Below are 113,752 nucleotides of genomic sequence, written 5' to 3'. Positions count from 1 at the left end.
GGTAATCTTCTGCGTAACTTTTGCAGGCTGAGAATCTAAAAATTCCTCTACAAGACATCTTCCGTTTTCTGCCTTAAAAAATTCGATCCGATTCATTCAGATCAAAGGTTAGCTTTTATGCTAACCAATGTAAAATAGAATCATAAATTAAGGCAAGCTATAAACAAGAATATTGATTCCGTCAGATTTCGGGACAAAGAAAGACCGTTTCATTTCTCCCAAAGTTTCGGATCCACCTCTACTAAGGGATAAACTTTCGCATCCCCGTCATTATAATGCCACCATTCAGAACTGATCTGTTTGAATCCATGCTTTGTCAGAATTCCAACTAAGATCTCCAGATTTTTAGAAACCACAGGCTCCAAATCTTTTCGAAAAGGAGAAGCTTTGTAGGTGAATTCATCATACAAACTTGGCATCTCCAATTCTTTTCCTCCCGAATCTATTAGTGTTAGATCCACTGCTCCTCCTCTATTATGAACTGAACCGCCCTTTGTAGGATTTCCAACATATCTTGGATTTGGGACCTTCTCCCATAAGATCTTTTGTGCATAAGGAGGGCGATAACCATCCCAAATTTTGATCCTATATCCGTAGGTTTTGAATTCAGAGTTAGCAGCCTTTAATTTTTCTGCAGTTTCCTTTCTGAGTAAGCAGGTTTGGAAAGGATAGATGATAGAGCCTGTAAAATTTTCCGGAGTAGAATAACGAAGATCTATCTCAATACTCGGATCAATATCTTTTACGTTTACTAATCCGTTCTCGATCTTTAAAAATGGAGGGTTTTCTTCTAATTTTAAGGCTGTCGGCTTTTGACAAAGGGAGAAGGTAAACAGATATAAGATCAGACCGAAACTGCGGACTCTCATACAAGAGTTGATTTCGATCCGAAGACTCTAACTGTCAATACTTATAGATTTCCTATATTTCAATCAGATAATTATAATCTTCCTGCAAAAACAAATCTGGTCTTATAATAATTTTCGTCCAAGGAATTAACCGTTACACCTTTTACCACAGAAGCATGTACAAATTTTCTATCCTTGAGATAAACACCTATGTGGCTGATCTTCTCGCCATATATATTAAAAAATACTAAATCTCCCTCTTGCAGTTCGGACTCGGAGATCTTTTTAACCTGTTTAGCGATACTTTCGGAAGAACCTGCAATTGTTTTGGAATATGCTTTTTTCACCAACTTCGCAGCGAGGCTAGAGCAATCTATTCCAGATTCATCTTTTCCATTATCTTTATGAGGAATCCCTATCCAATGCTGGGTTTCTTTGAACAGTTCCAAATTATCCTTGGGTTCAATCTCTAGTTTCCAAGTTTCATAAAAATATTTGTGGACTTCTTTTTCGGATAAGGATTTTGCTTGGTCTGCTACAAGTACCAAAGCGAAAAAAGGAATGATCAAAAAAGAAAGCGCTCCTGAGTTTGGGAGAACTTTCTCTTTCCATAAAACTAGAATTTTTTGGATTCCGTTCGAGATCATGTTTATCTGACCTTTTTTAAACGGATTCGGTTTCTTTTTTTTAGATCTCTTTCGGACGCACCGACCTAAGGTCTAAACTTTTTTCCTCAACCGATTTCCCAAACAAACTCTCTGATCTTTTCACTCACCATATCAGGCATTGTTCTTTGGATCCAGTGATTGCTATCATATGTATATTCTTTATAAGAATCGCAGATCCTTTCATGAAGTCTGTATAACTCCGGTCGGATCGCAAAATCTTTAAGCGGAATTAGAACTTGAACCGGAGCCTTTATATGTTTAGGTTCCGGATACTTCTCCCCTCTAAGCAACTCTCTATATAAATTCACATTGGAAACAGTAGTCGCAACAATCTCTTCTTTGGATTTATTTCTAAGCGTATCATTCTTAGGAACTCCACCCGTATTCATTGTATACTTCCAGAAAAATTTACTGAAAGTTTTCCAGACCCATTCAGGCACAAACGGAATTTGGAAATATAAAATGTACCATGATCTTTTGAGCTGAGAAAGAGCCTTATACAAAGATAGCGGATTTCCTGAAAGAGCCATTTGAAAAGCGCTTCTGCGTCCAAGTACAGGATGAGGTCCACCCATCGCTGTATACGATTTTACCCAAACTGATTTTTGTTCGTCAGCAACAAATGCCCAACTAATCAAAGATCCCCAATCATGAGCAACAAGATGTACCGGTTTATCGTTCCCGATAAACCGGATGACCGTTTCAAGATCTTCGAATATTCTGCGAACATTATATGCTTTTTGTTTTTTAGGTTTATCCGATTTTCCTGAACCTCTTAGATCCAGAGCGGCCACATTATAATCCTCTTTTAAGGACTCCATCTGGTAGGACCAGACCCTATGATCGTCAGGATATCCATGAACGAATAGAACGGTGGGTCTGTTCGGTCTTTCTTTCGCCGTATGATTGTACTTCACATACAAAGAAACGTCGCCATTCTGAACGAAGGTTTCTTTAAAAACTTCCGCTCTTTCCTTTTTTACTCCATTTTCCAGTTGGGTAGCCGCCATTTTTTTCGCCTCTTTTCGTTTAAGAAAATTTTTGTCCTAGTCTTTCCATTCCTCTTAAGAAACCAGGAGACAGTCTGGTTAAGAAACGCAGTAACTTCGCGGTGAATCCTGGGAAGACATGCATCTTTCTTCTTTCAATTCCTCTTACTATGGCTCTGACTACCATTTGAGGACTGTCTACGATCAAAGAAGGAACTACTTTAGGTTTATCCGTTCCGAATTGTTGAGAATGTAAAATATTAGTATTTGCGAAGAAAGGATACACATTAGTTGTATATATTCCTTGGTGTCTATAACCTGAATCTAATGCTTCACCCAAGGCTCTGATCCCGAATTTAGAAACAGAATAATACACTAATTCACCAGGAGCAGTGATTCCTGCGCAAGAAGATAGATTTACGATCTGTCCATATTTTCTTTCCAACATTGAAGGTAAGAACAAACGAGAAAGAAAGATTGGGGCGTATAAGTTTACATCCAAGATTAATTTCCATTTGTCCATTGGAACATCCAATAGTCTTCCACCGAACGCTAAGCCAGCGTTATTTACTAAGATATCAATCTTAGGTTGGATCTTGATCGCTTCTTTATAAGCTTTTTCGCAACCAGATTCGCTACTTAAGTCAGCTGCAAAACTTCCGAGTATTTTACCTGGAACTGGTTTGGAATTTTCTAAATAAAACTCTGCCTTGGTTTCTGGTGCTTTCATATCCGTAAGCACAAGATTAGCGCCTTTCTTTAATAATTGTTTGGTTAATTCTTTACCGAAACCACCACTTGCTCCGGTGATCAAAATGTTTTTCCCGCTTAGTCTGCTCATGCAATTTCCTTATAGTCCGTCCGAAAGTTTAGGTTATCGGTCAGTATTTAATTTCGGGCTTCAAAAGCCTGAGCCATCTGGTCCAGGCTATTGTATTTATGCTCTGGAGATTCGAAGATTATCCTGCTCAATTCCAGATTATCTTCTTGTTCCGGATGAAATCCTGGACGGAAGTATCTAAAGAATGCACCCAGCGCATGGAAGAAGACCTTTTCATCTATAAAGATAAAACGGAAAGCATCTTTTCTAGTTTTCCACTTAAAAGTTAATCCTTCTTGCCAAAGAAGAATTTCAGCGCCTATAAATGTTGCTGCCCAGAATACGATTGTCACCCCGAGGAAAGTGATCATTCTTCTGAGATAATTTCCACTAATATCCAAGAATACATCGTAAGCAGCGGATTTATGTTCTATCTCTTCTGCCGCATGCCATTCCCAAAGACGTTTCATCTCTGATTCTGCCTTATCTAATGCTTTTATCTGTAAACCAATAGTAGCAACAAGAGAAGTATAATGTTCAGCACCTGCTGTTGCCGCCAAACATGACTTAGCTGACATGATCTTTTCCACAAAGTTCACAAAGAAAGAATTCACAAAATCAGTGAATGCTTTGATTTTAAAACCCTGGTCCTCTAGGATTTTCCAAGTTTTTTTATGCTCTCCCGCATGTTGTGCTTCTTGGCCCATGAATGCTTTTGCATTTCGGAGAACCCTTGGGTCCTTGATATTTGGCAGAAATTTCTGGATACTTCTGATAAAAAATCTTTCTCCATCCGGAAAGAATAGTGTCCAGGTATTCAAAATATGGGTTTTATAAGCGGAACCGTCCATCCAATGTCTACTGGTGCCGTTCTCGCTGAATTCGAATTTAGGTTTTCTAACGGGATAAAAATGAAAATCCTTATCCTGTAATATTTCGCTGCTCATCATAAGCCTTCTAAATTAAATATTAAAATTATTGAATATATTTCAATTAAGCCGGAACTTTTTCTTTTTGTTTCTTTATTTTGGAAGCCGGCTTGGAAGATTTAGATTTTTTCTTTTCTTTCCAGAGACGAACATGAGGAAGATCCTCATCCAACCAATAAGCAGTGGAGTCAGTAACCACTAAAATCTCTTCCCATTTTGCCCCGAAGGATTCCGATTCTTTCGAGCCCGAATATATTTTACCGATATGAGGTTCTACAGCCCAGAGTCCTGGTTCCGCTCTGAAGTCGGAGGCTTCTCCCCATAATGGAGAATGCCCTGAAACTCCGGGGATCAGATCTTTTATCATTTGAGGGAATAAGTATGCGAATGTTTGGAATGGAAATCCATTCACTCTTCCGCCTGGAAAATTATAAGCAGGAAGTCTTCCTACCTTATGACCTAATACCCCCTGAGGATAAATAGAATGGCAGTTAACGTATCCGGATGCACGGATCCTTGCATCTACTTCCAAATAAATTTCAGATAAGGTTCTTTCTTCTAAGACCCTTCTTAAAATTAATTCTCTATATTCTTCTAAATTTGCTAATGCCTTATCATGTTCGGGATTTTTTCCGAATGAGAATGCATAACCAACATCCGCCGCTCTTCCCGCAAACGTAGGAGCTACGTCTAGGATCACCGCCATTCCTTCTTCTAATTTGCGATTGGAAGGTTGGAATTTTCCGCCGAAGTGTGGAAGTAAACCTTCACCCTTTCTTAAATAATTCAGTGAAAGTGGACGTTTGAATCCTCTGAATGCGGTTCTGTCCCCGAACCATGCAAACCCATAATGAAAGAAGGATGTGCCTCCCGCATTTCGGATATAATCGTCAATTTTGTGAGCTGCTTCTTTTTCGGTGATCCCTGGATAGAGTTCCTTGCGCACAGATTCCACCGCTTCATAAGCCAAGGCTTGCACTTTGCGGTAAGATTCCAGTTCTTCTTTAGGATATGTTTCTCGGGACATCGGTCTCTTCTCCTTCCTTGCGGAATCCAACAGGAAGGTTTTATCCTAACCGATATGCGAAAAACAATCGTCCGAACTTATAGTTTGCTACCCTTTTTTCTCCATTCTAAAGGAGTCATTCCAGTGATTTTCAAAAACTGTGCATTAAATGTGGACTTAGTATTAAATCCAACATCATAAGCGATAGAGAGAACTGTGCGCTCCAGGTCCTCTAATAGTAGAGTTTTGGCCTCTTCTACCCTAAAGGAATTTAGGAATTCATTGAAGTTTTTGCCGTAAGTTTCGTTTAAAATCCGGGAAAGTTGATGAGGAGAGACCAAAAGTTTTTCAGCGAAGTCTTGGATTTTCAGACTTTCTTCTTTATATATTTTATCAGCCTCGACCAACTCTTTGATACGAGTATGAAGTTGGTCCAGATCCAATCCATTCAGTTGGGTCCTCTCGTATCTTTTCTGTTGGATCTCCGACTTCAGAGAAATGAAAAAATTTGGATACCTGGAAGAGAATAAAAATACGAGAACAATCCCCAAAGTTTGAAAACTAGAACCCACGGCTAATAAAAACTGATTCTTCAAAAAATATCCGAACCAACAAAGCTGAATGGTTGTAAACACCACAATTAGGATTGTATAAACTAGAGAAGAAAGTGGGATCTCAGTTTCTTTGGAAGCCTTTCTGAATAATACCCAAAGAAATATGGAATAAACAGTTTGGTGGATGGAACCGAAGATCGTGACTCCAGTAAGAATATCCACCTTGGAACCGAACATTGCATTTCGAATATATTCTCTAATCTCTTCTGCGGGCAGAATGATATAAGCAATTAGTTCACCAAGTAAGAGTAGAATTGCCGGAATAAAATGTTTTCCAATTTGAATCTCTCTGTCTAAGGCAAATTGGACCATATTCTTAGAGACCAAAAGTAATGTAGGACCGACCGCCCAGACTGCAGGAAAGAATGCTGGCCAAAACCAGATATGATCTGCGGCCCATGGCAGCAGACCTAAGCCCAATCGGCTCTCTACCAGAGCTAAAATTATGGCTAGGTAGAAAATCCCACCTGGCATCGCATTTTCCCTTTTCTTGGCGAGCTCCATCGCTGCTAGAAGTAGGCAAAGTGCGGTTCCAAATTGGATCCAAAAATGAAGAAAAAAACCGGGCAGATGCTCCAAAACAAAATTCCTTCGAAACTTCGGGAGAGTAAATCGAAGGCGAAAGTTTTGTCCAGTCGAAAGGGAAAATTGCGATAGGCGCCAAGGAAGGTTTGACTCTTCTACCCTTCCCCTGTTTCCTATCGGTATGAGCGATTTCGTAGAGTTGAAATTCGGAGACCAGGTTCACCGTCTTCCTTTAATCACCGGTACTGACGGGGATAAAGGAATCGATATTAGAGATTTACATACTAAGACGGGACTCACTTCTTACGATCCCGGTTTTTTTAATACAGCATATGCCCAGAGTAAAATTTCCAGAAGGGACGCTCTGACTGGAGATTTACAATACAGAGGATATGATGTCGCAGAATTAGTGCATTATTCCACTTTCGTAGAAACTAGCTACTTGCTGATTTATGGAGATCTTCCTAACGAAAAGCAGCTGAAAGAATTCTCGATGAAACTTTCTAAACATAGTTTGATCCACGAAGATATGATCAATCTATTCGATGGTTTTCCAGGTAGAGCCCACCCACTTGCAGTTCTTTCAGTAATGGTTTCTTCCTTATCTAGTTATTACCAAGACGAATACGAAGAATATCTGGACCGAGGCATCGACCAAGCAGCACGACTTCTCGCGAAGATCAGAACGATTGCTGCTTTTTCTTATAAGAAGATGATCGGCCAACCTTTCGTTTACCCGGTGGATCGTCATCCATACTGTACAAATTTCTTATATATGCTCTTCTCAATTCCTTCGGTTAAATACCAACCTTCCGAAGAGCATGATAGGATCTTAAACCAACTTTGGATCTTATACGCAGATCATGAGCAGAACGTTTCGAACACTACCGTTCAATTGATCGGATCCACTCAAGCAAATATATTCGCATCTGTTTCCTCTGCGATTAACGCACTTTGGGGTTCAAGAGAAGGTGGAAGACAGGTTGCTGCTGTAGAGTTAATCGAAGATATCATCAAATCCAAACTTTCCGTTCCGGAATTTTTCGAAAGGATGAAGAAAGGAGAATATCAACTTCATTCCACTTGTTTTGGTCACGACGCATACAAGGTAAAAAGCAAACGTTCGACTATCGCCCAAAAACTGTTTATAGATTTTTATAAACAGAAAAAGTTAGACCCAATTGCAGAAATAGCTCTCCAGGTAGACGATTTCGTAAGTAAAGACTCTTTCTATCTTGAAAAAAATCTGTATCCAAACCTAGAGTTCTATAGCGCGATCCTATTCCATAGTTTAGGAATTCCTAAAGAACTTTTCACCGCAATGCAGGCGATAGGTAAACTTCCTGGTTGGTTGGCTCACTGGAGAGAACAAAGGATTGGTGTGAACGCTTCTCATAAGGTTCGCCCACGTCAGATCTTTACAGGCGAGACACACAGAAAATACAGACAGATCTTAGAAAGATAAATTTTTTCTAAAAACCTCAGTTGCAATCAAACTGATCGCATATTAAAGTTGCGCAAACGATTGCACTCAGGTTTTGCAAATCACTCGGAACGTTTAACTTTGCACATACTGCTAAGTAAGCGTCTCATATAGCAACCGATAGGCGATTGATCTTATAACTGAAATTTCTTTTGTCAAGCGAGGAGTCGCAGAGAGTGGCTTCAGGGGGAATTTATAAGAAGATAAAAGGACCCATGTAGGAGTTCCAACATTGTATTTAAACTATAATGCCTAAAAAACCCTCTGCACCTCGGTGTGCCAGTAAATCTCTGCGACGACTCTTCTATCTCTGTGTCTCCAAAATACAAAGGCAAAAAAAAACCGTCTCCTTGCGGAGCCGGTCTGAATAGGTTTCAATTCTGTAAGTTCGTTTGATCTGCGATCTAATTAATTAGACCGATTTTTATCCGATAATGCCTTCAGGAAAGATACTATAGAATCAACCTCTTCGGTGGAAAGCTCTTTTCCAAGCTGCAAATATGCCATTTTTTTCACCGCTTCTGGCAGGGTGGCTACCTTTCCATCATGGAAATAAGGGGCGGTTAAGGCTATATTTCTAAGAGACGGAACTTTGAAGAAATACTTTTCAGCATCGTTCTTACTCACTGCAGATCTTCCAACATCGGTTGTGTTTTCGTAAGGATTCACCTGTCCAAGTTTACGGAAGCTATTTCCTCCCAAAAGAGGCCCATTATGGCATTGGATACATCCAGCGCTTAGAAAAGTTTCCAGTCCCTTCTGTTCTTCAGAAGTTAAAGCTCTATGGTTTCCAGCCTGGAACTCGTCAAAACGATCTCTGGTAATCAAGGTTCTTTCGAACGCAGCAATCGCTTCTGCCAAATTGTCATAAGTGATTTTTTTGTCCTGATCTGGGAACGCTTTTGCAAACAAATCCACGTATTCCGCGATTTCAGAGAGTTTTTTCTCTACTGCAGCTTCAGAAGGCATAGCCATTTCCACTGGGTTTAAGATCGGACCTTTTGCCTGAGCCTTTAGGTCAGCTGCTCTTCCGTCCCAGAATTGAACGAAATGGAATCCTGCATTCAGTGATGTAGGAGAATTCCGATCTCCATTCTTTCCGAGCGCGCCTGGAGAGGTAGGAAGATTGTCCACCCCAGCAGCTTTTCCCAAAGTCCCATGGCAGGAACTGCAGGATTGTGAGTCATTGATAGAAAGACGTTTTTCGAAATAGAGTTTTTCGCCTAAAGCAATCCTAGCCGGAGTATCCTTTTCGGACCCTGGCATTTTTTCCGGAAGGATTCCGAAGGAAGTCTTCGCGTCTTGCATGAGCTGTTTTGTTTTCTCGGATGGGCCGCATGCCGAGACCAGGGCCAAAAGTAGACCCATGTAGAGTATTTTTGTATTCTTCATTTTCATCACCACAGATTAGAATGATTCTAATCTTGTGTAGAATCTCGGGAACTGAATTAGATACAACTCTTTTTCAGAAGAATCCGATTTCTCTCCCGAAAAATTCTACTAAGAATGCAATCTGAGTTCGAATTCGAATTTTCCGGGCTCACTGAATAGGAAAAATCTTGCTCCCAACTTCTCCGCCCTCACTTTTAGGTCTGCTTCGAGAAGAGAAGAAGGTTCTTCTTTTGTTTCGCTGATTCCAGTTGCCTGTAACCTGAGTAATATGGAATCCCCTTCTTTTCCCCAGAAAATTTTGGATTCGCCGGACCTTCTCGCTCCAATCTTTACTGCGTCGGAGAAGATCCTTTGTACTTGGAGGCATTCGTCTATTCTCAAAAATTGAGATACCGTTTGGATCTCCGAATGAGAGAATAACGGGTTTTTTAAGACGAACTTTCTCATTTCATCTTCTACCAACTCTTCTTTTCCACCCTGATGATGCATTAAGTCCAGAATATCCCGAACACCGGAGAGAGTTTGGTTGAGTTCGTTTTTGAGTTTAGAAAGAGATTTGTCAGAACTTTCTTTGGATTCCAGCTGATCTATCAGAGAATGAAACCCCTTATCCATAGATTGGTCCACTAAGGTGGCAAACTTTGCTTTTTCTTCTGCGTTTAGTCTGAGCTGTTCATTATACTTAGATTGTAGTTCTGCGAAAGTCTCCGCCTTCTCCAGATCTTTAGTAAATCTTATTGATATAATATAAGAATTGAATGCTATAAATCCTACAAGCGCTGCAGGAAAACTATAAGGGATTAGAAAATATACTTCGTATAATCCCCATATCACATCATTCAACATCGAAACTGCAAGTATGGTCCCGGAAAGAAATACTGTTCTAGCTCTGTCTTCTTTTTGCCACCACGCGTATCCTAATGCCGCCAATAGAACTAAAGTGTAAAATGGAGGAAGATGCATGAAGAAGGAATACAGGTAGATAAGTTCCTCTTCTCCTAATACAAAAACGGAAAGAACGAAAATGAACATCGTGCTCATTAAGATCGCCATCCATCTAGCTCCGAATTGTTTCGGATACATTGTCCTAAGGATCATATATACAGAAGGGACCAAGCATGCTTCACAAAAATATTCCATTCTGATACGCAAATCTAAAGTGAGCTCAGGTATTAGAATATATTGAAGTCCGGACGTTATGAAAGAATAGAAGGCCACTAAAAAGCAAAATAAAGAGAAGAACAATGGCACCAAATCCTTTCGATAGGATGCAAAGAAGATCAAATGGTATAAACCAACTGAAAAAATAATCGCGATTAAAAGTGTTTCCCAGATCGTCTCCTGGATTACTTTAAATTTTAATGCATCTATATCTCCGATCAAGAATGGATTTCTGATCCCACCTTTTAGAAAGTTTCCCCTATAATTCGAAACATTCACGATCAGTTCCGTATCCAAGGAATCCAAGAGATAGATTTGTGCATTAGGATGCGCTAAGAACTCAGTATTGATCCTATCTGTTCCATTAATCCCATTAGCAAAGACCATTCTTTTTCCAAAATATACAGAGTATATCCCGGGTAATCTAGGTATGTAGATGGCAAGATTTTTTTGTTCGGGAGATTTATGGATCTTTAATCTATAAGAACCATGCCCCTGTAGTGTAAATTGAGGAGAATACTCTCTCCAAATTCCTGGGACAGGAAAGTATTGCCCACTATCCACATAACCTGTATTAGGTGAATATAAATTGCCCCAATTAAATTCCCAATCACCTTTCAGTGGGTAAATTTCACCCCAGTGACTGGCCTTACTCATGTCTATATTTCCTTTAAAGAGTATGGGAGCTTTTTCAGAAGTTTTAGTAGAGCAAGAGGCTAAAAAGAAGAAGGCGCAGAGAAGGAATACTAGATTTCTTTTCTTATTCGATCCATCAGAAGTTATGCCCACAAGTATATTCAAAAAATTCGAAACAAGGAAATCAAATGAAAAACTTCACCTAAGCATTACTAGACTATATTAGGCTCTTATCTTTTTATATGATAAGAATCAATCTCTATACTTAAGGGATGAAAAATTATTTCCTATTCTTCCTGCCCCTTTCTATCTTAAATGCAATCCCTTGTGCATTGATTTGTGAATCGAAGCCAATAAATCGTTCCTCTTTTTCACCAAAGGGAAGATGCCGAATACGGATTTGGTTTTCTAAATAAGAACGGACTCTACCTTCACAGAAGGCAACCAAGGATTCTCCTTCCAAACCTGTCTTTTCAGCGGAGATCATAACATTCTTCATAACATTAAGACCTTCTTTCATTTGAGTAGCTCCCGAACGGATATCTTCCCAAACTCCAAAATGTGTGAGATAAGCTTTGTCAGCACCTGTTGCGATTATCTTATCCACTGATAGTATAGCCTCTTCCGGATCAAAATCGGTTGGCGTGGTAGATGGAAATAATAAAGAATCTTTTCCCTTTCTAAACAAAGTATATCCGATCCCGAAAGTATCTCCCGTAAAGATACCATTTGTCAATGAATCATAAATGCAAAAATGATGATTTGCATGTCCTCTTGTATGCAGAAATTTGAATGTTCTTTTCTGCCAGTTCAATTCCTCTCCGTCAGCCATGGTTCGGACCTTATCTTTTGGAACGGGGAGGATCTCACCGTATAACTTGTAGTAATTCTCTTCTCCGTATACTTGGATCGAGCTCTTGATAAGACGAGCAGGATCTATTACATGAGGTGCAGCTTTCGGATGGGCAAGTACGGTTGCATTTGGACAAAGAGAGATTAATTTTCCTGTTCCACCTGCATGATCCAAGTGAACATGAGTGATAATAATATAATCTACTGCTTCAGGAGTAAGACCTTCTTCTTTTAGTGCTTCTAATAGAATAGGGACAGCATAATTCGTATTATTTTCTACGAATATTGCTCTGTCTCCATCCACTATCAGGTAAGCACAGGCAAGTCCAGCTTCCACATATCCGCAATCTATAGTCCGAATCTTATCCAAAAGTTTCTCCGTAAATATTCTGGAATATTTAGACGAGTCATCGCCGATTAAACCACTATACGGCCTACCTCTTGGGTCTCTATTTTCGGATTTCCGAATTTACGATGCAGATATTCGTCAGGGATAGACTGCAAGGCTTCTAAAAGTAACTTAGGACTCGGGTTAGAATACATTTTTTCCGTGAGAACTCTACGATAAGTGCGGGCGCCTCTAATCTCATGAAATGCTCCGAGCAAATGTTTTAAGATACGACTCGGCTTTTCACCTTCTGAAGTTTGAGAAGAAACATATTCCTGCATTGATTCAAAAATCTCTCTAGGACTTAGATTTAAAGGCTTTGCTCCGAAAAATTCTGCATCCACATCTGAGAATAAGAAAGGATTTTCGTAGGCAGCTCTTCCTATCATTACACCATCCACCTTATCTAAATGAGAGTGTATATCTGAGATAGTCCTCACTCCTCCGTTCAATTCTATCACAAGATCCGGAAAACTTTTTTTGATAGCATACACATCTTCATATCGTAACGGAGGAACAGTTCTATTTTGGGCCGGACTTAAACCTTCTAATATTGCAATTCTTGCATGTATTGTGATCCTTCTCGCCCCTGCTGAGCTTACAGACCGCACAAATTCATGCAAATCTTCTAATGTTTCTTTTCCTCGAACGCCAATCCGACATTTCACAGTGACAGGAATTGAAGTTTTAGAATCCATTTCAGAAATACAATCAGCGACCTTATTTGGATCCTTCATTAGACAGGCTCCGAAATTTCCTACTTGAACCTTATCACTTGGACAACCCACATTCAGATTGATCTCTGAATATCCGTATTCTTCTCCGATCTTAGCACATTCCGCAAGTTGAGAAGGATTGTCGCCGCCGAGCTGCAAAGAAAGTGGGGATTCTTCCGGAGAAAAACGTAAAAATCTATGTTTATCACCTCTGAGTATGGCACCAGTTGTTACCATTTCAGTGTAGAATAGTGAATGTTTAGTGATCAGTCTTAAGAAAAAACGAAAATGCCTGTCCGTCCAGTCCATCATTGGGGCAACGGATACGGGGTATAAGATCGGTTGTTTTTTTTCGAAAGACATATACTTCGACATATACGATCCTCGGTTTTCAGCGTGAGCAGTCAAGCCCCATGAAATGGGCTTGGTTTGATTTCTGACCGTTTCATTTTGGTTCTATCGAATGGATTCAAAGAGACTAAATCCGGATTTTTACCGCAAAACTATAATCTCCTGCTTATTTCTAATTCTCTCTTCGTGTAAGAGTATGAGTGGGATTTTGGATTCGATCATTATCAATGCGGGTGCGGAATATACCGCCTTGGATTTTTTTACTCATCCTTCCAATGTTCAAGGAATACCGATCAGTAAGTTTAGCGCCCCTGGTTCAGATACAGATACAAGTGTGGTTAGTAGAGATTCTACAACGACACGAGCATTCTATTCGATTGGATCCGTTCCAAGCAGGATCCCAGGCACTAGAGATATCAAAGGATTTTTTTCTTTCTTAAGCGGACTTGCTTGGTCATTCAATTTAACTTCTCCCAGAACATATAGAGGGAATCTAATTAATTATCCGGATGATGGAAGACGTTATCTCGCATTTGATGAATATGTTTCCAATCAACTATTCCCTCTTCCTCCTCAATTAGGAAGAAATATGGAATATACTTATGAAGATTATCAAATGTATTTCACACTATATTTAGGTTATTACGAAGGGAAAAATGTAAACTTTGGAGTCGGCCCAATATACGGCCTGGCAGTCTACAGAATGGACATCATAGAAAGAGAACAAAGAATATCTAGCGTCAAGAACCAACTACAAGAATTAAAAGGACTCCGTCTATTATTAGAATATAATATAGGTCAATACTTTCCCGATACTATCCTTTATAATGCATATCTGTTTTTAGAAATTACAAGTTTCGGAGACTTGGACGGGAAAGGATTGAATATCAAAAATCAGGTCGCAACTGCAAATGGCCTTCCTGCTCCTTCCCTTTATATGAACATGACTACTTACAGGATGGGCGTTAGAAAAGAGATACAACTCTCAAAGGAACCTCATAAAAAAGAAGAAGGTCCAGCATATCCCCCTCTTAAAAACCTGCCTTCTGCAGGTCTTCCTCCTAAAGAAGATACTAATCCCGATGCGGAAAATCCGGGATGATCAACTGGAAAGAAAACGGCACCCCTGTTTCCCGAGAATTTAACGATATATATTTCTCTCCTGAAAACGGATTAGAAGAAACCAAACATGTCTTCTTAAAAGGAAACAAATTAGAAGAAAGATTATCTTCTCCCGAAACTCAAAATTCATTCTCGATTTTAGAATTGGGATTTGGAACTGGCTTAAATTTTTTCGCAGCTTGGCAGCTTTGGAGAATTTGTAAAAACAAATCTAATGCCCGAGTTCTCAGATTCACTTCCTTCGAAAAATATCCATTAGAAACTGATGATATTCGTAAGGCGATTTCTGCGTTTCCCGAACTAAATGAATTGTTGGAATTATTTTTAGAAAAATATATATTACTTATCCCTGGGTGTAATACGTTCTTATTCGAAAAAGAAAATCTGGTTTTGGATCTTTGGATAGGAGATGCGATCCAATGTCTTCCAGAAACATCCGGAAAATTTGATACATTCTTCTTAGATGGATTTGCTCCGTCTAAAAATCCGGAACTCTGGGGAGAAAATATTTCTCTTCAACTCAAAAGACTTTCCAATAAAAATGCAAGTTTTGCCACATTCACTGTGGCACGATCTGTAAAAGATTGCTTAAGCAACGCAGGCTTCTCTCTAACTAAAATTCCAGGTTATGGAAGAAAAAGAGAAATGCTTGTTGGGGTATACCAGTCCGAACCAGAACCGGATTTAAATCCAATCCCATTTTTAAGAAGAAAAGATTCTGACAAAACTCCAAAGAAAGTATCTGTGTTAGGAGCTGGACTTGCAGGGGCAAGTATTGCCAGAGCTTTAGCCTGGAGAGGAATACAAGTAGAAGTTTGGGATGAACATAACGCGTTACGCGCATCTTCTGTCCCAATGGCAGTCTCTCATCCACATATTACCAAAGGAGAAACTCCTACCAGTTTATGGACTCTACGTTGTCTTGGGAATTCTGTTCGTCGCTACTCCGATCTTTTGCCAAAGGATTCTTACCAAATCTCTGGCACATTACAACTTTCAGGGGAAGATCTTCCTTGGGCTCGATTGGAAGAAGGAATTAAGGCTCATCTTTTATCTAAAGAATTGGCAGAATTAAAACCAGAACTCGGAGATAAATTTCCAGGAGATACAAAAGGTATATTTTATCCTTCCGGCTTCTGGACCGACACTCCAGTCTTAACGGAAAAACTTTTAAATCATCCTAATATCTATCTCAAGCATGGAAAAATAAACTCGATCTCTTTCGAAGTCGAAGAATGGACATTATCCTCAGAGAAAAATGAGACTTTAAGTAAAACAGAAGTTCTGATCTTAGCAAATTCTTTTGGAATAGAAAGTTTACTACAAAATTTATGGGATGAATCTCCCTTCTCTCTCAGATCCGTAAGAGGGCAATTGGAAATATTAGAAGATTCGAATATAGAATCCGAAAAAGATCCGATTTATGTAGGAGAAAAATATCTGACTCCTTCTAAAAAGGGGATCAGAGTAAACGGCTCTACATTTGATGAATTTGATTTAGATCCAAATCCGAGAGCCAAGGATAGAGAAGAAATTTTAGAATATTCTCAAAAAACGTATTTGGGCATAGATTGGGAACAAATCAAAGTTCGCTCCGATTTTGTTGGGATCAGGTCCCAAACGCCAGATCGATTCCCAATTATTGGCCCGGTCCACTCTCCGGAGCCTTTTCGAAAAATATACTCGGGTATGAGTCTGCCAAAAAATCGAAAGAAAGAATTCCCTTTTTTAGAACCGCAAAAAAACCTGTTTGTGTTCGGCGGTTTAGGGTCCAGGGGAGTTTTGACTTCCCTATTGGGAGGGGAAATTTTGGCGGAGATTCTTTTAAACGAACCTTTATCTATCGAAAATAGCTTGTACTCTTCTCTGCATCCATCAAGATTTCTTTACCGCAAGATCCGAAATCAAGAATAAGGAAGAAGTTTCAACTTGTCTGCTAACACTGGAACAGCCTCCTCTTCGATAGAGGATTGGAAAAAGATCCTACATACCCATTTCGGTTTTTCTCAATTTAGACAAGGCCAATGGGAAGCAGTACAGGCCTTATTGGGAAAAAAGGACGTGCTCGCAATTCTTCCTACAGGCGGGGGGAAATCTCTCATCTACCAATTGCCCTCCTTTGCAGAGGCAAGTTCTCTTACGATTGTAATCTCTCCTTTAATTGCTTTAATGAAAGACCAAGTGGACGGTTTAAAAGCGAGAGGTATCCAAGCTGCTTATTGTAATTCTACACAAGATGATCTGGAACAAGTTAGAGTATTATCTTCAGCTGCAACTGGCAAGATTAGAATATTATATATTTCTCCTGAACGAGCAGTCTCTCGTTCTTTCTTAAATCTTCTTCCTAAACTGCCAGTTAGTTTGATGGCAGTAGACGAGGCCCATTGTGTTTCTCAATGGGGTCATGATTTTCGGCCCGAATACAGAAAACTACATACATTACGTTCTTACTTAAAGGAAGGAACTCCTTGGGTAGCTCTTACTGCAACGGCGACAGATAGGGTCAAAAAAGATATCTCGGATAGTTTAGGATTAAAACTCCCTTTACACGTGCAAGGAACATATGCCAGAGAAAATTTAAAATTTTCGGTAGTGTATCCAGACTCCGAAAGAGAAAAAGAAAGTTTACTTTTGGAAATATTAGAAAAGGGTAATTTTCAAAAATCGATCTCAGGAAAAGTAATAATCTATTGCTCTACTCGCGCAAAAGTGGACGAAATTTACGAACTTCTCCGCAAATCAGGATACAAAGTAGGAAAATATCATGCTGGAAGAACGGATTCCAGCAGAGAAAAAGCCCAAGAAGGATATTCATCCGGAAAAACGAATATACTCGTAGCGACAAACGCATTCGGAATGGGATTGGATAGCCCGAACGTGAGATTGGTCCTTCATTATCAGGTACCTTCTTCTTTAGAAAGTTATTACCAAGAAGCCGGGAGAGCTGGGAGGGACGGAAAAAATTCGGATTGCATATTATTCTTTTTACCCGGCGATTTAAGTGTTCAAAGTTTTCTTTTATCAAAAGAAGCGAATTATAAGGGAGGAGAAACCCTACTCTCTCACGTAAAATCATATGTAAGTTCTCCTGAATGCAGACAAAAAATCTTATGCGATTATTTTGGAGAAGAAATTTCCAGCTGTGGATCCTGTGATACTTGTACAGATTCAGCTTCCTCTCACTCTGCAAGGCTTGCTTATACTGAAAGAGAAAGATTAAAAGCAGAGAAGAAAAAGGAAAAAGAATCTCATATTTTCGAGTCTGATGAGATCAAATCGATAGAAGGTTTGATCTCAGAATATCCTGCAAAATTCGGAAAAAAGATCATAGCAGGCACATTAAGAGGAGCAAAATCCAAGGACATACTTCGCAGAAGATTGGACAAGTCACAATATTATTCTTCTTTAAAGCATATTCCCGAAGAATCGATCTTCAAACTTCTGGAAGATTGGCAGAAGACCAAAAAACTTTCGGTTAAAGGGGATAAATATCCTAAAATTTATCTAACTGCATTCGGAAAACCTAAACCATCTTTCGATGATCCAGACAAACTTCGCAAAAAAGTCCCACTCAGCGGGGACAAACTAATTCTAAATGAACTCAAAAACTTCAGAGACAGGATTGCAAGGCGTAACAAATGGAAGAAGTTTATGGTAATCCAAAATCCTGTACTTTCTAGAATTGTTTCCCAAAAACCAGAAACCCTGGACGACCTAATGGCGATCAAAGGAATGGGGGAAGCCAAAGTTAGGCAATATGGGAAAGAAATTTTAGCTATTTTAGAGAAGTTTTAATCTTCTCCGCTTTTCTTTCCTTAAAATCACCTTGCCTACTTATTAAAGATTTCCTAATCTGACCAGCCAATCCTTTTCAGCTGATTTTATACATTAGGAAAACAATATGTTTCTGATCCGCCTTATTTTTCCCTATTTCAAGGTTTCGAAAGCCAAAGCATTAAACGAAGTAAATGTTTGGCTGCAAAGTAAAGAAACGAAAGATTCTCTTCCCGCTACAGATTATATTCCATTTATGGATAACCTAGCATTTCAACAATACAAGGACAGGATTTCCAAGAAGATGGGAATCCCCGAATCCGAATTGGAAGTGTATAGATCTACTGAAAGAACTAAACTTATATATAGACCGTTTTTTATCGTATTTATCTTGGGAATGTTGTATTTGGGGATTAATCTATTCTTAGAGATCCAACCTTATTTAGGAAAATCTCGATTGGAAAAACCTTTTATAGAAAACCTTCTGCCTTCCGGAAAAAAAGAATTAGTGGAAATGGACGGATCTTTTTGCAGATACATGATCAATAATGCTTCCGAGATTGCAGAAGATTATTTTTATATAGGTTGGTATCTATTCAGCATCGGCTCAATTTGCACGTTCTTAGGTTCTATTATGGACTCTAAACATCATGGGATCCTAAAAATTGCATTACCTTTTGTGGGATTATTTATCCTGAGCATAGCATGGAAGATATTCGATAATTCTAAATTAGCAGGACTTGCTGCCGGAAGATCTATGCTTCATTATAATGAAGAAAAAGATTCAGACAAAAAATGCCGGCAAGAATGGGCAAATCTGAGACAGGGTATTGCAAACTTAGTCCCTTCTGGGATAGACGGAGACACATCGAAATAGTTTAGAACAAAGAAGGGAATAGATACTCTTGATCTTCATTTTTGGCTTGTGAATTTTTAGAAGAACTTTCCGGATGAGAAAGACTTAAACCCAATAAGCGGATAGGAAAAATAGCTTTACCGGATTCTAATATAAATTCTTCCAAAAGTTTAGATCCGATCCGATAGAGTTCATTTTTGTCTATATAGGAATAATCTTCCGTAATACTTCTGGTCTTTTGGGTGAAGTCTGAAAATTTCACTTTTAAAGTGATTGTTTTTCCAGGAAAAGATTTTTGTAAAAGCCTTCTTTCTAATTCTTCTGCAATATCCGAAAGTTCTCTGAATATCTCGGAGCTATTTTCTAAGTCCTTAGCGAATGTAGACTCGGCACCTAAGGATTTTCTTTCTCGAAAAGGTTCTACCGGTCTATCGTCCAAACCTCTGCATACAGCGTAGAACCAGCGCCCTGATTTACCAAAATTTTGATCTAACATCTCCAGACTTTTTTCTTTTAGATCTTTTCCTTTTTTGATCCCAAGTGCATGCATTTTTTTTAATGTAACTTTTCCAATTCCCGGAAATACGGAAACATCAAGGGAATCTATAAATTTTTCAATTTGTTCCGGACGGACAATTGTCATTCCGTCCGGCTTATTTTGGTCTGTAGCAATTTTGGCTAAAAATTTATTGATGGAGACTCCGGCGGACGCGGTTAACTGTGTTTCTTCGAGAATTTTCTCTCTGATCTCTTTTGCCACCTGACTAGCATACGGAATATTTTTCTTATTTTGAGTGACGTCTAAAAATGCCTCGTCTAAAGAAAGCATTTCCACTAGATCAGTGTACTCTAAAAAAATCTGCCGAATCTTAGAAGATACTTTTTTGTATGCTTCAAAACGAGGAGTTACAAAAATCCCCGAAGGACAAAGTCTCGCCGCTTGAGAACAAGACATTGCGGATCGAACTCCGAATTTCCTAGCCTCATAACTTGCAGCACATACTACTCCCCTGGAATCCGGAGGACCTCCAACAATGATTGGCTTACCTCTATAACTCGGATTATCCCTTTGTTCTACAGAAGCATAAAACGCGTCCATATCCACATGTAGAATTTTTCGAATCATCTTCTCGCATCTATACTAAACGGATATATAGATTAGTCAAGTTTAATCCGAGACCCTAAGATAGGTTAAAACGTAAACCGACTTTGTACCATTCTTCTTCAGAATTCTACTCGCCTCGTTCACACTCGCACCAGTCGTAAATACATCGTCCAACAATAATATTTTGGATGGGCAACGATCCTTCCAAGTCGGTCCGATCTCCCAAGCAGAATGAGCATGGAAAAATCTTTCTGAAAAACTTTTGCCCGCCTGTCTTTCTGAGCTTATCTTAATTAATGGATCTATTAAAGGTATTTTTAATATTCTTTTTGTTTCTTCATACAACCTGCTACTCGGAGAGAACGGCCTAAGATTCGAATTAACAATTTTCCTTTTAGAATAACTTGGAAGTAGGATACAAGCATCTATATCCAAGTTATTCAACTCCCTTAAAGTTTTTCGGATTCCCAAAGAAAGAAAAATAGAAACAGGATACTCATTATTTGATTTCAGTTTATTTAATAATTCTCCTGAAAGATCCGTTCGATCTCTAAGACCGAACATTTTGGTAAAGAATACATTTCTGGAATCGCAAAACTCACAAACTGTAAGAGGGGTCCGTAATGGAGAAGAACATACATCACATCTGTGCGATACCTTAGAACTGCGAGTTGCATAAGCGCATCTTTTGCAGAGGCCAACTTTTAAAGAAAAGAAGTCCTCTCTCCCGCAAATCCCACAAAACAAAGGAAAGAAAAAATCCAGTAGCCTAAGAAAGATTAATGAGCCCATAAAATAAACAGGTGTTAAATAGCTCTTGTCGCGCGTATTTTTTCCCGTTTAGGGTAATCTTAAAGATCTAGCCGGTCAGCAAAAAACCACCTCCATCCAAAAAGACTAACAAACTGGAACATCTTTTATTTAAACATATTTAATAATTTATTGCCTCTCCAAGATACATACGTTCTAATATCCCACGTTATGGGAAGTTCCAACATAAGAATCTGCTTATTAATCCTTTTATTATCTTCCCCCGTAGTTGAACTATTTGCAGAATTGCAAACAATCTACATGAGGAACGGACAAATCTTGCGCGGAGAAGTCGTTCAACAAACTGCAACCACAATGCAGATCAAAATGGAAGATGGAAAGATCAAACAACTCAATAAGAAAGAGATCCAAAGAGTTAGCTACAAAGAGCCTACTATTCAAGAAAAGAAAGAGTCCGAAGAGCGATTAAAACAGCAAACTACAGTTGTGGAAGAACCGCCTCCTCCAACGCCAGAACCAGCTAAAAAGTCCGAACCAGAAGCAGACAAGTCTGCAAGTCCTTATACAATCGATCAAACTAAAAGAAAGGACATAGAGTTATTCTTCGGAGCAGGACTTGGAACTTACCGGCCGCCTACAGAATCCTATTTGAATGAAGCCTCGGTAAAAGCCAATTTACTAACTGGACAGCTTCCACCTGACCATGATACTCCTAGTTATAAAAGAGGATTAGCATATAGTATGGGTGCCACATACTATTGGAAAAAGTTCGCATTTGGTCTGAGCGGAAATCATTTCAGTGGCCAAACTTCTGACAGAGTAAAGGTATACTCTAACTCTGGAAGCCTGCAAGAGATCGCTGGAACATTTCCGGAAAAACAAAGCTCCTTAAAAGCCGATATCTCATTTTTAGTGTACAGTAATCAAAGGTTCGATCTAAGACCTAGCTTTGGTTATTCTCAGTTTTGGGGGAAGACGGACGACAATAATACAATTTCGACCGGATATAACGGAAATGATCTGACTTCCTTCTTTAAATACCATTATTACTTTCTGGAAAAGTTAAAAGGACCTTCTGTCGGATTAAAAACCACAATCAGACAAGGAGAGCGATGGGAGCATAGAATAGAGCTACATTATCTAATTCTTTCCGGTGCTCAATACGGAAATGGAAGTTTGACAATGCTTAACACTCCTAATTTTTTCGATTATGGAGTAATTCAGAGCAATATACTATGGGATGCGAAAGGATTCAATTTTTCTTATAAACTATTCTATAAATGGACAACCACTCTTTCTTTTTGGGTAGGAGTCCAAGCTTTCGAATGGAAATATTCTATAAAATCATTTGATCAATCTTTCAATGGGTTAGCCAATATAGACAACCCCAGCCCGGCAGCAGAATTGGTTGCTATAGATTTTCTATTAACTTCCACAGCAAAAATGACACCGGCCACGAGCAAGGCTTCGTCATTAGAATTCGGAGTTATGAAAAGATTTGAATTCTCTCAGTAATTGAAGTTAATTTACAAATCGAAATTAAGAACGTTAAATTATTGCAACCTACAAGAATACGTCGCAGATGAAATTGATTCTATTTCGGTTCCTTCTACCTTTCGCTTTCTTGCTAATACCTGTCGTCGCCTTGTTTGCGGAAACGAAAACCATCTATCTAAAGAATGGCCAAATCATCCGTGCAGAAATATTACAACAGACCGCGACTAACATGACGATCAAAACTGTAGAGGGAAAAACGATACAGTTAAACAAATCTGAAATCAATACGGTTAGTTTCAATGAACCTGTAAAACTTCCTCAAGAAGAGAAAAAACCCGCGCAAGTAGATCAATCCCCTGCCCTACCAACTGCAGAACCTATAAAACCTATTATTAATTTTCATATAGATCAGTTAAAGAGAAATGACTTAGAGATTTATTTTGGTTTAGGAGCGGGAAGATATTCTCCAGAGACGCAAGGACTTCCAGTGCAAATCCAAAACAAACTTGGATTAGCCTCCGGGATTCTACCTACAATAATTGATAGTCCAAAACATTCTCCAGAATTATCCCAAACTTATGGAGGAATCTATACTTGGAAAAGATGGTCCGGAGGGATTACTGGGTCATATCTTGGAAATAGAAGTACATATGATAGTCATTCTTACGCAAGCGGGATGATACAAAGCACCGGAAGTTTTCCTGAAAGACAGAGTTCTTTGAAAAACGAATTATCCTTTCTTGCATTTACAAACGAAAGATTCGATCTAAGACCTACGATCGGATACCAATATTTCTGGGGACAATCACACGATACAAATTTATCCACATCCTATTATATCGAAACTGGATTATATTTATATTCGCAAGGTGTAATGAAGTTTGATGAAACACTCAAAGGTCATACTATCGGATTAAAAGCAACGATACGAATGGGAGAAAGATGGGAAAATAGATTAGAATATCATAATCTAACTCTTTCAGGACACCAAAACGGAAGTATCCTTTCTTCTCTCGCTCCAACAAACTTATCTCAGGTTGCATTCATTAAACAGGGTCAGAATATATCTTGGGATGCGACTGGTTTCCAATTTCTATATCGTTTGGTTTATAGAATTACTCCAACTCTTTCGATCTACGCGGGGTTTCAGTTTTACGAATGGAAATATAGTTTGAATTCCTATTTCCAAACAACTTTCTCATCCAAAGACGGATTAATTGGGGTAGACTTAAGCAATCCAAGTGCTTATCTATTACAACAAAAGTTAATGGAAGCAATAGGCAAAACAATCAATTCCGAAAGTAGATCGGCAATTTTGGAATTTGGGGTGATGAAGAGGTTTGAGTTTATCTCGAAGAATTAGCCACCGGCCATATAAAATTACCGTTTAACGGTCAATCTCTCTTATTCTCCTTATAAATATTAGTTGTTCTATATGCTCCTAACAAAAAGTTTCCCATATGCATGTTCTCAGAAAGGTACTATTAGCCGTTGTGCTGTCTTTCCCTTTCTATATAATACCGAACGAAGAAAAGAAAATTCTTTTGAAAAACGGCATATCTATCCAAGGAACTATCATAGAAGAAACGGATATCTACATTAGGATAAAAACGAAGGGAGGAGTGGAAGGAAAATTAGAAAAACGTTTTATTGAGAATATTTTCGGTGAAGCTCCGAATTTTCCGAAAGAAACAAGATCAGTTTCTAATGAAGCGCAAGAAACGGATCCTATTTTGGAATCCAATCAAAGAAAAGAAGAAGTAAACCAAAAACCTCAGCCTGAAGAACTCCCTCCATTTACAGAAATTCCTTCCAAAGAACCGAACTCGAAAATTGAGTCTTTTGAAACACCACCAGAGAACGATAAAGCAAAAACGAAATCAATCGAATACGCATCGGAAATAAAAGATCATAAATTAGAAATTTATGGAGGGATTGGGTCCGGCGGATATCAATCACCCGGTTTAAAATTCTCCGATCGATACCAAGATATCGAAGTCGGCATTACTGACCAAACGGTAAGTTCACCGATTCATAATAGCAGCAAAGAAAACCTGTCAAACAGCTTCGGCTTAAACTATTATTGGAAAAAAATATCTGTTTCTTTGGAATATCATCAATACAGAGGTAAAACCAATCACAAAAACCTAGGATATTTTCAGGATTTAACAAGCGGGGCCCCAGTCCCATTCTCTTCTCTAAGTGAACTTCCCGAAAATCAAAACATCAGCAAGGGGGATTTAGCTTATTTAATATATTCTAATTCTATAATAAAAATCCGCCCATTAGTCGGATTACTTCAATCCTATGGAAGCATAAACGATGATAATACATTATTTGCGGTCTATAATTATGGAACCTCCAGACTGCCTTATAGCGGGTTCCACGACGGAAATATTTCCGAAGCTTTGCAAGGATGGATAACTGGTTTAAAATTATCGTTCCCGATCACTGACCATTGGGAGATAAGATTAGAATCTTATTATCTTTCCTTAAGCGGGAATCGAAGTTACAACGCAATTATCCCCGCCGCTGCATATCCAATCGATCTTGTTACTCCTGGAGAGCCGACAATTTTAATATCCGCTATCATTGAAAAGGTTAAATGGAGAGCGAAGGGACAAAATTACGATGTTAAAATTTTTTACCATTTTAATAATGGCCTCTCCATTTGGCTCGGAACGAATTCAATTGAATGGCAATATAAGTTGGATTATTTAGCAAATTTTTCGGTCAATCGAGAATTAACTGCAGCTGCAGAGATCAATAGACAAGGTTTAGTAAATCTAATCGCGAAATCCGATATTCCTTCTTCCAGATCTCAATCAGTTGAAATAGGTTTGATGAAACGGTTCGAGTTTTGAACAAATAATTAACATCTAGAATATTTAAATCCGGCTCATAATGAAAGTCTATCTTACTTCTATGTAAATATTGATTGTTCTATAAGCCCTTGGCAAAAATTTTTCCATATGCATATTTTCAGGGGTATATTATTAACCATTGCGATATCATTTCCCTTTTATATTTCACCTAGTGAAGAAAAAAAGATCCAGCTTAAGAACGGCACGACCATACACGGAAAAATCATCGAAGAAACGGAAAGTTATATAAAAATTAAAACAAAAGGAGGAGTAGAAGGTAAATTAGAAAAACGTTTTATTGAAAATTTGAATGATGTAAAATCTTTTCCAAAGATAGGTAGTTCTATGATTCCCGACAACATTAAGGCATTGGAAGAAACTTTCGAACTCCCCAGTAACCCGAATACAGAAAATAATCCTCCCGATTTTCCTTCCCATAAAGATAAGATCCTATCCTTATCTCCAAATTACTCAGAACAGGAATTTAAAACCGAACTCCCTAAACCGCAGGAGAATTTAGTTATAAACGAAAGTAAGAATGAACAATCCAATCAAAAACTGGAATTTCTATTGGGTGCGGGATGGGGAAAATATGCTTTGCCTGGAGAGGAATATACTCATCGTTATCAAAATTCAGATGCGTTTCGGAATTTCGGAAGCTTGGGATCTTCAAATCCCCCAAAACAAAAAGGAGATTATTTCTATAGTCTCACGATTAATTATTATTGGAAAAAATTAGGCATTTCTCTAACTAGAAATAGTTTTAATGAACAAACATACCAAACAAGCGCACTTTTTGCCGATAATATACCTTCCGGAGAATACTCTTATATAACTTCCGGATCTTATCCAAGCCGACAAAACATTACTAAAGCCGATATTTCCTATCCAATATATTCTAATTCCTCAATCGAGTTTCGATTGTTAGCAGGACAATTAGAATCTTCCAGTACGAGTGAAGACCATACATCTAAGGTTCTATTTTTTCAATCAGATTCGATATCTTACGGGAAGCGTAATGTTGAAATTAAAGAAAATTTGAAAGGTGAAATTTTTGGAACGAAATTGAATATTTTATTCGGAAGGCTTTGGGAGACAAGAATAGAAACTTATGCGCTTTCTCTGAAAGGAGATAGGAATTATTCTGAACTTTCATATCAACCGTTAGTTTCAAGCACTGGCCCTATTCCATTCGGAGGCATACTGAATATGTATGACGAAATGAAATGGAAAGCTTATGGATTCCATTTCGGATTAAAACTTTTCTATCATTTTTCAAATGGACTTTCATTATGGATCGGTATAAACCTTTTCGAATGGAAATACAAACTAAGCTCTATGTTAGCAAAGTCGAGTCCAATTAAGTCTAATTGGCCAAATGACTTAGAAAGGCAGATTATCTTTAATATAATTGCTAGTCAGAATATTCCGATTTCAAAATCTCAATCGATTGAACTTGGCTTAATGAAAAAGTTCGATTTTTGAATAGATCCTGGATCTACTTCTTCTCTAACGCTCTCCTGATAAAAGACATCATTCCTTTTACAACCTTCTCATCGTTATCAAAGTCTTTCCCTAAATAAACTTTCATTCTTTCACGATAGTACTCCGTTGCGTAAGAAAATTGGAGTATCATAAAAAGATTATCAATGCAGAAGGCGAAAATTTTTTCGTCTACATCTTTGCCGACAGATCCCGATTTCTTAGCCTCCGCCAATAAGGAAGTATATACTTTTGCAGAAACACTTTCCATATCGGAGGAAAGTCCTCGGATCAATTCCGAATTTCCTTCCGCAGTGATCTCATTGTATAAACGAATGATATCTCTATTTTCTCTGGAATGTTTTTGGATAATTCTTAATATTCTTTCAATCTTACCGAAAAGATCACTTTCTTCGCTTAAGACTTCTTCAAGAGTTTTTTCTAATTGGTGGATCCCATAGCCAACAGCAGTTAGAAAAAAATCTTCTTTTGTATCAAAGTATTTATATAAGGACCCGACGCTGATGCCGGCCTTCTTCGCAATAATATTCGTATTCGCATTATTGAAACCTCGGTTTGCAAATTCTGCGATTGCCACGGAAAGTATCCTGGTCCTTTTTTCTTCCGGGATCTTATCGAAAGTATCTCTATTGTATTTTGAAGTGGAAAATTCGGCCACAGTACTTCCCTATATTTACTACCTGAGCGGTTCCTAAGCTCCGGAATACGGAAAATTTTCCCGGGAGCTTCTTTTCTGTATTTTCTAGTTGACAGTGAGTGAGTATTCACTCACTGTCAACCTATATTCCGTAAAAAAAGGAAAAAGATATGTCCACCGGCTTCGCAATTTCTCAATACCCTGACGTAAAAGGGGTTTATAAACAACTTCATGACCTGATTCGCCAGCCAATTCGCTCCATTAAGAAGAATGAAATGGAGAAATACCTTCAGGAATATTTTGAGAAGAAATGCTCTAAATCCAAGACAATGATTGCGGAAGCATCCGAATATATTCCAGGCGGAGTACAGCATAATCTCGCATTCAATTATCCGTTCCCTCTTGTTTTCACTAAGGCATCTGGAGCTCATTTATTTGACCTAGATGGGAACAAATACATAGATTTCCTACAAGCAGGAGGTCCTACAGTTTTGGGAAGTAACCCTCTTAGTATTCGTAAGAAGGTTGTTAAACTTCTGGAAACCACAGGACCAGTGACTGGTTTATTCCATGAGTATGAGTTAAGACTTGCGGAGAAGATTGTAGAACATATGCCTTCGGTGCAAATGTTCCGTATGTTAGGATCCGGAACAGAAGCTTGTATGGCTTCTATCCGCGTCGCAAGACTTGCTACTAAAAAGAAAAATATAGTAAAGATGGGCGGAGCTTATCACGGTTGGAGTGATCAACTTGCTTATGGGCTTCGTCTTCCAGGCACAAGACATTTCGAATCTCACGGAATTCCTAAACATGTTTTCAAATATACTCAAGAATTCTATCCGAATGATCTAAACGCATTAGAAAAAACCTTAAAAGGAAACCGTTGGAGAGGCGGTACTGCTGCAGTTATCCTAGAACCGATTGGACCAGAAAGTGGAACTCGCCCTATCGATATGGACTTCAATAAAGGAGTCAGAGAGCTTTGCGACAAATACGGAGCATTATTAATTTTTGATGAAGTTGTTACTGCATTCCGTATTGGATTGAGCGGCGCTCAAGGTTATTATGGAGTTACTCCTGATCTAACTGTATTCGGTAAAGTGGTTGCAGGTGGTTATCCTTCTGCTGGTGGATTGGGTGGTAAGAAAGAATACATGAAGTATCTTTCTGCGGGACTCCAAACAGGTGTAAAAAAGGCCCTGATCGGTGGAACTATGGCAGCAAACCCTCTTAGCTCTGCTGCAGGATATTATACTCTTCTTGAGATCGAAAAACAAAAAGCCTGCGAAAAAGCGGGAAGAGCAGGAGATAGGATCACTGCTGGTTTACAAAAATTAATTAAGAAGTATAATCTACCTTTCGTGGCATTCAACCAAGGATCTATCTGCCATTTGGAAACAGTTGGGACTATGCTTTTAGAGATCGATATCAAAAAATTCTGGAAGATCAAGTCTACAATTCACGAAGCTCATACTCGCAAAAAAGCGATGGAAGAAATGGGCGCGGCTTACATGGCAGAAGGTATCGTTACCTTAGCAGGAAGTCGCTTGTATACAAGTGCTGCGGATACTGATGCAGTAATAGATGACGCATTAAAAAGATTCGAAAGAGTTTTCCAAAAAGTCGAAGGTGTATAATCCTTTAGGTCTGCTGAATAGGAGAAGAAAATGGAAATAGATAAGGCCAAAAAAACCGTAAGAGATGCAGGGATCCGACTTCTTAAGTCTGGGTTGATCGCAAGAACTTGGGGAAATATCAGCCAACGTATCGATGAGAATTATTTTGCGATCACTCCTACCGGCAGGACATACGATGATCTAACTCCGGAAGAGATCGTGCAAGTAAACATCGAAGATCTAACTCATATCGGAAAGATCAAACCTTCTTATGAGAAAGGGCTTCATTCTGCAGCTTATAAACTCCGTCCGAATATAGGCGCAGTAATTCACACTCACCAACTACAAGCCGCAGTAGTTGCTGCAGCAAGGAAAGATGTTCCCGTTCTAAATCCGCAGATGAAAAAGATCATCGGTGGGCCGGTGCTTTGCACAGACTATTCTCTGCCTGGAACTAAAAAGCTGATAAAGATGGCGATCCATGCATTAGACAAATCAGGAAGTAAGGCAGTACTTTTAGCAAACCACGGAACTCTTTGTGTAGGAAAGGATATGGAAGATGCTTTTCAAGTAGCACTCGAATTAGAGAGGGTTTGCCAACTATTCATTGAGAAAGAATTCTTAAAAGTGTCCGGTTACAAAAAAGGAGATAGAGATTCTATCCGTTCTTGGTATCTCAAAAACTATGGACTGGTAAAAACAGCATGAAAGCTCCTGATAGCCCAATGGATCTTCAAAAATTTCTCCCTCAATTAGTGAAGGAAGGAATTTTAGCGAAGAACGGATGCGCAAGTGTTAAGATTGGAAAAAGTATTTGGATCACTCCTAAAAAAGCAGATCTAAACACGATCGGCAAGAAGCCTAAGACCGCTCTTTTAGAAATTCCTTTGGAAGAAAATCAAATCTTTCCGAAAGATATTCCTGATGAAGCAATACAACATCTTTCTCTTTATCTAGCGAGACCCGAATTTACTGTTATCTTTCATTCTACTCAAGAGAATGTGATGACATGTTCCATGGCAGGAGAAACCGTCCGACCTTATTTAGATGATATGGCTCAAATTGTAGGACCTAACGCTAAAGTGGTGCCTAACGTATCCGATGAGAAAGGTTTAAAAAAAATAGTCTCCGCAATCGGAAGAAGAAATGCAGTCTATCTTCAAAACGCAGGGGCTTTATGTGCTCACAAAAGTATAGATGATGCTCATGCAGTGTGCATGGTTTTGGAAAAAGCAAGTAAGGCCTTCGTAGAATCTAGAATCTTAGGCGGCGGGAAACCCGTCCCTTGGTTAGAGGCAGAAGCAATTAGATTTGTTTATCAGAGAAAATATTCTAAACAAGCAGAGAAGAACAGAGGATAAGATTCTATTGTTCTTATTATAGGTCTGGATTTGTTCGAGGGTGGCCCCACCCTCTTTGGGTGGGGGCTGGCCGGTGGGTACACTAGATCTCCCATATCACAAAAACGAATCTTTCACAAGCAGAATTTAGCCTCCTCCGCCTTGTTGGAATTCCAACAAAAAGAAATTTAAATCCTAATTCACAAGTCGTATCCACTTCTTCTGAGCATTCGTATCCCACTCACTTCTCTGATACTTCCAATTTTTTACTAAGATCTTCTAGATACGTTTTCAAAGTTGCATCATGACCAAATACAAATTTAGAAAGAACTCTGAATAAAGGATTCGTTACAAAACCCTTCTCCGTTATTTTTAGTTTAGAGTTTGGGCCATTCTGATTAATCTCAAATTCCCAACCACCGCCGAAAGGAAGATCTTCATTTAATATTTTATTTCTTAAATAATTCGGAAAACGTTCCTCGATAATTCCAAAACGGATATTATTTCCATGAGCATCTGATTCCATCCATATCTTATCAGATTCTATAGATACAGACTTTAAGCCGCTTCTCCAATTCTTATATTCACTAACATTACGAATAATTTTGTATATATTTTCCGGAGAAGAAGGAAAATTTCTCTCCACACTTGCAATATGATCTTTCGGAAGCAAATACCCAAAGAGCACAAGCAAAACTATAAATCCGGTTAAGCTAAATAGAATGACCCAAACAATTTTCATCCAATATCCCCTTACATTACGCTATCGTAGTATATGGACCAAACTTTACGTTTGATATCCAAACATTATAAATCTTACAAGCGGACCTAAATATTAAGAATAATAAACGAAAAAAGAGCCCAATATACTTTGCGGGTTAAATGACTCACAGAGCTTATCCGGCCGAAGAGTAAAAGAAAGTTATAAATTGCGAGATTGTTTTTAAAGAAGCCACTTACTTTTCTCTTATTTTTTTCCGTCTCAAGTATTTGGAGGCGAGATTATATTTTTACAACTATCCTACATTCTGTAAAAAATTTGTAGATGATACGTTCAAAAATATATTCACTAATCCAAATACTATAAGGCGATATCAAAAGAGGGCCGACTAGGGATGGAAGAAAAAAAGGAACTCATCACGGAGCGAATTATAGCCTCCGGTCCACTTACGATTAATCGAATTCGATTCGGTTTAGCGGGACTTTTTCTAGCCTCGCTTGCCGCATCCTGGACCCAAAGCTCCGCAGTTCAAAACGCAGCATACCTCATTGGAACTAGTTCTATGATAGGTTACGCGTTCTATAATTATTATTGTAATAAGAAATTTGGAATGATTCCTTCCATGGTCGGGAAGGTTTCCGTAATCGCGGATATAACGATCATATGCGTGGTCATGTTCGTCGCTTCGTGGACGGATCGAAATATGGCCTCCGGAGTGATCCGGCAGATGGTTTTATATGCCATTAATATGATTTTCATCGTTTATTCTGTACTTCTACTTTCTCCTACGGTAGCAAAACTCTCTGGAATCGTCAGTGTCGTAGGGCAAGGACTTGTGATCATTAACACCATCTTCAGAGGGGTGGAATTCACCGAAGACGAACTAAAGGTAATTTCTCCAGGATATGCATCCATTTCTGAACAGTCTTTAAAGTTAGTATTCTTAGCGGTGGTATCTTATATTACGCGAAGTGTAATCCTAATATTCCGCAGGATAGGCGCGGTAGAAGAAGAATATGCAAGCACGCTTGAACAAAAGGTCGACGAAAGAACGATAGAAGTCACAAAAAGAATGGAGGAAATCCAAGCTCTTAAAGTGCAGCAGGATGGGGATTATTATCTTACTTCTCTCTTGAGTAAACCACTCATGACAAATTGGAATACTTCCCAAGATGTAAGCACCATCTTCTATATAGAACAAAAGAAGAAGTTCACGTTCAAAAATAGAGAATCGGAATTAGGCGGGGACATTTGTATTAGCGGCAATCTTCTGTTCGGTTCTGAAAAGGAAAAATGGACCTTCTTCTTAAATGGAGATGCAATGGGAAAATCTCTGCAAGGTGCTGGAGGAGCAATCGTACTCGGGACCGCAGTGAATAATATTTTGTCCCGTTCCGCAAGCCATGGAAAAACAATCGAAATAAACCCGGAAGCATGGATGCTCCAGACTCATAGAGAGCTAGACGAAATTTTCAGAACATTCGATGGAACGATGATGGCCTCTGCGATCTTTGGACTTATACATGATAAAACAGGAAAGATATTCATACTGAACGCGGAACATCCTTGGCCTGTATTATTCAGAGATGATAGATCTTCTTTCTTGGCACCAGAACTTTCCTCATGGAAATTAGGATCTCCATTCGGAGCAAATATTAAAATTCATGAATCTTATCTGCAACCTGGAGACGTTCTGTTTCTAGGTTCGGACGGAAGAGATGATATCAATATCAGTTCAGACGGAATCAATTGGAAAATGAATGAGGACGAAAACTTATTCGTTCGCATAGTAGAAGATTCTAAAGGAGATCTAGACACGATCGCAGGCAAGCTGCACGGAGTAGGAGCAATTGCAGATGACCTTTCTCTCATCCGCATCGGTTATAAAGAATTAATAGATCCGGAACATCCTAAGTATAATGATGCAGTAGCAAAGTACAATCAAGCGAAACAACATATAGCAAAAAAAGAAGTACCAATAGCTCTCGAACTTCTAGAATTATCCTGGAACTTGGCTCCAAATTTTAAAGAATCTGCAAGATTGATCGGGCAGATATATTATGATAAAAAAGAATTCCCGAAAGCATCTAAATGGTTAGAGCGTTATTTGAATTTGGACCCTGAATCACACAATATTTGGTTCTTATTGTCCTTATGTTATAAGCATATGAAGGAATTCCAACGTGCAGCTGAAGCCGCGGAGAAGGTCCGGCATACCCAACCTCATCGTCTAGCGAACCTGATTAATCTTTCGGACAATTATAGACTTCTGAATAAATTCAAAGACGCAAGATCCGTATTAGAAAAGGCTAAAGAGTTAGATGGAGAAAGTGCACTCGTAGGCAAACTGGACGAGTTTCTAAAATCGAAAGGATTCTGATCGATCAGTTCTCACCAATCGTTATCCCTAAAAAAGAAAAAACCCCGATGCTGTTTCCAACACCGGGGCCCATATATCTCCCATCTCTTCGGGGATTATATATATTATTTTTTCTTCTTAGGAGCAGCTTTCTTAACTGCTTTTTTTGGAGCTGCAGGCTTTTTAGCTGCTTTAGGTTTAGGAGCAGCTTCTTTTTTAGGAGCCTTTTCCTTTTTAGCCGGAGCAGGGGCTGCCGCTTTTTCCTTTTTAGCGTCGGAAATAGCTTCTCTCTTATCTTTGATCTCTTTGATTAGAGAGGAACGATCCTTTCTGTTAGTGAGCTCTAAAATTCCTACTTCGGAATTGTCGGAAGCTCTGTTAATCATTTTCAGGATTCTAGTGTATCCGCCGTTTACAGCCGCATAACGAACTGCGATATCTTCAAAAAGTTTCGTAACAATATTACGATCCTTTATTCTTTTTAGAACTTCACGTTTATTGTGAAGTGCAACCGCAGGAGCGATATCAGTCGCGAGATTTCTTTTCGCTCTGGTGATGATCTTTTCAGCGTGAGAACGAACCACTTTCAATTTTGCTTGAGTGGATTCGATTCTCTCATATTTGAAAAGACTAGTGATCATGTTATTGATCAGAGCGTCTCTATGACCTTTTTCGCGGTTGAGATGTTTTACTTTATTTCTTTTGTTCATATTAGAAATCTCTCATTCCGAACGAAAGTCCTAAACCAGCAAGTTTTGACTTCAGTTCTGCGAGACCTTGCTCGCTATAATGTTTAGATTTGGACATCTCTTCTTCAGATCTCTTCACGAGGTCTCCAACGAAGTCGATTTCCAAACTGCGAAGAACGTTCAGAGAACGTACAGAAAGTTCGAGTTCTTCCACATGTTTGGAAAGGGAAGCTTTCAATTTTTCGTCTGCTTCGTCTAACTCGTCTTCTTCTTCCTCTAATTCTTCTTCGAAGTTGATGAATACTGTAAGGTGTTCTTTAAGGATTTTAGCCGCTTGAGCAACTGCATCCTCAGGAGAAATGGATCCGTCTGTCCAAACTTCCAGAGTCAATTTTTCGTAATCGGATCTCTGAGCCACACGGGTCTCAGAAATTTCAAAAATTACTTTTTGAACTGGAGAGAAGATAGAGTCGATTGGGATAGTTCCAAGAACTTCAATATCCTTCTTCTTATCTTCTGCAGGAACGTATCCTCTTCCTCTTTGAATTTCCAGATCCAATACAAGGTTCGCGTCTTCATTCAAAGTTGCGATGTGTAGATCCGGGTTCATGATCTCGATGGAAGAATCCACAGCCAGGTCTCCGGCTCTGAAATATCCTGCACCTTTCAATTCCAAATGGATAACTTTGCTTTGGTCCTTGTCCTCTGGCTCGTATTTAATACGAACTTGTTTGAGGTTTAGGATGATACGAGTAACGTCTTCAGCGACTCCTTCGATATAAGAGAACTCATGGTTCACACCTTCGATGCGAAGAGCGGAAATAGCCGCACCTTCGATAGAAGACATTAGAGTTCTACGAAGAGAGTTTCCGATTGTGGTCGCAAAACCGCGCTCGAAAGGTTCCGCTACGAATTTTCCGTAGTTCGGAGTATTCGCTTCCGTAGTAAATTCGATCTTTTTGGGACGTTTAAATCCTTTGAGTAAACTTTTTAGAGACACTTAGAAACCCTTCCCAATAAAATTACTTGGAGTACAACTCCACGATCACCTGTTCTTTCACTGGAATGTCGATATGATGACGTTCCGGCAAAGACAGAATTTCTCCTGAGAACTGAATGAAATCAGAAGACACCCAAGAAGGAATATTATTCAGAGACTGAGCCAGTTGGATATTCTGGGTAATAAAACCAGAAGTTCTGAATTTAGGTTTGATCTCGATCTTATCGCCTACTTTCAAGCGGAAAGATGGAATATCAACTTTCTCGCCGTTTACCAGAATATGGTTATGAGCGATAAAGTTTCTCGCCTGACGTCTAGTCACTGCGAAACCTAAACGATATACTGCGTTATCCAATCTTCTTTCCAAAAGTTGGAGAAGAATTTCACCGGTTACACCGTGAGCGTGAGACGCTTCTTCATAAAGGCTACGGAATTGTTTTTCTAAAAGTCCATAAGCTCTTTTCAACTTCTGTTTTTCACGAAGCTGAGAACCGTATTCGGAAATTTTCGGTTTCCTTTTAGGTTGCATTCCAGGAGGTCCCTTTTTGTGGAACTTATCTCTATTGAAAGTAAAACTGGATTTGAGGTAAAGGTTAACACCTTCTCTCCTCATTAGTTTAACGACAGGTCCTCTATATCTTGCCATATTATTCCTACCTTAAACCCTTCTTCTCTTACGTGGACGACAACCGTTATGAGGTAAAGGTGTAACGTCCTTAATCATCTTAATAGAAAGTCCTCTAGCTACTAAGGAACGGATTGCAGATTCGCGTCCGATACCTGGGCCAGAAACCAGAACATCTACTTCAGCTAAACCGGTAGAATCGATTGCTTTCTCGGCAGCATTTCCCGCAGCGATCTGAGCCGCATATGGAGTAGATTTTTTGGATCCACGGAAACCCATTGCACCAGCAGTTGACCAAGACAGAGTGTTTCCCGCTAAGTCAGTGATAGTGATAATGGTATTGTTAAAAGAAGCGGTGATATAGACCTTTCCACGAGGAACGACCTTTTTCTCCTTCTTCTTAACCTTTTTCTCTTTTTTGCCTTTTTTATCTTCAGCCATGATTACTTAGTCACCTTCTTCTTATTGGCAACGGTCTTCTTAACACCCTTACGAGTACGGGCATTTGTTCTGGTTCTTTGACCGCGAACTGGAAGACCTCTTCTATGACGCAGGCCTCTGTAACATCCGATATCCATCAATCTTTTGATATTGAGTTGGTTTTCGGAGCGAAGATCTCCTTCTACCTTGATACTTTCTTCGATCGCTTTTCTGAGAGCAGCTTCTTGAGTGTCAGTTAAGTCTTTCACTCGGATTGCCTCATCAACTCCCGCTTTCGCGAGAAGTTTGCGAGAAGTAGATCGGCCGATACCAAAAATATAGGTCAGACCAACAACGATTCTTTTTTCTCTTGGAAGATCGATACCTGCGATACGAGCCATGATTATGCTTGCCTTTGCTTGTGTTTAGGGTTGGTGCAGATCACTCTGATCACACCTTTTCTTCTGATAACTTTGCAGCTAGTGCAGATTTTTTTTACGGAAGTTCTTACTTTCATAACGTGTTCCTATTTTTTGCGGTAGGTAATCCTACCCTTGGTCAAATCGTAAGGAGAAAGTTCCACGGTGACTTTGTCGCCTGGAAGGATCCTGATATAATGCATTCTCATTTTACCGGAAATATGGGCCAAAACTTTATGACCATTTTCCAGTTCAACCCGGAACATTGCGTTTGGGAGAGGTTCCAAAACGGTACCGTCCACGGTGATTGCATCTTCTTTCGCCAAGTTAAGCTAACTCCTTCTCGATCAGTTTTGTGACTGTATCCAAGTTCCCCACTCCGTTTACACGGGAGAGATTTCCTTTTGCAGCATAGTAGTCCAATAATGGAAGAGTCTTCTTGTTATAAGTTTCCAAACGACTCTTGATCGTAGTCTCGTTGTCGTCGGAACGACCTTCGATTTCTGCACGTTTTAATAAACGTTCCAGAAGTTCTTGATCAGGAACTTCTAGATTGATCGCTCTTTTGATTTTCAAACCTTCTGTGCTTAGGATTTTATCCAATGCATCAGCTTGCTCTACAGTTCTTGGAAATCCATCCAATAAGAATCCGTTTTTGCAATCAGGTTCAACCAAACGATCTTTGATAATGCCAATAACAACTGAATCCGGAACTAGATCTCCGGCATCCATGTATCTCTTTGCTTCTAATCCCATTTGGGTACCATTTTTAACAGCCGCTCTCAGAATATCTCCTGTAGAGATCTGAGGGATTCCCAAAGTGTCGCAAAGAATCTTTGCTTGGGTGCCTTTACCAGCACCCGGAGGGCCCATGAAAATGATGGAATTCATTTTCTTATGACCTTCCCTTGATTTTAGTTTTTTTCAAGAAACCATCATAGTTTCTCATAAGCAATTGAGACTCTAATTGTTTCAGAGTTTCCAAAGCCACCCCTACCATGATGAGTAGAGAAGTTCCACCGAAAGTGTAAACCAAGGATCCACCACCGGAGTTAGTCCCTAAATTCAAGAAACGAATAATGATATAAGGAGCTAATGCAAGTCCTGCTAAGAAAACTGCACCAGGAAGAGTGATCCTGTTTAGGACCTTCTCAATATATTCCTTAGTATGAGAACCTGGACGAATCCCAGGAATGAATCCATTATACTTACGAAGATTCTCCGCAAGTTCTCCCGGATTGAATTGGATTGCAGTATAGAAATATGCAAAGAACACGATTAGCGCAATATACACGAAGAAATAGAACGCAGCGTGATACCAAGTCTGAGAGAATGGATTCAAATAATCCAATAGAAGAACCCAACCCGCCCAGTTAGGAAGCTCGGATATCTGTTGGATAATTGTTTGAGGAAAAAGTAATAAAGAAGAAGCGAATATGATCGGCATTACGCTCGCGCCATTCACTTTGAAAGGAATGCTTTGAGACTTAGCTTGGACCATTTTTCTTCCCACCATTTGTTTTCCGTACTGTAAAGGAACCTTACGGACACCTTGGGTAAGAAGAACAGTTAACGCGATGAGTAGAATGAATAAAAGAAGAAGGATGATAATGTTCAGTCCGTCTACGAAGTTCTCACGGAACAACTGAGCTACGGAAACTGGAAGACGTCCTACGATACCGGCAAAGATCAAAAGAGAAATTCCGTTACCGATCCCTCTCTCAGTGATTTGCTCACCTAACCAGATCAAAAGAACTGTTCCAGTTGTAATGGATAATAAAGCGATAAAGAAGAACCAAGATTCAACAGAAGAGTGGATGAGTCCCGGGTGAAGAGCAGGCGCATTGTCTGCTCCGTAAGACCAACGTTGAGCCAAACGGATAACCGCTAAAGACTGAACTCCACAAAGTAGGATAGTTCCGTACTTAGTATATTGGCTGATCTTCTTACGACCTTCTTCTCCTTCTTTTTGGAGTTTTTGTAAAGAAGGAACAAGAACCATCACTAACTGCATAATGATGGAAGAAGAAATATAAGGCATGATCCCTAATGCGAAAATGGAGAAGTTCAGAAGAGCTCCTCCCGCAAACATATCGAACATTCCTACAAGACCTTCGGCTGCATTTGCATCTAGAGCGATTGCGGAAACTACTTTAGGATCGATACCTGGGATGGTAATATGAGTTCCAAGACGGAAGAGTAAGAGCATGCCAAGAGTAAAGAAAACCTTGTTCCTCAACTCTGGAATTTTGAAAATATTTGCAATCGAAGTCAGCATGCGGCTTTGTTCTCTTTCCTTAGTCCTTGGTCATTCCCCTTTCGGGCAAAAGGGACTCAAACATTGAGTCCCTCTATAAACATAAAAGAATCGGTCTTCCAAACGGTCGAAAAACGACTCGGATTAAGCTTCTTTAGAAGCTAATTCTGAGCGAAGTTTAATGGAACCGCCTGCTTTCTCTATCTTTTCCTTAGCAGAAGCGGAGAATCCATCCGCTACTATATGCACGGCTTTTGTGATCTCACCGGTTCCCAGAATCTTGAAAAGAGAGCTCTCTTTATCAAGAATCTTCGATTCAACCATAATTTTGGCATCTATGTTGCCGGTCAACCCGCTTTTCTCTATGTCTCTGAGGTTGATTGGGAAGAAATCCTTATGAAAAATAGAAGTAAATCCGCGTTTTGGGAGTCTTCTGTGGATAGGCATCTGCCCACCTTCGAATCCTCTACGAACGGTATTACGAGCATACTGTCCTTTGGATCCGCGGCCCCCAGTTTTACCGGTTTTGGAACCGATACCACGACCTAAACGTTTTTTGTTCTTAGTAGAACCTGCTGGAACTGGAATGATGTTCCCTGCTGGCTTATCTCCCTTTTCTTCGCGCTCCTTTCCGAACGCTAGGGCAGCCTTAATTCTTTCTTTACTCATTTCCCTTACCTAATTACGCCTTTTCGACTCGGACCAGGTGTTGAACGTCATTGATCATTCCTTTCACCTGCGGAGTTAGAGTATGTTTTCTTTGTTGTCCGGTTTTACGGAGTCCCAAAGCAGCCAGAGTTAGCTTCTGGCCTTTTTTAATCCCGATATTACTTTTGATCTGAGTAACGATTACGGTTTCCATGTTTATTATCCTACGTCGTTTCCGAAAAGACGAGCCAGAGTGATTCCTCTTTTACGAGCTGCTAATACCGGAGTCTCCAATTGTTGAAGAGCGTCCAGAGTCGCCTTTACGATGTTTACTGGATTCGAAGAACCCCAAGATTTGCTAAGAATATCTTGGATTCCAACCTTCTCCACTACCGAACGAACGGATCCACCAGCAATGATTCCAGTTCCCGCAGTAGACGGTTTTAGAATCACTCTTGCCGATTTGAATTTTCCGATCACTTCATGAGGAATGGTATGTCCTCTGAATTGGATTTTCACCAAATTCTTCTTAGCAGACTCGATGGATTTACGGATCGCGTCTGGAACCTCGTTCGCTTTACCGAATCCGATCCCTACTTTACCTTTTGCATCTCCAACTACTGTCAGAGCGTTAAAGGAGAAACGACGTCCACCTTTTACAACTTTAGCAACACGATCGATCTTTACGACCTTCTCGTTAAACTCTTTCTGTTCTTGATCTTGTTCGTATGCCATTATTAGAACTCCAGTCCTGCTTCTCTAGCCGCGTCCGCGAAAGCCGCGATTCTTCCGTGGTAGATCATTCCGGAACGATCCAGCATAACTACCTTCACACCTTTAGAAGCGGCTCTCTCTCCGATCGCTTTTCCCAAAGCTTTAGCAGCTTCTTTATCTTTGCGGCTTTTGCCACCAAAAGTAGCTTCTAAAGTAGAAGCAGCTACCAAAGTAGTTCCTTGGCCATCATCTACGATCTGGCAGGAAAGATAACGATTGGATTTATTGAATACCAATCTAGGGCGAGAGCTAGATTGTCTCAGTTTGAATCTGGAACGCTCTGCTCTTCTGCGTTTGGCTGCGATTTTTTTCAGTTTATTAATCATGGCCTTACTTCTTACCGGTTTTTCCGGCCTTTCTCTTGATAAATTCGTCGTTGTACTTGATCCCTTTACCTTTATAAGGCTCAGGAGGTCTCTTAGAACGGATATCCGCCGCAACTTGTCCGACTAGCTGTTTGTCGATTCCGGAAATTTTGATCTTCACTTGTTCAATGACTTCGATCTTAATTCCTTTAGGAGCCTTGTAAACAACCTCGTGGGAATATCCAAGGTTCATCACCAGATCTTCACCGCGCTTAGCAGCACGATAACCAACCCCTGTGATCTCCAGGTTTTTTTCCCAACCAGCGGTCACACCCTTTACGCTGTTCATAAGAAGAGCGCGGGTCAATCCGTGAAGAGCTACAACGTTTTGCTCTTCGCTGGATCTTTCTAATTTTACAGTTCCACCCTCGTTTTTCAGAGAGATTCCTGCAAAAATAGGAGTTTGTAACTCACCTAGAGGACCTTTCACTCTAATTACAGTAGTGTCCTGCTTTACTTCCACTTTATCCGGAAGTTTGATTTCTGCTTTTCCAATCCTGGACATAGGTCTTTATAAGTTTCCGTTACTCTTAAGAGAGTTTACAGATAACCTCTCCTCCTACGCGTAATTTCCTAGCTTTTTTGCCGGTCATAACTCCCTTGGAAGTAGAGAGAATCATAGTTCCCATATTGTTTTTATACGGGCGGATCTCTTCGCTTTTCATGTAAACTCTACGACCAGGTTTAGATACACGAACTAACTCGCGGATCACAGGTCTTTTAGTTACATCGTATTTCAAAGCAACTTTGAAATCTTCGAAACTTCCGTTAGTCACCGGCTCATAGCCGTTGATAAATCCTTCTTCTTTTAATAACTCCAGAATAGAACGTTTGATCTTACTTCCTGGAATCACACAACTTTCATGTTTCGCACGACCAGCATTACGAATGCGGGTCAGCATATCACCGATTGGATCAGATAAACTCATTATAATGTCCTCCTTACCAAGATGCCTTAACTACTCCCGGGATTTGAGCTTGGCTAGCAAGCTTCCGGAAGCAAATTCTGCACATGTCGAATCTTCTTAGGTAACCGCGAGGGCGTCCGCAAAGTGGGCAACGATTGTGAACCCTTACTTTGAATTTCTTTTTTTTCTTATGTCTTTCGATTAAAGAGGTCTTAGCCATGATTGCGGGCTCCTTATCTCAGGTTCCGGAACGGCATACCGAAAGCAGCGAGAAGGCTATAAGCTTCTGCGTCTACCTTGGTGTTCGTTACGAAGGTCAGGTTCATTCCATAGAGAGTGTTGATCTTATCCACTTTGATCTCTGGGAAAATGATTTGTTCTTTGATGCTGAAGTTGTAGTTTCCGCGGCCGTCAAAACCTTTCTCGGAAACTCCTTTAAAGTCACGCACCCTTGGTAAAGCCACGTTTACCAAACGATCTAGAAACTCATACATGTAGTTTCCACGTAATGTAACTGTGGTACCGAGACTCATACCTTCGCGGAGTTTGAATCCTGCGATGGATTTTTTAGCCTTGGTCTTAACCGGACGTTGTCCAGTGATCAATGCGAGTTCTTCTACTGCCGCTTCCAATGCTTTAGGGTTGGTATGAGCCTCACCCATTCCCACGTTCAGAACTATTTTTTCCAAACGAGGAACTTGCATAATGGACTTGAAGTTAAATTGTTTCTGAAGAGCGGGAACGATTTCTTTCCCGTATTTATCTCTTAATCTAGCTGCTGCCATGACTTAGATCTCTTTCCCTTCCGGCTTAGAAACGCGGACTTTTTTACCTTTGTTCTCTTGGTAGCCCAAACGAACTCCCTTCTTCTTCTTGGAGTCGTAGAACATTACGTTGGAAATGTGCATTGGAGCTTCCACTTCTACGATACCACCTTGAGGGTTTTCTTGGGTAGGTCTTAAGAAACGTTTACGTTTATTCAGTCCTTCTACTACTACACGATCCCTTTTCTTATCGATTACTAGGATCTTGCCTCTTTTTCCCTTCTCTTTTCCTGCGATGACAACTACTTCGTCATCTTTGTGAAGGCGAACGGATTTGAATTTTGTATATTCGGATCCCCGATACGTCAGCTTAGACATTATAAAACCTCCGGCGCTAGGGAGATGATCTTAGCGTATTTTTTATCGCGAAGTTCGCGAGCTACTGGCCCGAAAATACGGGTCCCTTTCGGGTTTCCTTTGTCGTCGATAATTGCGACTGCGTTATCATCGAAACGAATATAAGAACCATCTGGACGACGGATTTCTTTCTTAGTTCTGACGACTACTGCGCGTTGAACGGCCTTGTTATGGACCTTTTTCCCCGTGGAATCCTTTAACCCATAAGCAGGTTGTGCGTCTTTAACGGCGACGATGATCTCGTCTCCTACGGAGGCGTAACGTTTTTTAGAGCCTCCTAAGACTTTGATACACATAACTCTTTTGATTCCGGAGTTATCGGCGACTTGGAGGATGGTTTCCTGTTGGATCATCTTACTTTGCCTTTTCTACGATCTTAAATAGACGGTGACGCTTTTCACGGGATAGAGGTCTGGTTTCAATCGCCAGAATTCTATCTCCTACTTGGCATTCATTCTTTTCGTCATGAACCTTCATTTTAACGGTTCTACGAACGATCTTCTTAAACTTAGGGTGAGTCTTACGAGCCTCTACAAGCATCACTAGGGTTTTGTCCATAGCAGTGCTCACTACTTTACCTTCGCTAAGAAGTGATTTTTTTATGTGCTTCTTTGCAGTTTCCATAATCAATTCGTTCCTTTAGCTACTTTCTTAGCAGAAGCATTAGATTTTGCTAAAGCTTGTGTCTTGCGTGTAGCTCTCGAATATCGTCTAGCCTTAGTAGTACCAGACTTCGCAGCTAACTCTCTGTTCTTTTGGATAGTTAGAAGGCGTGCGATTTTCTTCTTCGCATTAGTAATCACCTTCGGGTTTTCCAAAGAACGAGCCACTCCGTATTGGAAACGTGCTGTACGAATAATTTTGTAAGCATCTTCCAATTGTGCTAAAATTTCTGCGTCTTTCAACTCTGCGAGTTTGATCTTTTTCACAGCGTAGACCTCTTCACGAATTCAGTTTGAACAGGCAGTTTATAAGCAGCCAAATCCAAAGCTTTTTTAGCGGTCGCTTCATCGATTCCGCTCATTTCGAATAAAACTCTACCAGGTCTGATCTCTGCGATCCAGAATTCAGGGTTACCTTTACCTTTACCCATACGAGTTTCCGCTGGTTTTTTAGTAATAGGTAAATGAGGGAAGATCCTAATCCATAATTTCCCGCCTCTTTTTACTTGGCGGTTGATGGTGATCCTTGCTGCCTCGATCTGTCTTGCAGTCAAACGTCCGGAAGTAACGGCTTTAAGACCGAACTCTCCGAAGGACACTTTGGAACCACGCTCGTCGTTTCCTTTCAAGCGGCCCCTTTGTCTTTTTCTGAACTTAACTCTTTTAGGTGATAACATCGTTTTTTACCTTTGGATCATCAGAGACGATCAGTTGGTCCTTCTTTTAACGGCGTATTTATCTTCTTCGGACTCTTCTTTACTGTTGATGAAGTCTCCAGTGTAAGTCCAAACTTTCACTCCGATTTGTCCGAAAGTGGTGCTTGCTTCACGGAATCCTAGATCGATTTTCGCTCTAAGGGTATGAAGAGGAATTCTTCCTTCACGATAACCTTCGCGACGAGCCATATCCGCTCCGTTCAAACGTCCGGAGATAAGGATCTTAATTCCTTCTACTCCGCCTCTCATTGCACGACGAAGTTCTTGTTTCATCACACGACGGAACGGTTGACGCTCTTGAATTTGGATCGCGATAGACTCAGCGATACATTGCGCGATAGTCTCAGGTTTCTTAACTTCGATAATGTTAAGATTCAGAGGTTTTTCGGTCATAGTCTTAAGGACTTTTTTAACGGCTTCGATATTCGCTCCGTTTTTACCGATTACCACACCTGGCTTAGCAGTGTGAAGGTTAACGTTGATCTTCTCAGGAAAACGCTCCACTACAACTTTTACAACGCCAGCTTCTTTAAAACGGCCTTGGATAAATCTACGAATTCTAATATCTTCGTGCAGGTTCTTTTTGTAGTCTGCTTGCGAGAACCAGATGGAATCCCATCCGCGGGTAATTCCGATACGAAGTCCGATTGGGTTAACTTTCTGTCCCATGATTTCCCCTATTAATCCGAGATTACCACTGTAACGTGGCTGGTTCTCTTACGGATCCTTGCTGCTCTACCGCGAGCACGAGGACGGAAGCGTTTAAGAATTGGGCCTTCGTCCACCAGGATCTTTTTAATGAACATCTTGCCTGGATCAGCATTATCACTTTTCACAACTGCGTTTGCAGAAGCGGATTTGATAAGTTTGAAGATCGGCTCGATCGCTCTCTTATTAGTATATTTAAGAATATCCAGAGCCTCAGCAACTTCGTATCCACGGATTTCATCCGCAACAAGACGAAGCTTACGAGGAGACATTCTAATAAATCTTGCGATTGCTACGGCTTCCATTATTTCTTAGCCGCCTTTTTATCAGTGTTTCCATGACCACGATAAGTACGAGTCGGAGCGAATTCTCCCAACTTGTGTCCTACCATGTTATCATTGATGAAAACAGGGATAAATTTGTTTCCGTTATGAACCATGATGGTATGTCCGATCATGTCCGGGAAAATCGTACTTCTACGAGACCAGGTCTTAAACGGTTTCTTTTGGTTTTCAGAGTTCAGCTTGATCACCTTGCTCATGAGGTGACTGTCGATGAACGGACCTTTTTTAGAAGATCTCATGATGATTACCTGCTCCTATTTCCCTTTCTCTTCTGGATAATGAACTTGTCAGAAGGTTTAGCCCTACGACGAGTTTTGTATCCTTTAGTTGGAATACCCCAAGGAGTCACTGGGTGACGTCCTCCAGAAGTACGCCCTTCACCACCACCATGTGGGTGATCAACTGGGTTCATTACAACCCCTCTGACCTTAGGACGTTTTCCCAACCATCTGTTTCTACCAGCTTTACCGATGGAAACAAGGTTATGATCTCTATTGCTGCAAATTCCTACAGTCGCGTAGCAGTTCTGGTGAACTTTACGAACTTCGGAACTTGGAAGTTTAAGAAGAACGTATTCTCCGTCTCTACCTGCGATAGTAGCGAAAGATCCTGCTGTTCTAGCTATTTGTCCGCCTCTTCCAATTTTCAATTCCACGTTATGCACGTTAGTGCCTGGTGGAATTTTTCCGAGCGGAAGTGCGTTTCCAACTTTGATTTCAGCCGCTTCTCCATTGGAAACTTTGTCTCCAACTTTCATGCCTTCAGCATTTAGGATATAAGCGTATTCTCCGTCAGAGTAACTAACGAGAGAAATAAACGCCGAACGGTACGGATCATATTCTACAGTTTTAACTGTAGCAGTAATTCCCACCTTGCGACGTTTGAAGTCGATGATACGATATTTGCGTTTTACTCTTCCGCCTTTTCTGCGAACCGCAATTTTACCACCTTCTCCGCGACCTGCTTTATAATTTAAGCTGATCGTTAAAGGGCGATACGGTTCTGTTTCGGTGATTTCCTCGAAGGTTAATACCGATTTAAAACGGCTGGCGGCAGTAACGGGTTTAAACTTTTTAATTCCCATTTCTTATGCTTCCTTTCCGAAGTCGATGCTCGCTCCGTCTTGGAAAGTCACGATTGCTTTTTTCCAATGAGCTTTAGGAGCAGGTAGATGACGGAATCTTTTTATCTTTCCGCGATACACTTGGATGTTTACGGAAGAAGGTACTACATTGTAAATTTTGCGGAAAGCTTCCTTCACTAGAGTTTTGTTCGCTCTAGGATGGATTTCCACAGTGTATTTTACGGTTCTTTTACCGGCTTTCTCACCGATAGTCTCCAGGTCTTGGGACTTCTCAGTGATGATTGGAGATAAGATAACTTCGTTAAGATTCATTTTCCTTCTCCGTAATGTTTGAGAATTTCTCCCAAAGCACCTTCGGTGATTACAAGATTTCTATTATATAGAATGTCACGAACCGCGATACGTTTAGAGTTGATGTATTTTACAGTAGGAATGTTTCGAACTGACTTTTTAAGGAAGTCATTCTCTCCACCTACTAAGAATCCGATCACTCCAGTGTTCTTTAATCCGATATTGCTGAATAAAGTAGAGAATGCTTTAGTACTGAATTCTTTTGGATCCAGATCTTCTACTACTTTAATGACCGCGTCTTGAGCTTTCTTATTCAAAACGGAAAGAACCGCTCTACGTTTTACTTTTGGAGAAACGTTATATGAATAATCTCTCTTGCGAGGTCCGTGAACAGTACCACCGCCCACCCAGTGAGGAGCACGAATAGAACCTTGACGAGCTCTACCAGTTCCTTTTTGGGACCAAGGCTTTTTACCACCGCCGGAAACTTCCGAGCGAGTTTTGGTATGATGATTCCCGGAGCGAAGGTTAGCATTCTCCGCTTTGATGGCGTCGTAAATCGCGCCACTGCTATACTTGGATTCGAACAACGATGCAGGAAGTTCGATTTCCGAGAGCAGTTTTCCTTCTTTTGAATACTTCTGTGCTTTCATGACTAACCGCGGTCTTTATATCTTCTCAATAGTAATGATGGAGTTTGCAGGTCCCGGAACGGATCCGCTTACAAAAACCAAATTTTCTGCTTCGTGAATACGAACTACTTTCAGATTCAATATAGTCTTTGTATCGAAGCCCATACGGCCCGGTAATTTACGACCTTTGAATACTCTACCTGGAGTGGTGTTGGATCCCATGGATCCTGGATGTCTATGAAAACGAGAACCGTGAGCTCCTGGTCCACCATGGTGTCCGTATCTTTTGATAACACCTTGGAAACCTTTACCTTTGCTGGTTCCTGTAACTTTTACAATATCCGCAACAGCAAACACATCTTGAGCTTTTAGCTCTGCGCCTGCAGCCGGCTCTTCGCCGAAATTCCGGAATTCCTTCAACACTCTCTTAGGAGTTAGTCCAGCTTTTGCCAAATGTTTAACTTCAGATTTGGTCAGGTGTTTTTCTTTATCATCCTGAAAAGCTAATTGTATCGCGTCGTAACCGTCCGTAGCTACGGACTTGACTTGGGAAACTGCGCAGGGACCTACCTCTAAGACGGTTACAGGAATCATGTTTCCTTGCTCGTCGAAGATTTGGGACATCCCTATCTTTTTACCGATTAATCCCTTTGCCATTTCTTCTTCCCTTAGGATTTAATATCCACTGAAACACCTGCTGGGAGTTGTAGCTTCATTAAAGCTTCAACTGTGTCTTCGTTGGTGTCCAGAATGTCTATGAGCCTTTTGTGAGTTTTCATCTCAAACTGCTCTCTTGATTTTTTATTAACGTGTGGAGAACGGAGGACTGTGTATATTTCCTTCTTCGTTGGAAGAGGAATCGGACCGGAGACAGTAGCTCCGGTCCTTTTGGCAGTCGCAACGATCTCGTAAGTTGATTGGTCGATCAACTTATGATCGAAAGCTTTAAGCTTTACTCTGATCTTTTGGCCAGCCATTCCCTTACTCTTACTCGGTGATCTCAGCCACTACGCCAGAACCGATAGTCTTTCCACCTTCGCGAATCGCGAATTTAAGACCTTTGTCCATAGCGATCGGGTGAATCAACTCGATGCTCATTGTAACGTTGTCACCAGGCATTACCATTTCCATACCATTAGGCAGGTTACAGACGCCAGTGATGTCAGTAGTTCTGAAATAGAACTGTGGACGGTAGTTATTGAAGAATGGAGTGTGACGTCCACCTTCGTCCTTAGTAAGAACGTAAACTTCCGCGTTGAATTTTTTGTGAGGAGTGATTGATCCTGGCTTAGCAAGAACCTGTCCTCTCTCGATGTCTTCTTTTTTAGTTCCACGAAGAAGAGCACCGATATTGTCTCCAGCTTCTGCGGAATCTAAAAGTTTACGGAACATCTCGATACCGGTAACAACGGTTTTAGTAGTAGGACGAACACCAACGATTTCAACTTCGTCGTTGATTTTCAAAGTTCCTTGCTCTACTCTTCCGGTTGCAACAGTTCCGCGACCAGTGATAGAGAATACGTCCTCTACTGGCATTAGGAAAGGTTTGTCAACGATACGTTTTGGATTCGGAACGTAAGTGTCCAGAGCTTCCATTAACTTAACTACAGATGGAGCTCCTAACTCAGACTCGTCGCCTTCAAGAGCTTTAAGAGCGGATCCGTAAATGATTGGGGTTTCATCACCAGGGAAGTTGTACTTGTTTAACAAGTCACGAACGTCCATCTCAACCATTTGGATCATCTCTTCACGCTCATCAGCTGCAAGCATGTCCGCTTTGTTGATGAATACGATGATGTAAGGAACACCTACCTGACGAGCGAGCAGGATATGCTCTTTCGTTTGAGGCATTGGTCCGTCAGTTGCAGATACAACTAGAATCGCAGCGTCCATCTGAGCAGCACCAGTGATCATGTTTTTAACATAGTCAGCGTGACCTGGGCAGTCTACGTGAGCATAGTGACGATTTGCAGTCTCATACTCTTGGTGAGAAGTAGCGATGGTGATACCACGAGCTTTTTCCTCAGGTGCGTTATCGATTTGGTCGTACGCTACGGCTTTGTTTTTTCCACCCAATACTTTTGCAAGCGTAGTGGTGATTGCTGCCGTTAGCGTGGTTTTTCCATGGTCAACGTGTCCGATTGTACCAACGTTTAAGTGTGGTTTGGACCTGTCGAATTTCTCCTTAGCCATAGCGTTTTTAACTCCTTACTTTATTAACAAATCTGAATACAGACTTGTTTGTTAAAACAATACAGAATGGTTATCAAAGTCGAAAAGGGTGTCCAAAGACAGGACGCCCCTTCCCTGTGCCATATTTCTAAGGACACCGCTAAAGCCAAGCAAGTTTTGCGTAGAAGCGCTTGCCTGGATCAAATGACGCCCTTCGGTCAACTCAGTGACCTTACGAATCTTCGCGTCCCTCTTAGCCAAACTGGCTAATATGTCTCCGAGATATTGATTCGGTGTAAGAATCTCTATCTCAGAAAGGGGACCAATGAAAACCGAATGATTCGGAATTATGTCCTTTAAACCTTTGATGACAGCTACTTTGATCAGGGAAGAAAGATCGAAAGATTTTGTCTCACTTGGAGACTCATAACCTTCGACAATCATTTGAAGACCGAGAACTTCTTCTCCGTCTATTCCCCGGGCGGTGACTTCCGTAAACGCGGATGTTATCGCCTCTTTGATTGGATCAGCTAGCTGAACATTAAACCGCACTCCCTTGGAAAAGTTGTGAGAACTTTCCAAGGACGCGAGCACCTGACCGCTCGAGATCTTTTGATCGAACGCGGTATGCTGAAATGCGACCTTTTGAACCAAATTTTTCCATAGAGCAAATCTTGCAACCTTGATTCCGCTCGTTTGAAAGCTTTTCGAAAAAGACTCCTTCAATCGCGAAAGAGAGATCTCTAAGTGCAACTCACCGGTGCCTGATAAACGGAATTGTCCAGTTTCGGAGAGAATATCTACACTTACTGCTTCATCCAACCAGGCGAGATCTTGCAAGCGGTCCCAAAGCTCCTGTCGATCTTCTTCTTTTTCCGGTTCTATTAAGATCTGAAATTGTTTTCTGATCGGAGTTAAAAGGGTTTTGTTTTCAGTATTATGTCTCGAAAGAATTTCTCCCGGGATCCAATCCAAAAGAGATGTGGTTGCGAGAAGTTCTCCGGCTTCTCCAGAAGAAACTTCTTCATAGTCTCTTGCAGAAATTCGATATAGATTCTCTACCTTATGTCTCGTTTCTCCAAGCAGGAAGAAATCACCGACTTTGATAGGTGCCAATGTTTGAAAATGGAGAAGTTTTCCAAGTTCAGGATGGATTTCTCTTTTGAATGCAATACCAGTTTGTTCATTAGGGAAAAGCGGAGAAGGTTTTCCTTGTGCGAGTATTTCTAAGTAAGTAAGCAATTCCGGAACACCAAGTCCCTGCAGAGCAGACCCTCCAAGCACTGGAAAAATTTTCCCCTCCCAAAAGCCTTTCACCAATCCTTTAGCAGCAAGCTCAGGAAGAAGCTCATGATTCTTGAGATATTCTTCAGAAAGTCCATGGTCCCATTCTATCAATGGTAGGAACTCCGACTCCTCACCTTCTCCCTTTAATACAGGAATAGTTCCGTCTTCTTTAAACAGAAGAATGGGCTCTTTTCCTAAGGCAACTTCCAGGTCCACGAGAGGAGAAAGAATATCAGCACCTGGGCGATCTAGTTTATTTAGAAAAAATAATATTGGTTTTCCTGACTTTCTAAGAGCTTCCACATTTTGGAAGGTCTGGGATTTTAATCCTTCGAATGAATCGATAAGAACGAGACCGAAATCGGAAACAAGTAGAGAAGCGTTTGCCTGGGATTGAAAGTCAAGATGCCCTGGATTATCCACGAACTGCAGAATGACACGAGGCTTTTCTGAATTTGGATAAGGGATCCTGGCAACTGTGGACTGGATAGAAATTCCCCTTTCTATCTCTTCCGGAAGATAATCGGATTCGGTGGTGCCTTCTTCAATTCTACCCGGCGCAGTAATTTTGCCAGTCTCAAATAAGATTCTTTCTAAGAGTGTAGTTTTGCCCGCATCAATATGCGCAAATATTCCCGGATTTAAGAATGGTGGATTCATTATCAGTCGATCGAAAATCCATTCGTTCCTCGATGAACATGTAAGTCAATTCTCAAAGCTCACATGGATATTTGTCCGATCGACCACTCAGTTTTAATAGGCTGCGATAATCGCTCCCATAGCCGACATCACAAGAAAGGAGCATCCACACTCGAATAACCAAAGGCCGAGCTTTCTTCCCATCCAAATCACTTCCATGGAACTCGAGGTCACTACGAAACCGATCCAGAGCCAAAGAGCACAAATCACTCCTCTCCAAATACCCTCGCCTGCCAAATAAGGAGACGGAGAAGCGAACAGATAGATAACGGCAATCACATAGGCGGTCACAAAGTTTGCTACGAGGTTCCAAAATAAATTCGGAAGCATGTCTGAAAACTTTTCATTTCCGGTGGGCACGATATTCGCGAGCCTCATCCATACTTTGCCAAGGATGGGCCCGTGCAAAAGAAACCCTAAAACCATAGCGGCAAGAGTCGCCAATACAACTGAGATTAAATTGATCGATAACATACGATTATCCAAAAGATTTTTTCCGACGCTTAATATTTTGCGAACAGATAAATCTCATTAACATACTAATTAGTATGTTACAAGAAAAATATTTTGCGGAATCCTTTTTTGTTGCGAAATTCGGGAAAATAACTTACTTAGTAGGATAGATTCGGCTTTAAACAAATGAAGAAGCAGGCGGTAAAACAACTCCCCAAAACCAGAGATCTGCAGAAAACCAGAGAAAAGATTTTATACACTGCTTTTCTGAAGTTCTTTCAGTCGGGCTTCCAAGCCACGAGCATGGACGATATAGTAAAGGAAACTGATCTAAGTAAGGGAGCATTTTACCATCAATTTCCCAGCAAGTTTGTTTTGGGTTACGCAGTGGTAGAAGAAGTTATACGACCCCTGATCATAGACCGGTGGATCCGCCCGCTCCAAGATTATAAGAATCCTTTGTTAGGTATTCTGGATCTGATGCAAAAACATATCTGCGATATTAAGCCTGATCTGATCCGTTATGGATGTCCTTTGAATAATTTCATGCAAGAAATGTCGCCTGTGGACAAAGGTTTCAATACTCGATTGAAATCCGCTCTTCAACTTTGGATCCAAGAATTAGAAAAGGAATTAGTCAGAGCAAAAGAGAACGGACAAATCCTAGAAAATATTAATACCCAGGAAGCCGCTTCCTTTATCGTAATGTTTCACGAAGGAGTTTACGGTTTCTTAAAAGGATCAGGCGACCGGAAATTATCCGGTCACTTTCTGAACATGATGAAAAATTACCTGCAATCCATTTCGACTACAGATTAAAATTCACTCAGGTTGATCTATTTTCGATCCGCTTAGTTCGACAGATCTCCGCATAACGAAGTGCACTCAAGCGAGGCTTTCTTTTCATTGTGGTATAATCCACTTCAACCAAACCGAATCTGGGACCATAACCATCGTTCCATTCTAAGTTATCCAAGAAAGACCAATGATAATAACGTTCTACTTTCACACCTTCATCCAGAAGTCGTCTGATCTGATAAAGATGATCTACTATATATTTTTCTCTTTTCTCATCTTTCTCATCCGGAATCCCATTCTCTGTGATATAGATGGGAAGTTTATATTTGTCCCATACACGGTGGCAAACCTTGTAAAGACCTTCCGGATAAATTTCCCAGCCAAGATCATTCTTCTCTGAATCTTGAATACTTGGATCTACTACCGGAGTAGCGAATAGATTTCCAGGATTATAACTGGCCTTGAATAGATGTCTGGAATAATAATTGACCCCAAAAAAATCACAGAAGATCCCCTTCCCTTCCGGATAACCGAATCCTACAGGAAAACAAAGTTTACCTTCTACGAAACCTTTTGTATGGATCTCATGAAAAAGATAATCACTCAAGAAGCGACCAAGCCTAGCGAGCGGATGAGAATTAAAAGGTTCAAATACTGCAAGGTGATGAGCAAATCCTACTTTTGTTTCTCCCGTAAAACCAAGCTCCTTCCGGATCTTGTGAATCAGTTTATAAGATTTTAAATGAGTGATGATAAGGTTTTTGGTAACCTTCATGTAAGCCGCAATATCGCCGTGACTGCCGGGAGGATATTTGCCATCCATATAGCTATCGTTTGCAAATACGTTCGGTTCATTGATAGTGCACCATTCTGAAACCAAATCTCCAAAATTTTTAGCTGAGAAGTCCACGAATCGAATAAAGTCTTCAACTGCGTTTTTAGAAAGCCATCCCCCTTTTTCCTGAAACCATTGAGGGCAAGAAAAATGGTGAAGAGTTACAAGTGGTTTGATCCCGGCTTTGATCAGCCTTTGGAATTCATCACGATAATGTTCCACTCCTTCCTTTGACCATTCACCTTGTTTAGGTTCTATTCGACTCCACTCTATACTCATTCGATAACATTCTTGGTGAAGCTGAGAAAGAAGTTCTATATCTTCTACATATCGATTATAATGATCCGCTCCAGTGATGGAAGATTCTCCATTTCCAACTTTTCCGATGAGAGACCAAGCATACCAATTATTATAAATATCTCCACCTTCTATCTGTGTTGCTGCAGTTGCAGAACCTAATAAAAAATCCTTAGGAAGTTCGAAACTTTTAGTCATGTTAATTCTCCTTCTTTTCTCCAATGCTATCTTTCGTTTCTAAAGCAAGCACCAATAGATCTATTTGTGTTTGTACTAGTTCCATCCCGTTCACACCGAATTCTCTTGGGATCAGAGTTTCTCTAAGAGCAACTCTTTGTCCGAGGCCCCAAAGAACTGTTGTAATTGTTGGAACTAGTATTGCAAAGGAAGAAGGAATTTTAAGACTTCCATCTACTTCTCCCTTTTCTAAAATTTGTATAATGAGTTTTTCGGTGAATTGAAACTCTGCGAACAATGACTCTTCGGAAGAGGCATCCAATTGAAATGAACTTCTCTCTCTGAACACAAAATCGAACTCTGCTGTAAAACGAAGTAAAGGTTTATGAGTTTCTAAATATTTCGCGAGTGTTTTGAGAAAGGAAACAAACTCTTCCCTTCCGGAAAGATCGGAACTTCTGAGTTTCTCAAAAGTTTGGAGTTGGAAATCATTCCAAGGTGCGAGAAGTTTTCTAAGAACTTCTATACTAAGCGCTTCTTTTGTATCGAAGTAACGATACAAATTCCTTCGAGTACAAGATGCTTTGGCCGCAATGTCTTCCATGGAAACATCCAGGAGTCCTTTGGCCAAAAACAGGGACTCCGCGGCTTCTAAGACAAGTTCTCTGGTTTGTTCCCTTGTTCCCATATCCCTTTGTCCCAAATGTCACAATATGTGACATTTGTCTAAAAATGGATCGGAAACAATGGATCGTCAAGCCTTGTTTTAGCTAAAATCAAGAAAGGAGAAGATCTTTTAAAATAGCTGGAATTTCTGCTACAAATAGCAAGTATCGGGTTTCGAGTTATCTCTTTCTTAACTATACTCCAAAACCATGAAAGGACAAGAAACAACCGACTTTAATCGGATAGCGGATGCGATCTTCTATCTTCGCAAAAATTTCAAAACACAACCAAGCTTAGAAGATATCGCAAGCAAACTTAAACTCAGCCCTCATCATTTTCAAAGAATGTTTACAGATTGGGCGGGAGTAAGTCCGAAGAAGTTTTTGCAATACACTACTTTGGAATATGCAAAAGGTTTACTGAAAGAGACAGGTTCCTCATTACTAGATACCGCCTTAGATTCAGGACTTTCCGGAACAGGAAGGTTACACGACCTATTTATCAATCTAGAAGGAATGACTCCTGGAGAATATAAGAACGGTGGAAAAGATCTTTCCATTAACTATAGTTATGCAGAGTCTCCTTTTGGCAAATTGCTTGTAGCTTCTACTCCAAAAGGAATTTGTTATATTTCATTTTTCGAAAGTGAGAAGAAGGTATTCCAAGATCTAAAGTCCATTTTTCCAAACGCGACTTATAATCAAACCGTGGACATGATCCAACAAAACGCTTTGTTTATATTCTCTCACGATTGGAGTCAATTAGGTAAGATCAAATTACATCTAAAAGGAACAGAGTTCCAGCTCAAGGTATGGGAAACTCTTTTAAAAGTTCCTATGGGAAAACTTTCCACTTACGGACAGATTGGGGAACAAATGGGAAATCCTAAGGCCACCAGAGCGATAGGAACAGCAATCGGGAATAACCCCGTGGCATTCCTAATCCCTTGCCATAGAGTGATCCGTGCTTCCGGCGAGTTTGGAGAATACCATTGGGGAGATTCCCGTAAAGTTGCAATGATCGGTTGGGAAGCCGCTAAAACAGACCTTGTCAATAGGAATGATCTGTGAACCCAGGCTTTTCAAAATTGAACTGGGGTAATGGAAATAGGCACACTTTAGGTGCAATCTTTCATTACGTGGTATCTTGATGTTTCTTCATTTAGAACTTCAACCACAAGAGTTAAGGTCTTTGATCCGAAAAAGGAAATTAGATTTCGCTGGGAATTTAAAACTAAAAATTTACGGAACTCTTTCTTGCGAATCAGGCAAAAGGATGAAGAAAGAAAATCGTATCTTCTTTTCCTCAGAGAAAGAAGCGATTAGTTTAGGATTTCGACCTTGTGGGCATTGTTTAAAAGAAAAATATAAAGTTTGGAAACATGGAACTGTTTGAGTCGGAAAAACTTCGAAACCAATTACCCAAGGACGGGGTAGTTACTTATTACGGAACGATCCTTGCTGGCAATTCAGCTGATAGTTTCTTAAAAATTTTACTCGAAGATATTCCCTGGAAAAACGACGAGGCGATTATTTTCGGGAAACATATTGTTACCAAAAGAAAAGTTGCCTGGTATGGAGACTCTAACTACGAATATACTTATTCGAACACGACTAAAAAAGCATTAGCTTGGACAAAAGAACTTTCTGTTTTAAAAAGTTTAACCGAAGAAATTACCGGAACCAAATTTAATTCCTGCTTACTCAATTTATACAATAATGGAGAAGAAGGAATGGCATGGCATAGTGATGATGAAAAGGCATTGGGGAAAAACTCCACAATTGCCTCTCTATCATTTGGAGCAGAGAGAAAATTCTACTTCAAGCATAAGTCCACGAAGGAAAAGATTTCCTTAATATTAGAGCATGGAAGTTTATTGGTTATGAAAGGAGCCCAAGAATCTTGGCACCATAGTCTTCCTAAAACCAAATCGATTAAACAACCAAGAGTAAATCTAACTTTCAGGACTATGCTTTATTAGCAAAAAATGATCTTGTTCCGGACTTCAATTAGGAACGGTTTTTCCATGCTGTCCAGGCACCTGTAGACCATAAGGCCCAAGCAATCAGGACCGGTTGGAAAAATAAGCGAATCCCTCTAGACATATCTGAGTTCAGCCCAAATGCATTAATCCCGTTTACATATTGGGAGATATTCCCTGGAAAGATCAAAACGAAGAATAAGGCAACGATCCATCCTATATCCGCTTTGATCTTATATAATAAAATTAAAGAAAGGCCGAGAGCAATTTCTACGATACCGGAAAGAACTACCACTAAGTCCCCATCCATTGGCAACCAATTCGGGACCTGGGCTAAGAACTCCGTCCTTTGCCAAGTTAAATGACCGACTCCTGCCGTGAATAAAAAAGCGCCCAAGATAAATCGAAATATGTTTTGCGCTCGAGTCGTTGTAACTGAAACCAATCCTAGGATACTCATATCTTAATCTCCATTTGTATTTCCTGCAATTTACGTTCTTGTTAGACGACTTTCCTATAGAATGAAAATGTTAGGATGCAAAAATTTGGAAAATTCATCGGGAGAAAAATCGAAGTATAGAAAGGATCTCCAATTCATTTATTTGGATAATGGTTCCAAAAATTTCCTAGCTAAGCGAGCAGCAGCGTAATAAGCGGGTGACGGGTTGAATTCATACTCCTTCAAACAAACTTCCGTAAATTTAATTGCATGCTCATCTCCGTGTTCGATCGCCCTTTCGATCATTTCTTCTCTGGATTCGTTTTCTAATCTTTCAGGAAGTTCTAGATTTATCTTTTTACCAAAGGCAGAAAATAAGGCCGCCCCCGATTGCCAGGAGTATCTCAGGACTGATTTTTTTTCATGTTCATTCAAAAAAGGTAAAATACTCCTAAGAGCAGAAACACTCGTCACGGAGTGTACGAAGACGATCGCAGAAAGATTATCCTCCACATTATTAAGAACTACTCTGGAAAATCCTTCCGATAAACCTGAGATGATCTCTTCCGGTTGTTGAGATACACCTAGATATCCAATTACAGTCGAAAAATGATCGAAATCTCCTAACCCTTGCAGAGAAGAAACGATAGTTCCTTCAAAACTTTTGGATTCTTCTGGAACAAAGTCTACCTTTTGTATGGCGTCTTCCGGCTGCAAGCCTAGTAAAGAATCAAAAGAAGTAGGTAATTCCAAGTAAGCGGAAGCCCAAACTGCTAACCCAGAAGCAAGTTCTCTTCTCCTTCGTCTTGATTCCTTTCTAGTTAAACTTCTGACTGCATGTCCGGTTCGAATTACTCCATGAGTAGCATCCGCACAAATCCCAGGAGCAAGTTTGACCGCCCATTCAGAGACAGTTTTTTGCCAAGAGCCTTCTTCTAACTCAGAATTAAAAAAGTTCTCCCACTCAGGATAAGTGTCCGGCATTCCTAAGAAGTCTTTCCAGTCACCGCTATAAATTTTATTCCTGGGCTTCTTTTTTTCTAGGAACTGATTTCCGTATCTTTCTAACCAAGGAAAAACACTCTCCCTCTTGCCCATTGTGAGCAATGCCTCGCAAGCCATAGGAGCGTGATTACTTAATCCGTTTTTAAGATCCGGGCCATAAGGTTCTAAATATTCTAAAACTTTTTCCATCGTATCCTCTTCTTCCATATAGCATAGCCGCCTTGATCTTTACGAGACCAGTATATTAAAATAACAGAATGCTCTCAAATCCTCTCAGGATCTTGAATTGGATCCCATCTTGAGAGGTTTTTTGTATCATGAATTCCATTCCGGTTTTTACATCGTCTCCCAAACTTAAGTTAGGTTCTAATGGTTCAGTCAAAGGTTTAAAAAAATTATCCCAATGCACAGGAACCACTATCTTGGGAGAAGTTTTTGTAACGGTTTCTTCGTAATACTTTGACTTAAATCCTTCTTCTTGTTTTCCGAGCATCGCAACCCCTAAAAATAGAACATCTGCCTTCAAACCTTCCCAAGCGTTCTCTATATAATTTGTACTACCTTTAATCAGGATGGAATTTTTCCCATGCTCGACTAAGAAATCATAAGTCCCGCCTTCTATATAATCTTCTGCCTTAGCAGGTTGGGATAGTGCTTCCGTTAAATCTGGTCGATTCGGATCTGCGGCATTTGTTTTTCCTAAAATTTTAAATGGAGGAGTATGTTTTGAATTTAGTACCGTGATCTTAAACTTACCTATCTGGATTTTTTTGCCAGGTTGGAATAATGATAATTGTTCTTCAGGGAGTCCTCCTCCTTTTCCAATCTGGATTGTGGAAAGAGAACCGTACAATTTTGCTCCTGTCTCCTTAGCGATAAAAGGAGAATCCATAGAATGATCATAATGAGAATGACATACAAAGATCCCCTTCAAACGTTTAATGCCTGCAAGTAGCATAATGTATTTAATCTCTTGCTCGTCAGAAGAAATTTTAGAGAACATAGTTTTAAAAAGAGAAGGCCTGGAGAAGAAACCGTCCGTTAAGATCTGGGTCTCTCCATCATCTAAGAGAATTGAACTTGTACCTAAAAATACTGCTCTTACTTTTCCCTTTGGAATTTCAGACGAAAGATCGCGAGGATTATTTCCTATAAAATGCTCCTTATAATCCTGGATATTTGCAGAAGAAGTCAGGCAGCTCTGTAATAACAAGACCGCAGTCAAAATACTAAAAAAAATGGATCTGGGATCTCTTCGATTCATACTACCTACCGAAAATAACTTTCATAAAGTTATATACATTTTAAACTTCTGCCAAGTAGAAATTCCTAATGATACCAAAGTTCTTTAAGACCGGAAAGGAATTCCGCTCCTGGCTTTCCAAAAATTTTAAAAAAGAAACAGAACTTCTCCTAGGCTTTTATAAAATAAAATCCTCTAAAAAAGGAATTCTTTATGGAGAAGCCGTAGACCAAGCCCTATGTTTCGGGTGGATAGATGGGATCAGAAAGAATATAGATGAAGAAAGTTATTCTGTTCGCTTTACTCCCCGAAAAGCCCGAAGCACATGGAGTAAAGTTAATATAAAACGTATCCAAGAATTGATCCAGGAAGGTTTAGTCCAAGAGTCCGGCTTACTAGCATTTCATTCCGAAAAGAAAAAAACCGCACAATATTCATTCGAACAAGAGAAGATAGCATTACCTTCTACTTATAAAAAACAATTCCAGAAGAATACAAAAGCGTGGGAGTTCTTCAATACCCAAGCGCCTTCTTACCAGCGAACTTCCATTTGGTGGGTGATCAGTCCCAAAAAAGAAGAAACCAGACTCAAAAGGTTAGATATCCTTATCTTAGACTCAGAATCCCAAAAGAGAATAGATGTGCTCAATTGGAAGAAGAAGGAGACACGACCAACCCAAATATAACAAAACTTAACTCTATCTCGAGTATTGTTAGTATTTCATTTAACCAAAACAACTCTTTAGCTATTAAAGAAGGGCCGAAAGTTTTATCGAAGCGATCCTATGGCACGGAGGAGAAGCAAACAATATGTATTGAAACTTTCTTCTTTCCAGAGAGAACAATTAGTCAAATTTCTGGAGTCACTTTAATTTAGGATCTTGTCCGGGCAAAGTAAAGAAGAAGGTTGCGCCCTCTCCCTCCTTAGAGTCTGCCCAAACTTTTCCCCCATGGCGGGAGGCGATCCTTTTAACAATTGCAAGGCCAACTCCAGTACCTTCAAATTCGGAATTGGAATGTAATCTTTGAAAAACTCCGAATAATTTATGATAGTACTGCATATTAAAACCTGCACCATTATCTTTAACATAGAAAACAGTCCCTTCTTCAGATTCCATGGAGCCAATTTGAATGATAGGCGATTCTATTTTCTTTGTATATTTGATAGCGTTTGAGATTAAATTAACCCAAAGTTGACGCACCGCTGGTTGGTCGGCTCTTACATTTGGAATATCTTGTATTTCGAAACGGATCTCTCTTCCAGATTCTAAGTTTATTAATTCTTTATATACGATACTCGCCAATTCTTTCATAGGAATTTCTCTTTCGGCGAGTTCAGTTCTTCCTAACCTAGAAAATTCCAAAAGATCATCCACCAACTGCCCCATCTGTTTGGCATTCTCTAGAATTTTTCCAATGATCCTTTTACCTTCCGCGTCGAAATTCACTCCATAATCTTCCATCAAGATCTGAGTGAAACCGCTAATTCCTCGGATAGGAGCTCTCAAATCGTGGGAAATGGAATAAGAGAAAGATTCTAGTTCTTTGTTTGCAAAAACCAATTGTTCCGTGCGAACTCTTACTCTTTCCTCCAGTTCGTTATTCAATAGACGAATCTCATTCTCCGCTTCCTTGCTTGCAGTGATATCTTGGTGCACCACAATCACTTCTAAAATATTACCAGCAGTATTTTTAATAGGATAAAGTACCATTTGCAACCAACGATCCCTCCCCGAACTTCCGATCAGTTTGGGATCGTAAGGAAAAGGTTCTGACATTGCTGCTTCCCCACTAAACGCTTTCTCCACAAAAGGAAAAAATCCTGCTTCTTTTATCTGAGGATCTTTTAATATATTATAATCGACTAATACGTCTCTTCTAGTATTCCACATTTCTTCCCAGGCAAAATTAGCTCCAGTACAGACCCCTTGTGGATCATAGGTCAATACTGGATAAGGAAATTGTTCTAAAATAGTCCGAAACCTATTCTCACTTTTAAACAAGTCCATTGTTTTTGCGCTTACCAATTTTTCCAACTCTTGGTTCAATTCCGAAAGTTTGCGTTCTGCGTCAGTTCTTGCTATATCTGATTTTTCTAATTGAGTAGCAACAAACCAGACCAATATAAAAAAAGTGAGTATGATCCCTGTCATTAGGAACCCAACTCCCAACTCCAAACTTACAGGATTAAATTTGTTCAAATAAATGCGAATATAACCGAACAAAACAGGAACGATGATCAAAAACGGAATAAGGACACGAGCTAAAATACCTCCCGAACTCTCACTCGTGAATACCTTCATAAATCCTGAATGGCCGTTAATTAAAAGAAGGGCAAAAGAACAGAATATGAAACTAATAGCAGTATGAATTGCCATTGGAATATAGGAAAGTATTCCGTAAAATTCCTGGACTTGATACACATAACCTATTACCGAAAAAAGCCCTATCAAAAGTACTAAAATACATAAATAATTGGAGATAGAATTTAGGACTTCCTTTCTATAGGAACTTAAAAAAACGGCAGCACCAAGCACTACAAAATCGAAAGCAGTGTTCGGAGCCATTCTATTCGGAATACCTTTTATAATGTCCTTCGCTATCTTATCCGAAAAAAGGATCTTATCCAATCCAAGATCGAACCCACTAATGACAGAATACAATTTAGTAAGGCCTACTAAAAGAACGAATAATGCGATCAAACGTACAATATTTCGATGCGTATTTGAATCAGAACGATTTAAATTTAGGTAAAGAGCAATTCCAATAAAGACAAAAGATAGTGCGGACATAGGATTCATCGCTACCATTGCAGCTTTGGGTCTCTTTAAAACCTCAATATCCAATAGCCAACCGAGTAGAACCAAAGCCCCAATTATAGAGGGAATAAAAATTAATACGTTATGCTTACTTTTCAAGAGAACTTCCGGATATCCTTCGGAATGAAATTTTTAATTTTAGTTTAAGATATTAAAAGGGATTCCGATTTGGAATCCCTTTTTCAAATAATAAGAATATAGATCAATTATTAAGTAGGCCAAACAGCGAGGATTTGGCCGATCGCCGCTAAAGAAACCAAGTTATATCCGGCATTGATAAAAAACAATTTCCATGATTTTGATTCCCACGCCACTGAACCTAAGAGCATTGGTACATAAAAACCAAGCCAAGTATAAAATGCTGCATAAGCTCCATACATCCAAGCAGGTCCATCTCCAGGTAGATTCCAAGATGAAGGTTTCCAGACAAACAAACTATGAGCTAAAACATACGCCGTTAGAAAAGAACCGATGATCATGATAACTATAGATTTTAGCATCGCTTTTGTATCGGGTTCCATGTTTTCGTAACCCATTTCTTTTGCCCAAACCTTACCGAAGATTGGACCGAACCAAAGAAATCCAATCACTACATTCGCAAGAACTCCGACCAAAATCGCCAAATAATTTAACGGTATTACCGGTAACATAAAATCTCCTATTTCAGCCCGTGCTTTCTAACAGAATTTTTAAGTCGGTCAAGTAATTTCGAAAGAAGGAGGGTGAATCACTTTTTCAAATTGGAAACCGCTTCTTCTATCGCTGATCTAAATTCAGAAAATCTTTCTAAGGAAAGATTAAAATCGGACTTGTTCAAAGTATAAATTTCACAGGTGGTCGAAGCTTTGACTGTTGCAGATCTCGGTTCATCCGTGACTAATGCTAACTCACCGAAAAACTGACCTTCTTGCAAATTTATTAAAACAGTTTTATCATCCGAACCTAAAATATCCACGGAACCTTCGCTTAAAATATAAAGACTATCTCCTTTTTCTCCCTTTTTGAAAATGATATCCCCTTTTAAGAAAATTGTGGGCTTTAATGAAAAAACAAGACTCGCTACTAATGCCGGATCTGCACCTTTAAGAAAGGGAACCTTCTCCAATAAACTTCGGTGCAATTGGATTTTTACTTCTTTCCTTAAAGAAACTGGAAGGTCATTCAAAAGTAAGTTTTCATCTTCTCCCCATCCTCTATCGATGATATAAATATAATAATCGCGAACTCTTCTCCTTACATCGGGAGGAATGTTTCTCGCTTTTAGAAATGAATCCACTTGGGCCATTTTTTTCATTTGGGCCGCTTTTGTTAAATCAAGATTTCCTAATATACTTGCTATATTTCCGATGACAGTAGCATAAACCCCTGCTCCTAACATCATTACAAAGATAGTATATATTCGTTGTATATCCGTAGAAGGAGTGATATCGCCATAGCCAACTGTAGCAATTGTGGTCACTGTCCAATACAATGCCCTGATATATTCTGTCTGACCGGTTTGATAATCTTTAAGATCATCCATATATAGCCAACCCACTGCACACCAATGAGCAACTAATGTTACCCAAAATCCGAAAAGTACTAATCTTAAGATCCCGGGTGTAGGTTGGAAAGCCAGATTGATCCTATGTAATATATCCGAGATTCGAAAAACCTTTAAGATACGTGTAATTCCTAAGACCAGATACAGATAAGGATATTGAGACTGTTGTAGTCCGAAAATTTTGAAAGTGGCGTATTCGAAAGGAATCGCCGCAATTAGATCGATAATGAACCAGGATCTTAAATAATCCCGAATCACTTGAGATCGAACTAAAATCCATTTGCCTTCTTTATACTCCGGAGTGATACAATTCCAAATGATATCCAGAGCAAAGACTGAATCGATAAAGAAATAGATGCTTGTAAGAAGAAGGTTTTGATCGTAAGAAATTACGATCCGGAGCGGGGACTCCAAAGAAGCCCAAAAAATACAAACGAATACGAGTATATCCCAATATACCCTAACGCGGTTATTTGAGCTTATCATAATATTACCTGAAAGGTTGATCTGAATATCGGATCAGGTGGATAGGTTTCTACAGGGGCTCCTATGAAAAACTTGAGGAAGATTATCCCAGATATTCCAAAACGACTATTGCCATATCGTCATGAGAACTTTGTTCTTCTTCAGTAAAATGTTGTATCTTTCCGATTACCGAATTACAGAAAAGTTCTGGTTCTAGTTCGGAAAAATTTTTAAGAAGATCCAAAAATCTATCATCTCCGTAAAAGTCACCTTGTTTAGATCTGGCTTCAGGAAGACCATCGGTATAAAGGATAAGTTTATCACCCTTACTCAATTCTGTCTTTAAGGTTTGGTAATTCGGAGTAGAGAGGAACTCATTGATTGCAATCCCCGCAGGACGATAAGTCTCATGATTTCCGTTCGCTTTGCGGATTAATATTGCTTCCGGATGCCCGGCATTTGCAATTAGAATCCTTCCCGATTCAGGATAAAATGTGATCATAGTTGCAGTCACAAAATTCCCATTCAATTTTCCCATTAGTTGGGCTCTCATTTTTGCAAGCATGTATCCAGGATCGCTTAAATAGTCGGACCAATCCGCTAGAGCCATCTTTACCATAGCGGCAACCATTGCAGCTCCAGTCCCATGACCAGTTACATCACAAATAAAAATCCCAAGAGCTCTGCCTGTCCTATCAGATATCAGATCTACAAAATCTCCACCTACATGCAGCATTGGGATACATCGAAAAGCAATTCTTACATTATGCGTCTTCGGTAGAATAGAAGGGAGAAGGGAAAACTGAATTTTTCCAGCAATTGCAAGATCCTTCTCGATTAATTTTGCTTTGGCTTCAATATCTAACTTTTGTTCTTCTATAGTCTTGGTTCTTTCGATCACCAAGGTCTCCAAAGAATCGTTTAGAGTTTTCTGCATTTCCAGATTTTCTTTTTGTGCTTCGAATATCTTACGTTGTGCATCCTCTTTTTCTTTTTTGAGAATATTGATCTTATCTGCCAATGCAAATGAGAATATCAATGCAGACATCGAAGAACCGATATATAATCCATCATCAGCCCAATTCGAAACTCCTACAAGATTCGCAAATTTTAAAACCACAAACATTCCAGAAATACACAAAAAGCTAAATGCCAATAAAAAGTATCTGGCAGGCCTATAATTTTTGAAAAAGCAAATAGAAGCGGCGATTAAAACTAGAGAAGGAGCAAGAATACTCAGTGCAAGACTTACTTTTACAGTAAATTCAGGAGGCAAAAATAGCGGAGAAAAAATTAAAAGTGCATGAATTCCCCAAGTGAAATTCAAAGAAGAATTTAAATAACGATTTATATTCTCCTCGGTGTTCAAAAACTTTTGAGCAAACAACACTAAGGAAGACATACATATTCCAGTAAAGACTACGTATAAATTCCTCTGTAGATCCGGATGTTCAGACCAAAGATATTGGAATCCATGACCGGTAAGAACAAGTTGTATCCCGAAAAATCCAAAAATATTAGTCACGAAAAATAAATAACTAATATCTCGAGTAGATAAGAATATTAATAAATGATAAAGGATCATCACGCACATGATCCCATAATACAATCCAAGACCTAAATGAGTATCCGCGTTATGATGATAAAATGTCTCTGGATTCCATAAGATCAGTGGAAAAACCAGACCGCCGCTTGTGTTCAACTTGAGATAAAAAGTGCGAGTCTGTTCGGGTTGAAAATCTAATGTATAGATAAAATTTCTGTGATTTACTTTCCGCACCGGATAAGGGAAAGCCATCCCGCTGGAATTGACTAACTCTTGTTTGCCGGAACTATTCTCCGCGAAAAAGTCTACCCGATCTATATTCGTATAATCTATTTCTAAAATTTTTCGGATCTGTGTCTTTTCTGGGTTTTTAAGGGTAATCCTGATCCAATAATCGAAGTTAGTCTGTCCAAAGTTCAATGGATCCATATCCGATTTTTTGAACTTTCTGAAATATTCTTCTGAAGAGACCTTCTCTATTCCTAAACCCTTATTAGAATCTTCTAAAAAATAGACCTCGGTACTAATTCTTTTACGTTCTACTTGGGAAGATAAAGGAATTACTTCCTCCGAAATTAAAGACGAGGCCGAAAAACATAAAATTAGAATGAAAGCCCTTAATAGGTACATTGGATTACGTTTGTAGGAATATTTTACTCCTCCCTTCTTTAGGAAAGAATAAAATAGCCTTTTCAAGTTGCCAATAAGGGATGATTTATCAGTACCGGATACCGTTCGGTATCGGCTATTCTTCTACTTCTTCCAACTTCCGATCGTGGGTTACAGGGTACAAACGTTTTAAGTAGAGCTGGGTGGCTTTGTCATCCGGGAAGATTGAGATTACGTTCTCAAACTGGTGCTTAGCTTCTTCGAATGAACTAGAATAAAATGCTTTCACACCTTTTTCGTAAGATTCTTTGGTTTTTAATTTCAAATCCTGATGTTCAGGCTCGTCTCCATCGAAAACTTCATATACTGAAACAGGTCTTTGTTTACCTTTAACCTTTACTCTATCCAGAAATCTGAAATGGAATTTGCCGTCTTTTTTAACTTCTTCAATTGTACTTTCGCTGACTGCGATCCTAGATCCGTAAACTTTAGTTAGGCTTTCTATTCGAGAAGCAAGGTTGACAGTGTCAGAAATAACCGTACCTTCTAACCTTTCTTCCGCTCCGATTGTTCCTAACATTAAAGAACCAGAATGTATCCCTACTCCAATCTGAATTGGGATATAACCTTGGCGATTTCTATGTTCATTGTATTCTTTCAAGTACCTTTGCATTTCCACGCCCGCTGAAACTGCGTCGATTACATTTCTTTGAAATAGTGCCATAATTGCATCGCCGATAAATTTATCTATAAATCCATTATGTCTTTGGATAATAGGACTCATCCTGCTTAAGTAAGAATTGATAAAATTAAAATTTTCAGCAGGAGTCATTTGTTCGGATAATGTAGTAAACGAACGGATGTCACTGAATAGAACTGCCATTTCTTTTTGGATCTGATCTCCAAGTCTTACATCTAAAATAGAATCTTTTCCTAAGTTAGCCAAAAAGTCCTTTGGAACAAATCTAGCATAAGACTCTGTAAGTATCTTTTGCATTTCCAATGTTTTTGCTTGAGCTTCTTCTTTCTCCTTCTTCATAATATTAATACGATCTGCCAAAGCGATGGAAAGAAGAATGACCTCCATAGTAGAGCCAAGATAAAGGCCGTAATCCGCAAGAAAGCCAGGTCCTAAAACATTAATGAATCGAAGAACTACTACAGTTCCTGAAACCGTAAGAACTGTGAACGCCAAGAGAAAATAACGTGCCGGACGAAACTTTTTCAGGAAGCTAATCACAGTTGCTGCTGGTATTAAGATGAGCGCAGGTAGAGTTAGGACCAATGCTAATTTTACGGTAACTTCAGGGGGCAGAACCAATGGAGTAAATAGCAGCAAGCCATGAGCAACCACTGTCACTTTCATGGATTTGTCCAGCCACTTCGGAACATTTTCCTTAGTATTTAAAAATCTTTTGGTAAAAAGTAAAACTGAGGCGATAGAGATCCCCGTAAAAACCACATAAAAATTCCTTTGTAAAAAAGGAAATGCAGGCCATAGATATTGGAATCCATGTCCCGTTAAAACTAACTGTATCCCTAAGAATCCGAGAATATAGCACACATAATAAAAATAACTAACATCTCTTACGGAGAAGAAGATGAAAATATTATAGAGGATCATTACGATCATAACTCCATAATATAAACCTAAACCGTGCTGAACGTCCGCGTTGTATTGAGAGAATGTTTCTTTATCCCAAAGCGTGAGTGGAATGTTCAAACCTCCACTGGTCCAAGTCATTAGATAGTAGGTCTTTTGCTCACCTGGCCCTAACTCAATCTGATAAACAAAGTTTCTGTTTTTAAAACTTCTTGCAGAAAAAGGAAAAAGCATCCCGCTCTCTTCCTTGGAGTAAGTTCCGTCTGAATTCGGTTTATAAAATTGTACAATATCTATATTACTGTAATTAATTTCCACTAGCTTAGATACAAATTCGGGAGTATCATTTTCAAATGTTAATCTAAACCAATAATTATAATTTAATTGTCCAAAATCTAATGAATCTTTATCAGATTTAATGAATTTAGATCTTGCTTCCGGTTTGTAAATATCTGTGAACGTTAATTTTCTTTCCGGATCTTCAAGATAATAGACAGACTTACCTAAGGGTAGCCGTTCAATATCCCTACTAACGTGGATCTTATCTTCCGCAGATAAAGAAGAGCTTGCGAATAACGCAGTGAAGATGATATAGAGAATAAAACTTTTACAATTCATAAATTACCGAATTTTAAACATTTATTAGATGGACATTTTTCAGATAGAACATCAGATATGTGACGAATGAATCCTCAAACAATCGTCACCTCGATAGAAATCCAGGCATCCCCTGAAAAAATTTGGAGTATTTTTACCGACTTCTCCAAGTTTCCTTCTTGGAACCCATTCTTAAAAAGGATTCTCGGCAAACCAGTGCAAGACGGAACCATTATTGTTTTCGATTATTATTTTACGGGAGTCTATTTGCCCACCAAGGCATTGATATACGAACTCACCAATTCTAAATCCATATCTTGGAAAGGCGCCTTTCCACTTTTTTTCAAATACATGTTCGCCGGAGATCATCGTTTCACTTTAGAAAAGATCACCCCTGGTCGCACCAAATTCAGCCATACTGCGATCTTAACTGGGATTATGCCTAGTGTATTTAGTTCGCATATCCAGACCGCCGTACGTAATTCACATATAAAAATGAATCAAAGATTAAAAGAGTTAAGCGAAGACAATTTCTAATTCGCTATTAATCAAAAACTCCTTTTCTTTTCCATGATTCGAAATTTCGAATTCCTTTTTTGGCCATAATCGGATAGATCAAAGACAATAAAGATGGGAATAATAACGCAACTCTAGCCAATAAACCTTGAGAATACGGAACGTAAATCTCAGCTTTATCAGTTTGGATCGCTCTCCAAATTGATTTTGCAACCGCAGAAGGTGGTAAGGGTGGATTTAGATAAGCCATTGGAGAACTATCTCTAGATGCCATATACTTGGTCATCGGAGATTGTATAGTTCCTGGAAGAATAGAACTAACGCGTATTCCAATCTCCTTCCATTCTAGATATAAACTAAGAGCAAAACCTCTAAGCGCAAATTTAGTCGCACTATATATGGAATGATGAGGAGCAGGAACAATTCCTGCGAGAGAAGACAAGATGACCAGTTTACCTTTAGATTTTTTGAGATGAGGCATTCCCAATTTAGTCAACCGAATAGTGCCAATGACATTAATTCCTATCTGTTCATCAATTTCCTCTTGGGTGAGGTTCTCAAATTTAGAAGGTCTCATGATCCCTGCGTTATTCACAAGAACGTCGATCTTTCCAAATTGTTTAATACATTCTTTTATTGCTTTTTCCGAATCAGCGGCATTAGAGATATCACAAGGAAAAACTATATGATCTTTTCCTAATGTTTCTGCAAACTTCTTCAAATCTGAAGCCTGCTTCTGTAGATCAGTTAAAAAGAGAAGATACCCTTTTTTGGACAGAAGGGTCGCCGTTTCTCTGCCAATCCCTCCCGCTGCTCCTGTTAGAAAAACGACTGGGCGGTTTTCCGTAGACATATTTAACCTTTTTTCACTCCATTGGAATTCTTACGCAGAAACTCCACTATCCTTGGAAAAACGTCTTTATCGCTCTTTTTTCCCATGAGAGTATCTTGATGGCCATAACCCTCTGCGATAAACAGTTCGTTTCTATTTCCCGGATTCAAACGATTTAATGTTTCATAAGCTATAATATTAGAATCTTTGAATACTTTATTTTGGTCACCTGTCATAAACAGAACGGGTGTTTTGATGTCAGATGCCTTATCTAGATAATTATTCGGCAGAGATTCATAACGAGTATCAGTAGGCGTATACTTGATCATAGCCTTTCGACCTACTGCTTTTCTAATATGTCTGTAATAATTCATTGAAGTCGCGCCGAATAGATCCCCCACTCTTCTATGAGTTATATCTGGAAGATTCGCATGCTCATAACAAGCAGGCCATCCAGTACCCCACATCAAACTCAACATATGACAAGCGGGTTCATCACATTCGTGATGGAATAAACTTACAAACTTAGCAAGAACCTTACCAGATGCAAATCCAGGAAGATAATGCCAACGAGGATTCACATTCGGAAACCTGAAAACAGACTCCATCAAAAAGGGGGAGAACGCCAACTTGATCTTAGACCAAGTAGGAACATTGGGAGTAAGAGATACACTATTAGAGACAACGCTAGTTACTCCATCTATCTTTCCTCCGAACAAACTCATAAAAAATGAGATAGACCCAACACAATGTACCACAAAATGGATCCTTTTTCCTGCGCCAACTGCGTCTCTCACTACTTTTAAAGCAGCAGGTACATCATAAAGAGCGATATCATCTAAAGTATATCTATGAGGGAAAAGATTATAATTAAAACGTAAACTTCCTCTCCAGTCGAAACTCCAAACATCTGTAAATCCATTCTCATGCAGATATGTCACAAGATTTTTATGCTCAGGCATAACAAACATGTCTGTAGAAGTAGTAAGCCCGTGCATAAGAACTACAACGTCCTTACTTTCTTTCTTCTGAAAACGTACTAAATTAAGAGAAATTTTGTCTTCTGTAGTGAATGGATGAAAAGTGATCTTGGAATTTTTCACCCCGTCCAAAGTGAATACAGGGATATCTCTTTCTCTCCAAAGTTCCGGTTCTGCTCTTCTAAATTGTGCTCCATAAATTTCCCACAGATTCCCCATGAATAATTCACCGAATCTAAATAGAGCGTCTTTTCTTTCCGAAAAAGTGCGACCATTTGACTTAAAAGTCGTCATCTGCTTAATAAAATCTTTTTCTAATATATGCAAGATCCCTTTAGCGAGAACATTAGCTTTAGGTTCCGCTTTTTCATCCACATACCCTTCATACACAGTTGTATAAAGGGTAGAAGTATCTCTCCAGATATTCAAGATGCCATCGTCTACTACCTTCTTGAATCCGTTTAAGGTGATCTTCTTTCCTGCTTTGTTCTTCAGGAACAGACGGTATTTCATATGTTTTTCATTGGCAGAAGGTTTGCCATAGTCCACGAAACAATTGAAGACACCTTTTTCCACTTCGAATCTTCCGCCCAGAGGCTGGCATTCAACCCAACCGATCGCCTCTCCAGTTTCATTTGGATCATATACAAAGAACTGAGTATCAGTCACTCGTATCGTTAGGTGAAACATCAGATAGTTTCCAGCTTTCTTTCCAGCGGCATAATCTTCTTGGTAATTAAAGGATCCTGGCATGGAAACGAAACCTTTCATCTCCTCCGTGAATTCCAAACTTACTGGATGCGAATTGACTCCTGTTTTGCCTAACTTAGATTTACCGGCACTTTTCTTTGATTTCTTTTTCGTCGCTATAGCCAATCGAATATCCTACCTTAAACTTGCACTCGGCTTCTTGCCGGTAATACCTTCTGCCACCATTTCCGAAAGAGCAGAAATAGTCATAGAAGGGTTAGCACCTACTGCAGTTGGCAACAAACTGCCATCCGCAACATACAAACCTTCGTAACCGAAAACCTTACCGAAAGTTTTAAGATCTGAAGAACAAACTCCCGTATTCGCCGAGGGTCCAAGCACGCATCCGCCCAGAGGATGGACAGTAACGTTATTACGTACAGGCCAAGAATACGTCGGCATCGGGAATCTTGTCTTTGCATCTGTGAATTTCGCGAACCTCTTGTTCACATCCATTATGGTATTATAAAGTGTTAGGTTCTCTTTCTGAGGCCATTGAATTTGAAGATTACCATTTTTATCCAAATACATTTTCCCATCGGAAGTATCTATTCCCATACAAAGAAGAACTGCAGATGTATAGGAAAGGTCTCCTTTCAAGGCTTCACTCAAAAGAAACCCTACTCTACCGAAAATTTTGCCGCTTATGATACTTTTGAAAAGTTCTCCGATAAAATGAAAAACATACTTCAATCTGAAGATGATTGGGATCGCACCAGAGACAAAATAAGAAGCAAATACTGGATAACTTGCATCTTCCAATAAGAAGGCTTTTTTTGAATCGAATCCGGAAAATAAATTATAATCCGTATACTGAGTGATCACTGGACCATAATTTGGATCCGCAGGTTTCTTTCCTTTCGCAGCAAAGGAAAGAAAGTCTCCGTTCCCTGAGAATTGTGTTCCTAATTTATCAGAGATCTTTGGTAAAGTCTTAAACTTAGTTTTACATTTAAGTAGAAGTTCCGTAGAACCCAAAGTTCCTGCGGAAACTACGATACGTTTTGTGTCGGCAAAAGATTCGGAAGTTTTTCCGTTTTGCAAATTCAGATAATGAACTCTAAAACCGTATTCTCCTGACTGAGAAGGATCTTCTTCTCCTTTGCCATTTAAGGGAACAATTTTGGTAGCAAGATGTTCTGTCTTGATCTCAGCTTTGTTGGAGTTCCTAGCCACAAAAAGATAATTTAGATCTAGGGTGTTCTTAGAGTGAGTATTACATCCTACATCACATTCTGCGCAGTAAGTACAAGACGTTTGGACCGCTCCGAAGCGGTTTTTTTCCTGAACTCCTATTGGAGTCGGCTTTTTAAAATCGTTCCCGAAAAATACATTAATATCGGCTCTTTTAGAAACTCTTGATTCATGTTTAGCAAAATGTTCATATAATTCAGTACGAACCACTTTACGTCTATCTTCCCCAGTATCCGGAATAGGTCTGGAGCCCAAGATATCTTTTACTATTTTATAATAAGGTTTTAAATGTTTCTTTTTAATAGTTTCGGGCCAACGATGATCAAAAATATGGTCGGGTGGTTCCAGAAACACGTTTGCATAGATCAAAGAACCTCCGCCTAAACCAGCGGAAAGAACTACATCAAGTTTTGGATAATTACGAATATCGAATAATCCAGTTTGCCTGCCTGCTCTTTTAAACTTAGAAGATCGAGGAATACGACCTTCTTCCGGAATGTTCCAGAAGTTTTTAGACATTCCCTCTGGAGATCTTGGGAACGAACCTTTAGGATATTCTTTCCCTCGTTCGAGTACTAAAACTTTGCCTGGCCATTTTTTTGATAAACGACAGGCATTGATCGAACCGCCGAATCCAGTTCCGATTATTATAGCCTCGTAAAGTTTCAAGTAGACCTCCTAACGCCGAAAAATCTACTTATTTGCCGCATTTACCTAAAAATAGCAATAATTAATTGATTTTATTAACGTTTTTTGAATGATTCACATCCTAAATGCCAAAGAGTAAAATTAAATATATTGTTATCTCCGACATTCACCTTGGAGCATATAACAGTTTACTTACATACATCGAAGAGTTCCCTGATCCAGTAAAAGATTCCGATAGATTCAAAGTAAATCCTCAGAAAACTTCTCCTGCACTTGCAGAACTTCTAAACTGTTTAAAACACATCGTTCAATCAGTGAACGGTTCTTCTAAACCGCCTCAATTCATATTATTAGGTGACGTGCTTGAATTAGCATTAGGTGATATTAACGAAGCTTCCATGACCTTCGAAAGATTTTTGGAGATCGCATATAAAGAAACGAAACATCATTTTTCGGATAGTATTCTCTATATTCCCGGAAATCACGATCACCACCTTTGGGAAACCGCGAGAGAAAAACAATATATGGATTATATCGCGAACCTAAAGCCAAATCAATATATCAATCAAACTTGGCACACCACAAAAATGGTTAACCCAGACTTTATTCAATCCGATCTTCTTACTGGAATTTTAAGAAGGAATAAAAAATTAAAGAAAGCAGAAGCTGTGATCGCCTATCCAAATTTGGAAATTTCTTCCAAGAATGGGAAACGTTCAGTGTTCTTAACTCATGGGCATTTTTTAGAAAATATTTATTCTTTAATGAGCACGGTCCAAAGGGTCCTATTACCCGAAATTGACGAAGATGCTGATAAACCAAAACCCACTCAATCTGTTTGGACAAAGATGGGAAATTATATTCCTTTCCGAAAACAGAAAGAAGTTCCAAATCCGACGTCCATTTACGTATTAGAGAGAGAAAATTTTGCATGGATTGACTTCTTCTGGTCCACACTGGGAAGATCAGGAAAAGTTGGGACGGGTATCGGACTAATTTACGATATGCTGCAAGATGAAAAAGCAGTAAGTAAATTAGCGAAGAATGTAGCAGACTATGCAGTTCGAAATCTAAAAGTGGCGCTTTTTCTCAAAACAATCTTTGCATGGGTTCTTCAGTCCGTTCTCACAAAGATCGTAATAAAAGTGGGACAAGCAGAAAGAGGAATGTCCAATTCTGTTCTGAGCGATGAAGTAGTTCATAATATGGATTCCTATCTAGGAGAAACTCTTCCCGCACAATGGAAAGCAGAGACTAAAAAAACCAAAAGGGAATTCCCGAGCGATTATACTTTGATTTTTGGGCATACACATAAACCATTTGCGGTGGAGACCCAAGACCTGGGCCTGAAGATTTCAGACAAAGAAGTATTCAATACAGGCGGCTGGGTAGTAGATACGATCCAACCAATGTCCTCCCACGGAGGAGCAGTATTATTTATAGACGAGGACGCAAACGTCGCTTCATTTAAAGTTTATACTGAGGGAGAAATAAAACCAAGCTTCTTAGTTCCCGATGGAAAAACGAACCCTATGTATGAAACGCTAGTAGAAAGTATAGATCTTCAAAATAAAAAGTTCGAAGCCTTATCCAAATCTCTGGAAGGAGAAATACGGCTAAGAAGAAAATTCTTAAAAGTCAGAATTAAAGAATAAATTAATATTTCTGCATATAAGCGGAGGAGATAACGGGAATCTCCTCCCTCTTCTCTACTTTTCTGCTATTTTCAAAAACTTGGGAATAATCCTTAAAATTCGTTCCCATAATTCTATCCCAAAAATTAAAATAAAGACTATAGTTGCCATGAAACTTCTGGTGATGGAGATTATGATGGGTAGAAGTGTTAATCCATTTCAAAATTGGATGAGTGGTCCAACCCTTAGGGAAGAACTCATACCCCAAATGCCACCAGATATTCATGATCATTGCATAAAAAGTATGGATTAGAAAAACATAAAAGTGCAAAGGAAGGATACAAAGGGCAGGAACTACATATACACCTTCCAAAAAAGCCTCCGCCCAATGGAAATTATAGGCCGCCAAAGGAGATGGGTTTACTGATCTATGATGAACAGAATGAATATAAGGATAAATTTTTCGATGATGCATGATCCTATGTACCCAATAAAACCAAGTCTCATGCCAGATCGTAAGTAATGCGAAACTAAATGATGCATAACCCATTCCATACTCCGTAAAATCCTTATACGTTCTAAGATGAAGTATCTTCAATTTCCCAAGGACATATACAGTAACAGCAATCGAGCTGAACATAGTAAGAGTGATTGCAGATTGTTTTAATTCGAAGATAATCCTTTCCTTTTTAGGGAAATCTTTTTGGATCCTGAATTTTTGAAAAAAGTCCTTTTTCCAAACCCAGAAGATCAGAAATGCAATACCTGCTATAGGATAATAACGCAGGAAATTCATTTTCAATTGATAAAGAGCAAAGCCGGAAATACAATATTCCCAACTTAATTCACAAACGAATCTCATTCCAACCTTCCTTCTTTAGGATAACCGATTTTAAAGATTTAGTCTCTCAAAAAATGGGTCGACGGATTCAGACAAAAGCGATCCACTAATCGATTCTTATGGCATTCAAGAGAAGTATATTCGCAAGCGCATCCGAAGACAGATTAGAAAACCTAGTTTTAGAAAGATTAAAGCCTGGGGCCGATAAAGAAAAAATAGATGCCCGAATCTGGGACCTATTCGGAGAAGTTTGGTGTATTATGTTCACTGACCTCTCTGGGTTTTCGAGAGGTGTCGAAAAATTCGGGATCATCCATTTTCTACAAACTATCCATGAATCCGAAAGAGTTTTAGTGCCGATCATAGAAGACCACGATGGAATACTTCTCAAATCAGAAGGAGATAGTTTTTTAGTGATCTTCCGAAACGTGGCAAAAGGACTACAAGCAGCGATCAGAATGCAAAAAGAATTATTGGAATACAATAAAGACAAGATCCCGGAAGAAAAGATACTTCTATGCGTGGGATTAGGCTACGGAAAAGTTTTGAAGATCGGAGACTCGGATGTTTTCGGCTCAGAAGTAAATACAGCAAGTAAGTTGGGCGAAGATACTGCAGAAGCAGGAGAGATCCTAATTACCCAAACCGTTTTTGATAATGCACAAGAAACCGGTTTAAAGTTCGAAGCTATCAAAGATATTCCTGCAGGGACTGCGGGAGCGTTTAGGGTTATTTATTAGAAAAATAGAAATATTTTTTAGAAAGCTGGCAAGATGTTTCAAACGCCGTATATAATGTAAGGGGTCTTTCAATGTTGAAAATGAAATCTGTATACATACTTCTTATCCTAACTTGCTTAAGTTCCGTAGCAGCAGAATCTTCTTACGAAAAGGAAATCATCCAATCTGTGAATTCCTTGCGATCTATTTCTCCGACAAGCGACCAGGAAAAACTGAAAACATATAATGAGATGATGGATAATAACTGGTCTGTCTTTTCCAAAGATAAGAGTGATTCAGTCCCGATAATCGTTCGGATTCTGGAAGAGGAAATTCAATCCAAAGAACCGAATCATTTAGTTCTTTTAGATTTGGGATATTTCATCGCTCTTTCGGATAAAAAATCGGAAAGAACTCCTATCATTTTAAAGGTCTATGAGAAAATCGATCCGAAACAACCTATCGTTTCCGCCAATAGCCAACAATACTTTCAATTTTCTCTTTTCCTAAGTTATAGACAGACCCCGGGACTTTTAGGTCTGATAGACGAAAGATTTTTGCGTTCTGAAGCTAAAGCGTTCTTTATTCCTCAGCATGTAATAAGTGTAGATGGTCATGGACAAAGAACATTTCTTTACGGAGTTTATGGGAAGGAAAGTGTTCCACATCTTTTAGGACAACTCGTAAAAACGAATGATGTAAAAATCAAAAGATCGATCACAAGTATCTTAAGAAGAATCTGCACACCAGAATGCGCACAAGGGATCTTCGAATTCCTAAAAACCGAAAAGGACCATGAAAACTTTGTTAATGGCACCTATATTCTTTTGGATAATGCTGGCCCAAAAGGAAGAGAACTTTATCTGGAACTTAAACCGGAGAATTTGCCGGCAAAAACATCGGAGTATTTTAAGAGCGAGCAGGAATATGCGAGAAACCAAACCTACGAGTTTCTCTTATCGAAAATAGAGAGGAAATTTGGAAAAAGTACAAACCAATTCTCCAAGTCAGAACTGATCGATCAAATAGAGCTAATGATTCGGAATAAGGGAGCAAGTCGAACTATCCATCCTATTGATATCTTGAAGAGTTCGGTCGATAGAGAAATATTGATCGAAAAACTTATAGAAGCGAGAAGAAACTGTTTTCTACGAACCAACCAGCACGGATTAGAAGATATAGATATCACTAATCTTATCTTAAATGTTCTATATTTCGAAAAGGAGAAAAAGAACGAGATTCTCTGACTGCAAAGTTGCCTCAATCATACGATTCGATCTTCGATTCAGCCATATCGAATAGAACTGATTTAGGAAACCAAGCGCTAGTATAACCTCTACCCTTATAAAAGCAGCCTCCTCCCCAATCTAAAGGAATATCCGCGTAAAACCAAATTTCGGATTTTCCTTTAGGATCTTTACTTCCTTCCGTTTTTGCAAGGAGCACTAATTTCGATTTTTCTGGGAATCTATCCGTTTGGATCCTTTTATCATCTTCATTAGTATTACAAATTATAGATGGAAATTCATAACCTGGGCCTATCCTTGCCGGACTTGATTTGGATAAGTATTTTGCTTTTCCTGGAATGGTCTTAACTGGAATACCTTCGATCTTTCTATCTGTGGATTCAGGAAGAAGAAATCCGCCAAAGTAGTTTGCATCATTAGAACAGTATAATTTTGCATAATAACGGAGAGAATATTTTGTAGGAACAATTCGACAGGTTCGATTGGCTTGAAAATCATTTGGCTTACACACTTCATCTTCGGAAGCCTTCAATATGATCTTATCCGATTCTATCTTATAAGTTCCGGAGTATCCTCCGCATCCATCTCCATCGTAATTTTCGAAAAATGTAAAGTCTTCTCTGAATTCTAAATACCAACCGAATGTTCTATTCTCCGGTCCCCAATAGATTCCTAATATAGTTTCTTTTTTTAATTGGAGAGTGGCTCTATTCTCTGCGAAAAGGTTTGAATAGATTCCGCAGAGAATCAAAAAGATCGCCAAAAGTTTGTGTATCATAAATTACCAATAGTTAAGCCAGGTTTATATGACTTAGCCTAACTCAATGGAGAACGAGCGTTTAAGGAATTAATTTAGAAGGAATATCCTTCTTATCTATTTCCTTTCTCTGGGTTTTATTCTGCCCATGTCTATAATCGGAAATCGCTTGATAAACAGATTTTCTAACTCGATTAATTCCGCCTAACGGTCTATGCTCTTGGAGAGAATGCCAAGGAGTGTAAGATACGTTTTCACAAAGTGAATCCATCTTTTCATTTGTAAATTCCTGCTTAGGTATCAAGATATCTGCAACAGGATAAAATGGAGAAACTTCTTCATCCCAAACAATGGCCGGATCTTCTACCGGCATAGACTTAGGATCTTTTTGGATTTGGACCATAAAAGTGAAACAAGCGGAAGATTCCTTCAGTTGTTTACTCATTGTATCTCTTAGATAGTTTTCGGTTGGACTATCAGGGATTTCCGATTTTGTTTCAGAACACGGTTTTACAGAATATTTAACTGCCCTACCTTCTCCAAAAGCATACGGAGTGGTAGACCAATAACGAATTTCTAATGGACTGGAGATTTTTTTGCCACGGATGGCTCTCACTTTGGAAAGGCCGCCTAACTTCCATCCAAATGGATTCCAGCCAAAAAAATAAGAACCTGGTTTTCCTGCAAACGCAGCTTCAAATAAAGCCAAGTATTCATCAGGCGCACCAACGGGAAGAACAGGATGATTGATCAGCAAGAAATCTTGAGTTGTCTCTTTTGCTTCCTCGCTTAGGATTTTCTTTCCGGGAATATCAAAAAGTTTGATCCCTACACCTCGAATATCCCCTTCCAGATCTGCTTTCGGTTTTTGAGATCCATTAGAAAAACGAATTAAACTTTGATATGATTTCCCTGGCTGGAAAACTCCCAATCTAAACTGAGAGTCTAGATCCTTTTTTACAGTAAAAGTAGCAGCCACACAGCCATGATGTTTAGGATGCGCATCCCTTCTTACAACGGCCCCATCTTTATACGATTCCTTAAGGGAAGTGAGAGTCAGTTCCAAAGTTCGCTTAGCGATAGATTCTTCTTCTGGAAAAGGGTATTCTTTTCCTATTTCAGCGGAATCCGGAATTTTTACGTAAGGTCCTCCGCAGGAAAGTGAAAGTATTATAAAGAATAGATATAAGATAGAAAGTTTTTGTCCCATGACCTGATTCTTTCCAAAGAAATTCTTTTGTCCATAAAAGAAGCAGGAAATCTGATTAGGCATAGAGAAATAAAAAAGGGACTCTTTTAGGAGTCCCTTCATTAAACCTGTTCGCGGTCTCATGCAACCGCAAACTATAAGTTAAAAGATTCTTACCAGCGATAGTGGCTGAATGCTTTGTTAGCATCTGCCATTTTACGGATATCTTCTTTCTTCTTAATTGCTGCTCCGGTGCCTTTTTGAGCCTCGATAAATTCTGCAGCAAGCTTGTTAGCCATACCCTTTTCGTTTCTGTCTCTGGAATAACGGATTAACCATCTGATTCCAAGAGCTAAACGTCTTTCCGGACGAACTTCGATCGGAACTTGGTAGGTAACACCACCCACGCGGCGGGATTTTACTTCCACTTGTGGTTTAACGTTTTCTAATGCTTCTTTAAAAGTTACGTAAGGATCGTTTCCAGTCTTCTTTTGGATCAGATCCAGAGCGTCATAAAACAAAGATTCTGCTACGGATTTTTTTCCGTCCAACATCAAGCAGTTGATAAACTTCGCGATGTTTGCATCTCCATAAACCGAATCCGGTTGGATCTTGCGCGGTTCTACTTTTCCTCTTCTTCTAGACATTCCTAAACTCCCTTACGCCTTAGGTTTTTTCGTTCCATACTTAGAACGACTCTTACGACGTTTATCGATACCGAGAGTATCCAAGGTACCACGGATAATATGATAACGAACCCCTGGAAGGTCTTTTACCCTTCCCCCGCGGATAAGAACAACGTTGTGCTCTTGCAGGTTATGTCCCTCACCGGGAATATAAGCGGTCACTTCGATACCGGTTGTTAAACGAACCCTTGCAACTTTTCTCAAAGCTGAGTTAGGTTTTTTCGGTGTGAAGGTTGTCACCTTCGTGCAAACGCCTCTACGTTGAGGACTGCTTTTTAATGCAGGAGATTTAGATTTGTTAACCTGTTTCTTCCTGCCGTGACGTATAAGTTGGCTAATTGTAGGCATGAGTTTCTTCTTTTTAGCAGGCCGGTGACCTATTTTACCAGTTCTTCCGACCCTGCTCTATTGTAAAGCTTTCCTTTAATTCTCGTTGTCTTCCGGTATGGCCATCGGAATTTCTTCCTCTTCCACTTCCAGAGGACGATCTAGATCCCCGTAAGTTTCTTTGAACACCGCGACATCGCGATATTTTCTCATTCCGGTTCCCGCAGGGATCATGTGACCGATAATAACGTTCTCTTTAAGTCCCGCTAAGTTATCAGTTTTTCCTTTGATTGCAGCGTCTGTTAACACCTTAGTTGTTTCCTGGAAGGAAGCAGCCGAGAAGAACGACTCAGTATTCAAAGATGCTTTCGTTAAACCTAATAAGATCGGAACACACTGAGCCGGAGATCCTCCTTCAGCTATCACTCTCTTGTTTTCTTCCAAGAAAGCGAAACGATCCACTTGTTGTTGGTTCACGAAAGATGTGTCTCCGGAATCGGTAATTAAAACCTTACGCATCATCTGGCGAACAACTACTTCGATGTGCTTATCGTTGATATGCACCCCTTGTAGTCTGTAAACCTCTTGAACCTCTTGCACAAGATATACTTGAAGTGCTGTAACACCTTTTACTCTCAAGATATCGTGTGGATCCAGGTTTCCGTCGTCCATTTGATCTCCGCGTTTTACGAAGTCTCCGTGACGAACACGTAATTGTTTTCCGATCGGAATGGTTACTTTTACTTTATCCAACTCTTCGTTATCAGGAACGATATAGAGAACTCGTTTTTCTTTTACGATCTCTCCATTATCTTCAATCTTTCCGTCAGTTTCTGCAAGAGTGGTTGCGTCTTTAGGACGACGAGCTTCGAAAAGTTCGTCTACCCTTGGAAGACCACCGGTAATATCCCGGGTTTTTTCTGCAACGGTTGGTATCTTGAAGAGGATGTCTCCCGCTTTCACTTTGTCTCCGTTTTGAACGGAGATGATAGCATCCACTGGAACCAGATATTCTTCTTTGCTTCCGCCAGAAGACACCACGATTCTTGGGATCAATTTTTCCCTACGTTGCTCGATTACTTTATAATTAACGTTAGACGTCTTAACGTCCTCGTCCCTACGAACGTTCTTACCGACTTCCAGATCCACCCAAGCAGCAGTTCCTTCGATCTCGGTAACTCCGATTTCGTTGAATGGGTCAAATTCTCCTAAAGCTTGGTTCGGCTCAGTGATTTGCCCTACTTTCACATTCAGAGTGGTAGAAGTTTTTACAGGAACAACCGCTTCTTCTCCCAGAATTCTGAAGAGTCCGTCTGCGATTTTTACTGTTCCTGGAGCTTCGGAAGTTACGTTCTCTCCAGAAGCAAGAGTTGCAACCAACTCTCCCTTATCCACTTTCTGTCCGTTTTCTACCCTAAGGTTGGTTAGGTCAGAAGAATTGAACTGTTGGATCAATCTCTGAACTACGATGGATCCACGACGAGAGAAGATCAAACCTCTATCAGAAGTTTGTAAAGTTCTACCGTTGATCGAATTCACGATCGCGCGGTATCCTACTTTGTGCTCCTTCTCTTGTACTTTCGCAGAAGCCGCACCACCGATGTGGAATGTTCTCATCGTCAACTGAGTTCCAGGCTGTCCGATGGACTGAGCTGCGATAGTTCCGACTGCTTCTCCAATCTCTGCTGGAGTCAGACGAGCCATATCCATACCGTAACATTTAATACAGATTCCCCAACGAGCTTCGCAAGTTAGAGGTGAACGAACCTTGATTTTCTCGTAACCGAGGTTTTCGAGTTTCTGTCCTACTTCTCTAGTGATCAAAGATCCTTTAGGATAAACTACAGTTTCAGAAACAGGGTCTACGATATCTTCAGAAGTAAAACGTCCGAATACACGGTCGCTAAGAGAAACGATTACGTTCTCACCTTCTTTTACGGTTCCGAGAGTGATACATTCTTCAGTTCCGCAATCATCTTCTGCTACGATAACGTCTTGAGAAATATCCACCAAACGACGAGTCAAGTAACCCGCGTCCGCAGTTTTTAACGCTGTATCCGCAAGACCTTTACGAGCACCGTGAGTAGAGATAAAGAATTCAAGAACGCTTAATCCCTCGCGGAAGTTGGAACGAATCGCAAGTTCGATGATCTCACCAGAAGGTTTCGCCATCAGACCACGCATACCAGCCAACTGACGGATCTGTTGTTTAGATCCACGAGCACCGGAAGCCGCCATGATGAATACAGGGTTGTATCCACCTTTGTCCTTCTCAAGTTCTTTGAACATGGAGTCAGTGATGAGGTCGTTGGTTTTAGTCCAGATCTCGATCACTTTTTTCTTACGTTCTTCGTTTGTGATAATACCTTTACGATATTCTCCGTCGGCTCTCTCCACTTCTTTGTTAGCGTCACCAACAAGAGTAACTTTACCCGGAGACACTCTGATGTCTTCGATAGAGATAGTCGGGCTGAAAATTGTAGCATAACGATATCCTAATTTCTTAATATCGTCTAGCATCAGAACGGTTTGAGCCGGTCCGTATTTCTCATAAACTTCCGCAATGATCCTGTTCGTCTCTTTATCGGAGAGAGCACGGTTCACATAAGGATAACCTTCCGGAAGAACAGTATTGAAGATCAAACGACCCGCAGTAGTCTCCAGGATCTTTCCTTGGTGAAGAACGGAAATTTTAGTTCTATACTCTATCACTCCTCTATCGATCGCGTAAGTAACCTCATCAAGGTTCGCGAATGATTTAAGAGGAACTCCTGCTTCGGTTGGAAGTTCAGAAGTTAGATAATAAATTCCAAGTACGATATCTTGAGTAGGTCCGCAGATCGGGTGACCGTTTGCAGGGTTCAAGATATTGTGAGGAGAAAGCATAAGCATCCATACTTCCAACTGAGCTTTTGGAGTCAGTGGAACGTGTATCGCCATCTGGTCACCGTCGAAGTCAGCATTGAATGCGTGACATACTAACGGGTGAAGTTTGATCGCTTTTCCTTCTACAAGAACCGGAAGGAATGCTTGGATCCCTAAACGGTGAAGAGTAGGAGCACGGTTTAACATAACCGGGTGCTCTTTCACTACTGTTTCAAGAACGTCGAAAACTTCTTTTTCTTCTGCTTCTACTTTCTTCTTAGCAGATTTGATGTTTGGAGCTAAATCCAGATCCACCAAACGTTTCATTATAAAAGGTTTAAATAGCTCGAGAGCCATCTTCTTAGGAAGACCCATCTCGTGATATTTCAGCTCTGGACCAACTACGATCACCGAACGACCGGAGTAATCCACACGTTTACCGAGTAGGTTTTGGCGGAAACGACCTTGTTTTCCTTTCAACATGTCTGAAATGGATTTAAGAGGTCTGTTACCTTTACCTTTTACGGTACGTTTGCGGCGGCTATTATCGAATAACGCGTCAACCGCTTCTTGGAGCATACGTTTTTCGTTACGAACGATGATCTCAGGAGCTTTTAACGCGAGAAGACGTTTAAGACGGTTATTTCTGTTGATAACTCTACGATATAGATCGTTCAAGTCGGAGGTAGCAAAACGTCCACCTTCTAATTGAACCATTGGACGAAGTTCAGGTGGAATGACCGGAACCACATCAAGGACCATCCACTCAGGACGGTTTCCTGAATCGCGGAATGCTTCTAATACTTCCAAACGTTTCAGGATTCTTTTGTCGGAGATCTTTTCTTTTTCTTGGATCTTTTGGCGAATGATACGTGCTTCTGCATCAACATCGATACGAGAAAGAAGTTCTTTGATCGCGTCCGCACCTATACCAGCAACAAACTTGTCGCCGTATTCGTCTAGGTATGCGTGATATTCTTCTTCGTCGATTAGCTCGCCGCGATTTCTTCCGGTATCAGCCGGATCGATGATCACATATTTTTCGAAATAAAGAACACTCTTGAGCTGATTGATGGTCATGTCCAAGAGAAGTCCCATTCTGGAAGGAACGGAACGATAGTACCAGATATGAGAAACAGGAGCCGCAAGCTCGATATGACCCATACGCTCACGACGAACTTTGGAGTGAGTTACCTCGACACCACATTTGTCGCAAACCACACCCTTGTAACGGATAGATTTGAATTTTCCGCAGTAACATTCCCAGTCCTTAGTAGTTCCGAAAATTTTCTCGCAGAAAAGACCATCTCTCTCCGGCTTTAAAGTACGGTAGTTGATTGTCTCAGGTTTTTTGACTTCTCCGTAAGACCATTCTTTGATTCTTTCTGGAGACGCTAATCTGATTGTTATTGATTCAAAATCGTTATTGGATCTCATGCTACCTTACTTCCCTTAGGCGTTCTCGATCGTTTCGAACTTAATCTTCTTCTTGCTCTTGGAATATTCGTCTTCGTAGTCGGAGATATCAACGCTGTTACCTTCCGAGTCAGTGATAACGATATCCAATGCAAGTCCCCTGAGTTCCTGCACTAGTACGTTGAAGGATTCCGGAATTCCAGGTTTAATGGAATGGATACCTTTAACGATAGCTTCATAGATTCTTGCTCTTCCGAGCATATCGTCAGACTTGATGGTAAGAAGTTCCTGAAGAGTATGAGATGCTCCGTAAGCTTCGAGAGCCCAGACCTCCATCTCTCCCAAACGCTGACCACCGAACTGAGCCTTTCCTCCGAGTGGTTGTTGAGTAACCAAAGAGTAAGGTCCGGTAGAACGAGCGTGAATCTTATCGTCCACCAAGTGAGCGAGTTTCAACATGTAGATGTAACCACAGAATACCTCGTTCATGAAAGGTAATCCGGTACGTCCGTCGTATAATTTGAATTTAGAGCTGAGAGGAAGATTTGCTTCTTTGCAATACTTCTCTACATCCGCTTCTGTAGCTCCGTCGAAAACTGGAGTTTCGAAATTGATTCCCAGTTTGCTTGCAGCAAGTCCGAGTTGAGTTTCGAAAATCTGTCCGAGGTTCATACGAGAAGGAACACCTAACGGGTTCAGAACGATATCCATTGGAGTACCGTCTTCCATGTAAGGCATATCTTCTTCTGCCATGATACGTGCAACGACACCCTTGTTACCGTGGCGTCCTGCCATTTTATCTCCGACCAGAAGTTTACGTTTACGAGCTACGAAAACTTTCACCATTTCTTCTACACCAGCAGGAAGTTCATCTCCCTTCTCGCGTGAGAAACGTTTGATATCGATTACAGTTCCTTCGAAACCGTTCGGCATACGAAGAGAAGAATCTCTTACTTCTTTCGCTTTTTCTCCGAAGATGGAGTGAAGAAGTTTGTATTCAGGAGTTAGATCAGTTTCTCCCTTAGGAGTCACCATACCTACCAGGATGTCTCCCGGTTTTACTTCTGCACCAACACGGATCACACCGGTTTCATCTAGATCACGGAAAGCTTTGTCCGAAAGGTTCGGAATATCTCTTGTGATCTGCTCTTGTCCAAGTTTGGTTTCTCTTGCTTGGATCTCGAACTCTTCGATGTGGATAGAAGAGAAAATATCGTCTTTTACAACTTTTTCGGAGATTAGGATCGCATCCTCGAAGTTGTAACCTTCCCAAGGCATAAAAGCCACAAGAACGTTACGTCCAAGTGCGAGAGTTCCGTTGTCCACCGCAGGACCGTCTGCAAGGACAGTTCCCTTTTGTAGAATGTTACCGTTCTCATCCATTCTTTCGCCGGAAACGATCTGTCCTGCGATAGTTGTTCCTCTACGAACTTCTTCTCCGTTGGAAACGATCGGCTGGTATTGTTTATTACCGGAGATCAGATTGTATTCGCGAACGTTTCCGTTATCCGCAGTCACTTCGATTTTCTCTTTGCTGACTTTAGTAACTTTACCGTCGATCTCTGAGTGAACTACTCCAACAACCGGAGTTTGGTTAAAACAAGTACCTTGGTTGGTCTTCTTAAATTTAGTAAGATCGTAAGTATCGGATTCTTTTCCGCCCTTACGCTCGATTACAACCTTCTCCGCGTCTACGTAAGTAACCACACCATCATGTCTGGAGATGATACAAATACGAGAATCGTAAGCTGCACGAGTTTCCATTCCAGTTCCAACGAAAGGCGCCTCTTGTCTAAGAAGAGGAACCGCCTGACGTTGCATGTTAGAACCCATGAGCGCACGGTTCGCGTCATCATGCTCTAAGAATGGTATTAACGCAGTAGAAACGGATACCACCTGCATTGGAGCTAAGTCCATGTACTGGATCTCGTTCGGGTTGCGGAAAGGGTAATCCGATCTGTGACGAGTAGAGATAAGTTTATTTTTAAACTCTCCCTTTTCATCTACAGGAGAAGAAGAAACCGCAATAGAATGATATTCTTCCTTATCGGCGGTTAGGTATTCTATGTTATTGGATACTTTGCTGTTTTTAACTACTCTGTAAGGAGTTTCCAAGAATCCGTAATCATTCACTCTCGCATATGAAGACATAGAGAGAATGAGTCCGATGTTTGGACCTTCAGGAGTTTCAATCGGACACATACGGCCGTAGTGGCTATAGTGAACGTCACGCACCTCGAATCCTGCTCTATCTCTGGAAAGACCTCCAGGTCCTAAAGCGTTCAAACGACGTTTGTGAGTGAGCTCTGCCAGAGGGTTTGTCTGGTCCATAAACTGGGACAATTGGCTGGATCCAAAGAACTCATTGATCACTGCAGTGATCGGCTTAATGGAAATCAGAAGTTGTGGTGTTTGAGTTCCAACTTCTTGAACAGTCATTCTTTCTTTGATCACTCTTTCAACACGAGTGAAACCAACTTTTAATTGGTTAGCGATTAGTTCACCAACGGAACGAATACGACGGTTCCCTAAGTGGTCAATATCATCCGGATAGTAGTTCTCTGTTTCAGAAATCAAGTTGAGAAGGTAACGTACAGTCTCGATGATATCTGCAGGACGAAGAACTCTTTCTATCGCACTTGTAAATTCTTTAGGGTTATTGAATTCAAATTTGCTATTGATCTTGTAACGACCAACATCACCCAAATCAAAAGATTTAGGAGAGAAGAATAGGCGATTCAATTCAGCTTCTGCGTTCTCAATCGTAGAAGGTTCACCTTGTCTCATGATACCGTGGAATTTTAGAACTGCATCTTCGTAATCGTTGACGCCGTCTTTTTCCAAGCAGTTCACTAAAACAGGATTATCCTTGTCTTTAGGATATTCTACTAACTCAACTTCCTTCACCTTCATCTCTTTTAAGATGGAGATATTATCTTCGTTGATTTTGGAACCGGCATCGAGCATTACCTCTCCGGTTTCCATATTGATCACATCAGCGATCACTCTACGTCCGATCAGACGTTTAAGTTCTTTTGTGGAAGCTCCGCCGATTTTTGCTTTGGAGGATTTATAGAAAAGACGTAAGATCTCTTCGTTTGTTCCGTGTCCTAAAGACTTAACAAGAAGAGTTGCAGGGAATTTTTTCTTACGGTCAATTTTAGCGACCAGGATTCCCTTATTGTCCATTTCAAATTCCAACCAGGATCCGCGATAAGGGATCACTCTGGCAGAGTAAGTATCTCTTTCTTCATCATAAGAGAAGAAGATACCTGGTGAACGGTGAAGCTGAGAAACTACAACACGCTCAGCTCCATTGATGATAAAAGTTCCTTGCTCAGTCATTACAGGAAGATCGCCCATATAAACGACTTGCTCACGGATCTCTCCGGTTTCTTTGATGATGAGTCGAATAACTGCTTTTAAAGGAAGAGCAAAAGTAGCATCTGTGTCCTTACATTCTTGAGGAGATTTTTTAGCGTCTCCTAAAACATAGTGGCTGTATTCCATCACCATGTCGTTGTTCGGACTTTCAATAGGGAAGGTTTCTCTAAAAACCGCTTCTAGTCCCTGGTTTTTTCTTTTTGTGGGATCCTTAACTTCTGATTGAAGAAACCAATCGAAAGACTTCTTCTGAATCTGAATCAAGTTAGGAAGGTAATCCAAATTGGTGATCTTACCGAAGTTTACCCGTTTTCTTTCTACTTGACCGTACATTCGTGTGCTCCCTGGGATGATGGAAAATTATAACTGCGCGAAAAAATGCAATAAGGCAAGGAAGTACGCTGGCCTCCTTGCCTGAGTGAAAGGATTTTAATCAGATATCGAGGAGACAAAGCCTCGGCTCCCTGATTAGACAGCCTTAAGTTCGATTTGAGCTCCGACAGCTTCTAATTTCTTTTTGATGTCGTCAGCTTCTGCTTTCGCAACGCCGTCTTTAACAGACTTTCCGCCAGCTTCTACTAGATCTTTTGCTTCTTTCAAGCCAAGACCAGTGATCTCGCGAACAACCTTGATAACTTCGATTTTTTTATCGCCGAAACCTTTCAATACAACGTTGAAGGAAGCAGGCTCATCTGCTGCCGCTGCTCCGCCACCTGCTGGTGCTGCAGCTGCTACTGCTACTGGAGCCGCTGCGGAAATTCCGAACTTCTCCTCCATTTTTTTAACTAGGTCGGCTGCTTCCACAAGGGTAAGTTTGCCGAGTTGCTCTAATAACGCTTCAGTGGTAGACATTTTGTGCTCCTTTGATTCCGTTTGGTCCTTTAAACTACTTACTTACTAAAATTGGTTCTTACTGATTGTTCTTCTCTGCGACAGCTTGGATAGCTCTTGCAAGACCAGCGATAATTTGATTCAGACCAGAAGCGATGCTTCTTGCCGGACCGTTAATACCACCAGCGATCTGAGCCAAGAGTTGCTCTCTTGACGGAAGACCTGCGATTGCTTCCACATCATCCGCGTTCAGAACGGATCCGTCTAAGTAACCCGCTTTCAGAATAAGATTTTTATTCGTCTTAGCGTATTCTTTTAGGATCTTCGCTGCATTTGGAAGATTCGCGTCAGAGAAAATCGCCGCTAGAGGTCCTTGGTATTCGGATCCAAAGGCGATGTTCTTATCCTTATGCTTCTCGGATTCTTTAAGTGCGAGTAGAAAGAGATTGTTCTTGATCACTTTCATCTCGGAACCTTCTTTACGAAGTTTCGCGCGAAGATTTGTAATCTCTTCTACTGTGAGTCCGCTGTAGCTGGCTAGGATAAAGTCGCTACGTTTTTCTAATCTGCCTTTTAACTCGGCAACTGCTTCAATTTTTTCCTGGCTGGGCATTGTTCCTACTCCCGTCTACTACACCCTTATAGGGATGTGTTGACCAGTTCCTTAACGTCTACTTTCACACCGGCACCCATAGTTGGGGACACGGAGAAAGTTTTCAGATAATCACCCTTTGCATCCGAAGGTTTGTCTCGGAGAAGAGTTTGAACTACTGTACGAATGTTTTCTACTAGTTTGGTATGATCAAAACTGACTTTCCCAACACCTAGGTGAACGACTCCGCCTTTGTCCGGACGATATTCAATACGTCCTGATTTCAGCTCGCCAACTGCTTTCGCAACATCGTTAGTTACTGTTCCAGCCTTAGGTTTAGGCATTAAACCTTTACGTCCTAAGATCGGTCCCAGTTTACCTACTTCCTTCATCATATCAGGAGTAGCAACGCAAGCGTCGAAGTCGGTCCAACCGCCAGCAACTTTCTCGATCAGGTCCATATCGCCCACGAATTCCGCACCTGCGTTTTTCGCGTCGTTTTGTTTGTCTCCTTTGCAGAAAACAAGAACCCGAACCAGTTTACCGGTTCCATGAGGAAGAGAAATAGTTCCCCTCACGTTTTGGAGAGATTTATAATTTACTTTCGTAGAGATTTCTATTGTTCCATCGAATTTAGAATAAGAAGTAGCCTGAGCTAACTCTACAGCTTTATCGATCGGATAAACTTTAGTTGCGTCGACTTTCTCTTTAGCCGCGCGATATTTTTTTCCGCGTTTCATGAATTAACCCTCTACCGTAACGCCCATAGAACGACAAGTCCCAGCGATAATTTGAACAGCTGCGTCCAGATCATTCGCGTTTAAGTCTTCCATTTTGGTTTTAGCAATTTCTTCTAATTGCGTACGAGAAATCTTCCCTACCTTAGTGGTATGAGGAGTTGCGGAACCAGACTCTAATCCGATTGCTTTCTTAACTAGAAGAGCTGCCGGAGGAGACTTGGTAATGAATGTAAAACTCCTGTCGGAGAATACTGTAATTACAACTGGAAGTTTGTACCCAATCTGGGACTTACTTCTTTCGTTGAACTGCTTGCAGAACTCCATGATGTTCAATCCTGCCTGACCGAGAGCCGGTCCGACTGGAGGAGCAGGGTTGGCCTTGCCGGCTTCAACCTGGAGCTTAATCTGCTTTACTACTTTTTTTGCTGCCATTGGCGAAACACCTTATTTGTTTCTCCCGGTTCTCCCACCGGTCAGGGTTCGGTTTTGACCTGTAGATAATCTAATTCCACAGGGGTAGAGCGTCCGAAAATCTCCACCTTCACTCTGAGTCTTCCTTTGTCTGGGAAGATCTCGTCTACGACTCCAGTAAAATTCGCGAAAGGGCCATCGATAATCTTCAGGCTATCTCCCACTTTAAACAACAATCTAGGAGTAACTGGCTCCTCTGATTGGAACTCTCCAGTTTCCACGAAAAGATTTTTCACTTCGTCAACGGAAAGAGGTTCAGGTCCCCCATCTTTCGATCCTACAAAAGTAGAAACTGAGGGAAGACTTTGGATCATGAATCGAAGGTCTTCGTCCATATCCATTTCAACAAGAACATAGCCCGGCATAAGTTTCTTCTTAGTGACCTTCTTTTTGCCGTTCTTCATCTCGGCGACTTCCATGGTTGGAATACGCACTTGAGAAATCTTCTCCTCCAGCTTGCGCTGTTGGATCAGCTTTTCCAGATTTTTCTGGACCTTATTCTCGTGACCGGAATAAGTCTGTAACGCATACCATTTCAAATCAGCCATCATAATCACACTTAATCCTAAGTTCTTACAGATTCCAGAATCCGGTAAGAAGCTTCACAATCGCAGTATCCGAAAAGAATAGAAAGGCAGAGAAAAATAACACCGTGACTAGAACAACGATGGTGGACTGCATTACCTCTTGTCTATTCGGCCATTGAACTTTTTTTAGTTCTTCTCTACATTCTTGTACAAATGCGCCAAACTTCACTATATAAATCCTTCCTAAACTCAAAGAACCTGCGAATAACTCCAGGTCTGGAGAGAATCGAACTCCCACCAAGGACTTTGGAGATCCTTGTTCTACCATTAAACTACAGACCTATTCGAACTTAGCCCTCTACCAGGCTTGAACTGGTGACCCCTTCCTTACCATGGAAGTGCTCTACCACTGAGCTAAGAGGGCATGTCTATCTACCCGCTCCCAGAAGAGGAGCTAGAAATACACAGTATTTTTACCCAGGGTCCCTGGTCAAGGTTTTAGCCAAGATTCCCAGCCAGATGGCATTATTTATGCAAGAGAGAAGTTTTTTTGCCCTTTCTTCGCGAGGCACCGCTCGACTTCAGTGGGATGTTCTCGCTATATGTGACATAATTATCGAGTCCAGAGGAGAAGAAGAGTTCGTGCTTTCTAAATTTTCTTCGCTATCGGCGAAGCGGAATTACTTTTCCGCTCTAGAATCAATTTTCCGCATCCATATCATTGACATATGGCATTTACCACCTTATATTACCATATATGATAGCCGTCAAAACCACTCTGTATATTCCCGATGAGCTGATTTCCAGCGCCCAAGACTATACTGGGATCCAAGAAAAGACACGTCTCGTACAAGAAGGATTGCGCGCACTTATTCGAGAAAAATCCGCAGAAAGAATGGCTCTCCTAGGTGGAAGCGATCCTAAAGCAGAAGGTCCAATCCGCAAAAAATCCTCTAAATGACTGCGGTACTTGTAGATACCTCAGTCTGGATCAATCATCTACGTAAGTCGGATCCAAAACTGGTAGAATTGCTCGGTCTTGGCCTGGTGCGACGTCATCCTATGGTAGAGGGAGAACTCAGTTTAGGAAATTTTAAAAATAAGAACTCCTTTCTAACAGAGTACGCCCAATTAAAAGAAGTTCCGATCGCAAACCATAAAGAGACCATGATATTTTCAGAAAGAAATTCTCTGGCTGGACTAGGAATCAGCTGGATAGACGCACATTTGCTTGCAAGTTGTATCCTAGGAAGTGCAAGATTATATTCTGCGGACCAATCTTTAGTAAAGGCAGCGGAGAAGGTTGGCATCGCGGAAATTACAATATGAATGAGTTTGGAATCCAATCTTACACATCCCTCTTTCTAGTCTTTTCAATTGGACTCGCGTTTTTATTTTCCTTGGGAGAAGTTTTCTCTTCACCTAGAGGAGAAAAACAAAACTTACTAGCGATTATTTTTTTCTTGGTAGGGATCTTTCTCTCTCATGCATTTTTACTAACTTGTAAGATGATCATTCATTTTCCGGGAATGTATCTCACTCATCTCCCTGTTTCAGGGCTCATGGGACCTTTTATAGAACGTTATCTCCTTCTTGCTATGGGAAACACTCCAGAATCCAAAAAGATTTTTTATCTGAAAATGCTTCCTGCACTCGCAATATTTTTATGGATGTCTCCTTTCTATTTTTCGGGAGGTCCTGAAAAAATAGAATTACTTAAAAGTCTCCAAGAAACAGGTCTTCCATTATTCTTAAAAATTCCAGTGCTGACCACAATGGGAGTGATGTTCGCCTTCTTACTTTCCACATTCTTTCGTTTATTTTGGGGCTTTAGATTTTCCGTAATATACAAGGATGCTAGAATGCTTACTATTTTAGGAGTAAGCATTTGTATTTTAATCATTTTATTATACGGATTCATTTCCGTAATTTTAGGATCCATAAGAGGTTTAGAAGGAGTTGGTTCTTTAGTTGGGATATTCTTATGCTCTTTATACATTCTCCGCCAAGGATTCCCTGAATTTTTCTTAGAAGTACAAAGAGTAGTAGAAGAAGAGAAAAAATACAGAGCTTCCCAATTGAATGGTTTAGATCTGGAAGATATCAAACAAAACTTAGAAACACTATTCCAAAGGGAGAAGGTATTCTTAAAAGAGGACCTGACCCTCGGATTTTTAGCAGGTAAATTGGAGATCAGTACTCACCAACTTTCAGAATATCTGAACAACGAGATTGGAAAAAATTTTTTCCAATTATTGAACGAGTATAGAGTAGAAGAGGCCAAAAAGAAAATTGAATCAGATCCTGCTGAAGTTCTATTGTCTATTGCTTACTCTTCAGGATTTGGCTCCAAATCCGCTTTTAACGAGGTTTTCCGAAAGGAAACCGGATTTACACCTTCCGAATACAGAAATAGAATCCGCAAAAATAAGTCTAAATAAGTCCGTTTCGATCGGTCTGGACGTATATTTTATTCCACTCCGATCGGGGAGGACGACTTCTTATAAATTCCGCCGTAAACTAAATGCAGAGATCGGAGGAAAAATGGCAATCAACGCTTGTGATTTCGGTTGGGAATGTGTTCGGAATTTCGGACTATTTCAACTTTCTATGAACTTTATTAGATACTATCCTTTAGCAGGACTCGCATTCTTTATATTCTGGGTTTGGAAAAAAGGATATTTCGAGAAGTATCGTATCCAGAAAAATTTCCCAAAATGGGAGAAGGTAGTATACGAAATCAAACAATCTGCCGTTACGATGGTAATGTTCAGCTTGGTTGCGGTGGTTTCCTTCAGCCTTCAAAAATTAGGATATCTGCCGAGAGCACTTTACTTCGATATCTCAGAAAGAGGTTGGGCCTACGCGATCTTAAGTTATATCCTGATCACTGTCTGGCATGAGACCTGGTTTTATTGGGCTCATAGATTAATGCATCACAAAAAGGTTTATACTTTCGTGCATGCGATCCATCATAAATCTGTAAACCCTTCTCCTTTAGCAGCTTATAATTTCCATTGGGCTGAAGCATTTTTGGAAGCAATCTATATAGTGCCATTTATAAGTTTGGTTCCGATCCATTTCGGAGTGTTTATATTCCATACATTCTACGCGATGATCATGAATATTTGGTGGCACCTAGGCTATGAATTTTTCCCCAAAGGTTGGGCAAGTCACCCTATCACAAAATGGATTAATACTTCTACACACCATAACTTGCATCACCAAAAGTTTCACGGAAACTATAGTCTCTATTTCAATTTCTGGGATAGAATTATGGGGACAAACTTCCCAAATTACGAATCCTATTTTGATGAAGTTGCCGAGAAAAAAGAAGGTTACGAAAAAAATTCAATTGGTCCTGAGATCGGATTTGCGAAATAGATTTTGTCCATAAGATCGAACTATAAAATTCTCATAATAGCTCATACTGGAAACCGAGGAGACTCGGTTTCCTTTTTTGTATCTATACTCTAAAATATAATTCCACTTCCTCCATGACCACCTCCGCCGTGGCCACCTCCCCCACCGCCATCTCCACCTGAGCTGCCGCCACCCCCTCCACCACCGGATCCTCCCCTGGAAGTACTAGTTGTTCTTCCGGAAGATGTTACCCTATGACAGTCTGATTTACAATCATCGCAGATGACCTTACAAATGAATCCAATCCCAAGTGAATTTTCATTTGTCGCAACTAATAGGCAGATTGAAAAGTTCTTATCACAATCTTTGGTGCAACGATCATCGTTCATGCAGTTTTCTAAAAAGAAAAAGACCAGAACGATTGGCAGTATGGACCTCATCTTTTTGAACCGATCTCATAGGTAGCAAGCAGTTCTTTGATTTGGATTGCTTCTTCTAAACTTGCTTCTGAAAATGCAGTATGTCCTTGTTTACTTTTAATATGTATATTCGCTCCATTCTTCAAAAGTAATTTTACTATATCCAAATTCCGATTATAAACTGCCATCATGAGAGCTGTATGGCCGTCCCTAGTTTTGGCATTGATGTCAGCACCATTTCGAATTAAAAATTCTGCGATCTCAACTTCTCCTTCTCTGGCCGCGATCATCAAAGGAGTAAAATTTCTAGTAAAAGGATCCCTAGTATCTACGGAATAGCCTGCCCTCAAACAATTCTGTAAACCGAATAGATCTCCTTTATATACAAAGTCAGAAGGGTAAGGATTTCCTCCTGCGGTATATTGAGGAGAAATACAACTCGATAAAAAAATCGCCAGTAGGATAAAGCCACTCCTAACGCAAAAAGTGAAATATGGAAACTTGGAAGTGAAAAGATTCATAATCATCCTCTTCAACAAGAGGACCGAGTTCGAAGAAGAACGTTCCGGATTTTCTAAATTTTTATGAAATTGGAAATATTTTATTAATAAAAAATTTATTCAATAGGAGGAGAATCAGGCATGGAGATGAGGATACGTCCGTCTTCCTCCATCTTTACATTGGAGAGAGACAAAGCTTTTTTGAATTCAGAAAAACAGAACTCGAACAGAGAGGATTCTTCCCTATCTTGAAGTAAGACCCTTCCCTGGTAAACTTGAATCCCTCCGAAGAGTAATTTTCCACCAGTTACATAAATATAATTTTTGGAATTTGTCTTAGGAGAAGGGACCTCCTGTTCTGCAAAGAACTCAATACCTAATGCATTTTCGTCCAACTTGAGACTTTCAATTTTACCTTCCACTTCCGGAGCAGGGAAAACAGAAAAAGGTTCAAAGAATACCTTGTTTCCTGAAATGAATAGGCCTCTCCCCTTAGGAAAACGGACCAAGTCCTCAATGGAAACGCCTACGGTATTTAAAAGTTCTTTTGTATAAGGATTTAATAATGCTTGAACGGATTCATTCTCAACCAAGATCCTGTCGGATTCCGAATCGATCTTGACTGTAGCGATCCCATCAAAGGATACCCAAACTACCAATTTGACCTCTCCTGAAATCTTTAGTTTCCAAACACCATTATGAAAAATAGGACGAAGTTTGATTTTACGAAGAGTTGATTCCGGGAAAGCGAATAATCTTCCGTTAATCAGCTTCTCAAGACTCTCGAAAGATATACGAATATTCCCTTTTAATATTTTGAGAGTAAAAAGTTCGGGTCGATCAAAAGGTAGAATTTCTCCATTCTTTGGAATTGCTTCCAAAGAAAGACGATCCGCCTCTACGAAAATGTCTTTCTGCCAATAAAACCGAACGTTTTTGAGAATTAGTCGAGGTCTTGCAAAATAATGAGAATCTGAAACGATCTCTTTTTCAGGACCAATGTCTGAAAAAGACATATCCATATTCTCTAAGCCAAGCCTTCCGGCCCAAAAAGAAAGAAATGCAGTTAAAATCAGGATGACCCAGTAAACCCAGGGACGTTCAATTCGATTCGGTTTCATTTAGCTTTTTGCCCAAAGGCAATTGGAATTTTTTAGTAGAACTGTTGTTCTTGGCTATTCTTTTCTAAGAAAGATATTTGGTTGGGGGCCCAACAGATCGAAAAGAAATATTATTTGGACTTTCTTTTGGTAGAACTTGCCGCTTTAAGAGACTTTTTCTTGGATCTAAGTTCCGATTTATCATCAAACTTAAAAAAGAATTCCACAGGCTTTTTATAAAGTTTTGCCAGGTTCCAGAATTCTATGACATCTATCCTTCTGTCTCCAGCCTCTACTTTTGAAATAAAAGATTGAGGCGCTTTAAGAGCCTTGGCAACGTCGACTTGGGTTAAGCCTGCTTCTTCCCGAGCTTTCTTTAGCAATTTTTGAAAAACCTTATATTCTTCGGTGTAGATTGTTTTAGCCAAGCAAGCTCAATTCTACTTCCCATTTCAGAATATACCAAATCAGGATATTAAGAAGAAGTTTTTATGAAATTCTCAGATATTTATTAATGAGTTTACCTTCTTCTATTCTTTTGGATTCCCATAGAAAGCATTTCATTTCTCAAAAATTTTTGCCTCGAATTCGACTTGAAGACATTCCTGAGTCGTATCCCATATCGCTATGCAAGAACCGTTCAATATTGGATTACTTATCTTTCCGGATTTAACTCCTCTGGATTTTGTAGGTCCTTACGAAGTATTTTCCAGAATGAAAAATTCCAAAGTTTACGTAATTGCCGAAACAAAAGATGCAATCCCTTCTGAAAGAGGACTTTTCATTCTCCCGGATAAAAGTTTGGATGAAAACGTAGATTTGCATTTGGTCTTAGTTCCGGGTGGACTCGGCGTGAATCGACTCATGGAAAATGAGAAGGTTTTGAACTGGTTAAGAGAAAAATCAAAAACTTGCAGATATATTAGTTCTGTATGCACCGGCTCCTTAGTTTTAGCCGCCGCAGGTTTATTGAATGGATATAAAGCTACTACACATTGGCTCTCCTTAGATGTTCTAAAACTTTTTCCGGAAATAGATGTGAAAGAAGATCGGGTTATTATTGATAGAGATCGAATTACCGGAGGAGGTGTCACTGCTGGAATCGATTTTGCACTTCGGGTAGTAGCAGAGATCCAAGGCCAAAAGGCTGCCGAAGAAATCCAACTTATGATAGAATACAATCCGGAACCTCCTTTTTTAAGCGGGCATCCTAAAACAGCTAATCCAAATCTGGTTTCGGAAACCAGGGTCTCTAAGAAAAAGGGCCAAGATCTTAGAAAAGAAATCGCGGCACGATCAATCGAAAGACTTTCCAAATCCTAAAATTCTTCAAACATAGGCCTTGCCATAATTATACTCCTCAAGGAGAAGGTTGCAATTCAAAACTCCCCCGTTATGAGGTTCAGGTCTGGAATATTGATTTCCGCGCGTACTTTTTATTCTAAGATTTAATTCCTGAATCAATATTCCAAAATAACTTTATAAATATAGAATATAACAAAAAAGGAGCCCGAAGACTCCTTTCTAAAATAGGCATGTGTCTTATTTACTTATTCGGCTGCGGAGTATATCTCAAATAAGGTTTAATCTTCTTAAAACCTTTTGGAAATTTTTTCTCAGCATCTTCATCGGAAACAGAAGGAACTATGATTACATCCTCTCCATGTTTCCAATTTGCAGGAGTCGCAACACTGTAATTCGCAGTCAACTGGAGAGAATCAATGACTCTTAACAGTTCATCAAAGTTCCTTCCAGTAGATGCAGGATAAGTCAAAGTAAGTTTCACTTTTTTATCCGGACCGATCACAAATACCGAACGAACTGTTGTGGTCTCGCTCGCATTAGGATGGATCATATCATAAAGACCGGAGACTTTTTTGTCCGCATCCGCAATGATCGGATAGTTTACGGTAGTGTTTTGAGTTTCGTTGATATCCCCAATCCAACCCTTATGAGAGTCTACCGGATCAACAGATAATGCGAGGACCTTAACATTTCTCTTTTCAAACTCAGGCTTAATTTTCGCAACATAACCAAGTTCTGTAGTGCAAACGGGAGTATAATCTTTTGGGTGAGAGAATAAGATTCCCCAACCTTCTCCCAAATATTTATGAAATTCTATCGGGCCTTCGGAAGTTTCTGCCTGAAAATCCGGGGCCACATCGCCTAATCTAAGTGCCATAATCAATACTCCTGGTCTTAGTTATGATCGATATCCCAGGATATTGCAAGAAATTTATTCGCTATAGCAGATTATTTATTCGAAATACAAGATTTTGGATAATAAAACAGAATTCAGGAGGTTTTCTTCTATATTCTAATGATTTTACATCCTTTTAGGGATATTTACAACGGTCCGGTTCTTAGGGAACTACGAAAGTTTAGAATCTTGGATCAAACGCTCCAAACTTTCTAAACAAGTTTTGAGATCCTTCTCTGTTTGCTCATCCATGATATTTCCTTCTGGATCCACCTTCTTATTGACCGAAGGAATACTTAGAACACAGTCATCGTTTATTTTAACTGTAAGTACATTCAATAAATGTAAAAAAGCTTCCTGTGCTTTAGAAGCTCCTCCATAACCTGGAGAAGCGTTAATCAACCCGACGGGCTTTCCATAAAGTTCCGCACTGGAGACGATCCAATCCAGCGCATTCTTCAAAACACCCGGAATTGCAAATGCATATTCTGGACTCGAAAAAAGAATAGCGTCTGCCTCTTTCAACTCCCTTCTCCATTCAGCAACTTCTTTAGGAGGCGAATCTGTATCTAGGTCAGGATTAAAATGAGGGATCCGATCCAAAGGATCCGCGAGTGTAATTTGCAAAGAATCATTTGCGATCCTTTTGGCTGCGAGTAATAAGGCTGTATTGGAAGAACCTTTTCTTAAACTTCCGGAGACTGCGAGTACTTTCATTTTTGTATTCGATTAGACTTGTTTGGAGGAAGAAAAGAATTCGAAAGAGAATAAACTACCCTTTTTTTAGTATAGAGGTTAACTCGCCCAGATCGCGAATATCTCCTTCTACATGTTTATGAAATGCAGTCCATCCTCTGGACCTGGTAGGCACAATATCCAACTCCACCTTATCTCCGCAGTAGATCAGTTTATCAGGAGAAAGTCCCACAATCTTCTCCGCTTCTTGAAAAATTAAGGGAGAAGGTTTTTCGTATCCGAATTCTGCAGAAACAATTACTGGATAAAAATAATCCAGTACACCAACGCTGGACAAGAGTTGTTTGAGTCGATGATCCCAATTAGAAATGATCCCTAAACCTGAACCTCTTTGTTTTGCAAATTCAACTAGCTCATAAAAGCCTGGATCTATTTCCCAGACGGAAGGTTCATCAAAACGTTTGAATATAGATTGAAAAATAGGGTCTGGTTCTAGATCTGAGCCTATTTCTTTTAGGAAGAAACCAAGCAATTCTCTCCACCAGCCTTCGCTTCCATCCGTATGAGCATGGAATTTATCTCTGAAGTCAGGAAGTGGATGACGCGTCATGTGGGCATAAGCCTTTCGAAAGGCTCTTTCCATATATCCGTTCGGATGTTTGGAGCCGTCTAAACCGAATTCCTTTAGAACTTCAAAATACACTTCCCCCGCGGGTTTTTTCATTGTTAGGAGAGTATCTCCCACATCTAGGAAAATATAATGTTCTTTTGAACTCATTTCGTTCTTAGTAGAGAGTTCAAGATCCGAACCCTCTGTAGTCAGTGTGCATAGATTATATTAGAGGAAAATCAAAAACTAGAACTATCCGAAGAATTCGGGAAGTTCTTTGGCAAACTTATGTGCATCTCCAGGCCATCTTGCAGAAAGATAAGACTTATCTAAAACGCTGAACCCTGGTTTAGTATTAGCGAAACTATCTCTTCCAATAGGCATTGGACCTTCTTGAAAGTCTGTGCTGGATTCTAAAAAGGAAATTACTTCGTCTTGTAATGGTGTAGGATAAGTTCTATAATAATCCCCAAGCCAAGCTCTAGTTAAATTCCATGCCAGAAGTTCCTGAGATTTCAAAAGTCCTGTGGTTTTTAGTCCATATAAGCTGGACTTTTTTGTTTTAGGGTTTTTGGATCTTGCGGCGAGAAGCACCCCATGACAAATCGCTGCAACAGGCTTTCCTTCCGCAAAAGTATTCCCAACCAACTTTTGTAAAGGTTCAGATTCTAGATAAACTCTCATTCCTTTTGCATGTCCTCCCGGAAGAAGCAGAACGTCAAAAGAATCTAATTTGACAGACTCGTATTTTTTCGGGCTTAGAAACTCATTCGATTTTTCTAATTCTCTATACAAAAGAACATCATCATTCTTCGCTCTTAAAACTGGAGATAAAATTCCTAAACCTTTACCGGTCACCATTCTAAAATCAGCCTCTCCGGAGCTTCCAGTTGGGGTAGTAAATATGATCTTATATCCGTTTTCTTTTAAAACCTTCCAAGGGACGGATACTTCTGTTGGGTCGAAATCGATTTGAGGGATTGGGATTAGAACGGTCTTCATTTAAGGATGATTTTGTTTCATCCCTGGTTCCGCTGCAATCCTTGTTTCATCCGCTCCTTCTTTAAGCTTAGGATCCAAAGAAGTTCTGGCAGATATTTTCAGCTCTCTAAGTAACGCTTCTTCCCTGTCAGGAGAAGGGATTTTATCGGTGGATATTAAAGAAGCTTTAATCGCATCCAGCACAGAACTTAAAACTAAATCAGGTGCCTTATCCCAGATAGCGCTAGTCATCACTATAACAATCTTACGATGAGGGATCACATAGATAAATTGGCCACCCTTCCCGTTTGCCATGAAGCTAGGCTTTCCTTCAAATTCATGGATCCAAAACTGGAGCCCGTACCTTTTCTCAATCCCCGGTTCTAAGGTCATTGCAATCCACTCAGGTTTTAGGATCTGGCGGCCCTGCCATTTTCCTCCGTCAAGATACAGTTGTCCTAACTTTGCCATATCGATTGGTCTCAGGCGAAGTCCGAAACCAGCTGTCTGTCTTCCGGATTTAGATGTATTCCATTCTTCTCCTTTAAAACCTAACCAAGAGAATGCAGTGTTCTTGGAATATTCATATAATGTCTTACCAGTCTTGGCTTCCAGATAACCTGCGACCAATTGAGTATCTCCATTAGAATATTCGAATTTAGTTCCAGGCGCCGAAGATACTGCAGGAATCCAAGCAATCGCAAGCGGGTCGGCGTCTGTTCTGATATCTTCTTTTTTAGGAAATGAGTCCCAACCCATTCCGGAACTCATACGTAATGCGTCCTTGAGTCGGATAGATTCCTTTCCTTTTAACTCGGAAGGAAGAAGGCCAGGCAATCCCGACTCAGCAGAAGAAAGACTATCTTCTAAATCCACTCCACAATCATTCGTATAACAAATCCCTAACAACATGGAGACCACTGACTTGGTCACAGAATACATATTATGATTATGATTTCTTGAGATACCACCGGCATACCTTTCAAATACTAGGTTGCCTTCTTTCAGGATGAGAAGAGAACGGACTTCTGTTTTTTCTTTTCTAAACTTTTTGGAAAGTTCTACCAAGGGCCTTGAATCCAGTCCCAATTCTTCCGGAAATTCCACTCGGAAACCTTCAACAGGGTTTCTATCTAAGGTTTCGTCTTGTTCCCAGGCGAGTCCGGATGGGAGTTTAACCCAGCCCCAGTCGAGTGCGCTACAATTAGAGATAAAAAGGATAGCTAAAGAGAAGAGAAAGAAACGTTTTACTGATGTACTTGTAAAAAAACTACTCACTAAAAGACCCCCCATTCAATTTCTTAGGTCTTAAGTACTGCTTAGACAGACTCTATTGTAGGTTATCCTACATTCAATACTATTGAGACCCTGTTTGGAAATTTTTTTCCATTCGTTTTCTATGTAAAAGAGTGCAAAAATTATGTATTTATTTGTTAAGGGACGAAAATATTTAAAGAATCCTAATCCCAAAGGTTTATTTTTAAAAGCCTGATGAAAATTAAATTCGCACTATTATTATTCTTCTTTATTCTAAACTGCTTTTTCGCAGTCGATTGGAGTTCCGACGAATCAGGCAAGATTAAAGGAAAAGGCTCCATCGAGGATTTTCCAGAAGCAGAAAATGCCAATCTGAGCAAACAGGAACTTTCCAAAAGAGGTAAAAAAGGCGAATTCAAAACCAGAGAAGAACAAGAACTTTTCGATATGATGATCTCAGCAGGTTCTGATCAAATTACTGCTCGGAACTGCGCCGCCAAATACGGGAACTGCAAGAGCCAATGTTGGACCCAATATCCAATCCCTAAGGTAGAAACTGTTTTTACCGCAATTACTGTGGATCGCAAACGAGAAAATTGTATAGGAAGATGTAGTAATCTTTGTGATGATTATATTCCTTCTTCATCCAGAGGTTCCATGCCGAATTCAGGCAAAGGGAATTATTCCGATCCGAACGCTCCCAGATACTGATCCGATCTCTCCAAAGAAAGACTGGACAAAGAATGAATACTTCTTATCCTCCTTTTTCTCGGAGGAATCATGTCTTCATCGCAAGAAATCTTAGTCTTCACTACTTTAGCAGATCGCGACTTAGCGGAAGAGTATATTGCAGAAATGCTCCAGTTAGGTATAATCGTAAGCGGCACAATCTTTCCGGAAGTGGCTCTTTTATACCAATGGGAAGGAAAGCTTACAATCGATTCGGAAAACAAAATTCTTCTAAAAGCAAAAGCAGATAAGTATGCCGCAATCGAAGAATATATTATGAAAAAACATCCTTATCTCGCGCCTGAGATCATCAAAATGGATGTTAGCTTTGGGTCTGATAAATTTAAGGCTTTTATAAAGGATAAAATCGCGAAAGGAGGTTAATCCTTTCGCATTTTAGAAAAATATTATATAAATCCGCCAAACACGTATTTAACAAATGCAATCAATGAACTCGGTTGCACTAATATTGCTACTGCGAGTCCAGTCAGCGCTCCATAAAGATGTGCATCGTGATTAATCCCATCTTGTCTGTTCTTAGAAGCATAGTAAGAATACCCTAAATATAAGATCGCATATAGAGGTCCCGGGATTGGGATCGGTATAAAGAAAAAGAAAATTTTAGAGTACGGATAGAATAAAATAGAAGCGAAAACGATCCCGGAAGTTCCTCCAGACGCGCCTAGGCTTGCGTAATTTGCATCTGATTTGTTTTTCTGGAAAGAGACCAGATTTGCGATCAAGATACTCGCTAAGTACAGACCCATAAATCCTACGGGTCCAAGTACCATATCCACATGCCTTCCGAAAAAGTAAAGTGTCAGCATATTAAAGAGTAGATGAGTGAAATCTGCATGAACAAATCCACTGGTGGCTAAGGTATAATAATTCCCTTCTTTAGAATCTCTGAAAGGTCTCAGCAGGAGTTTGTCTAAAAGATTCTGGTCTACATATAATGTATAAAGACTTATTCCTCCTGTGATAATTATAGTAATGATTGTGATGTCTAAGCTCATTTTCCCTCTGTAGGATTCACTTTGATGGTAAGCATTTTGTCTCTGAGTAAAGCCGCTCTTTCGAAATCGAGTTCCTTGGCTGCTTTTAACATTTCTTCTCTGATCTTCTCTTTCATTTCCTCTTTAGAAGAGAAGTTTTTCTCTCTGAACTTTTTATTGATCTCTTCGGCCGCATATTCTTCCGGAGCCAGTTCTTTTTCTGTCCTTTCGATCATATCGGCAATTTCCTTTTTGATCGTTTGAGGAGAGATTCTGTATTTCAGGTTATGTTCTTCCTGGATAGTTCTTCTTCTTTTGGTTTCTTCTATGGCTTTGGTCATAGAATCTGTCATCTTATCCGCGTACAACACGGCAGTTCCGTTGATATTCCTAGCTGCTCTACCGATGGTCTGTATTAAAGATTTATAATTTCTTAAAAAACCTTCTTTGTCTGCATCTAAAATTGCAACAAGAGAGACCTCAGGGATATCTAAACCTTCTCGTAATAGGTTGATCCCTATTAGGACATCATAAATTCCCTTTCTAAGATCTCGGATAATCTCAATCCTTTCCAATGTTTCTATCTCAGAGTGTAGATAAGAAACTTTAAGTCCTAATTCTTTATAATAATCCGAGAGATCTTCCGCCATCTTCTTGGTCAATGTTGTGACGAGAACCCTTTCTCCTAGATCTATTCTTTTTCGGATCTCAACGAGAAGATCCTCTACCTGATTTTTAGTAGGTCGAACTTCTACATTCGGATCTAAAAGTCCTGTAGGACGGATAATTTGTTCTACTCTTGTTTTACTCTTTTCTAATTCGTACTCAGCAGGTGTTGCAGATACATACAATGTTTTAGGAGTTAAAGTTTCAAATTCCGTAAAGTTCAAAGGTCTGTTATCTAGGGCAGAAGGTAATCTGAATCCAAAATCTACTAAAGTTTGTTTACGAGCTTTATCACCCGCGAACATTCCCCCTACTTGAGGAATTGTTACGTGAGACTCGTCCACTATGAGTAAAAAATCTCCGCGGAAATAATCTATCAGACAGGCAGGTCTTTCTCCTTCTTTTCTTCCTGTAAGATGACGGGAATAGTTTTCGATCCCGTTACAGTATCCCATCTCTTGGAGCATTTCCATATCGTAATTCGTGCGAGATACGATACGCTGTGCTTCTAAAAATTTATTCTCTTTTGTGAACTTGATCTCTTGTTCCGCCATCTCATCTTTAATTCTTTTGACAGCGTCCTTTATCAATGGAGGCGACATGATGAAGTGTTTTGCAGGATAGATAAAACATTTTTCCTGCTTAGCGATAACTTGAGCCGTAACTGGATGGATCCTGGAAATTGAATCCACTTCGTCCCCGAAAAATTCGATTCGAAAAGCGTCGGTATGATAAGCAGGATAAACTTCGATAGAATCACCCCTCACCCTGAAATTTCCACGAGAGAAATCCGTATCATTACGATTATATTGTATATGAAGAAGTTTGCGAATGACCTGATCTCTATCTATAATATCTCCTTTTTGTAATGCGACAACTGAATTCACATACTCTTCTGGAGATCCTAAACCATAAATACAAGAGACTGAGCTTACAATGACCACATCATCCCTTTCCAATAAAGAAGAAGTAGCTCTTAGCCTGAGTTTGTCTATCTCCTCATTCATCGACATATCTTTTTCTATAAATGTATCTGAAGAAGGTACGTAAGCCTCTGGTTGGTAGTAATCATAATAGGAAACGAAGTACTCCACAGCATTTTCAGGGAAAAACTCCTTAAATTCTCTGAATAACTGAGCCGCTAAAGTTTTGTTATGCGAGAGGACCAAGGTAGGAAGTCCCATATTTGCGATCACCTGTGCCATGGTGAATGTTTTGCCGGAGCCAGTCACTCCCACTAGGGTAACCTTATCTTCTCCCCTTTGAAATGCTTGGCCTATTTTTTCTATAGCCTGGACTTGGTCCCCGGCTGCTTTGTAGTTGGAATGAATTTTAAAAATCGAAGACATACTCTTAGAAAGAAAGACCCGAAAACCGAAAAAGTGTAAAACTTAAAAAACTGAGGAATTTACTTCGGAAGGATTTTTTCGGCCATAAACAAGGCCTGTCTTTTATCCTCTAAGATTTCCAGATCCATTTTATCGAATAATTTTTGCATAACCATCATCCCTCTCATGAGAGTGGCTGTGGAAGAAAATTTTCCTCTTTCTATATCTTCTTCGATATTCAATTCTCTCAGGTTGTTCACCAGTCGGATCTTAAAAATTCCACTTTTTTCGATTGTATAAGCTACTTCTACATTTCCACCGTCACCGTATTTGACTGCATTTTCGACTGCCTCGATGGATCCAATTGTGAGGTCAACGATCATGTCTTCGTCAATTCCGTTGGCTCTTAGGAAAGATTCCATTCTACTTCTTACATATTGCATTGGTTGAAATTCGGTGCGGCCGAGTAGAAGGTATTCTTCGTTTTTGGAAGTTTTTTTACGGAGAGAAGATTCTATAGATAGAGTATATTCTCTAGGATCTAATTTACTTTTTGCTGCTTCTCCGGATGTAACAAGCTCGTCTAGAACTTTTGGAACCCAGTCAGGTGAGAAAGAAGGCTCTTCTCTGAATTTACGAAGAGTGTCCATACGGATCCACGCATGGAAATCCTGGGAATTACCTGTTAAACCGTTTGCTAGGAGTTCCCTAATGCGGGCTTCTATCTCTCCTAGGGAAAAGGACATTCCCATATTTTTCCATAGGACTGGTTTTTTCGAGGGGTGTAAATCCGATTTTTTCCGGAAGACAGTTTCCGATTCACCAACGACGAATTTGGCGCAATGCCTCGTATGCAATTACCGCGACTGCGTTACTCAAATTTAAACATCTACAATCTTCTTCCATTGGAATTCTAAGAATTCCATTTGGGATCTCGGATTGAAAAATTTCCTGAGGCAATCCGGATGTTTCATTTCCGAACAAAAATACGTCATTCTCCCCGTACTGTGGAGTTGTATAAGAAGTAATACCCTTAGTGGATATTAAATATAATTTGGAATCAGCGTCTAAGGATTTTGAGAAGGCCTCCCAACTTGAATGGAGAGTCAATTTTAGTTTATCCCAATAATCTAATCCAGCTCTTCTTGCCGCTTTTTCAGACAACTCGAAGGAAGGTTCTCCTACAATATGCAACTCTGCTCCTAAAGCGACGCAGAGTCGGGCGATATTTCCCGTATTGGGAGGTATCTCCGGTCGATACAATGCGATCCGGAGAGCCATTTATCCTTTTTTCTGTCCCTTGTTTAAGGATTTTGCAAGAATCGCACCGAAAGATCCTGTGGAAGAAGTTTCCTCAGAGAGATATCCGCTATAATCCAGTCTTTCCTGAACTTCTTTTGCTTTCACGAGAGAAAGTGAGATTTGTCTTTTACCTATATTCACTTCTGTTACAAATGCGGAAACCGAATCTCCCATCTTGAAATGTTGAGCTGCAGGTGTACGATTTTGTAATCCAGTTTCTCTATTGGGAACTAGTCCGGAAAATTGTTCATTCAATTTTACGAATACTCCAAAAGGTTTTACACTTTCTACAGTTCCTGTGACCAAATCACCTTCTTTGAAAGGAACATTTTGAGCCCAAGGATCTTTTAGAAAATCTTTAACAGTAAAGCTGTGTTTTCCTTCTTCCCAATCTAATTTTAAAACTTTTGCTCTCAGAACTTGTCCAGGATGGAAATCTTTCGCAAGATCTGCTCCTTTTTTGAAAGTTGCCTCCGAAGCAGGAACAAGTGCGGTAAGTCCGTCCGCTTCTACAATCAAACCGAAAGTATGAACTGATTTAACCTTGCATGTTACAAACATTCCAGGCTTCAATTCTCCTTTCAGAACTGAAATTTTAGCCTCTCTTTCTTTATCTGCGATCTTCTTTTGGGAAACGATGATCTTTCCCTTACTTCCAACTTCTGAAATGAGGAAACGGACCCTTTTTCCTACGCCATTATTCTGTTTTTTCAGTTCCGGATCTAATTGAGAAAATGGACAGAAACCTGTTTGTTCGCCTAACTTAACCTCTACGCCAGCATCATTTTCCCCAGTGATATGACCCAAAACTGGAATTTCAGCTGTATGAGCGATAGATACCATGTCTTTGGAGATTGTGTCCCCGTTCAAACAAGTGGTGAAGTATTGGTCCCCGGAAGATTCCTGCAAAAAATAAGCCTCAATGGTTTCTCCCTGTTTTGGCGGAGCTTCCGTAAACTCATCTGCAGCGATAATCCCAGAAAGACCCGCTCCTTGTATCTTTATAAAAACATAATCCGATTTAGAACTAGTGACTAACGCAGAAACTTTTGCTCCGGGCTCTAAAGCCGCTTTTTTTCTGAAACTTTCGTCCAGTAATTTTTGAAAGAGTTCTTTTTGATTTTCGTTCATCGTCTCCGCCTTTCGGTTTTCTTTTTTTCAGGAGAAGAGATCTCGGTTTTCACTCTCTCCGTTACGACCGTTCTTAATGTTTTTAGTTTATCCCAATTTTGGAGAGGGTCTTCTCTAAAAATCAAAAGATGTGCCGGTTTTCCTACTCGGATCTTTCCCTCATGAGCCGCCCCCAAGTATTGGCAGGTGGTTTCAGTTGCCGCTCTCAATGCTTCTTTGGGCCCCAGAAGTTCAGATAAAATTCTAAGTTCCTTCCAGCCGGAAATTCCAGGGAACTGTAATTGGTGACCCGCACCCGAACCGAGTAAGATCCTTAAGGACAGATTCTTGCGGGCCCTCAAGAAAGCAAGATAGGATTCGTATTCTTTCTCTGCTTCTTCCCTTTCCGATTCAGAAAGTCCGGGCATACTAGCTATCACTTCTTTAGACAGTGCTCTTTCTTTGAAAGTCGGACTCCACCCAGTCCATTTTTCCCATTCTTCTAAAAAGGAAGAAGTTCCAATTCCCTTTCTAGTAAAATAGATCCCGAAGAGTGGAGCCCAAATCTGTTTCACTAAATTATGAGCTACGGGACGAATGGACGAAGTTTCCGGAATAGGATGATATAATACTTTCGTTTCGGAAGACAATGCTTCCCAGTTTGCAAATTCTTCCCCGAAAGTGGAGACTGATAATTCTAATCCGTTCATCTCCGCTTCACTTCTCATTCGATAGAGAAGTTTCCCATCTACTTCGAAAGTTTCTCCTTCATTATGCCTTAAGAATAAATGGATCTTTCCTCGTTTGCCTGATATAGAAGACATCGCTTCTTCAGGTGATTTTAGGATTTTATAACCCGAAACTTTGGATGCAGAAATTTCTTTGGACTCTGCAAGCAAAACAGGCGGGAGGACTGAAATCCGCGGATACTGAGAATTCTTTTTCCTGATCTCAGAAAGTTCAAAAGCCCAAGGAGGATCTGCAATACTCTGGATATAGGTGAATCCATGTAGCAGAAATTGTTTCAGATCGGATTCCAATTCGGAACGTTCCTTCCAGCCTCCTAGAGAGTTTGCCCCCAAGGTTACATGAGAATCACAAAATCCAGGTAAAATGAACAGAGGTTCCTTTGACGGAGAAGAAGAAGATATTTTTTCCACCAAACCATCTTTCACTTGGATCTGAACAGGGCCGGAATATTCCAAAGTTTCCGGTTGGATAATATAAGCCCCGCTCCAAGACCAGGAATCAGCGTGAATATTCCCTGAAAATAGAAGGCTCCCTAAAACATAGAGGAAGAATTTTGGCAAAATTCGGACCGAATTAGAACGGACCTTTTTTAAAGCTATTAGAATGAGTCTCTTGACAAACAAATCGAGTTCCGAAAAGTTCAAGGTTAATGGGTCAGGAAATCCGGGATATATCAGACAATATCCGGCTTACGGTTGAGGATGGAAGAATCCTCTCTCTAAAGACCCATCGAATCACCAGATCGGTCGAGGAACATATCCAACAAGCGATCGAGCTCATCTTGGATAAGGTCACTTATCCCACCCTTGTTCCAACGATTTACACTATCGTAAAAGAATTATCGATCAACGCCTGCAAGGCAAATCAAAAAAGGATCTTCTTCGAGGAAAATGGATACGATATAGAAAATCCCATCCAGTACAAAAAAGGAGTCTCCGAATATAAGCAATTATTCTCCGAAAAAATGGCGGAAGAATACGGAAACAAATCCAAAAAGAAGGGATATTTCTGTTTGATCACATTCGACTATTCCATGGATGGAATTCGAGTTGAAGTAACGAACAATACGCCTGTCACGATTGAAGAAGAAAAATCTCTCCGCGAAAAATTAGAAAAAGGAATGCAATACGGAGATATCGCACAGTTTTATCTAGATAACGCTGACAATACGGAAGGAGCGGGACTAGGACTCGCACTTATATTAATTATGCTCAAAGGAGAAGGAATCGATCCTTCTTTTTTCAGGATCATCATCCGCAAAGACGTAACCATCGCCAGATTGGAAGTTCCTCTTTCGTCTAATTTTAAATCCGTAAGAGACCAGGATTTTTCCCGCGCTTGATGTTACCAATCTCAGCCTGTATCATAACATTAAACGAAGAAGATAATATCGAAAGATGTCTGTCTTCTCTAGATTTCGTAAATGAGATCATCGTATTGGATTCTGGTTCCGAGGATAAAACAGAGAGTATCGCAAAGAAGAAGGGGGCCAAAGTAGTCCTCCGAAAATTCGACGATTATGTTTCCCAGAAAAATCACGTAATCTCTTTGGCGGCAAACCCTTGGATACTTACTCTGGATGCGGACGAAGAACTTTCTCCCAGCCTAAAAGAAGAAATTAAAAACTTATTCCAGAATGGAGAACCAAGCGAAGACGGGTTCATCATCCCTAGACTAACAATGTATATGGGAAAATGGATCCGACATGGAGGCTGGTATCCAAATTATCGGGCCAGACTATTCTTAAAATCAAAAGGCAAATTTGTGGGCGGAAAGGTCCATGAGGCCGTGGAATTGTCTGGAAGTAGAAAGAAATTAAAAAATCCCGTATTCCATTATTCCTACGAAAATCTATTCGACCATGTTAGTTTTATTAATAGATATTCGGAACTTGCTGCCACTGAAAAATTCGGAAAAGGAAAACGTAGCGGTTTATTCTTAGCCCTATTAGAAGCAGGATACAAATCTTTTTGGATGTATTTTGTAAGACTTGGATTTTTGGACGGAAGAAGAGGACTAATCCTCGCTATTATGGGCTTCTATTATAATTTCTTAAAATACGCCAAGGTATTCGAAATGACCCTGGCGGAAAAACAAAAGAAGATATAAGCTTAGATCAGTCTCTGCGTTCTTTATTATGATTGATACGGTTCATAATATAGAGCATGGAGTATCCGCCCAATAGTACCGCGATCAAATTCACATTTGCAACCTGGTAGATTCCAATCTTTGGTGAGATTAACCAATACACCACTTCTCGAATCAGGTCTTGGAAGATAGAAAGAATGATTAGAGATCCCAGAATAGCGACTAAAAACGCCACCCAGTAACCACCTAAAAGATCCTTTCTTTTATAATAATAAAAATACCAGGCTAAACCGCCACTAATAGACAGAACAAACAGTATATCCGTGAATGTCGTCCACCAACCCGAAGAAGAAGCTAAAACTAAAAAGGGTTGAGTGCCGAGTAAAGGGAGAAAATCGTTGAGCGAGGCCAGGATTCCCATCTGCATTACAGGTTTTCCGGGTTTTCGGATAAAGTCGAGAATTTTAGTAAAAAAGAAGCGGAACCAATTGAAAATCTTTCGAGACAGCTCAAAATACTTCGGGATCGTAGGGAACCCCCTATCTCATACCTTATCACCTTTATTGCATGGCTCATGGTATGACGACCTAAGTCTGGACTGCGGATATTTGGTTTTTCCAGTGGAAACTTTGGAAAAAAAGGAACTTCTTTCTTTGTCAAAGTTCGGAGTCAAAGGTTTGTCAGTCACAATTCCTCATAAGGAAATTGCATTTCAACTCGCAGACAAAACAGACCAAACTTCCCAAACAGTTAAAGCAAGTAACACTTTGGTTTTTGAAAACGGATCGATTAGCGCGTATAATACGGACGGAATAGGTGCAGTTCGCTCTGTCCAAGAATCTTTCCCGGAAAGTTTAAAAGGAAAAGTGTTATTGATCGGAAGCGGAGGAAGCGCGCGCGGAATTTCTTTTACCTTATTGAAAGAAGCGGGAGTAAAAGATCTAACTATTGCTGCAAGAAATCCTAAAACTTCTGAAGAATTGATTGGACTACTCTCCAATATTTCATCCGCAAAGATACAATCGTCCGATCTAAACGAAGTACAAAAGAATTTTTCGGAATATTCACTCATCATTCACACAACTCCTCTCGGAATGAAAGGAAAGGATCCAGGACCTATAATCCCTGAGTCTTGTTTTAGAGAAGGACAAGTTGTATTCGACATCGTTTATAATCCTTTGGAAACCCCATTGGTTTTAGGAGCCAAGAAGAAGGAAGCGAGTATCGTACCAGGAACAGAAATGTTGCTCTACCAAGCAGTAGAACAATTCCGATTATTCACTGGTGTGAGTTTAAGCCCGGAACTTATCGAGAAAGGAAGATTTCGACTGTTACAAGCACTTGGCTATACCTGAGAAAATATTAGAAAATCATAAATGTCTATCCCAGATTTTTTAGAATTCGGATCCCAATTAACCAATTTAGAGAAGACCAGGAATTTTAACGTATTTGGGGACTATTCTCTGGATCCATTCCGTACTCTTGTAGATTCCCACAGTTGGAGAAACAGGAGAAAAGAAAGGCTTAGGATTTCTGTAGTCGGGACAAACGGAAAAGGTTCCGTTTCTCATTTTTTAGCAGGAAGTTTTTCTAATCTTGGATACAAAACAGGTTTGTACACTTCTCCCCATCTATTCGATCCAAAAGAAAGAATTCGTCTCAGCCCACATTTTAATCCGGTAAATGATGAAAATCTAAAAGAGATCTCTAATATACTATTTACAGAAAGCAACGCAGAGGAGCTTTCCTTTCTTTCTTGGTTTGAATGGTTTACTCTTGGATCCTTCGTTTTATTCGAAAAAAAGGATATTGCGGTCCAAGTATACGAAGCCGGTCTAGGAGGAAGGTTAGATGCTACTAAACTGGCAGATCCGGATGTGTTAGTAGTATGTGCTATCGGAGAAGATCATAAAGCAGTTTTGGGAAATACAAAAGAAGCCATCCTAAAAGAGAAATTGGGAATAGTAACTGAAAGAACTAAAATCGTATTCGCATTAGAACCAGAACCTTCT

The 113,752-nt window shown here is 40.0% G+C and carries 125 protein-coding genes and 2 tRNA genes (2 of these 127 only partly in view); 34 read left to right on the top strand and 93 right to left on the bottom strand.

Annotated features, from left to right (window positions below; genetic code table 11):
- From B1C82_RS14630 to B1C82_RS14595, 8 genes are all read right to left on the bottom strand, one after another.
- Positions 1-96: the 5' end (the start) of a type II toxin-antitoxin system RelE/ParE family toxin gene (locus B1C82_RS14630; RefSeq protein ID WP_086448242.1), read on the bottom strand. Its footprint begins 252 nt before the window's first position; the window shows 96 of its 348 coding nt (coding positions 1-96); the start codon lies at positions 94-96; the stop codon falls past the left edge of the window.
- Positions 97-209: 113 nt separating this feature from the next.
- Positions 210-869 (bottom strand): M15 family metallopeptidase, encoded by a 660-nt coding sequence (locus tag B1C82_RS14625; protein ID WP_086448241.1) that lies wholly within the window; start codon positions 867-869, stop codon positions 210-212.
- A gap of 71 nt (positions 870-940) precedes the next feature.
- Positions 941-1,495: a C40 family peptidase gene (locus tag B1C82_RS14620; RefSeq protein ID WP_086448240.1), complete on the bottom strand. Its 555-nt coding sequence runs from the start codon at positions 1,493-1,495 to the stop codon at positions 941-943.
- An 86-nt stretch (positions 1,496-1,581) separates the two neighbouring features.
- Complete coding sequence (locus B1C82_RS14615; protein ID WP_086448239.1) at positions 1,582-2,526, bottom strand: alpha/beta fold hydrolase; 945 nt, start codon at positions 2,524-2,526, stop codon at positions 1,582-1,584.
- 19 nt (positions 2,527-2,545) lie between these two features.
- Positions 2,546-3,346 (bottom strand): SDR family NAD(P)-dependent oxidoreductase, encoded by an 801-nt coding sequence (locus B1C82_RS14610; RefSeq protein WP_086448238.1) that lies wholly within the window; start codon positions 3,344-3,346, stop codon positions 2,546-2,548.
- Between the two features lie 47 nt (positions 3,347-3,393).
- Positions 3,394-4,272, bottom strand: coding sequence for a metal-dependent hydrolase (locus B1C82_RS14605; protein WP_086448237.1), 879 nt, complete (start codon positions 4,270-4,272; stop codon positions 3,394-3,396).
- Between the two features lie 46 nt (positions 4,273-4,318).
- Positions 4,319-5,281, bottom strand: a complete 963-nt coding sequence (locus B1C82_RS14600) for a M24 family metallopeptidase (RefSeq protein WP_086448236.1) — start codon at positions 5,279-5,281, stop codon at positions 4,319-4,321.
- Between the two features lie 77 nt (positions 5,282-5,358).
- Positions 5,359-6,453: an AraC family transcriptional regulator gene (locus tag B1C82_RS14595; protein WP_086448235.1), complete on the bottom strand. Its 1,095-nt coding sequence runs from the start codon at positions 6,451-6,453 to the stop codon at positions 5,359-5,361.
- A gap of 127 nt (positions 6,454-6,580) precedes the next feature.
- Between B1C82_RS14595 and B1C82_RS14590 the strand changes: the two genes are divergently transcribed.
- Positions 6,581-7,864, top strand: a complete 1,284-nt coding sequence (locus B1C82_RS14590) for a citrate/2-methylcitrate synthase (RefSeq protein ID WP_086448234.1) — start codon at positions 6,581-6,583, stop codon at positions 7,862-7,864.
- A 426-nt stretch (positions 7,865-8,290) separates the two neighbouring features.
- Here the strand turns inward: B1C82_RS14590 and B1C82_RS14585 are convergent, their stop codons facing one another.
- Together B1C82_RS14585 and B1C82_RS14580 are read right to left on the bottom strand one after the other, a co-directional pair.
- Entirely contained in the window at positions 8,291-9,280 is a 990-nt protein-coding gene (locus B1C82_RS14585; RefSeq protein WP_162494912.1) for a cytochrome-c peroxidase, read from the bottom strand.
- A 102-nt stretch (positions 9,281-9,382) separates the two neighbouring features.
- On the bottom strand, positions 9,383-11,092 hold the full coding sequence (locus B1C82_RS14580) for a 7TM-DISM domain-containing protein (protein ID WP_086448233.1): 1,710 nt from the start codon (positions 11,090-11,092) through the stop codon (positions 9,383-9,385).
- Between B1C82_RS14580 and B1C82_RS14575 the strand changes: the two genes are divergently transcribed.
- Positions 11,091-11,297, top strand: a complete 207-nt coding sequence (locus B1C82_RS14575) for a hypothetical protein (RefSeq protein ID WP_086448232.1) — start codon at positions 11,091-11,093, stop codon at positions 11,295-11,297. The two genes, B1C82_RS14580 and B1C82_RS14575, sit on opposite strands and share 2 nt — an antisense overlap.
- 54 nt (positions 11,298-11,351) lie before the next feature.
- On the opposite strand, the gene B1C82_RS14570 is transcribed toward B1C82_RS14575, so the two are convergent.
- Together B1C82_RS14570 and dusA are read right to left on the bottom strand one after the other, a co-directional pair.
- Positions 11,352-12,293, bottom strand: a complete 942-nt coding sequence (locus B1C82_RS14570) for an MBL fold metallo-hydrolase (RefSeq protein ID WP_086448231.1) — start codon at positions 12,291-12,293, stop codon at positions 11,352-11,354.
- 47 nt (positions 12,294-12,340) lie between these two features.
- Positions 12,341-13,390 carry a tRNA dihydrouridine(20/20a) synthase DusA gene (gene dusA, locus B1C82_RS14565; protein ID WP_086448617.1) on the bottom strand — a complete coding sequence of 350 codons (1,050 nt, stop codon included), beginning with the start codon at positions 13,388-13,390 and terminating at the stop codon, positions 12,341-12,343.
- A 184-nt stretch (positions 13,391-13,574) separates the two neighbouring features.
- On the opposite strand from dusA, the gene B1C82_RS14555 reads away from it, so the two are divergent.
- The 4 genes from B1C82_RS14555 (at position 13,575) to B1C82_RS14540 (ending at position 19,151) form a co-directional block, all read left to right on the top strand.
- The gene (locus tag B1C82_RS14555; protein WP_234008422.1) at positions 13,575-14,480 is read left to right on the top strand and encodes an LIC10647 family lipoprotein; all 906 of its coding nucleotides are present in this window, start codon (positions 13,575-13,577) and stop codon (positions 14,478-14,480) included.
- Entirely contained in the window at positions 14,477-16,414 is a 1,938-nt protein-coding gene (mnmC1, locus tag B1C82_RS14550) for an FAD-dependent 5-carboxymethylaminomethyl-2-thiouridine(34) oxidoreductase MnmC1 (RefSeq protein WP_086448229.1), read from the top strand. Before B1C82_RS14555 ends, mnmC1 begins: the two co-directional genes overlap by 4 nt.
- Positions 16,415-16,429: 15 nt before the next feature.
- The gene (locus B1C82_RS14545) at positions 16,430-18,295 is read left to right on the top strand and encodes a RecQ family ATP-dependent DNA helicase (RefSeq protein WP_086448228.1); all 1,866 of its coding nucleotides are present in this window, start codon (positions 16,430-16,432) and stop codon (positions 18,293-18,295) included.
- A 106-nt stretch (positions 18,296-18,401) separates the two neighbouring features.
- Positions 18,402-19,151: a hypothetical protein gene (locus B1C82_RS14540; protein ID WP_086448227.1), complete on the top strand. Its 750-nt coding sequence runs from the start codon at positions 18,402-18,404 to the stop codon at positions 19,149-19,151.
- 1 nt (position 19,152) lies between these two features.
- On the opposite strand, the gene dinB is transcribed toward B1C82_RS14540, so the two are convergent.
- Both dinB and B1C82_RS14530 read right to left on the bottom strand, forming a co-directional pair.
- Complete coding sequence (gene dinB / locus B1C82_RS14535) at positions 19,153-20,256, bottom strand: DNA polymerase IV (protein ID WP_086448226.1); 1,104 nt, start codon at positions 20,254-20,256, stop codon at positions 19,153-19,155.
- Between the two features lie 42 nt (positions 20,257-20,298).
- On the bottom strand, positions 20,299-21,027 hold the full coding sequence (locus B1C82_RS14530) for a ComF family protein (RefSeq protein ID WP_086448225.1): 729 nt from the start codon (positions 21,025-21,027) through the stop codon (positions 20,299-20,301).
- 189 nt (positions 21,028-21,216) lie between these two features.
- Between B1C82_RS14530 and B1C82_RS14525 the strand changes: the two genes are divergently transcribed.
- The 4 genes from B1C82_RS14525 (at position 21,217) to B1C82_RS14510 (ending at position 26,852) form a co-directional block, all read left to right on the top strand.
- Positions 21,217-22,521 carry an LA_0442/LA_0875 N-terminal domain-containing protein gene (locus B1C82_RS14525; RefSeq protein WP_411550338.1) on the top strand — a complete coding sequence of 435 codons (1,305 nt, stop codon included), beginning with the start codon at positions 21,217-21,219 and terminating at the stop codon, positions 22,519-22,521.
- Positions 22,522-22,588: 67 nt separating this feature from the next.
- On the top strand, positions 22,589-23,866 hold the full coding sequence (locus B1C82_RS14520; protein ID WP_086448224.1) for an LA_0442/LA_0875 N-terminal domain-containing protein: 1,278 nt from the start codon (positions 22,589-22,591) through the stop codon (positions 23,864-23,866).
- A gap of 181 nt (positions 23,867-24,047) precedes the next feature.
- A complete protein-coding gene (locus B1C82_RS14515; protein WP_157894139.1) occupies positions 24,048-25,367 on the top strand; it encodes a hypothetical protein in 1,320 nt (439 codons plus the stop codon).
- 108 nt (positions 25,368-25,475) lie between these two features.
- A complete protein-coding gene (locus B1C82_RS14510; protein ID WP_086448222.1) occupies positions 25,476-26,852 on the top strand; it encodes a hypothetical protein in 1,377 nt (458 codons plus the stop codon).
- A 13-nt stretch (positions 26,853-26,865) separates the two neighbouring features.
- Here the strand turns inward: B1C82_RS14510 and B1C82_RS14505 are convergent, their stop codons facing one another.
- Entirely contained in the window at positions 26,866-27,528 is a 663-nt protein-coding gene (locus tag B1C82_RS14505) for a TetR/AcrR family transcriptional regulator (RefSeq protein WP_086448221.1), read from the bottom strand.
- 149 nt (positions 27,529-27,677) lie between these two features.
- Between B1C82_RS14505 and B1C82_RS14500 the strand changes: the two genes are divergently transcribed.
- Genes B1C82_RS14500 through B1C82_RS14490 form a run of 3 tightly spaced genes read left to right on the top strand, consistent with a single transcriptional unit; the run spans position 27,678 to position 30,484 of the window.
- Positions 27,678-29,144 (top strand): aspartate aminotransferase family protein, encoded by a 1,467-nt coding sequence (locus tag B1C82_RS14500; protein WP_086448220.1) that lies wholly within the window; start codon positions 27,678-27,680, stop codon positions 29,142-29,144.
- Between the two features lie 30 nt (positions 29,145-29,174).
- On the top strand, positions 29,175-29,831 hold the full coding sequence (locus B1C82_RS14495) for a class II aldolase/adducin family protein (RefSeq protein WP_086448219.1): 657 nt from the start codon (positions 29,175-29,177) through the stop codon (positions 29,829-29,831).
- Positions 29,828-30,484, top strand: a complete 657-nt coding sequence (locus B1C82_RS14490; protein WP_086448218.1) for a class II aldolase/adducin family protein — start codon at positions 29,828-29,830, stop codon at positions 30,482-30,484. Before B1C82_RS14495 ends, B1C82_RS14490 begins: the two co-directional genes overlap by 4 nt.
- Positions 30,485-30,704: 220 nt before the next feature.
- Here B1C82_RS14490 and B1C82_RS14485 read toward each other — a convergent pair whose 3' ends face one another.
- Positions 30,705-31,205, bottom strand: coding sequence for an LIC10604 family protein (locus B1C82_RS14485; protein ID WP_086448217.1), 501 nt, complete (start codon positions 31,203-31,205; stop codon positions 30,705-30,707).
- A gap of 373 nt (positions 31,206-31,578) precedes the next feature.
- Between B1C82_RS14485 and B1C82_RS14480 the strand changes: the two genes are divergently transcribed.
- Positions 31,579-33,564: a PP2C family protein-serine/threonine phosphatase gene (locus B1C82_RS14480; RefSeq protein ID WP_086448216.1), complete on the top strand. Its 1,986-nt coding sequence runs from the start codon at positions 31,579-31,581 to the stop codon at positions 33,562-33,564.
- Between the two features lie 104 nt (positions 33,565-33,668).
- On the opposite strand, the gene rplQ is transcribed toward B1C82_RS14480, so the two are convergent.
- The 33 genes from rplQ to B1C82_RS14315 form a co-directional block, all read right to left on the bottom strand.
- On the bottom strand, positions 33,669-34,253 hold the full coding sequence (rplQ, locus tag B1C82_RS14475) for a 50S ribosomal protein L17 (protein WP_086448215.1): 585 nt from the start codon (positions 34,251-34,253) through the stop codon (positions 33,669-33,671).
- 1 nt (position 34,254) lies between these two features.
- Positions 34,255-35,232, bottom strand: a complete 978-nt coding sequence (locus B1C82_RS14470; RefSeq protein WP_008593478.1) for a DNA-directed RNA polymerase subunit alpha — start codon at positions 35,230-35,232, stop codon at positions 34,255-34,257.
- Between the two features lie 22 nt (positions 35,233-35,254).
- Positions 35,255-35,878 (bottom strand): 30S ribosomal protein S4, encoded by a 624-nt coding sequence (rpsD, locus tag B1C82_RS14465; RefSeq protein WP_086448214.1) that lies wholly within the window; start codon positions 35,876-35,878, stop codon positions 35,255-35,257.
- Positions 35,879-35,890: 12 nt separating this feature from the next.
- Positions 35,891-36,298, bottom strand: a complete 408-nt coding sequence (rpsK, locus tag B1C82_RS14460; protein WP_008595617.1) for a 30S ribosomal protein S11 — start codon at positions 36,296-36,298, stop codon at positions 35,891-35,893.
- Positions 36,299-36,300: 2 nt separating this feature from the next.
- Positions 36,301-36,678, bottom strand: coding sequence for a 30S ribosomal protein S13 (gene rpsM / locus B1C82_RS14455; protein ID WP_086448213.1), 378 nt, complete (start codon positions 36,676-36,678; stop codon positions 36,301-36,303).
- 2 nt (positions 36,679-36,680) lie between these two features.
- Complete coding sequence (gene rpmJ, locus B1C82_RS14450) at positions 36,681-36,794, bottom strand: 50S ribosomal protein L36 (protein ID WP_008594142.1); 114 nt, start codon at positions 36,792-36,794, stop codon at positions 36,681-36,683.
- 9 nt (positions 36,795-36,803) lie between these two features.
- Positions 36,804-37,022, bottom strand: a complete 219-nt coding sequence (infA, locus tag B1C82_RS14445) for a translation initiation factor IF-1 (RefSeq protein WP_008595303.1) — start codon at positions 37,020-37,022, stop codon at positions 36,804-36,806.
- 1 nt (position 37,023) lies between these two features.
- Positions 37,024-37,587, bottom strand: coding sequence for an adenylate kinase (locus B1C82_RS14440; protein WP_086448212.1), 564 nt, complete (start codon positions 37,585-37,587; stop codon positions 37,024-37,026).
- Between the two features lie 4 nt (positions 37,588-37,591).
- On the bottom strand, positions 37,592-38,974 hold the full coding sequence (gene secY, locus B1C82_RS14435; protein ID WP_086448211.1) for a preprotein translocase subunit SecY: 1,383 nt from the start codon (positions 38,972-38,974) through the stop codon (positions 37,592-37,594).
- Between the two features lie 123 nt (positions 38,975-39,097).
- Complete coding sequence (gene rplO, locus B1C82_RS14430; RefSeq protein WP_086448210.1) at positions 39,098-39,622, bottom strand: 50S ribosomal protein L15; 525 nt, start codon at positions 39,620-39,622, stop codon at positions 39,098-39,100.
- A gap of 13 nt (positions 39,623-39,635) precedes the next feature.
- Entirely contained in the window at positions 39,636-39,815 is a 180-nt protein-coding gene (gene rpmD, locus B1C82_RS14425) for a 50S ribosomal protein L30 (protein WP_008594182.1), read from the bottom strand.
- Between the two features lie 5 nt (positions 39,816-39,820).
- Positions 39,821-40,336 carry a 30S ribosomal protein S5 gene (gene rpsE, locus B1C82_RS14420; RefSeq protein ID WP_020770439.1) on the bottom strand — a complete coding sequence of 172 codons (516 nt, stop codon included), beginning with the start codon at positions 40,334-40,336 and terminating at the stop codon, positions 39,821-39,823.
- Between the two features lie 2 nt (positions 40,337-40,338).
- Positions 40,339-40,701 (bottom strand): 50S ribosomal protein L18, encoded by a 363-nt coding sequence (gene rplR, locus B1C82_RS14415; RefSeq protein ID WP_086448209.1) that lies wholly within the window; start codon positions 40,699-40,701, stop codon positions 40,339-40,341.
- 4 nt (positions 40,702-40,705) lie between these two features.
- A complete protein-coding gene (rplF, locus tag B1C82_RS14410) occupies positions 40,706-41,245 on the bottom strand; it encodes a 50S ribosomal protein L6 (RefSeq protein ID WP_086448208.1) in 540 nt (179 codons plus the stop codon).
- Between the two features lie 25 nt (positions 41,246-41,270).
- Positions 41,271-41,669, bottom strand: coding sequence for a 30S ribosomal protein S8 (gene rpsH / locus B1C82_RS14405; protein ID WP_008594088.1), 399 nt, complete (start codon positions 41,667-41,669; stop codon positions 41,271-41,273).
- 13 nt (positions 41,670-41,682) lie between these two features.
- Positions 41,683-41,868 (bottom strand): type Z 30S ribosomal protein S14, encoded by a 186-nt coding sequence (locus B1C82_RS14400; protein WP_010513640.1) that lies wholly within the window; start codon positions 41,866-41,868, stop codon positions 41,683-41,685.
- Positions 41,869-41,881: 13 nt separating this feature from the next.
- Positions 41,882-42,433, bottom strand: a complete 552-nt coding sequence (gene rplE / locus B1C82_RS14395) for a 50S ribosomal protein L5 (protein ID WP_086448207.1) — start codon at positions 42,431-42,433, stop codon at positions 41,882-41,884.
- 3 nt (positions 42,434-42,436) lie between these two features.
- Complete coding sequence (gene rplX / locus B1C82_RS14390) at positions 42,437-42,790, bottom strand: 50S ribosomal protein L24 (RefSeq protein WP_086448206.1); 354 nt, start codon at positions 42,788-42,790, stop codon at positions 42,437-42,439.
- The gene (rplN, locus tag B1C82_RS14385; protein ID WP_008596038.1) at positions 42,790-43,182 is read right to left on the bottom strand and encodes a 50S ribosomal protein L14; all 393 of its coding nucleotides are present in this window, start codon (positions 43,180-43,182) and stop codon (positions 42,790-42,792) included. Before rplN ends, rplX begins: the two co-directional genes overlap by 1 nt.
- A 1-nt stretch (position 43,183) precedes the next feature.
- A complete protein-coding gene (rpsQ, locus tag B1C82_RS14380) occupies positions 43,184-43,453 on the bottom strand; it encodes a 30S ribosomal protein S17 (protein WP_008596401.1) in 270 nt (89 codons plus the stop codon).
- A gap of 2 nt (positions 43,454-43,455) precedes the next feature.
- Positions 43,456-43,758: a 50S ribosomal protein L29 gene (gene rpmC / locus B1C82_RS14375; RefSeq protein ID WP_086448205.1), complete on the bottom strand. Its 303-nt coding sequence runs from the start codon at positions 43,756-43,758 to the stop codon at positions 43,456-43,458.
- Positions 43,755-44,168 (bottom strand): 50S ribosomal protein L16, encoded by a 414-nt coding sequence (gene rplP, locus B1C82_RS14370; protein WP_008593851.1) that lies wholly within the window; start codon positions 44,166-44,168, stop codon positions 43,755-43,757. Before rplP ends, rpmC begins: the two co-directional genes overlap by 4 nt.
- A gap of 30 nt (positions 44,169-44,198) precedes the next feature.
- A complete protein-coding gene (gene rpsC / locus B1C82_RS14365) occupies positions 44,199-44,876 on the bottom strand; it encodes a 30S ribosomal protein S3 (RefSeq protein WP_086448204.1) in 678 nt (225 codons plus the stop codon).
- Between the two features lie 11 nt (positions 44,877-44,887).
- Positions 44,888-45,220 (bottom strand): 50S ribosomal protein L22, encoded by a 333-nt coding sequence (gene rplV / locus B1C82_RS14360; RefSeq protein WP_086448203.1) that lies wholly within the window; start codon positions 45,218-45,220, stop codon positions 44,888-44,890.
- Complete coding sequence (gene rpsS / locus B1C82_RS14355; RefSeq protein ID WP_024863921.1) at positions 45,220-45,501, bottom strand: 30S ribosomal protein S19; 282 nt, start codon at positions 45,499-45,501, stop codon at positions 45,220-45,222. The genes rplV and rpsS overlap by 1 nt, the downstream gene beginning before the upstream one ends.
- A gap of 2 nt (positions 45,502-45,503) precedes the next feature.
- Positions 45,504-46,343: a 50S ribosomal protein L2 gene (rplB, locus tag B1C82_RS14350; RefSeq protein WP_086448202.1), complete on the bottom strand. Its 840-nt coding sequence runs from the start codon at positions 46,341-46,343 to the stop codon at positions 45,504-45,506.
- Between the two features lie 3 nt (positions 46,344-46,346).
- Entirely contained in the window at positions 46,347-46,655 is a 309-nt protein-coding gene (locus B1C82_RS14345; RefSeq protein ID WP_086448201.1) for a 50S ribosomal protein L23, read from the bottom strand.
- Positions 46,652-47,287 carry a 50S ribosomal protein L4 gene (gene rplD / locus B1C82_RS14340; RefSeq protein WP_086448200.1) on the bottom strand — a complete coding sequence of 212 codons (636 nt, stop codon included), beginning with the start codon at positions 47,285-47,287 and terminating at the stop codon, positions 46,652-46,654. The genes B1C82_RS14345 and rplD overlap by 4 nt, the downstream gene beginning before the upstream one ends.
- Before the next feature lie 15 nt (positions 47,288-47,302).
- On the bottom strand, positions 47,303-47,923 hold the full coding sequence (rplC, locus tag B1C82_RS14335; RefSeq protein ID WP_086448199.1) for a 50S ribosomal protein L3: 621 nt from the start codon (positions 47,921-47,923) through the stop codon (positions 47,303-47,305).
- Between the two features lie 11 nt (positions 47,924-47,934).
- Positions 47,935-48,243, bottom strand: a complete 309-nt coding sequence (gene rpsJ / locus B1C82_RS14330; RefSeq protein WP_008593919.1) for a 30S ribosomal protein S10 — start codon at positions 48,241-48,243, stop codon at positions 47,935-47,937.
- Positions 48,244-48,253: 10 nt separating this feature from the next.
- Positions 48,254-49,459: an elongation factor Tu gene (gene tuf / locus B1C82_RS14325; protein ID WP_086448198.1), complete on the bottom strand. Its 1,206-nt coding sequence runs from the start codon at positions 49,457-49,459 to the stop codon at positions 48,254-48,256.
- 51 nt (positions 49,460-49,510) lie between these two features.
- Complete coding sequence (locus B1C82_RS14320) at positions 49,511-51,385, bottom strand: elongation factor G-like protein (RefSeq protein WP_086448197.1); 1,875 nt, start codon at positions 51,383-51,385, stop codon at positions 49,511-49,513.
- Positions 51,386-51,478: 93 nt separating this feature from the next.
- Complete coding sequence (locus B1C82_RS14315) at positions 51,479-51,898, bottom strand: DUF1761 domain-containing protein (RefSeq protein ID WP_086448196.1); 420 nt, start codon at positions 51,896-51,898, stop codon at positions 51,479-51,481.
- A 165-nt stretch (positions 51,899-52,063) separates the two neighbouring features.
- Here B1C82_RS14315 and B1C82_RS14310 point away from each other — a divergent pair, with 165 nt between their 5' ends.
- Complete coding sequence (locus B1C82_RS14310; protein ID WP_086448195.1) at positions 52,064-52,696, top strand: TetR/AcrR family transcriptional regulator; 633 nt, start codon at positions 52,064-52,066, stop codon at positions 52,694-52,696.
- Between the two features lie 7 nt (positions 52,697-52,703).
- On the opposite strand, the gene B1C82_RS14305 is transcribed toward B1C82_RS14310, so the two are convergent.
- Positions 52,704-54,005, bottom strand: a complete 1,302-nt coding sequence (locus B1C82_RS14305) for a glycoside hydrolase family 1 protein (protein ID WP_086448194.1) — start codon at positions 54,003-54,005, stop codon at positions 52,704-52,706.
- 1 nt (position 54,006) lies between these two features.
- The gene (locus B1C82_RS14300; protein WP_086448193.1) at positions 54,007-54,672 is read right to left on the bottom strand and encodes a TetR/AcrR family transcriptional regulator; all 666 of its coding nucleotides are present in this window, start codon (positions 54,670-54,672) and stop codon (positions 54,007-54,009) included.
- 187 nt (positions 54,673-54,859) lie between these two features.
- Here B1C82_RS14300 and B1C82_RS14295 point away from each other — a divergent pair, with 187 nt between their 5' ends.
- The 3 genes from B1C82_RS14295 to B1C82_RS14285 all read left to right on the top strand — a co-directional run bounded on the left by B1C82_RS14295 (position 54,860) and on the right by B1C82_RS14285 (position 56,631).
- Positions 54,860-55,720 carry a methylated-DNA--[protein]-cysteine S-methyltransferase gene (locus tag B1C82_RS14295; RefSeq protein ID WP_086448192.1) on the top strand — a complete coding sequence of 287 codons (861 nt, stop codon included), beginning with the start codon at positions 54,860-54,862 and terminating at the stop codon, positions 55,718-55,720.
- A gap of 79 nt (positions 55,721-55,799) precedes the next feature.
- The gene (locus B1C82_RS14290; RefSeq protein WP_086448191.1) at positions 55,800-56,045 is read left to right on the top strand and encodes an Ada metal-binding domain-containing protein; all 246 of its coding nucleotides are present in this window, start codon (positions 55,800-55,802) and stop codon (positions 56,043-56,045) included.
- Complete coding sequence (locus B1C82_RS14285) at positions 56,032-56,631, top strand: alpha-ketoglutarate-dependent dioxygenase AlkB family protein (RefSeq protein WP_086448190.1); 600 nt, start codon at positions 56,032-56,034, stop codon at positions 56,629-56,631. The genes B1C82_RS14290 and B1C82_RS14285 overlap by 14 nt, the downstream gene beginning before the upstream one ends.
- 28 nt (positions 56,632-56,659) lie before the next feature.
- Here the strand turns inward: B1C82_RS14285 and B1C82_RS14280 are convergent, their stop codons facing one another.
- The 3 genes from B1C82_RS14280 to B1C82_RS14270 all read right to left on the bottom strand — a co-directional run bounded on the left by B1C82_RS14280 (position 56,660) and on the right by B1C82_RS14270 (position 59,339).
- Complete coding sequence (locus B1C82_RS14280; protein WP_086448189.1) at positions 56,660-57,091, bottom strand: DoxX family protein; 432 nt, start codon at positions 57,089-57,091, stop codon at positions 56,660-56,662.
- 138 nt (positions 57,092-57,229) lie between these two features.
- Entirely contained in the window at positions 57,230-58,282 is a 1,053-nt protein-coding gene (locus tag B1C82_RS14275) for a questin oxidase family protein (RefSeq protein ID WP_086448188.1), read from the bottom strand.
- Positions 58,283-58,319: 37 nt separating this feature from the next.
- On the bottom strand, positions 58,320-59,339 hold the full coding sequence (locus tag B1C82_RS14270) for an MBL fold metallo-hydrolase (protein WP_086448187.1): 1,020 nt from the start codon (positions 59,337-59,339) through the stop codon (positions 58,320-58,322).
- A gap of 68 nt (positions 59,340-59,407) precedes the next feature.
- Between B1C82_RS14270 and B1C82_RS14265 the strand changes: the two genes are divergently transcribed.
- Positions 59,408-60,004 (top strand): YdeI/OmpD-associated family protein, encoded by a 597-nt coding sequence (locus B1C82_RS14265; protein WP_086448186.1) that lies wholly within the window; start codon positions 59,408-59,410, stop codon positions 60,002-60,004.
- Positions 60,005-60,181: 177 nt separating this feature from the next.
- Here the strand turns inward: B1C82_RS14265 and B1C82_RS14255 are convergent, their stop codons facing one another.
- The 5 genes from B1C82_RS14255 to B1C82_RS14235 form a co-directional block, all read right to left on the bottom strand.
- On the bottom strand, positions 60,182-62,236 hold the full coding sequence (locus B1C82_RS14255; protein ID WP_086448184.1) for a sensor histidine kinase: 2,055 nt from the start codon (positions 62,234-62,236) through the stop codon (positions 60,182-60,184).
- A gap of 110 nt (positions 62,237-62,346) precedes the next feature.
- Positions 62,347-62,787 carry a DUF1761 domain-containing protein gene (locus B1C82_RS14250; protein WP_086448183.1) on the bottom strand — a complete coding sequence of 147 codons (441 nt, stop codon included), beginning with the start codon at positions 62,785-62,787 and terminating at the stop codon, positions 62,347-62,349.
- Positions 62,788-62,864: 77 nt separating this feature from the next.
- Positions 62,865-64,166, bottom strand: a complete 1,302-nt coding sequence (locus B1C82_RS14245; RefSeq protein ID WP_086448182.1) for a cyclic nucleotide-binding domain-containing protein — start codon at positions 64,164-64,166, stop codon at positions 62,865-62,867.
- 82 nt (positions 64,167-64,248) lie between these two features.
- A complete protein-coding gene (locus tag B1C82_RS14240) occupies positions 64,249-66,387 on the bottom strand; it encodes a 7TM diverse intracellular signaling domain-containing protein (RefSeq protein WP_086448181.1) in 2,139 nt (712 codons plus the stop codon).
- A 49-nt stretch (positions 66,388-66,436) separates the two neighbouring features.
- The gene (locus B1C82_RS14235; protein WP_086448180.1) at positions 66,437-68,521 is read right to left on the bottom strand and encodes a 7TM diverse intracellular signaling domain-containing protein; all 2,085 of its coding nucleotides are present in this window, start codon (positions 68,519-68,521) and stop codon (positions 66,437-66,439) included.
- 66 nt (positions 68,522-68,587) lie between these two features.
- Between B1C82_RS14235 and B1C82_RS14230 the strand changes: the two genes are divergently transcribed.
- Positions 68,588-69,037 (top strand): SRPBCC domain-containing protein, encoded by a 450-nt coding sequence (locus B1C82_RS14230; protein ID WP_086448179.1) that lies wholly within the window; start codon positions 68,588-68,590, stop codon positions 69,035-69,037.
- Positions 69,038-69,044: 7 nt separating this feature from the next.
- Here the strand turns inward: B1C82_RS14230 and B1C82_RS14225 are convergent, their stop codons facing one another.
- The 3 genes from B1C82_RS14225 to B1C82_RS14215 are packed head-to-tail and all read right to left on the bottom strand — an operon-like array spanning position 69,045 to position 73,441.
- On the bottom strand, positions 69,045-69,869 hold the full coding sequence (locus B1C82_RS14225; RefSeq protein ID WP_086448178.1) for an SDR family NAD(P)-dependent oxidoreductase: 825 nt from the start codon (positions 69,867-69,869) through the stop codon (positions 69,045-69,047).
- A gap of 2 nt (positions 69,870-69,871) precedes the next feature.
- Positions 69,872-71,704 carry an alpha/beta hydrolase gene (locus B1C82_RS14220; protein ID WP_086448177.1) on the bottom strand — a complete coding sequence of 611 codons (1,833 nt, stop codon included), beginning with the start codon at positions 71,702-71,704 and terminating at the stop codon, positions 69,872-69,874.
- A gap of 9 nt (positions 71,705-71,713) precedes the next feature.
- Positions 71,714-73,441 carry a GMC oxidoreductase gene (locus B1C82_RS14215; RefSeq protein ID WP_086448176.1) on the bottom strand — a complete coding sequence of 576 codons (1,728 nt, stop codon included), beginning with the start codon at positions 73,439-73,441 and terminating at the stop codon, positions 71,714-71,716.
- Between the two features lie 104 nt (positions 73,442-73,545).
- Between B1C82_RS14215 and B1C82_RS14210 the strand changes: the two genes are divergently transcribed.
- Positions 73,546-75,075: a metallophosphoesterase gene (locus B1C82_RS14210; RefSeq protein WP_086448175.1), complete on the top strand. Its 1,530-nt coding sequence runs from the start codon at positions 73,546-73,548 to the stop codon at positions 75,073-75,075.
- A gap of 1 nt (position 75,076) precedes the next feature.
- Here the strand turns inward: B1C82_RS14210 and B1C82_RS14205 are convergent, their stop codons facing one another.
- Positions 75,077-75,916 (bottom strand): sterol desaturase family protein, encoded by an 840-nt coding sequence (locus B1C82_RS14205; RefSeq protein ID WP_086448174.1) that lies wholly within the window; start codon positions 75,914-75,916, stop codon positions 75,077-75,079.
- Between the two features lie 98 nt (positions 75,917-76,014).
- Here B1C82_RS14205 and B1C82_RS14200 point away from each other — a divergent pair, with 98 nt between their 5' ends.
- Together B1C82_RS14200 and B1C82_RS14195 are read left to right on the top strand one after the other, a co-directional pair.
- Positions 76,015-76,635, top strand: a complete 621-nt coding sequence (locus tag B1C82_RS14200; RefSeq protein ID WP_086448173.1) for an adenylate/guanylate cyclase domain-containing protein — start codon at positions 76,015-76,017, stop codon at positions 76,633-76,635.
- Between the two features lie 71 nt (positions 76,636-76,706).
- Entirely contained in the window at positions 76,707-77,861 is a 1,155-nt protein-coding gene (locus tag B1C82_RS14195) for a hypothetical protein (RefSeq protein ID WP_234008424.1), read from the top strand.
- Positions 77,862-77,874: 13 nt separating this feature from the next.
- Here the strand turns inward: B1C82_RS14195 and B1C82_RS14190 are convergent, their stop codons facing one another.
- The 14 genes from B1C82_RS14190 to B1C82_RS14125 all read right to left on the bottom strand — a co-directional run bounded on the left by B1C82_RS14190 (position 77,875) and on the right by B1C82_RS14125 (position 92,070).
- Positions 77,875-78,639: a hypothetical protein gene (locus B1C82_RS14190; RefSeq protein ID WP_086448172.1), complete on the bottom strand. Its 765-nt coding sequence runs from the start codon at positions 78,637-78,639 to the stop codon at positions 77,875-77,877.
- Positions 78,640-78,700: 61 nt separating this feature from the next.
- Entirely contained in the window at positions 78,701-79,828 is a 1,128-nt protein-coding gene (locus B1C82_RS14185; protein ID WP_086448614.1) for a catalase family protein, read from the bottom strand.
- A 152-nt stretch (positions 79,829-79,980) separates the two neighbouring features.
- The gene (gene rpsG / locus B1C82_RS14180) at positions 79,981-80,454 is read right to left on the bottom strand and encodes a 30S ribosomal protein S7 (protein ID WP_008594381.1); all 474 of its coding nucleotides are present in this window, start codon (positions 80,452-80,454) and stop codon (positions 79,981-79,983) included.
- Positions 80,455-80,466: 12 nt separating this feature from the next.
- On the bottom strand, positions 80,467-80,841 hold the full coding sequence (gene rpsL / locus B1C82_RS14175; protein ID WP_008596375.1) for a 30S ribosomal protein S12: 375 nt from the start codon (positions 80,839-80,841) through the stop codon (positions 80,467-80,469).
- Between the two features lie 75 nt (positions 80,842-80,916).
- On the bottom strand, positions 80,917-85,122 hold the full coding sequence (gene rpoC / locus B1C82_RS14170) for a DNA-directed RNA polymerase subunit beta' (protein WP_086448171.1): 4,206 nt from the start codon (positions 85,120-85,122) through the stop codon (positions 80,917-80,919).
- 15 nt (positions 85,123-85,137) lie between these two features.
- The gene (gene rpoB / locus B1C82_RS14165; protein WP_086448170.1) at positions 85,138-88,818 is read right to left on the bottom strand and encodes a DNA-directed RNA polymerase subunit beta; all 3,681 of its coding nucleotides are present in this window, start codon (positions 88,816-88,818) and stop codon (positions 85,138-85,140) included.
- Between the two features lie 135 nt (positions 88,819-88,953).
- A complete protein-coding gene (rplL, locus tag B1C82_RS14160) occupies positions 88,954-89,337 on the bottom strand; it encodes a 50S ribosomal protein L7/L12 (protein ID WP_086448169.1) in 384 nt (127 codons plus the stop codon).
- Between the two features lie 58 nt (positions 89,338-89,395).
- Positions 89,396-89,929, bottom strand: a complete 534-nt coding sequence (rplJ, locus tag B1C82_RS14155) for a 50S ribosomal protein L10 (RefSeq protein ID WP_086448168.1) — start codon at positions 89,927-89,929, stop codon at positions 89,396-89,398.
- Between the two features lie 26 nt (positions 89,930-89,955).
- A complete protein-coding gene (gene rplA / locus B1C82_RS14150) occupies positions 89,956-90,648 on the bottom strand; it encodes a 50S ribosomal protein L1 (RefSeq protein ID WP_086448167.1) in 693 nt (230 codons plus the stop codon).
- A gap of 3 nt (positions 90,649-90,651) precedes the next feature.
- Positions 90,652-91,080 (bottom strand): 50S ribosomal protein L11, encoded by a 429-nt coding sequence (rplK, locus tag B1C82_RS14145; protein WP_086448166.1) that lies wholly within the window; start codon positions 91,078-91,080, stop codon positions 90,652-90,654.
- Positions 91,081-91,121: 41 nt separating this feature from the next.
- The gene (nusG, locus tag B1C82_RS14140; RefSeq protein WP_086448613.1) at positions 91,122-91,667 is read right to left on the bottom strand and encodes a transcription termination/antitermination protein NusG; all 546 of its coding nucleotides are present in this window, start codon (positions 91,665-91,667) and stop codon (positions 91,122-91,124) included.
- 25 nt (positions 91,668-91,692) lie between these two features.
- Positions 91,693-91,875 carry a preprotein translocase subunit SecE gene (secE, locus tag B1C82_RS14135; RefSeq protein ID WP_086448612.1) on the bottom strand — a complete coding sequence of 61 codons (183 nt, stop codon included), beginning with the start codon at positions 91,873-91,875 and terminating at the stop codon, positions 91,693-91,695.
- A gap of 42 nt (positions 91,876-91,917) precedes the next feature.
- A tRNA-Trp gene (locus tag B1C82_RS14130) sits at positions 91,918-91,988 on the bottom strand.
- Between the two features lie 10 nt (positions 91,989-91,998).
- A tRNA-Thr gene (locus tag B1C82_RS14125) sits at positions 91,999-92,070 on the bottom strand.
- Positions 92,071-92,403: 333 nt separating this feature from the next.
- Between B1C82_RS14125 and B1C82_RS14120 the strand changes: the two genes are divergently transcribed.
- The 4 genes from B1C82_RS14120 (at position 92,404) to B1C82_RS14105 (ending at position 95,030) form a co-directional block, all read left to right on the top strand.
- Complete coding sequence (locus B1C82_RS14120) at positions 92,404-92,607, top strand: type II toxin-antitoxin system VapB family antitoxin (RefSeq protein WP_086448165.1); 204 nt, start codon at positions 92,404-92,406, stop codon at positions 92,605-92,607.
- Positions 92,604-92,975: a type II toxin-antitoxin system VapC family toxin gene (locus B1C82_RS14115; protein WP_086448164.1), complete on the top strand. Its 372-nt coding sequence runs from the start codon at positions 92,604-92,606 to the stop codon at positions 92,973-92,975. The genes B1C82_RS14120 and B1C82_RS14115 overlap by 4 nt, the downstream gene beginning before the upstream one ends.
- On the top strand, positions 92,972-94,087 hold the full coding sequence (locus tag B1C82_RS14110) for a helix-turn-helix domain-containing protein (RefSeq protein ID WP_086448163.1): 1,116 nt from the start codon (positions 92,972-92,974) through the stop codon (positions 94,085-94,087). The genes B1C82_RS14115 and B1C82_RS14110 overlap by 4 nt, the downstream gene beginning before the upstream one ends.
- 103 nt (positions 94,088-94,190) lie before the next feature.
- Positions 94,191-95,030: a sterol desaturase family protein gene (locus B1C82_RS14105; RefSeq protein WP_086448162.1), complete on the top strand. Its 840-nt coding sequence runs from the start codon at positions 94,191-94,193 to the stop codon at positions 95,028-95,030.
- 89 nt (positions 95,031-95,119) lie between these two features.
- On the opposite strand, the gene B1C82_RS14100 is transcribed toward B1C82_RS14105, so the two are convergent.
- The 4 genes from B1C82_RS14100 to B1C82_RS14085 all read right to left on the bottom strand — a co-directional run bounded on the left by B1C82_RS14100 (position 95,120) and on the right by B1C82_RS14085 (position 97,456).
- Entirely contained in the window at positions 95,120-95,449 is a 330-nt protein-coding gene (locus tag B1C82_RS14100) for a hypothetical protein (RefSeq protein WP_240509601.1), read from the bottom strand.
- Positions 95,446-95,949 (bottom strand): ankyrin repeat domain-containing protein, encoded by a 504-nt coding sequence (locus B1C82_RS14095; RefSeq protein WP_086448160.1) that lies wholly within the window; start codon positions 95,947-95,949, stop codon positions 95,446-95,448. Before B1C82_RS14095 ends, B1C82_RS14100 begins: the two co-directional genes overlap by 4 nt.
- A gap of 95 nt (positions 95,950-96,044) precedes the next feature.
- Entirely contained in the window at positions 96,045-97,049 is a 1,005-nt protein-coding gene (locus B1C82_RS14090) for a hypothetical protein (protein ID WP_086448159.1), read from the bottom strand.
- A 110-nt stretch (positions 97,050-97,159) separates the two neighbouring features.
- Positions 97,160-97,456: a helix-turn-helix transcriptional regulator gene (locus B1C82_RS14085; protein WP_086448158.1), complete on the bottom strand. Its 297-nt coding sequence runs from the start codon at positions 97,454-97,456 to the stop codon at positions 97,160-97,162.
- A gap of 199 nt (positions 97,457-97,655) precedes the next feature.
- On the opposite strand from B1C82_RS14085, the gene B1C82_RS14080 reads away from it, so the two are divergent.
- Entirely contained in the window at positions 97,656-98,351 is a 696-nt protein-coding gene (locus tag B1C82_RS14080; RefSeq protein ID WP_086448157.1) for a DJ-1/PfpI family protein, read from the top strand.
- A 223-nt stretch (positions 98,352-98,574) separates the two neighbouring features.
- Here the strand turns inward: B1C82_RS14080 and B1C82_RS14075 are convergent, their stop codons facing one another.
- From B1C82_RS14075 to B1C82_RS14055, 5 genes are all read right to left on the bottom strand, one after another.
- The gene (locus B1C82_RS14075) at positions 98,575-99,210 is read right to left on the bottom strand and encodes a peroxiredoxin (protein ID WP_086448156.1); all 636 of its coding nucleotides are present in this window, start codon (positions 99,208-99,210) and stop codon (positions 98,575-98,577) included.
- 189 nt (positions 99,211-99,399) lie between these two features.
- Positions 99,400-99,945, bottom strand: coding sequence for an NADPH-dependent FMN reductase (locus B1C82_RS14070; protein ID WP_086448155.1), 546 nt, complete (start codon positions 99,943-99,945; stop codon positions 99,400-99,402).
- Positions 99,946-100,000: 55 nt separating this feature from the next.
- Complete coding sequence (locus B1C82_RS14065; protein ID WP_086448154.1) at positions 100,001-100,702, bottom strand: HAD-IA family hydrolase; 702 nt, start codon at positions 100,700-100,702, stop codon at positions 100,001-100,003.
- A gap of 84 nt (positions 100,703-100,786) precedes the next feature.
- Positions 100,787-101,536, bottom strand: a complete 750-nt coding sequence (locus B1C82_RS14060; protein ID WP_086448153.1) for a type 1 glutamine amidotransferase domain-containing protein — start codon at positions 101,534-101,536, stop codon at positions 100,787-100,789.
- Complete coding sequence (locus B1C82_RS14055) at positions 101,537-102,808, bottom strand: serine hydrolase domain-containing protein (RefSeq protein WP_086448152.1); 1,272 nt, start codon at positions 102,806-102,808, stop codon at positions 101,537-101,539.
- Positions 102,809-103,006: 198 nt separating this feature from the next.
- Here B1C82_RS14055 and B1C82_RS14050 point away from each other — a divergent pair, with 198 nt between their 5' ends.
- Both B1C82_RS14050 and cutA read left to right on the top strand, forming a co-directional pair.
- Positions 103,007-103,483: an LIC_10730 family protein gene (locus B1C82_RS14050; RefSeq protein WP_086448151.1), complete on the top strand. Its 477-nt coding sequence runs from the start codon at positions 103,007-103,009 to the stop codon at positions 103,481-103,483.
- A gap of 69 nt (positions 103,484-103,552) precedes the next feature.
- Entirely contained in the window at positions 103,553-103,885 is a 333-nt protein-coding gene (gene cutA, locus B1C82_RS14045; RefSeq protein ID WP_008593982.1) for a divalent-cation tolerance protein CutA, read from the top strand.
- A 23-nt stretch (positions 103,886-103,908) separates the two neighbouring features.
- On the opposite strand, the gene B1C82_RS14040 is transcribed toward cutA, so the two are convergent.
- The 6 genes from B1C82_RS14040 to B1C82_RS14015 all read right to left on the bottom strand — a co-directional run bounded on the left by B1C82_RS14040 (position 103,909) and on the right by B1C82_RS14015 (position 110,275).
- Positions 103,909-104,517, bottom strand: coding sequence for a rhomboid family intramembrane serine protease (locus tag B1C82_RS14040; protein WP_086448150.1), 609 nt, complete (start codon positions 104,515-104,517; stop codon positions 103,909-103,911).
- On the bottom strand, positions 104,514-106,511 hold the full coding sequence (gene uvrB / locus B1C82_RS14035; protein ID WP_086448149.1) for an excinuclease ABC subunit UvrB: 1,998 nt from the start codon (positions 106,509-106,511) through the stop codon (positions 104,514-104,516). The genes B1C82_RS14040 and uvrB overlap by 4 nt, the downstream gene beginning before the upstream one ends.
- Positions 106,512-106,570: 59 nt before the next feature.
- Positions 106,571-107,236, bottom strand: a complete 666-nt coding sequence (locus B1C82_RS14030; RefSeq protein ID WP_086448611.1) for an ATP-binding protein — start codon at positions 107,234-107,236, stop codon at positions 106,571-106,573.
- Positions 107,237-107,309: 73 nt separating this feature from the next.
- Positions 107,310-107,771: a tRNA (cytidine(34)-2'-O)-methyltransferase gene (locus B1C82_RS14025; RefSeq protein WP_086448148.1), complete on the bottom strand. Its 462-nt coding sequence runs from the start codon at positions 107,769-107,771 to the stop codon at positions 107,310-107,312.
- Positions 107,772-108,923 carry a S1 RNA-binding domain-containing protein gene (locus B1C82_RS14020; protein WP_086448147.1) on the bottom strand — a complete coding sequence of 384 codons (1,152 nt, stop codon included), beginning with the start codon at positions 108,921-108,923 and terminating at the stop codon, positions 107,772-107,774. It lies immediately after the preceding gene.
- On the bottom strand, positions 108,920-110,275 hold the full coding sequence (locus B1C82_RS14015; protein ID WP_086448146.1) for an amidohydrolase family protein: 1,356 nt from the start codon (positions 110,273-110,275) through the stop codon (positions 108,920-108,922). The genes B1C82_RS14020 and B1C82_RS14015 overlap by 4 nt, the downstream gene beginning before the upstream one ends.
- 26 nt (positions 110,276-110,301) lie before the next feature.
- On the opposite strand from B1C82_RS14015, the gene B1C82_RS14010 reads away from it, so the two are divergent.
- Both B1C82_RS14010 and B1C82_RS14005 read left to right on the top strand, forming a co-directional pair.
- Positions 110,302-110,994, top strand: coding sequence for an ATP-binding protein (locus B1C82_RS14010; RefSeq protein ID WP_086448145.1), 693 nt, complete (start codon positions 110,302-110,304; stop codon positions 110,992-110,994).
- Entirely contained in the window at positions 110,991-111,761 is a 771-nt protein-coding gene (locus tag B1C82_RS14005; RefSeq protein WP_167373765.1) for a glycosyltransferase family 2 protein, read from the top strand. The genes B1C82_RS14010 and B1C82_RS14005 overlap by 4 nt, the downstream gene beginning before the upstream one ends.
- 7 nt (positions 111,762-111,768) lie before the next feature.
- Here the strand turns inward: B1C82_RS14005 and B1C82_RS14000 are convergent, their stop codons facing one another.
- The gene (locus B1C82_RS14000) at positions 111,769-112,161 is read right to left on the bottom strand and encodes a hypothetical protein (RefSeq protein WP_036090145.1); all 393 of its coding nucleotides are present in this window, start codon (positions 112,159-112,161) and stop codon (positions 111,769-111,771) included.
- A gap of 67 nt (positions 112,162-112,228) precedes the next feature.
- Between B1C82_RS14000 and aroE the strand changes: the two genes are divergently transcribed.
- Together aroE and B1C82_RS13990 are read left to right on the top strand one after the other, a co-directional pair.
- Entirely contained in the window at positions 112,229-113,095 is an 867-nt protein-coding gene (aroE, locus tag B1C82_RS13995) for a shikimate dehydrogenase (protein ID WP_086448143.1), read from the top strand.
- Positions 113,096-113,116: 21 nt separating this feature from the next.
- Positions 113,117-113,752, top strand: partial view of a glutamate ligase domain-containing protein gene (locus B1C82_RS13990; RefSeq protein ID WP_086448142.1) — the 5' portion only. The gene runs 570 nt beyond the window's last position; 636 of the gene's 1,206 nt are visible here — the first part of the coding sequence; its start codon is at positions 113,117-113,119; the stop codon falls past the right edge of the window.

Source organism: Leptospira venezuelensis, from assembly GCF_002150035.1.
GTDB lineage: Bacteria > Spirochaetota > Leptospiria > Leptospirales > Leptospiraceae > Leptospira_B > Leptospira_B venezuelensis.
The sequence above is the reverse complement of the archived record's forward strand: the minus strand, read 5'-3'. Positions and strand labels throughout refer to the sequence as shown.

Excerpts from the sequence above, each read along its gene's own strand:
- secY (WP_086448211.1), bottom strand. The coding sequence starts at position 38,974 with ATGCTGACTTCGATTGCAAATATTTTCAAAATTCCAGAGTTGAGGAAC.
- rplE (WP_086448207.1), bottom strand. The coding sequence starts at position 42,433 with ATGGCAGCAGCTAGATTAAGAGATAAATACGGGAAAGAAATCGTTCCC.
- rplF (WP_086448208.1), bottom strand. The coding sequence starts at position 41,245 with ATGTCCAGGATTGGAAAAGCAGAAATCAAACTTCCGGATAAAGTGGAA.
- rpsQ (WP_008596401.1), bottom strand. The coding sequence starts at position 43,453 with ATGGAAACTGCAAAGAAGCACATAAAAAAATCACTTCTTAGCGAAGGT.
- B1C82_RS14300 (WP_086448193.1), bottom strand. The coding sequence starts at position 54,672 with ATGGGAACAAGGGAACAAACCAGAGAACTTGTCTTAGAAGCCGCGGAG.
- B1C82_RS14310 (WP_086448195.1), top strand. The coding sequence starts at position 52,064 with ATGAAGAAGCAGGCGGTAAAACAACTCCCCAAAACCAGAGATCTGCAG.
- B1C82_RS14400 (WP_010513640.1), bottom strand. The coding sequence starts at position 41,868 with ATGGCTAAGACCTCTTTAATCGAAAGACATAAGAAAAAAAAGAAATTC.
- B1C82_RS14115 (WP_086448164.1), top strand. The coding sequence starts at position 92,604 with ATGACTGCGGTACTTGTAGATACCTCAGTCTGGATCAATCATCTACGT.
- rpmJ (WP_008594142.1), bottom strand. The coding sequence starts at position 36,794 with ATGAAAGTAAGAACTTCCGTAAAAAAAATCTGCACTAGCTGCAAAGTT.
- B1C82_RS14245 (WP_086448182.1), bottom strand. The coding sequence starts at position 64,166 with ATGATAAGCTCAAATAACCGCGTTAGGGTATATTGGGATATACTCGTA.
- B1C82_RS14625 (WP_086448241.1), bottom strand. The coding sequence starts at position 869 with ATGAGAGTCCGCAGTTTCGGTCTGATCTTATATCTGTTTACCTTCTCC.
- B1C82_RS14235 (WP_086448180.1), bottom strand. The coding sequence starts at position 68,521 with ATGAATTGTAAAAGTTTTATTCTCTATATCATCTTCACTGCGTTATTC.
- uvrB (WP_086448149.1), bottom strand. The coding sequence starts at position 106,511 with ATGTCTTCGATTTTTAAAATTCATTCCAACTACAAAGCAGCCGGGGAC.
- rplV (WP_086448203.1), bottom strand. The coding sequence starts at position 45,220 with ATGGAAGCCGTAGCAATCGCAAGATTTATTAGAATGTCTCCTCGTAAG.
- B1C82_RS14250 (WP_086448183.1), bottom strand. The coding sequence starts at position 62,787 with ATGTTACCGGTAATACCGTTAAATTATTTGGCGATTTTGGTCGGAGTT.
- B1C82_RS14205 (WP_086448174.1), bottom strand. The coding sequence starts at position 75,916 with ATGAGATTCGTTTGTGAATTAAGTTGGGAATATTGTATTTCCGGCTTT.
- B1C82_RS14320 (WP_086448197.1), bottom strand. The coding sequence starts at position 51,385 with ATGAATCCACCATTCTTAAATCCGGGAATATTTGCGCATATTGATGCG.
- B1C82_RS14605 (WP_086448237.1), bottom strand. The coding sequence starts at position 4,272 with ATGAGCAGCGAAATATTACAGGATAAGGATTTTCATTTTTATCCCGTT.
- rplP (WP_008593851.1), bottom strand. The coding sequence starts at position 44,168 with ATGTTATCACCTAAAAGAGTTAAGTTCAGAAAAAGACAAAGGGGCCGC.
- rpmD (WP_008594182.1), bottom strand. The coding sequence starts at position 39,815 with ATGGAAACCGTAATCGTTACTCAGATCAAAAGTAATATCGGGATTAAA.
- B1C82_RS14080 (WP_086448157.1), top strand. The coding sequence starts at position 97,656 with ATGCAAGAACCGTTCAATATTGGATTACTTATCTTTCCGGATTTAACT.
- rplB (WP_086448202.1), bottom strand. The coding sequence starts at position 46,343 with ATGGGAATTAAAAAGTTTAAACCCGTTACTGCCGCCAGCCGTTTTAAA.
- B1C82_RS14270 (WP_086448187.1), bottom strand. The coding sequence starts at position 59,339 with ATGAATCGAAGAGATCCCAGATCCATTTTTTTTAGTATTTTGACTGCG.
- B1C82_RS14585 (WP_162494912.1), bottom strand. The coding sequence starts at position 9,280 with ATGAAAATGAAGAATACAAAAATACTCTACATGGGTCTACTTTTGGCC.
- B1C82_RS14185 (WP_086448614.1), bottom strand. The coding sequence starts at position 79,828 with ATGGGACAAAAACTTTCTATCTTATATCTATTCTTTATAATACTTTCA.
- B1C82_RS14195 (WP_234008424.1), top strand. The coding sequence starts at position 76,707 with ATGTTGAAAATGAAATCTGTATACATACTTCTTATCCTAACTTGCTTA.
- rplL (WP_086448169.1), bottom strand. The coding sequence starts at position 89,337 with ATGTCTACCACTGAAGCGTTATTAGAGCAACTCGGCAAACTTACCCTT.
- B1C82_RS14285 (WP_086448190.1), top strand. The coding sequence starts at position 56,032 with ATGGAACTGTTTGAGTCGGAAAAACTTCGAAACCAATTACCCAAGGAC.
- B1C82_RS14530 (WP_086448225.1), bottom strand. The coding sequence starts at position 21,027 with ATGGGCTCATTAATCTTTCTTAGGCTACTGGATTTTTTCTTTCCTTTG.
- B1C82_RS14030 (WP_086448611.1), bottom strand. The coding sequence starts at position 107,236 with ATGTCCTTTTCCCTAGGAGAGATAGAAGCCCGCATTAGGGAACTCCTA.
- B1C82_RS14495 (WP_086448219.1), top strand. The coding sequence starts at position 29,175 with ATGGAAATAGATAAGGCCAAAAAAACCGTAAGAGATGCAGGGATCCGA.
- B1C82_RS14615 (WP_086448239.1), bottom strand. The coding sequence starts at position 2,526 with ATGGCGGCTACCCAACTGGAAAATGGAGTAAAAAAGGAAAGAGCGGAA.
- rpsH (WP_008594088.1), bottom strand. The coding sequence starts at position 41,669 with ATGAGTTTATCTGATCCAATCGGTGATATGCTGACCCGCATTCGTAAT.
- rpsM (WP_086448213.1), bottom strand. The coding sequence starts at position 36,678 with ATGGCTCGTATCGCAGGTATCGATCTTCCAAGAGAAAAAAGAATCGTT.
- rpsD (WP_086448214.1), bottom strand. The coding sequence starts at position 35,878 with ATGGCAAGATATAGAGGACCTGTCGTTAAACTAATGAGGAGAGAAGGT.
- B1C82_RS14200 (WP_086448173.1), top strand. The coding sequence starts at position 76,015 with ATGGCATTCAAGAGAAGTATATTCGCAAGCGCATCCGAAGACAGATTA.
- nusG (WP_086448613.1), bottom strand. The coding sequence starts at position 91,667 with ATGGCTGATTTGAAATGGTATGCGTTACAGACTTATTCCGGTCACGAG.
- B1C82_RS14025 (WP_086448148.1), bottom strand. The coding sequence starts at position 107,771 with ATGGCTCTCCGGATCGCATTGTATCGACCGGAGATACCTCCCAATACG.
- mnmC1 (WP_086448229.1), top strand. The coding sequence starts at position 14,477 with ATGATCAACTGGAAAGAAAACGGCACCCCTGTTTCCCGAGAATTTAAC.
- rplX (WP_086448206.1), bottom strand. The coding sequence starts at position 42,790 with ATGTCTAAGCTGACGTATCGGGGATCCGAATATACAAAATTCAAATCC.
- B1C82_RS14305 (WP_086448194.1), bottom strand. The coding sequence starts at position 54,005 with ATGACTAAAAGTTTCGAACTTCCTAAGGATTTTTTATTAGGTTCTGCA.
- B1C82_RS14600 (WP_086448236.1), bottom strand. The coding sequence starts at position 5,281 with ATGTCCCGAGAAACATATCCTAAAGAAGAACTGGAATCTTACCGCAAA.
- B1C82_RS14280 (WP_086448189.1), bottom strand. The coding sequence starts at position 57,091 with ATGAGTATCCTAGGATTGGTTTCAGTTACAACGACTCGAGCGCAAAAC.
- B1C82_RS14540 (WP_086448227.1), top strand. The coding sequence starts at position 18,402 with ATGTTTCTGATCCGCCTTATTTTTCCCTATTTCAAGGTTTCGAAAGCC.
- rpsE (WP_020770439.1), bottom strand. The coding sequence starts at position 40,336 with ATGGCATACGAACAAGATCAAGAACAGAAAGAGTTTAACGAGAAGGTC.
- rpsC (WP_086448204.1), bottom strand. The coding sequence starts at position 44,876 with ATGGGACAGAAAGTTAACCCAATCGGACTTCGTATCGGAATTACCCGC.
- B1C82_RS14040 (WP_086448150.1), bottom strand. The coding sequence starts at position 104,517 with ATGAGCTTAGACATCACAATCATTACTATAATTATCACAGGAGGAATA.
- B1C82_RS14210 (WP_086448175.1), top strand. The coding sequence starts at position 73,546 with ATGCCAAAGAGTAAAATTAAATATATTGTTATCTCCGACATTCACCTT.
- dinB (WP_086448226.1), bottom strand. The coding sequence starts at position 20,256 with ATGATTCGAAAAATTCTACATGTGGATATGGACGCGTTTTATGCTTCT.
- B1C82_RS14050 (WP_086448151.1), top strand. The coding sequence starts at position 103,007 with ATGAAAATTAAATTCGCACTATTATTATTCTTCTTTATTCTAAACTGC.
- B1C82_RS14295 (WP_086448192.1), top strand. The coding sequence starts at position 54,860 with ATGAAAGGACAAGAAACAACCGACTTTAATCGGATAGCGGATGCGATC.
- B1C82_RS14120 (WP_086448165.1), top strand. The coding sequence starts at position 92,404 with ATGATAGCCGTCAAAACCACTCTGTATATTCCCGATGAGCTGATTTCC.
- B1C82_RS14490 (WP_086448218.1), top strand. The coding sequence starts at position 29,828 with ATGAAAGCTCCTGATAGCCCAATGGATCTTCAAAAATTTCTCCCTCAA.
- B1C82_RS14480 (WP_086448216.1), top strand. The coding sequence starts at position 31,579 with ATGGAAGAAAAAAAGGAACTCATCACGGAGCGAATTATAGCCTCCGGT.
- rplK (WP_086448166.1), bottom strand. The coding sequence starts at position 91,080 with ATGGCAGCAAAAAAAGTAGTAAAGCAGATTAAGCTCCAGGTTGAAGCC.
- B1C82_RS14590 (WP_086448234.1), top strand. The coding sequence starts at position 6,581 with ATGAGCGATTTCGTAGAGTTGAAATTCGGAGACCAGGTTCACCGTCTT.
- cutA (WP_008593982.1), top strand. The coding sequence starts at position 103,553 with ATGTCTTCATCGCAAGAAATCTTAGTCTTCACTACTTTAGCAGATCGC.
- B1C82_RS14090 (WP_086448159.1), bottom strand. The coding sequence starts at position 97,049 with ATGAAACCGAATCGAATTGAACGTCCCTGGGTTTACTGGGTCATCCTG.
- rplJ (WP_086448168.1), bottom strand. The coding sequence starts at position 89,929 with ATGCCCAGCCAGGAAAAAATTGAAGCAGTTGCCGAGTTAAAAGGCAGA.
- B1C82_RS14110 (WP_086448163.1), top strand. The coding sequence starts at position 92,972 with ATGAATGAGTTTGGAATCCAATCTTACACATCCCTCTTTCTAGTCTTT.
- rpsL (WP_008596375.1), bottom strand. The coding sequence starts at position 80,841 with ATGCCTACAATTAGCCAACTTATACGTCACGGCAGGAAGAAACAGGTT.
- B1C82_RS14275 (WP_086448188.1), bottom strand. The coding sequence starts at position 58,282 with ATGGAAGAAGAGGATACGATGGAAAAAGTTTTAGAATATTTAGAACCT.
- rplQ (WP_086448215.1), bottom strand. The coding sequence starts at position 34,253 with ATGAACAAAAGAAATAAAGTAAAACATCTCAACCGCGAAAAAGGTCAT.
- rpsG (WP_008594381.1), bottom strand. The coding sequence starts at position 80,454 with ATGTCTAGAAGAAGAGGAAAAGTAGAACCGCGCAAGATCCAACCGGAT.
- B1C82_RS14555 (WP_234008422.1), top strand. The coding sequence starts at position 13,575 with ATGAGTGGGATTTTGGATTCGATCATTATCAATGCGGGTGCGGAATAT.
- rplO (WP_086448210.1), bottom strand. The coding sequence starts at position 39,622 with ATGAGTAAAGAAAGAATTAAGGCTGCCCTAGCGTTCGGAAAGGAGCGC.
- rplA (WP_086448167.1), bottom strand. The coding sequence starts at position 90,648 with ATGAAACGCGGAAAAAAATATCGCGCGGCTAAAGAGAAAGTCGACGCA.
- B1C82_RS14620 (WP_086448240.1), bottom strand. The coding sequence starts at position 1,495 with ATGATCTCGAACGGAATCCAAAAAATTCTAGTTTTATGGAAAGAGAAA.
- B1C82_RS14510 (WP_086448222.1), top strand. The coding sequence starts at position 25,476 with ATGCATATTTTCAGGGGTATATTATTAACCATTGCGATATCATTTCCC.
- rplC (WP_086448199.1), bottom strand. The coding sequence starts at position 47,923 with ATGGCAAAGGGATTAATCGGTAAAAAGATAGGGATGTCCCAAATCTTC.
- B1C82_RS14095 (WP_086448160.1), bottom strand. The coding sequence starts at position 95,949 with ATGAATCTTTTCACTTCCAAGTTTCCATATTTCACTTTTTGCGTTAGG.
- B1C82_RS14065 (WP_086448154.1), bottom strand. The coding sequence starts at position 100,702 with ATGAGTTCAAAAGAACATTATATTTTCCTAGATGTGGGAGATACTCTC.
- B1C82_RS14520 (WP_086448224.1), top strand. The coding sequence starts at position 22,589 with ATGAAATTGATTCTATTTCGGTTCCTTCTACCTTTCGCTTTCTTGCTA.
- B1C82_RS14290 (WP_086448191.1), top strand. The coding sequence starts at position 55,800 with ATGTTTCTTCATTTAGAACTTCAACCACAAGAGTTAAGGTCTTTGATC.
- B1C82_RS14485 (WP_086448217.1), bottom strand. The coding sequence starts at position 31,205 with ATGAAAATTGTTTGGGTCATTCTATTTAGCTTAACCGGATTTATAGTT.
- B1C82_RS14610 (WP_086448238.1), bottom strand. The coding sequence starts at position 3,346 with ATGAGCAGACTAAGCGGGAAAAACATTTTGATCACCGGAGCAAGTGGT.
- B1C82_RS14105 (WP_086448162.1), top strand. The coding sequence starts at position 94,191 with ATGGCAATCAACGCTTGTGATTTCGGTTGGGAATGTGTTCGGAATTTC.
- B1C82_RS14055 (WP_086448152.1), bottom strand. The coding sequence starts at position 102,808 with ATGGGGGGTCTTTTAGTGAGTAGTTTTTTTACAAGTACATCAGTAAAA.
- B1C82_RS14010 (WP_086448145.1), top strand. The coding sequence starts at position 110,302 with ATGGGTCAGGAAATCCGGGATATATCAGACAATATCCGGCTTACGGTT.
- rplR (WP_086448209.1), bottom strand. The coding sequence starts at position 40,701 with ATGATTAATAAACTGAAAAAAATCGCAGCCAAACGCAGAAGAGCAGAG.
- B1C82_RS14070 (WP_086448155.1), bottom strand. The coding sequence starts at position 99,945 with ATGAAAGTACTCGCAGTCTCCGGAAGTTTAAGAAAAGGTTCTTCCAAT.
- B1C82_RS14580 (WP_086448233.1), bottom strand. The coding sequence starts at position 11,092 with ATGAGTAAGGCCAGTCACTGGGGTGAAATTTACCCACTGAAAGGTGAT.
- B1C82_RS14100 (WP_240509601.1), bottom strand. The coding sequence starts at position 95,449 with ATGAGGTCCATACTGCCAATCGTTCTGGTCTTTTTCTTTTTAGAAAAC.
- rpsJ (WP_008593919.1), bottom strand. The coding sequence starts at position 48,243 with ATGGCTGGCCAAAAGATCAGAGTAAAGCTTAAAGCTTTCGATCATAAG.
- rplD (WP_086448200.1), bottom strand. The coding sequence starts at position 47,287 with ATGAAAGCACAGAAGTATTCAAAAGAAGGAAAACTGCTCTCGGAAATC.
- B1C82_RS14265 (WP_086448186.1), top strand. The coding sequence starts at position 59,408 with ATGATACCAAAGTTCTTTAAGACCGGAAAGGAATTCCGCTCCTGGCTT.
- B1C82_RS14020 (WP_086448147.1), bottom strand. The coding sequence starts at position 108,923 with ATGAACGAAAATCAAAAAGAACTCTTTCAAAAATTACTGGACGAAAGT.
- rplN (WP_008596038.1), bottom strand. The coding sequence starts at position 43,182 with ATGATCCAACAGGAAACCATCCTCCAAGTCGCCGATAACTCCGGAATC.
- B1C82_RS14230 (WP_086448179.1), top strand. The coding sequence starts at position 68,588 with ATGAATCCTCAAACAATCGTCACCTCGATAGAAATCCAGGCATCCCCT.
- B1C82_RS14315 (WP_086448196.1), bottom strand. The coding sequence starts at position 51,898 with ATGTTATCGATCAATTTAATCTCAGTTGTATTGGCGACTCTTGCCGCT.
- dusA (WP_086448617.1), bottom strand. The coding sequence starts at position 13,390 with ATGTCTTTCGAAAAAAAACAACCGATCTTATACCCCGTATCCGTTGCC.
- B1C82_RS14190 (WP_086448172.1), bottom strand. The coding sequence starts at position 78,639 with ATGATACACAAACTTTTGGCGATCTTTTTGATTCTCTGCGGAATCTAT.
- B1C82_RS14345 (WP_086448201.1), bottom strand. The coding sequence starts at position 46,655 with ATGAATCTTAACGAAGTTATCTTATCTCCAATCATCACTGAGAAGTCC.
- rpoB (WP_086448170.1), bottom strand. The coding sequence starts at position 88,818 with ATGTACGGTCAAGTAGAAAGAAAACGGGTAAACTTCGGTAAGATCACC.
- rpsK (WP_008595617.1), bottom strand. The coding sequence starts at position 36,298 with ATGGCTGAAGATAAAAAAGGCAAAAAAGAGAAAAAGGTTAAGAAGAAG.
- B1C82_RS14000 (WP_036090145.1), bottom strand. The coding sequence starts at position 112,161 with ATGGGAATCCTGGCCTCGCTCAACGATTTTCTCCCTTTACTCGGCACT.
- B1C82_RS14225 (WP_086448178.1), bottom strand. The coding sequence starts at position 69,869 with ATGTCTACGGAAAACCGCCCAGTCGTTTTTCTAACAGGAGCAGCGGGA.
- B1C82_RS14500 (WP_086448220.1), top strand. The coding sequence starts at position 27,678 with ATGTCCACCGGCTTCGCAATTTCTCAATACCCTGACGTAAAAGGGGTT.
- B1C82_RS14575 (WP_086448232.1), top strand. The coding sequence starts at position 11,091 with ATGTCTATATTTCCTTTAAAGAGTATGGGAGCTTTTTCAGAAGTTTTA.
- rpoC (WP_086448171.1), bottom strand. The coding sequence starts at position 85,122 with ATGAGATCCAATAACGATTTTGAATCAATAACAATCAGATTAGCGTCT.
- B1C82_RS14525 (WP_411550338.1), top strand. The coding sequence starts at position 21,217 with ATGGGAAGTTCCAACATAAGAATCTGCTTATTAATCCTTTTATTATCT.
- B1C82_RS14075 (WP_086448156.1), bottom strand. The coding sequence starts at position 99,210 with ATGGCACTTAGATTAGGCGATGTGGCCCCGGATTTTCAGGCAGAAACT.
- B1C82_RS14060 (WP_086448153.1), bottom strand. The coding sequence starts at position 101,536 with ATGAAGACCGTTCTAATCCCAATCCCTCAAATCGATTTCGACCCAACA.
- B1C82_RS14440 (WP_086448212.1), bottom strand. The coding sequence starts at position 37,587 with ATGAATTCCATCATTTTCATGGGCCCTCCGGGTGCTGGTAAAGGCACC.
- tuf (WP_086448198.1), bottom strand. The coding sequence starts at position 49,459 with ATGGCTAAGGAGAAATTCGACAGGTCCAAACCACACTTAAACGTTGGT.